110 protein-coding genes and 1 pseudogene (2 of these 111 running past the window's edge) are annotated in these 114,296 nt (G+C 69.4%); 80 read left to right on the forward strand and 31 right to left on the reverse strand.

What is annotated here, in order from left to right; genetic code table 11:
- The 3 genes from ABZ552_RS06605 to ABZ552_RS06615 form a co-directional block, all read left to right on the forward strand.
- A protein-coding gene (locus ABZ552_RS06605) for a LysR substrate-binding domain-containing protein (protein ID WP_357435889.1) crosses the window boundary here: on the forward strand, positions 1–579 show its 3' portion. It extends 306 nt beyond the left edge of the window; only the last 579 of its 885 coding nucleotides appear in the window; the start codon falls outside the window, past its left edge; its stop codon occupies positions 577–579.
- Between the two features lie 162 nt (positions 580–741).
- The gene (locus ABZ552_RS06610; protein ID WP_281878908.1) at positions 742–1,236 is read left to right on the forward strand and encodes a hypothetical protein; all 495 of its coding nucleotides are present in this window, start codon (positions 742–744) and stop codon (positions 1,234–1,236) included.
- 138 nt (positions 1,237–1,374) lie between these two features.
- Positions 1,375–2,109 carry an SDR family oxidoreductase gene (locus tag ABZ552_RS06615; RefSeq protein WP_281917851.1) on the forward strand — a complete coding sequence of 245 codons (735 nt, stop codon included), beginning with the start codon at positions 1,375–1,377 and terminating at the stop codon, positions 2,107–2,109.
- A 97-nt stretch (positions 2,110–2,206) separates the two neighbouring features.
- Here the strand turns inward: ABZ552_RS06615 and ABZ552_RS06620 are convergent, their stop codons facing one another.
- Positions 2,207–2,833, reverse strand: coding sequence for a hypothetical protein (locus ABZ552_RS06620; protein ID WP_281917852.1), 627 nt, complete (start codon positions 2,831–2,833; stop codon positions 2,207–2,209).
- A gap of 104 nt (positions 2,834–2,937) precedes the next feature.
- Between ABZ552_RS06620 and ABZ552_RS06625 the strand changes: the two genes are divergently transcribed.
- From ABZ552_RS06625 to ABZ552_RS06635, 3 genes are all read left to right on the forward strand, one after another.
- Positions 2,938–3,759 (forward strand): acyl-CoA thioesterase II, encoded by an 822-nt coding sequence (locus ABZ552_RS06625; protein WP_281878914.1) that lies wholly within the window; start codon positions 2,938–2,940, stop codon positions 3,757–3,759.
- 77 nt (positions 3,760–3,836) lie between these two features.
- Complete coding sequence (gene pdxT / locus ABZ552_RS06630; protein ID WP_281878915.1) at positions 3,837–4,487, forward strand: pyridoxal 5'-phosphate synthase glutaminase subunit PdxT; 651 nt, start codon at positions 3,837–3,839, stop codon at positions 4,485–4,487.
- Positions 4,488–4,648: 161 nt separating this feature from the next.
- Complete coding sequence (locus tag ABZ552_RS06635) at positions 4,649–5,401, forward strand: YebC/PmpR family DNA-binding transcriptional regulator (RefSeq protein WP_357435892.1); 753 nt, start codon at positions 4,649–4,651, stop codon at positions 5,399–5,401.
- Here the strand turns inward: ABZ552_RS06635 and ABZ552_RS06640 are convergent.
- From ABZ552_RS06640 to ABZ552_RS06655, 4 genes are all read right to left on the reverse strand, one after another.
- Complete coding sequence (locus ABZ552_RS06640; RefSeq protein WP_281878916.1) at positions 5,398–5,901, reverse strand: SRPBCC family protein; 504 nt, start codon at positions 5,899–5,901, stop codon at positions 5,398–5,400. The genes ABZ552_RS06635 and ABZ552_RS06640 overlap by 4 nt on opposite strands.
- Positions 5,902–5,971: 70 nt before the next feature.
- Entirely contained in the window at positions 5,972–6,328 is a 357-nt protein-coding gene (locus ABZ552_RS06645; RefSeq protein WP_159837959.1) for a metalloregulator ArsR/SmtB family transcription factor, read from the reverse strand.
- A 108-nt stretch (positions 6,329–6,436) separates the two neighbouring features.
- A complete protein-coding gene (locus ABZ552_RS06650) occupies positions 6,437–6,643 on the reverse strand; it encodes a DUF5988 family protein (RefSeq protein WP_195083639.1) in 207 nt (68 codons plus the stop codon).
- A 42-nt stretch (positions 6,644–6,685) separates the two neighbouring features.
- Positions 6,686–7,621 carry an NADP-dependent oxidoreductase gene (locus tag ABZ552_RS06655; protein ID WP_281919542.1) on the reverse strand — a complete coding sequence of 312 codons (936 nt, stop codon included), beginning with the start codon at positions 7,619–7,621 and terminating at the stop codon, positions 6,686–6,688.
- Between the two features lie 97 nt (positions 7,622–7,718).
- On the opposite strand from ABZ552_RS06655, the gene ABZ552_RS06660 reads away from it, so the two are divergent.
- Positions 7,719–8,693: a helix-turn-helix domain-containing protein gene (locus ABZ552_RS06660; RefSeq protein WP_281917854.1), complete on the forward strand. Its 975-nt coding sequence runs from the start codon at positions 7,719–7,721 to the stop codon at positions 8,691–8,693.
- A 16-nt stretch (positions 8,694–8,709) separates the two neighbouring features.
- Here the strand turns inward: ABZ552_RS06660 and ABZ552_RS06665 are convergent, their stop codons facing one another.
- On the reverse strand, positions 8,710–10,140 hold the full coding sequence (locus tag ABZ552_RS06665; protein WP_357435895.1) for an alpha/beta hydrolase-fold protein: 1,431 nt from the start codon (positions 10,138–10,140) through the stop codon (positions 8,710–8,712).
- Between the two features lie 105 nt (positions 10,141–10,245).
- Here ABZ552_RS06665 and ABZ552_RS06670 point away from each other — a divergent pair, with 105 nt between their 5' ends.
- The 5 genes from ABZ552_RS06670 to ruvB all read left to right on the forward strand — a co-directional run bounded on the left by ABZ552_RS06670 (position 10,246) and on the right by ruvB (position 13,744).
- Positions 10,246–10,761 (forward strand): O-acetyl-ADP-ribose deacetylase, encoded by a 516-nt coding sequence (locus ABZ552_RS06670; protein WP_281878924.1) that lies wholly within the window; start codon positions 10,246–10,248, stop codon positions 10,759–10,761.
- Between the two features lie 187 nt (positions 10,762–10,948).
- Entirely contained in the window at positions 10,949–11,401 is a 453-nt protein-coding gene (locus ABZ552_RS06675) for an acyl-CoA thioesterase (protein ID WP_281878925.1), read from the forward strand.
- An 82-nt stretch (positions 11,402–11,483) separates the two neighbouring features.
- Positions 11,484–12,053, forward strand: a complete 570-nt coding sequence (gene ruvC, locus ABZ552_RS06680; protein ID WP_281878926.1) for a crossover junction endodeoxyribonuclease RuvC — start codon at positions 11,484–11,486, stop codon at positions 12,051–12,053.
- On the forward strand, positions 12,050–12,655 hold the full coding sequence (gene ruvA, locus ABZ552_RS06685; protein ID WP_281878928.1) for a Holliday junction branch migration protein RuvA: 606 nt from the start codon (positions 12,050–12,052) through the stop codon (positions 12,653–12,655). Before ruvC ends, ruvA begins: the two co-directional genes overlap by 4 nt.
- Positions 12,656–12,661: 6 nt before the next feature.
- Entirely contained in the window at positions 12,662–13,744 is a 1,083-nt protein-coding gene (gene ruvB, locus ABZ552_RS06690; protein WP_281878929.1) for a Holliday junction branch migration DNA helicase RuvB, read from the forward strand.
- Positions 13,745–13,766: 22 nt separating this feature from the next.
- Here ruvB and ABZ552_RS06695 read toward each other — a convergent pair whose 3' ends face one another.
- Both ABZ552_RS06695 and ABZ552_RS06700 read right to left on the reverse strand, forming a co-directional pair.
- Positions 13,767–14,330 carry a DivIVA domain-containing protein gene (locus tag ABZ552_RS06695; RefSeq protein WP_281878930.1) on the reverse strand — a complete coding sequence of 188 codons (564 nt, stop codon included), beginning with the start codon at positions 14,328–14,330 and terminating at the stop codon, positions 13,767–13,769.
- A gap of 151 nt (positions 14,331–14,481) precedes the next feature.
- Positions 14,482–15,147 carry a TetR/AcrR family transcriptional regulator gene (locus ABZ552_RS06700; RefSeq protein ID WP_350356373.1) on the reverse strand — a complete coding sequence of 222 codons (666 nt, stop codon included), beginning with the start codon at positions 15,145–15,147 and terminating at the stop codon, positions 14,482–14,484.
- A gap of 36 nt (positions 15,148–15,183) precedes the next feature.
- On the opposite strand from ABZ552_RS06700, the gene ABZ552_RS06705 reads away from it, so the two are divergent.
- The 7 genes from ABZ552_RS06705 (at position 15,184) to ABZ552_RS06735 (ending at position 24,583) form a co-directional block, all read left to right on the forward strand.
- Complete coding sequence (locus ABZ552_RS06705) at positions 15,184–16,674, forward strand: NAD(P)/FAD-dependent oxidoreductase (protein ID WP_281878933.1); 1,491 nt, start codon at positions 15,184–15,186, stop codon at positions 16,672–16,674.
- Between the two features lie 171 nt (positions 16,675–16,845).
- Positions 16,846–17,205: a preprotein translocase subunit YajC gene (yajC, locus tag ABZ552_RS06710; protein WP_281878934.1), complete on the forward strand. Its 360-nt coding sequence runs from the start codon at positions 16,846–16,848 to the stop codon at positions 17,203–17,205.
- A 119-nt stretch (positions 17,206–17,324) separates the two neighbouring features.
- Positions 17,325–19,007, forward strand: a complete 1,683-nt coding sequence (gene secD, locus ABZ552_RS06715) for a protein translocase subunit SecD (protein WP_281878935.1) — start codon at positions 17,325–17,327, stop codon at positions 19,005–19,007.
- 7 nt (positions 19,008–19,014) lie between these two features.
- Positions 19,015–20,250 carry a protein translocase subunit SecF gene (secF, locus tag ABZ552_RS06720; RefSeq protein WP_281878936.1) on the forward strand — a complete coding sequence of 412 codons (1,236 nt, stop codon included), beginning with the start codon at positions 19,015–19,017 and terminating at the stop codon, positions 20,248–20,250.
- An 18-nt stretch (positions 20,251–20,268) separates the two neighbouring features.
- Entirely contained in the window at positions 20,269–21,990 is a 1,722-nt protein-coding gene (locus ABZ552_RS06725; RefSeq protein WP_357435913.1) for an ABC transporter substrate-binding protein, read from the forward strand.
- A gap of 104 nt (positions 21,991–22,094) precedes the next feature.
- Positions 22,095–22,601 (forward strand): adenine phosphoribosyltransferase, encoded by a 507-nt coding sequence (locus tag ABZ552_RS06730; RefSeq protein ID WP_281880874.1) that lies wholly within the window; start codon positions 22,095–22,097, stop codon positions 22,599–22,601.
- Positions 22,602–23,002: 401 nt separating this feature from the next.
- Positions 23,003–24,583, forward strand: coding sequence for an ATP-binding cassette domain-containing protein (locus ABZ552_RS06735; RefSeq protein WP_281878938.1), 1,581 nt, complete (start codon positions 23,003–23,005; stop codon positions 24,581–24,583).
- Positions 24,584–24,736: 153 nt separating this feature from the next.
- On the opposite strand, the gene ABZ552_RS06740 is transcribed toward ABZ552_RS06735, so the two are convergent.
- Positions 24,737–25,147 carry a nuclear transport factor 2 family protein gene (locus ABZ552_RS06740; protein WP_281878939.1) on the reverse strand — a complete coding sequence of 137 codons (411 nt, stop codon included), beginning with the start codon at positions 25,145–25,147 and terminating at the stop codon, positions 24,737–24,739.
- Between the two features lie 80 nt (positions 25,148–25,227).
- Here ABZ552_RS06740 and ABZ552_RS06745 point away from each other — a divergent pair, with 80 nt between their 5' ends.
- The 4 genes from ABZ552_RS06745 (at position 25,228) to ABZ552_RS06760 (ending at position 28,804) form a co-directional block, all read left to right on the forward strand.
- The gene (locus ABZ552_RS06745; RefSeq protein ID WP_281878940.1) at positions 25,228–25,737 is read left to right on the forward strand and encodes a helix-turn-helix domain-containing protein; all 510 of its coding nucleotides are present in this window, start codon (positions 25,228–25,230) and stop codon (positions 25,735–25,737) included.
- A 147-nt stretch (positions 25,738–25,884) separates the two neighbouring features.
- Entirely contained in the window at positions 25,885–26,832 is a 948-nt protein-coding gene (locus ABZ552_RS06750) for a hypothetical protein (RefSeq protein ID WP_281878941.1), read from the forward strand.
- Positions 26,833–26,845: 13 nt separating this feature from the next.
- Positions 26,846–28,102: an adenylosuccinate synthetase gene (locus ABZ552_RS06755; protein WP_281878942.1), complete on the forward strand. Its 1,257-nt coding sequence runs from the start codon at positions 26,846–26,848 to the stop codon at positions 28,100–28,102.
- Positions 28,103–28,177: 75 nt separating this feature from the next.
- Positions 28,178–28,804, forward strand: coding sequence for an NUDIX hydrolase (locus ABZ552_RS06760; protein WP_281878943.1), 627 nt, complete (start codon positions 28,178–28,180; stop codon positions 28,802–28,804).
- Positions 28,805–29,128: 324 nt separating this feature from the next.
- Here the strand turns inward: ABZ552_RS06760 and ABZ552_RS06765 are convergent, their stop codons facing one another.
- Positions 29,129–29,914 (reverse strand): metallophosphoesterase, encoded by a 786-nt coding sequence (locus ABZ552_RS06765; protein ID WP_281878944.1) that lies wholly within the window; start codon positions 29,912–29,914, stop codon positions 29,129–29,131.
- A gap of 258 nt (positions 29,915–30,172) precedes the next feature.
- Between ABZ552_RS06765 and ABZ552_RS06770 the strand changes: the two genes are divergently transcribed.
- The 19 genes from ABZ552_RS06770 (at position 30,173) to ABZ552_RS06860 (ending at position 51,343) form a co-directional block, all read left to right on the forward strand.
- Entirely contained in the window at positions 30,173–31,150 is a 978-nt protein-coding gene (locus tag ABZ552_RS06770) for an alkaline phosphatase family protein (protein WP_281878946.1), read from the forward strand.
- Between the two features lie 361 nt (positions 31,151–31,511).
- Positions 31,512–33,920, forward strand: coding sequence for a RelA/SpoT family protein (locus tag ABZ552_RS06775; protein ID WP_281878947.1), 2,409 nt, complete (start codon positions 31,512–31,514; stop codon positions 33,918–33,920).
- 296 nt (positions 33,921–34,216) lie between these two features.
- Complete coding sequence (locus ABZ552_RS06780; RefSeq protein ID WP_281878948.1) at positions 34,217–35,812, forward strand: cutinase family protein; 1,596 nt, start codon at positions 34,217–34,219, stop codon at positions 35,810–35,812.
- Positions 35,813–35,869: 57 nt separating this feature from the next.
- Positions 35,870–36,829 carry a hypothetical protein gene (locus ABZ552_RS06785; protein WP_281878949.1) on the forward strand — a complete coding sequence of 320 codons (960 nt, stop codon included), beginning with the start codon at positions 35,870–35,872 and terminating at the stop codon, positions 36,827–36,829.
- 15 nt (positions 36,830–36,844) lie between these two features.
- On the forward strand, positions 36,845–37,723 hold the full coding sequence (locus ABZ552_RS06790; RefSeq protein ID WP_281878950.1) for a hypothetical protein: 879 nt from the start codon (positions 36,845–36,847) through the stop codon (positions 37,721–37,723).
- Positions 37,720–38,382 carry a DUF6668 family protein gene (locus tag ABZ552_RS06795; protein WP_281878951.1) on the forward strand — a complete coding sequence of 221 codons (663 nt, stop codon included), beginning with the start codon at positions 37,720–37,722 and terminating at the stop codon, positions 38,380–38,382. The genes ABZ552_RS06790 and ABZ552_RS06795 overlap by 4 nt, the downstream gene beginning before the upstream one ends.
- 51 nt (positions 38,383–38,433) lie before the next feature.
- Complete coding sequence (locus ABZ552_RS06800) at positions 38,434–38,730, forward strand: hypothetical protein (protein WP_039799032.1); 297 nt, start codon at positions 38,434–38,436, stop codon at positions 38,728–38,730.
- A 23-nt stretch (positions 38,731–38,753) separates the two neighbouring features.
- Positions 38,754–39,014, forward strand: coding sequence for a hypothetical protein (locus tag ABZ552_RS06805; RefSeq protein WP_228829053.1), 261 nt, complete (start codon positions 38,754–38,756; stop codon positions 39,012–39,014).
- Positions 39,015–39,045: 31 nt separating this feature from the next.
- Positions 39,046–39,705, forward strand: coding sequence for a hypothetical protein (locus tag ABZ552_RS06810; protein ID WP_281878953.1), 660 nt, complete (start codon positions 39,046–39,048; stop codon positions 39,703–39,705).
- Complete coding sequence (locus ABZ552_RS06815) at positions 39,702–40,514, forward strand: hypothetical protein (protein ID WP_281878954.1); 813 nt, start codon at positions 39,702–39,704, stop codon at positions 40,512–40,514. Before ABZ552_RS06810 ends, ABZ552_RS06815 begins: the two co-directional genes overlap by 4 nt.
- A gap of 20 nt (positions 40,515–40,534) precedes the next feature.
- Entirely contained in the window at positions 40,535–41,350 is an 816-nt protein-coding gene (locus ABZ552_RS06820) for a hypothetical protein (RefSeq protein ID WP_281878955.1), read from the forward strand.
- Positions 41,344–42,816 carry a hypothetical protein gene (locus ABZ552_RS06825; protein ID WP_281878956.1) on the forward strand — a complete coding sequence of 491 codons (1,473 nt, stop codon included), beginning with the start codon at positions 41,344–41,346 and terminating at the stop codon, positions 42,814–42,816. Before ABZ552_RS06820 ends, ABZ552_RS06825 begins: the two co-directional genes overlap by 7 nt.
- The gene (locus tag ABZ552_RS06830) at positions 42,813–44,303 is read left to right on the forward strand and encodes an SCO6880 family protein (RefSeq protein ID WP_063017581.1); all 1,491 of its coding nucleotides are present in this window, start codon (positions 42,813–42,815) and stop codon (positions 44,301–44,303) included. The genes ABZ552_RS06825 and ABZ552_RS06830 overlap by 4 nt, the downstream gene beginning before the upstream one ends.
- A gap of 7 nt (positions 44,304–44,310) precedes the next feature.
- Positions 44,311–46,455, forward strand: a complete 2,145-nt coding sequence (locus tag ABZ552_RS06835) for a hypothetical protein (RefSeq protein WP_281878958.1) — start codon at positions 44,311–44,313, stop codon at positions 46,453–46,455.
- The gene (locus ABZ552_RS06840) at positions 46,452–46,760 is read left to right on the forward strand and encodes a transposase (protein ID WP_357435920.1); all 309 of its coding nucleotides are present in this window, start codon (positions 46,452–46,454) and stop codon (positions 46,758–46,760) included. The genes ABZ552_RS06835 and ABZ552_RS06840 overlap by 4 nt, the downstream gene beginning before the upstream one ends.
- Positions 46,761–46,797: 37 nt before the next feature.
- Positions 46,798–48,462: a peptidoglycan DD-metalloendopeptidase family protein gene (locus ABZ552_RS06845; protein WP_281878960.1), complete on the forward strand. Its 1,665-nt coding sequence runs from the start codon at positions 46,798–46,800 to the stop codon at positions 48,460–48,462.
- 65 nt (positions 48,463–48,527) lie between these two features.
- Positions 48,528–49,082, forward strand: coding sequence for a hypothetical protein (locus tag ABZ552_RS06850; RefSeq protein WP_357435922.1), 555 nt, complete (start codon positions 48,528–48,530; stop codon positions 49,080–49,082).
- Between the two features lie 42 nt (positions 49,083–49,124).
- Entirely contained in the window at positions 49,125–50,960 is a 1,836-nt protein-coding gene (locus ABZ552_RS06855) for a type IV secretory system conjugative DNA transfer family protein (RefSeq protein WP_281878962.1), read from the forward strand.
- A complete protein-coding gene (locus ABZ552_RS06860; RefSeq protein WP_281878963.1) occupies positions 50,957–51,343 on the forward strand; it encodes a DUF4913 domain-containing protein in 387 nt (128 codons plus the stop codon). Before ABZ552_RS06855 ends, ABZ552_RS06860 begins: the two co-directional genes overlap by 4 nt.
- Before the next feature lie 72 nt (positions 51,344–51,415).
- Here the strand turns inward: ABZ552_RS06860 and ABZ552_RS06865 are convergent, their stop codons facing one another.
- The gene (locus ABZ552_RS06865) at positions 51,416–51,958 is read right to left on the reverse strand and encodes a hypothetical protein (RefSeq protein WP_063017590.1); all 543 of its coding nucleotides are present in this window, start codon (positions 51,956–51,958) and stop codon (positions 51,416–51,418) included.
- Between the two features lie 411 nt (positions 51,959–52,369).
- Positions 52,370–53,248: a peptidylprolyl isomerase gene (locus tag ABZ552_RS06870; protein ID WP_281878965.1), complete on the reverse strand. Its 879-nt coding sequence runs from the start codon at positions 53,246–53,248 to the stop codon at positions 52,370–52,372.
- 139 nt (positions 53,249–53,387) lie between these two features.
- Here ABZ552_RS06870 and hisS point away from each other — a divergent pair, with 139 nt between their 5' ends.
- The 3 genes from hisS to ABZ552_RS06885 all read left to right on the forward strand — a co-directional run bounded on the left by hisS (position 53,388) and on the right by ABZ552_RS06885 (position 56,597).
- Positions 53,388–54,659, forward strand: a complete 1,272-nt coding sequence (gene hisS / locus ABZ552_RS06875; protein ID WP_357435925.1) for a histidine--tRNA ligase — start codon at positions 53,388–53,390, stop codon at positions 54,657–54,659.
- Positions 54,660–54,814: 155 nt separating this feature from the next.
- Positions 54,815–55,462, forward strand: coding sequence for a hypothetical protein (locus ABZ552_RS06880; RefSeq protein WP_281878967.1), 648 nt, complete (start codon positions 54,815–54,817; stop codon positions 55,460–55,462).
- A gap of 130 nt (positions 55,463–55,592) precedes the next feature.
- A complete protein-coding gene (locus ABZ552_RS06885) occupies positions 55,593–56,597 on the forward strand; it encodes a malate dehydrogenase (RefSeq protein WP_357435927.1) in 1,005 nt (334 codons plus the stop codon).
- A gap of 42 nt (positions 56,598–56,639) precedes the next feature.
- On the opposite strand, the gene ABZ552_RS06890 is transcribed toward ABZ552_RS06885, so the two are convergent.
- The 4 genes from ABZ552_RS06890 to ABZ552_RS06905 all read right to left on the reverse strand — a co-directional run bounded on the left by ABZ552_RS06890 (position 56,640) and on the right by ABZ552_RS06905 (position 61,879).
- Complete coding sequence (locus ABZ552_RS06890; protein ID WP_281878968.1) at positions 56,640–57,719, reverse strand: 2-oxoacid:ferredoxin oxidoreductase subunit beta; 1,080 nt, start codon at positions 57,717–57,719, stop codon at positions 56,640–56,642.
- Entirely contained in the window at positions 57,716–59,716 is a 2,001-nt protein-coding gene (locus ABZ552_RS06895) for a 2-oxoacid:acceptor oxidoreductase subunit alpha (protein WP_357435930.1), read from the reverse strand. The genes ABZ552_RS06890 and ABZ552_RS06895 overlap by 4 nt, the downstream gene beginning before the upstream one ends.
- A 110-nt stretch (positions 59,717–59,826) precedes the next feature.
- Positions 59,827–60,843: an Rv2578c family radical SAM protein gene (locus tag ABZ552_RS06900; RefSeq protein ID WP_357435932.1), complete on the reverse strand. Its 1,017-nt coding sequence runs from the start codon at positions 60,841–60,843 to the stop codon at positions 59,827–59,829.
- Positions 60,844–60,874: 31 nt separating this feature from the next.
- Entirely contained in the window at positions 60,875–61,879 is a 1,005-nt protein-coding gene (locus ABZ552_RS06905) for an NAD-dependent epimerase/dehydratase family protein (RefSeq protein WP_357435934.1), read from the reverse strand.
- 209 nt (positions 61,880–62,088) lie between these two features.
- Here ABZ552_RS06905 and ABZ552_RS06910 point away from each other — a divergent pair, with 209 nt between their 5' ends.
- Positions 62,089–62,418, forward strand: a complete 330-nt coding sequence (locus ABZ552_RS06910; protein ID WP_159837869.1) for a type VII secretion target — start codon at positions 62,089–62,091, stop codon at positions 62,416–62,418.
- The gene (locus ABZ552_RS06915; RefSeq protein ID WP_281917878.1) at positions 62,415–64,019 is read left to right on the forward strand and encodes a hypothetical protein; all 1,605 of its coding nucleotides are present in this window, start codon (positions 62,415–62,417) and stop codon (positions 64,017–64,019) included. The genes ABZ552_RS06910 and ABZ552_RS06915 overlap by 4 nt, the downstream gene beginning before the upstream one ends.
- Before the next feature lie 69 nt (positions 64,020–64,088).
- Here the strand turns inward: ABZ552_RS06915 and ABZ552_RS06920 are convergent, their stop codons facing one another.
- The gene (locus tag ABZ552_RS06920; RefSeq protein ID WP_357435936.1) at positions 64,089–64,622 is read right to left on the reverse strand and encodes a hypothetical protein; all 534 of its coding nucleotides are present in this window, start codon (positions 64,620–64,622) and stop codon (positions 64,089–64,091) included.
- Between the two features lie 117 nt (positions 64,623–64,739).
- Positions 64,740–65,663: a neutral zinc metallopeptidase gene (locus ABZ552_RS06925; protein WP_281878975.1), complete on the reverse strand. Its 924-nt coding sequence runs from the start codon at positions 65,661–65,663 to the stop codon at positions 64,740–64,742.
- Between the two features lie 193 nt (positions 65,664–65,856).
- On the opposite strand from ABZ552_RS06925, the gene aspS reads away from it, so the two are divergent.
- Entirely contained in the window at positions 65,857–67,650 is a 1,794-nt protein-coding gene (gene aspS, locus ABZ552_RS06930; RefSeq protein ID WP_281878977.1) for an aspartate--tRNA ligase, read from the forward strand.
- A 66-nt stretch (positions 67,651–67,716) separates the two neighbouring features.
- Complete coding sequence (locus ABZ552_RS06935; RefSeq protein WP_281878978.1) at positions 67,717–68,685, forward strand: DUF389 domain-containing protein; 969 nt, start codon at positions 67,717–67,719, stop codon at positions 68,683–68,685.
- A gap of 8 nt (positions 68,686–68,693) precedes the next feature.
- Here the strand turns inward: ABZ552_RS06935 and ABZ552_RS06940 are convergent, their stop codons facing one another.
- Complete coding sequence (locus ABZ552_RS06940) at positions 68,694–69,665, reverse strand: hypothetical protein (protein WP_357435939.1); 972 nt, start codon at positions 69,663–69,665, stop codon at positions 68,694–68,696.
- A gap of 190 nt (positions 69,666–69,855) precedes the next feature.
- Between ABZ552_RS06940 and ABZ552_RS06945 the strand changes: the two genes are divergently transcribed.
- Together ABZ552_RS06945 and ABZ552_RS06950 are read left to right on the forward strand one after the other, a co-directional pair.
- The gene (locus ABZ552_RS06945; RefSeq protein WP_281878980.1) at positions 69,856–71,025 is read left to right on the forward strand and encodes a kinase; all 1,170 of its coding nucleotides are present in this window, start codon (positions 69,856–69,858) and stop codon (positions 71,023–71,025) included.
- Between the two features lie 107 nt (positions 71,026–71,132).
- Positions 71,133–71,384, forward strand: coding sequence for a hypothetical protein (locus ABZ552_RS06950; protein ID WP_281878981.1), 252 nt, complete (start codon positions 71,133–71,135; stop codon positions 71,382–71,384).
- Positions 71,385–71,396: 12 nt separating this feature from the next.
- Here ABZ552_RS06950 and ABZ552_RS06955 read toward each other — a convergent pair whose 3' ends face one another.
- Positions 71,397–73,052, reverse strand: coding sequence for an alkaline phosphatase D family protein (locus ABZ552_RS06955; RefSeq protein ID WP_357435941.1), 1,656 nt, complete (start codon positions 73,050–73,052; stop codon positions 71,397–71,399).
- A 174-nt stretch (positions 73,053–73,226) separates the two neighbouring features.
- Between ABZ552_RS06955 and ABZ552_RS06960 the strand changes: the two genes are divergently transcribed.
- The 6 genes from ABZ552_RS06960 to ABZ552_RS06985 all read left to right on the forward strand — a co-directional run bounded on the left by ABZ552_RS06960 (position 73,227) and on the right by ABZ552_RS06985 (position 81,271).
- A complete protein-coding gene (locus ABZ552_RS06960; RefSeq protein ID WP_281880878.1) occupies positions 73,227–74,534 on the forward strand; it encodes a replication-associated recombination protein A in 1,308 nt (435 codons plus the stop codon).
- Positions 74,535–74,618: 84 nt separating this feature from the next.
- On the forward strand, positions 74,619–77,288 hold the full coding sequence (gene alaS / locus ABZ552_RS06965; RefSeq protein WP_281878983.1) for an alanine--tRNA ligase: 2,670 nt from the start codon (positions 74,619–74,621) through the stop codon (positions 77,286–77,288).
- Entirely contained in the window at positions 77,288–77,851 is a 564-nt protein-coding gene (ruvX, locus tag ABZ552_RS06970) for a Holliday junction resolvase RuvX (protein ID WP_281878985.1), read from the forward strand. Before alaS ends, ruvX begins: the two co-directional genes overlap by 1 nt.
- Positions 77,848–79,359: an endolytic transglycosylase MltG gene (gene mltG, locus ABZ552_RS06975; RefSeq protein WP_281878986.1), complete on the forward strand. Its 1,512-nt coding sequence runs from the start codon at positions 77,848–77,850 to the stop codon at positions 79,357–79,359. Before ruvX ends, mltG begins: the two co-directional genes overlap by 4 nt.
- Positions 79,349–80,173 (forward strand): shikimate dehydrogenase, encoded by an 825-nt coding sequence (locus ABZ552_RS06980; protein ID WP_281878988.1) that lies wholly within the window; start codon positions 79,349–79,351, stop codon positions 80,171–80,173. Before mltG ends, ABZ552_RS06980 begins: the two co-directional genes overlap by 11 nt.
- A gap of 618 nt (positions 80,174–80,791) precedes the next feature.
- Positions 80,792–81,271 carry a B-4DMT family transporter gene (locus ABZ552_RS06985; protein ID WP_281878990.1) on the forward strand — a complete coding sequence of 160 codons (480 nt, stop codon included), beginning with the start codon at positions 80,792–80,794 and terminating at the stop codon, positions 81,269–81,271.
- Between the two features lie 64 nt (positions 81,272–81,335).
- On the opposite strand, the gene aroB is transcribed toward ABZ552_RS06985, so the two are convergent.
- From aroB to ABZ552_RS07010, 5 genes and pseudogenes are all read right to left on the reverse strand, one after another.
- Complete coding sequence (gene aroB / locus ABZ552_RS06990) at positions 81,336–82,457, reverse strand: 3-dehydroquinate synthase (protein WP_281917881.1); 1,122 nt, start codon at positions 82,455–82,457, stop codon at positions 81,336–81,338.
- 224 nt (positions 82,458–82,681) lie between these two features.
- Positions 82,682–83,329 (reverse strand): annotated as a pseudogene (locus ABZ552_RS06995) (shikimate kinase); the annotation flags it as partial.
- The gene (gene aroC / locus ABZ552_RS07000) at positions 83,326–84,534 is read right to left on the reverse strand and encodes a chorismate synthase (RefSeq protein ID WP_281880880.1); all 1,209 of its coding nucleotides are present in this window, start codon (positions 84,532–84,534) and stop codon (positions 83,326–83,328) included. The pseudogene ABZ552_RS06995 and the gene aroC, both read right to left, overlap by 4 nt.
- A 98-nt stretch (positions 84,535–84,632) precedes the next feature.
- Entirely contained in the window at positions 84,633–85,478 is an 846-nt protein-coding gene (locus ABZ552_RS07005; RefSeq protein ID WP_357435945.1) for a universal stress protein, read from the reverse strand.
- Between the two features lie 225 nt (positions 85,479–85,703).
- Positions 85,704–86,177 carry a prepilin peptidase gene (locus ABZ552_RS07010; protein WP_281917883.1) on the reverse strand — a complete coding sequence of 158 codons (474 nt, stop codon included), beginning with the start codon at positions 86,175–86,177 and terminating at the stop codon, positions 85,704–85,706.
- 223 nt (positions 86,178–86,400) lie between these two features.
- Here ABZ552_RS07010 and ABZ552_RS07015 point away from each other — a divergent pair, with 223 nt between their 5' ends.
- Genes ABZ552_RS07015 through ABZ552_RS07030 form a run of 4 tightly spaced genes read left to right on the forward strand, consistent with a single transcriptional unit; the run spans position 86,401 to position 88,943 of the window.
- Positions 86,401–87,528, forward strand: a complete 1,128-nt coding sequence (locus ABZ552_RS07015; RefSeq protein WP_281878995.1) for a Xaa-Pro peptidase family protein — start codon at positions 86,401–86,403, stop codon at positions 87,526–87,528.
- Positions 87,529–87,576: 48 nt separating this feature from the next.
- Positions 87,577–88,140 carry an elongation factor P gene (gene efp, locus ABZ552_RS07020; RefSeq protein WP_159837837.1) on the forward strand — a complete coding sequence of 188 codons (564 nt, stop codon included), beginning with the start codon at positions 87,577–87,579 and terminating at the stop codon, positions 88,138–88,140.
- A gap of 33 nt (positions 88,141–88,173) precedes the next feature.
- Positions 88,174–88,683, forward strand: coding sequence for a transcription antitermination factor NusB (gene nusB, locus ABZ552_RS07025; protein WP_159837835.1), 510 nt, complete (start codon positions 88,174–88,176; stop codon positions 88,681–88,683).
- Positions 88,680–88,943: a YciI family protein gene (locus ABZ552_RS07030; RefSeq protein ID WP_159837833.1), complete on the forward strand. Its 264-nt coding sequence runs from the start codon at positions 88,680–88,682 to the stop codon at positions 88,941–88,943. Before nusB ends, ABZ552_RS07030 begins: the two co-directional genes overlap by 4 nt.
- Before the next feature lie 225 nt (positions 88,944–89,168).
- Here ABZ552_RS07030 and ABZ552_RS07035 read toward each other — a convergent pair whose 3' ends face one another.
- Positions 89,169–90,425, reverse strand: a complete 1,257-nt coding sequence (locus tag ABZ552_RS07035) for an SLC13 family permease (protein WP_281878997.1) — start codon at positions 90,423–90,425, stop codon at positions 89,169–89,171.
- A 209-nt stretch (positions 90,426–90,634) separates the two neighbouring features.
- Between ABZ552_RS07035 and ABZ552_RS07040 the strand changes: the two genes are divergently transcribed.
- From ABZ552_RS07040 to ABZ552_RS07055, 4 genes are all read left to right on the forward strand, one after another.
- Positions 90,635–91,123 (forward strand): DMT family transporter, encoded by a 489-nt coding sequence (locus ABZ552_RS07040; protein ID WP_281878998.1) that lies wholly within the window; start codon positions 90,635–90,637, stop codon positions 91,121–91,123.
- 59 nt (positions 91,124–91,182) lie between these two features.
- Entirely contained in the window at positions 91,183–91,689 is a 507-nt protein-coding gene (locus tag ABZ552_RS07045; protein ID WP_281879000.1) for a DMT family transporter, read from the forward strand.
- Between the two features lie 98 nt (positions 91,690–91,787).
- The gene (locus ABZ552_RS07050) at positions 91,788–92,321 is read left to right on the forward strand and encodes a DUF4334 domain-containing protein (RefSeq protein ID WP_357435949.1); all 534 of its coding nucleotides are present in this window, start codon (positions 91,788–91,790) and stop codon (positions 92,319–92,321) included.
- Between the two features lie 118 nt (positions 92,322–92,439).
- A complete protein-coding gene (locus ABZ552_RS07055) occupies positions 92,440–93,666 on the forward strand; it encodes an FAD-dependent oxidoreductase (protein ID WP_357435951.1) in 1,227 nt (408 codons plus the stop codon).
- 17 nt (positions 93,667–93,683) lie between these two features.
- Here ABZ552_RS07055 and ABZ552_RS07060 read toward each other — a convergent pair whose 3' ends face one another.
- Together ABZ552_RS07060 and ABZ552_RS07065 are read right to left on the reverse strand one after the other, a co-directional pair.
- Positions 93,684–94,850, reverse strand: coding sequence for a serpin family protein (locus tag ABZ552_RS07060; protein WP_357435952.1), 1,167 nt, complete (start codon positions 94,848–94,850; stop codon positions 93,684–93,686).
- Positions 94,851–94,891: 41 nt separating this feature from the next.
- Positions 94,892–95,875 (reverse strand): zinc-binding dehydrogenase, encoded by a 984-nt coding sequence (locus ABZ552_RS07065; RefSeq protein ID WP_281879004.1) that lies wholly within the window; start codon positions 95,873–95,875, stop codon positions 94,892–94,894.
- Positions 95,876–95,960: 85 nt separating this feature from the next.
- On the opposite strand from ABZ552_RS07065, the gene ABZ552_RS07070 reads away from it, so the two are divergent.
- Positions 95,961–96,536 (forward strand): TetR/AcrR family transcriptional regulator, encoded by a 576-nt coding sequence (locus tag ABZ552_RS07070; protein WP_281879005.1) that lies wholly within the window; start codon positions 95,961–95,963, stop codon positions 96,534–96,536.
- 45 nt (positions 96,537–96,581) lie between these two features.
- Here ABZ552_RS07070 and ABZ552_RS07075 read toward each other — a convergent pair whose 3' ends face one another.
- From ABZ552_RS07075 to ABZ552_RS07085, 3 genes are all read right to left on the reverse strand, one after another.
- Positions 96,582–97,295: an HD domain-containing protein gene (locus tag ABZ552_RS07075; protein WP_281879006.1), complete on the reverse strand. Its 714-nt coding sequence runs from the start codon at positions 97,293–97,295 to the stop codon at positions 96,582–96,584.
- 43 nt (positions 97,296–97,338) lie between these two features.
- Entirely contained in the window at positions 97,339–97,788 is a 450-nt protein-coding gene (locus ABZ552_RS07080; RefSeq protein ID WP_281917889.1) for an SgcJ/EcaC family oxidoreductase, read from the reverse strand.
- 69 nt (positions 97,789–97,857) lie between these two features.
- Positions 97,858–98,484: an alpha-ketoglutarate-dependent dioxygenase AlkB gene (locus ABZ552_RS07085; RefSeq protein WP_357435955.1), complete on the reverse strand. Its 627-nt coding sequence runs from the start codon at positions 98,482–98,484 to the stop codon at positions 97,858–97,860.
- Positions 98,485–98,536: 52 nt separating this feature from the next.
- On the opposite strand from ABZ552_RS07085, the gene ABZ552_RS07090 reads away from it, so the two are divergent.
- From ABZ552_RS07090 to ABZ552_RS07155, 14 genes are all read left to right on the forward strand, one after another.
- Positions 98,537–99,073 (forward strand): SAM-dependent methyltransferase, encoded by a 537-nt coding sequence (locus ABZ552_RS07090; RefSeq protein ID WP_357435957.1) that lies wholly within the window; start codon positions 98,537–98,539, stop codon positions 99,071–99,073.
- A gap of 145 nt (positions 99,074–99,218) precedes the next feature.
- Positions 99,219–99,851, forward strand: coding sequence for a bifunctional pyr operon transcriptional regulator/uracil phosphoribosyltransferase PyrR (gene pyrR, locus ABZ552_RS07095; RefSeq protein WP_281879011.1), 633 nt, complete (start codon positions 99,219–99,221; stop codon positions 99,849–99,851).
- A 40-nt stretch (positions 99,852–99,891) separates the two neighbouring features.
- Positions 99,892–100,851, forward strand: coding sequence for an aspartate carbamoyltransferase catalytic subunit (locus ABZ552_RS07100; RefSeq protein WP_281879013.1), 960 nt, complete (start codon positions 99,892–99,894; stop codon positions 100,849–100,851).
- Positions 100,852–100,897: 46 nt separating this feature from the next.
- Complete coding sequence (locus ABZ552_RS07105; RefSeq protein WP_281917892.1) at positions 100,898–102,214, forward strand: dihydroorotase; 1,317 nt, start codon at positions 100,898–100,900, stop codon at positions 102,212–102,214.
- A 38-nt stretch (positions 102,215–102,252) separates the two neighbouring features.
- Positions 102,253–102,774, forward strand: a complete 522-nt coding sequence (locus ABZ552_RS07110; RefSeq protein ID WP_281879018.1) for a transporter — start codon at positions 102,253–102,255, stop codon at positions 102,772–102,774.
- Positions 102,771–103,883, forward strand: a complete 1,113-nt coding sequence (gene carA / locus ABZ552_RS07115; RefSeq protein ID WP_281879020.1) for a glutamine-hydrolyzing carbamoyl-phosphate synthase small subunit — start codon at positions 102,771–102,773, stop codon at positions 103,881–103,883. The genes ABZ552_RS07110 and carA overlap by 4 nt, the downstream gene beginning before the upstream one ends.
- On the forward strand, positions 103,883–107,191 hold the full coding sequence (carB, locus tag ABZ552_RS07120) for a carbamoyl-phosphate synthase large subunit (RefSeq protein WP_357435960.1): 3,309 nt from the start codon (positions 103,883–103,885) through the stop codon (positions 107,189–107,191). The genes carA and carB overlap by 1 nt, the downstream gene beginning before the upstream one ends.
- 25 nt (positions 107,192–107,216) lie before the next feature.
- Entirely contained in the window at positions 107,217–108,041 is an 825-nt protein-coding gene (gene pyrF / locus ABZ552_RS07125; RefSeq protein ID WP_281919543.1) for an orotidine-5'-phosphate decarboxylase, read from the forward strand.
- Between the two features lie 571 nt (positions 108,042–108,612).
- Positions 108,613–108,933, forward strand: coding sequence for an integration host factor, actinobacterial type (mihF, locus tag ABZ552_RS07130; RefSeq protein ID WP_028476708.1), 321 nt, complete (start codon positions 108,613–108,615; stop codon positions 108,931–108,933).
- A gap of 8 nt (positions 108,934–108,941) precedes the next feature.
- Positions 108,942–109,526 (forward strand): guanylate kinase, encoded by a 585-nt coding sequence (gene gmk, locus ABZ552_RS07135; protein WP_281879026.1) that lies wholly within the window; start codon positions 108,942–108,944, stop codon positions 109,524–109,526.
- A 26-nt stretch (positions 109,527–109,552) separates the two neighbouring features.
- Positions 109,553–109,834 carry a DNA-directed RNA polymerase subunit omega gene (gene rpoZ / locus ABZ552_RS07140; RefSeq protein ID WP_039798918.1) on the forward strand — a complete coding sequence of 94 codons (282 nt, stop codon included), beginning with the start codon at positions 109,553–109,555 and terminating at the stop codon, positions 109,832–109,834.
- A 43-nt stretch (positions 109,835–109,877) separates the two neighbouring features.
- Positions 109,878–111,101 (forward strand): bifunctional phosphopantothenoylcysteine decarboxylase/phosphopantothenate--cysteine ligase CoaBC, encoded by a 1,224-nt coding sequence (coaBC, locus tag ABZ552_RS07145; RefSeq protein ID WP_159837793.1) that lies wholly within the window; start codon positions 109,878–109,880, stop codon positions 111,099–111,101.
- A gap of 225 nt (positions 111,102–111,326) precedes the next feature.
- The gene (gene metK / locus ABZ552_RS07150; RefSeq protein ID WP_281879028.1) at positions 111,327–112,538 is read left to right on the forward strand and encodes a methionine adenosyltransferase; all 1,212 of its coding nucleotides are present in this window, start codon (positions 111,327–111,329) and stop codon (positions 112,536–112,538) included.
- Between the two features lie 82 nt (positions 112,539–112,620).
- Positions 112,621–114,296: the 5' portion of a primosomal protein N' gene (locus tag ABZ552_RS07155; protein ID WP_357436036.1), read on the forward strand. Its footprint extends 733 nt past the window's final position; only the first 1,676 of its 2,409 coding nucleotides appear in the window; the start codon lies at positions 112,621–112,623; its stop codon lies off the right edge, out of view.

Raw genomic sequence — 114,296 nt, forward strand, 5'->3', positions numbered from 1 at the left:
TGGCTGCCCGCCCGCATCGACAGCCTGCTCACCGCCGCAGTGCCCGGCGGTCGCTTGGTGCTCACCGGTGGGACCACCGCCGATCAGGTGCGCTTCCTCGACGACGACGAAGTCGACCTTGCGCTCCTCCGCACCCCGGTCGAGCTGCCCGAACGCTTCGCGCAACGCGCGGTGGCCCGCGAGGAACTGGGCGTGGTCATGTCCGAGCGGCATCCGCTCGCGAGCGCGGCGCTGCTCGACCCGGCCGAGCTCAGTGGTCACGAGCTGATCTTGTTCGCGCGTGAATCCGCTGCGGGCCTCCATGATTCGCTGTTGCGCACGCTCGCGGGACACGGCGCCCGGGTACGGCTGAGCGACAGTGCGATGGGGCATGCGCAGATGCTCGCGGTGCTGCCGTCACGGCACGACGTGATCGGGCTCGGTTCGTCGCGCGTGAACGGCCTGCCCGGTCTGGTCTGGCGGCCGCTGCGCGGCGCGCCGCTACGGGTGACCTACGCGGTCGCCTGGCGCGCGGCGGTGCGCGATCCCGCCGTCGCGGCGCTGGTCGCCGCGCTGACGGGCGAACTGTCGGCGGAATAGGCCGCGCGGCCCGCTTCCGGTGCTAGGTTCAACTCTTACGGCGGCCGCAAGGTCGTCTCATGGTTCTCACAATCACGCTCAGTAGCTTCGCCATTCGATGGCCGTCCCGGCCATGTCGCGCCCTCCCACCGTCGGATCGATCCGAGCGCAAAGGACGAACAGTTGAAGCTTCTCAAGACCGGACGCATCGCAGCAGCGGGCCTGGCCCTCGTGGCCGCCCTGAGCCTCGCAGCCTGCGGCAGCGACGACAAGAGCGACTCGCCCAAGTCCACCCGCACGACAGCAGGCGCCTCGGCGACCGTGACCACGCCCGCCGCGCCCACCGCCGACGAGCTCAACGCCATGTTGCAGAAGGCGCTCGACCCCGCGGTGCCGAACGAGCAGAAACTCGACTCCGTGCAGGGCATCGAAGCCGATCCCGGCCTGCCCAACCGGTTGGCCGAAGCGTTCCGGCAGGCGAACGCCACGGCGGTGGTCACCGGAGTGACCGCCTTCGGCGACAGCGTCACCGCCCAGGCCAAGTTCACCATCAACGGGCAGGAGAACCAGGTCGACGTTCCGTTCGTGCTGGACGGCGGCAAGTGGAAGGTGCAGAAGACGTGGGCTTGCCAAGCGCTCGCCAACCTGAACCAGCAATCCCCGGCCTGCATTCCCTGACGGGTGGAAACGGGGCGGTGAGGCGCGCCGCCCCGTGCGCCCCGGATTCGTCCCCCGGCCTGCGGCGTTAGGCCCGGGCTAAGGCGTATTCGGCAGCGCGACATGGACACTCGGCCGCGGCGATGGTCGGCTGGAGCCATGACAGCAAGCAGGACATCACCCGAACGTGTCGTCGTCGTGGGCGGCGGCTCCGGCATGGGACTGGCGCTGGCGGCCGCGCTGATCGCCGAGGGTGCGGAGGTCACCATCGCAGGTCGTTCGGCCGAACGGCTGGCCGCGGCGGAGCGCACCCTGTCCGAGGGGCCGGGCACGGTGCGCTCGGCGGTCGCGGACATCACTCGCGAAGCGGACCTCGAGCGTTTGTTCGCCGAGCGGGAGCCGGTCGATCATGTCGTCACCACCGCCGCCGATGTCACCGGCGCCTATCGGCCACTGGCCGGGTTCGACCCCGACCTGGCTCGGAATCTGTTGTCGTCCAAGCTGATCGGCCCCACGCTGCTGGCCAAGCACGCCCGGGTGGTGCCCGGCGGTTCGGTGACCTTCACCTCCGGCGTCGCGGCCTATCGGCCGGCGCCGGGCGGCGCCATGGTGGCGGCCGTCAACGGCGCCCTCGCCTCACTGGCCTACGCCCTGGCCCTCGAACTCGGGCCCGTCCGGGTCAACGTGGTCTCACCAGGATGGGTCGACACCCCGATCTGGGACACCATCGCGGGGCCCGCGAAGACCGAACGTCACCAGCAGCTCGCCGCCCGCCTGCCCGTCGGTCGCATCGGCCGTCCCTCCGATATCGCGCAGGCGATGCTCGGGGTGATGCGCAATCCCTTCATCACCGGCACCGTCCTGCACGTGGACGGGGGACATCGGCTGGTGTGACCGATGCCGAGCAACATGTCGCTACGTTGCTATGCGCATTCGACTATCCGATCCGACGCTCATCGGATCGGGCGAGAACGGCAGAGACGGCACGAACCTAGTCCGCCTGGTTCTCGTCGACTCGAAGCGCCGGCCGATCGGGGTGGTCCCAGCGGACGAAGAAGGTCGGAGTGGAGGGGTTCTCGGCGTCGTGGCGCAGGAGGGCGGGAATCGTCCACCGTGCTTCGGGCGGGGTGCGGCGGCGGAGTGCGGCTTCGGACAGGTCCAGTCGAAGGGTCACGTCGGCGTCGAGGTGGCGGCCCGCGAGCATCGGCCCCGCGATGACGAGGGTGGTCGCGGGCAGCGCCGTCCGGATCGCGGCGCGCGCGGACCGGTCAGCGGCTTCGTCCCAGAGGGCGGGCAGCCACCGGCCGTGGCCGCGGAGCGCATCGATCACTTCGCGGCGCAGCGCGGCATAGTCGAACCAGGCGGTGCGATAGGACATCTCGTCGGTGCGCCCGAACTCCATGCGCAGTGAGGCGGGTCGTACGTAGTCGTGCAGGGAGACCATGTCGGCCGACCGGCCCGCGTCGCGCAGCGCCGCGACGATCCGCCGGGCGAGCGCCGCCGGATCGGCCGCGTCCGCGCCGTCGACGGCGATCACCGTGTGCGAGGTCGCGGTCAGGACAGGACGGGACACCCGCTCGACGAGGCTGTCGGGTGTGATGGGCAGAAAGCGTGGCACCGGTCCATCTCAGCAAAGTCGGGACGGCCGGGAGCGTGGGCGTTGCCGGTCGTTCACCGGCGGCCGACCGGCGAAGCCGCGAGCGGCCGGGATAATCTCAGCGCATGGCGACAATCGAAGAGGCGCTGGAGATAGAGCGGCTGGAGCGGGACATCTTCCGTGGCGCGTCCACCAAGACCCAGCTGCAGCGCACATTCGGCGGCCAGGTTGCCGGCCAGGCGCTCGTGTCCGCGGTGCGGACGGTGGAACCGCGATTCCAAGTGCACTCGCTGCACGGCTACTTCCTGCGGCCGGGCAATCCGCAAGAGCCCACGGTCTACCAGGTCGAGCGCATCCGCGACGGCCGGTCGTTCTGCACCCGCCGGGTCACCGGCATCCAGGAGGGCGCCGCGATCTTCACCATGTCGGCGTCGTTCCACGTCGGCGACCAGGGACCGGAGCACCAGGACGTCATGCCCGACGTCCCGATGCCGGACGATCTGCCCGACGCGAGCACCACGATGTCGCCCGAACGGCTGTGGGCGATGCGCGAATGGGAACACTGGGACATCCGCATGGTCCCGCAGGAGAACGTGTCCCGCCGCGACGGCGTGGTCTCCCAGCAGCAGGTGTGGTTCCGCTACCGGCACCTGCTGCCCGACGATCCGCTGCTGCACGTGTGCACCCTCGCCTACATGAGCGATATGACGCTGCTGGGTTCCTCCAAGGTCATCCATCCCGACGAGCCGACCCAGAACGCCTCGCTCGATCACGCGATGTGGTTCCTGCGGCCGTTCCGCGCCGACGAGTGGCTGCTCTACGACCAGTCGTCGCCATCCGCTGGATTCGGCCGGGGCCTGACCGGCGGCAAGATCTTCACCACGGAGGGCAAGCTGGTTGCCGCCGTGGTGCAGGAAGGCCTCATCCGAACGATGCGCGAGGACTGATCCGGGGCTGCGGTGAGGTGCGCGTGGCAGGCGACCGTGAGCGGGCCCACATCGGCAGGGCTCGTAAGCTTTCCGGCGTGAACGCTACCTCGGTCGCCGCACCCGCCGCCGACACCGGACCGGAGCAGTCCCGGCCCACCATCGGCGTGCTCGCGCTGCAAGGCGACGTCCGGGAGCATGTCGCCGCGCTCGGCCGCTGTGGCGCCGAGCCGGTGCTGGTCCGGCGCGATTCTGAACTCGCGGCCGTGGACGCGCTCGTGCTGCCCGGTGGCGAGTCGACCGCGATCAGCAAGTTGCTGCAGGCCTTCGAATTGCTGGAGCCGCTGCGCGCTCGACTGCGCGACGGCATGCCCGCTTTCGGTTCCTGCGCGGGCATGATCCTGCTCGCGTCGGAGGTGCTCGACACCCGCCCGGACGCCGAGCATCTGTCCGGCATCGACATGACGGTGCGGCGCAACGCTTTCGGCCGCCAGGTCGACTCGTTCGAAACCGATCTGCCGTTCGCCGGGCTGACCGGCGGCCCGGTGCGCGCGGTGTTCATCCGGGCGCCGTGGGTCGAGCGGGCCGGCGCGGGCGTCGAGGTCCTGGCCACGGTGCCGGCCGGCCCGGCCGCGGGCCGGATCGTCGCGGTCCGGCAGGGCAACGTGCTGGCCACGTCGTTCCATCCCGAAGTGACCGGCGATCTGCGGGTGCACCGGATGTTCGTGGAGATGGTCCGCTCGGCATGAGGGCGCGGGGTGATGACGTCCGCGCGGTGCGAGCGGGCGGATAGCCGGGGCCGCTGCGCACGGCCGTAGGGGCCGCCCGAGTAGGCTGGGGAAGTTGTCCGCCCGGCCGTGCCGGTACCGTACACAGACCAGACGTGCCACCGACCTGAAGGAAGTAGGGAATGAGCGGCCATTCCAAATGGGCCACCACCAAGCACAAGAAGGCTGCGATCGACGCGAAGCGCGGCAAGCTGTTCGCGAAGTTGATCAAGAACATCGAGGTGGCGGCCCGGACCGGTGGCGGTGACCCGGATGGCAATCCGACGCTGTACGACGCCATCCAGAAGGCGAAGAAGTCGTCGGTCCCCAACGACAACATCGAGCGGGCTCGCAAGCGCGGCGGTGGCGAGGAAGCCGGCGGCGCCGACTGGCAGACGATCATGTACGAGGGCTACGGGCCCAACGGTGTCGCCGTGCTGATCGAATGTCTCACCGACAACCGCAACCGCGCCGCGGGCGAGGTACGGGTCGCGATGACGCGCAACGGCGGCAATATGGCCGACCCGGGCTCGGTGGCCTACCTGTTCCATCGCAAGGGCGTCGTCACCCTGGAGAAGAACGGCCTGTCCGAGGACGATGTGTTGATGGCCGTGCTCGACGCGGGCGCCGAGGAGGTCAACGATCTCGGTGAGTCGTTCGAAATCATCAGCGAGCCAGGCGATCTGATCGCCGTGCGCACCGCGCTGCAGAGCGCCGGGATCGACTACGACTCCGCCGAGTCGGGTTTCCAGCCCTCGGTGTCGGTCGCGGTGGACGCCGACGGCGCCCGCAAGGTGATCAAACTCGTGGACGCCCTCGAGGACAGCGACGACGTGCAGAACGTCTACACCAACGTCGACATCCCGGACGAGGTGCTCGCGCAACTCGACGACTAGTCGACCAGGCGCGCGTAGTACTCCTGCATGGCGGGATAGTAGTGGGCGAAATCGGGGCGGTCGTTCTGTGCGCGGGCCGCCCCGAGCATATCCAGGTAGTACTCCCAGCCGGGGCCGACCTGTGGCAGCTGAGTGATCTCGGTGTCGCTGCGCAGGTGATGGGTGAACCGTAGTTCGGTGGTTCCCGCCGCTTCGCGCAGCGTCAGGCCCAGCTGCCAGTCACCGTGGTCGTCGATGGCGGAAACGGCGAGGCGATGCGGAGGTTCGCAGGCGTCGATGCGCAGTTGCATCCACGGCTGCTGGTCTTCGAAAACCATCTGCAGTTTGATCGTTCGTCCCGGTCCCGCCTCGCCTTCCCACGGTCCGAACCAGCGTGCGGTGCGGTCGGGTTCGGTGACGCTGGCCCAGACGTCTTCGATCGGTGCGCGGTAGGTGCGGATCAGCACCAGATCCCGGCCCGTGTCAGCGGGGAACAGTCGTCCGGTGGGGTGCTTGGTCATGGGTTGTCCTTTCTCGTGGGGGCGGAGCTCTGCGCGGTGACGCTCGGCAACCGCCTCCGGGCCGCACCGCTCAGGCGGTGCTCTGGATCGTGTCCTGGCCGCCGGAACGGCGCTCGCGTCTGGTCCGGTACACCTCGGTTTCGAGTGCGTCGAGGTGGTGTGCCCAGGTGGCCGGTTGCTGGAATCGCGCGAGCCACTCGGTGAGCGCCGCGAGCGGGCCGGTGTCGAGCACGTAGAAGCGTTCCCTGCCGACGAGTTCGTCGCGGACGAGCCCGCTTTCGCGCAGGACCCGCAGATGCCGGCTCACGGCGGGGCGGCTGATCGCGAAGTGCCCGGCGATCTCCCCGGCGGTGCGCCGGGTGCCGATCAGTAATTCCATGATCTCCCGGCGCACCGGATCGGCGATCGCGCCGGCTACCTCGTCCACGACAAAAGCGTAACCAGTTGGTTACGCTTTTGTCCAGGGGGCGAGTCGAATTCGGTCAGATTTGCGCGACCGGGGGCGGGTTGCCGCCCCCGAGCAGGTAAGGCCGGCTCACTCCGCGATCTTCGTGCGATCGCACCATTCGTACACGCGCAGCCGTCCCTCCGGGGTGTCCTGTTCCCGCTGGGTGACCTTGAAGTGCTCGTATCCGCCGCGGTACGGCACCTTCAGTTCCACTCCGGGTGGCGTGATCGGGACGATGCGCGCGGGCAGATCTTGCGGCCCGCCTTCGAGGACAGCTTTTGCACCAATGCTCATCCTCGGATGGTAGAAGCGCGAACGGCCTGATCGTGGCACATTTCAGGGCACGGTGAGTACCAATTTGCCGACGGTTCGCCCGGTGTCGCCCAGCGCGTGCGCTTCCGCCGCCCGCGACAGCGGGAACACTCCGGCGATCGCCGGACGCAGCGCCCCGGACTCGACCAGTCCGGCGAGGGCGAGCATGCCGGCGTGATCGTGCTCCACCAGCAGCCGGATCGCGCGGACGTCGAGGGCCTCCGCCGCGCTCGCGAGGTCGGCCGCGCCGAACGCCCGCAGTGTCACCAGCAGTCCGCCGGGGCGCAGCGTGCGCAGTGACCGGATGCTGTGGTCGTCGTCGATCGAGTCCAACACCACGTCGACGTCGCGGACCGTCTCGGTCACGTCGGTCGTGCGGTAGTCGATCACCTCGTCGGCGCCGATGCCGAGCAGGAAGGGGTGGTTGGGCGCGCTGGCCGTGCCGATGACGTATGCTCCGCGCGCTTTGGCGATCTGCACCGCGAAGTGGCCGACGCCGCCCGCGGCCGCGTGGATCAGCACGCGTTGGCCCGCTTCCAGGTGCGCGGTGTCGACGAGTGCCTGCCAGGCGGTGAGCGCGGCGAGCGGGATCGCCGCCGCCTGGGTGTGGTCCAGGGTGGCCGGTTTGCGGGCGAAGGCGCGGGCCGGGCCCGCGACGTATTCGGCGCAGGAGCCGTGACCGTGCGGATACGGGAGCATGCCGAACACCTCGTCGCCGGGACGGAAGAGGGTGACGCCGATGCCGATGGCCGCGACTTCGCCGGAGACGTCCCAGCCGAGGACGAACGGCGGCTCGGGCAGGAACAGTCCCGCGGTGGCGCGGTGGCGCCAATCGGTCGGATTGAGGCCTGCGGCGCGGACCCGGACCAGGATCTGGCCGGGGCCCGGAACTGGTTGCGGGAGCGTCACTTCGGTGAGTACCTCGGGTCCGCCGAGGGTCTGCTGGCTGATCGCGCGCATGGTCGCGGTGCTGTCGATATCGGTCACGGCTGTCAGCCTGCCGGGCGCGGGCGCGACAGGAAATGGCACGATTGCCATTCTTCGATATGATCGTGCCATGGTGGACTCGACTGCGCCTCATCGCGTGGTGGTGCTGGCATTGGACGGGGTCTACCCCTTCGAACTCGGTATCCCGAATCGAGTATTCGGCAGCGCTGCGGGCAGATACGACGTGATCACCTGCTCGGTCGACGGACGTCCGGTGCGCAGCGCCGCAGATTTCGACATCGCGGTGGCACACGACAGCGGGGCTCTGCGCAGCGCCGACACAGTCGTGCTGCCTGCGTGCGATATAAGCACCGCTCTCACCGGCACCTTGCCGCAACCGGTGCTCGACGCGTTCGCGCGGATCCGACCGGAGGCCAGGATCGTCGCCATCTGCACCGGCGCCTTCGTGGCCGCGGCCGCGGGACTGCTCGATGGTCGCCCGGCCACCACGCATTGGAATCAGGCCGGTCTGTTCCGGCGCACCTTCCCGCGCGTGCTCCTCGATCCCGACGTGCTCTACGTGGACGACGGGAACATCCTCACCTCGGCGGGCGCGGCGGCGGGGCTCGACTTGTGCCTGCACCTGGTGCGGCGCGATCACGGCAGTGCCGTGGCGAACGCGGTCGCGCGCCGCTGCGTCGTCCCGCCGTGGCGTGACGGGGGTCAGGCGCAGTACATCGAGCAGCCGGTGCCGCCTGTCACCTCGGCGGGGACCGCCGCGGCCAGGCAGTGGGCGCTGGAGAACCTGCACCAGTCGCTGACCGTCGAGGAATTGGCAGCGCGGGCTCGGATGAGCAAGCGCACCTTCGCCCGCCGCTTCCGCGACGAGGTGGGCATGAGCCCGGGCCGCTGGCTGATCCAGCAGCGCGTCTTCCGTGCCAGGCACCTGCTGGAAACCACAGACCTGACCGTCGATCGGATCGCGGGCGAGGTCGGCTTCGCCACCGGCACCTCGCTGCGCCAGCACCTGACCGAGGCGATCGGCGTGTCACCGCAGGCCTATCGCCGCACCTTCCGCGCGCGAGCCGCGGTGGCGGCGAGCTGAGCCCGCTGCCGGAGAGTCAGTTGGTGGCCGGAACGGGCAAACCGACGCGGCCGACGATCCACGGCAAGGACGCAACGAACGCGGCCGACGCGAATTGCCAGGTGTGTCCGCCCTCGGTGGTGTGGACGGTGCACTCGATGCCGACCGCGCGTCCCGCGGCGCAGAGTTTGTCGGCGGCGCCGACTTCACCGGTGTCGGGCACGTCGTCACGACCGCCGAGGCCCGCATGGTCGTCGTCGGGCGCCGGTTGGTTCGCGCGGCCGGAACGCTGTGCGGGGAGCAAGTCGTCGAACAGGCCCGCGACGCCGCTGTAGGGACCGTGCCTGGCCATGACGGTCAGCGGGTCGAACGCGGCCCACGCTTCGGCGTCGCCGCCGAAGAGACGAGCGATGCTCTGCTCCTTGGTACCGGAGGACGGGCCGAGATCGCCGGCGATGTCGACGAACGTGTGCAGCAGTTCGGGGTGCATGACCGCCAGGTCCACCGCACAGGTGCCGCCCATGGACCAGCCCACGACCGCCCAGCGCGCCGGATCGGCGGATGCCCCGAACTTCGCTTCGACGTAGGCGGGCACGTCCTCGGTCAGATGCGCGGCGGCGTCGCCGCGCGGCCCGTCGACGCATTCGGTGTCGTTGTTGAAACTTCCGCTGGAGTCGACGAAGACCAGGATCGGGGCGACGCCGGCGTTCGCCTTGGTGAAGCCGTCCAGCGTCGGCATGATCTGACCGCTGCGGATCCAGTCCGCCGGAGTGTTGAACTCGCCCCCGATCATCATCACGACCGGCAGGGCGGGCGGGGAGGGCCCGGCGAACCAGGCGGGCGGGAGGTAGACATATTCGGTGCGGTGCGGAAATCCGCTGCCGGCGTCCGGGATGCGCACCGGCACGAGCGCGCCGTCGGCGACGGCGGTGTCCCGCAAGGAGGGCAGCGCCGAGAGGTCGGTCTGATGCGGGAGCGGGCCCGCGGTGACCGCGCCCCACGCGGCCTGCAAGGTGGGGTAGTAACCGACCCACCGGTTCACCACCATTCCGGTGCTCACCAGCGTCAACGGGATGGCGAGGACCGCGATCCCGCGCCGCCACCAACGGGCGCCCCGCCAGCCGACTATCGCGATCGCGGCCGCCGCGGCGGTGCCGCCGACCCACGCCCACAGTTGGGCGGGCGCCGGGTCGGAGGCCAGACCCTCGTCGGCGACATACCACGCCGCGGCCAGCGCCGCGGCGACGCCGACCGCCACGCAAGCAGGCAGCTGGATCGACCACCACCGCCTGGCGCGGCGAGCGATCGCGATCAGCAGGAGCGCCACGGCGAGCAACTCGACGGTCGACGGCAGCCAGCCGTGCAGCAAGGAGATCCCGTGGTGAAACGCCTGCTGCTGGTGCGGCGCCGGACCCGCCGGAGAGACCTGCGGTGGAGCCGGAGTCGGGGGAGCGGCGAGTACTGGCACGTCCGGCAGTGTCGAGGACGTTCCTCGAGGCAGGCTGGGAATACGCTTCAGCGGTCCTGAGCGTCGGCCTTCGTTTGTCGGTGACGCGCGAGGCAGAATGCGAGCATGGTCGAACTGGTGCTGGTACGCGGCGACATCACCGAGCAGGAGGTCGACGCGGTGGTGAACGCGGCGAATTCGTCGCTGCTCGGCGGCGGGGGAGTCGACGGCGCGATCCACCGGCGCGGTGGCCCGGAAATCCTCGCGGAATGCCGCAAGCTGCGTGCGTCTCACTATGGTTCGGGTCTGCCGACCGGGGCCGCGGTCGCCACCACGGCCGGTCGACTGCCCGCGCGCTGGGTGATCCACACGGTCGGTCCCGTGTGGTCGGCCACGGAGGACCGCTCGGCTCTGCTGGCCTCGTGCTATCGAGAATCGCTGCGCGTCGCGGACGAATTGGGGGCGCGGACGGTCGCGTTCCCCGCGATCTCCACCGGCATCTTCGGCTGGCCGATGGAAGACGGCGCCCGGATCGCGGTCGACACGGTTCGCGCGACCCCTACGGCGGTGACCGAAGCGCGCTTCGTCCTCTTCGACGAACGTGCTCACGATGCGTTCGCGAGGCGGGTCTCCGGGCTCTAGGCCGAATGCGCCTCTTTCGCGCACCCATCGGTTCGTGTCGCCGGTGCCGAGGTGCGGGGCGGCCTGCCGAGGGGCGATCGACTGCCCGACATTGTGCCGCAGTAGCCAGGCGGGATCCCTACGGTGTCGGTTGGTAGTTCATGTCGGCACGCCGGATTTGTCGGTGGCCACTGGCATAGTGCGGCGCGTGTCGTTCACTACCCGCATCGAGGTCCGGGTGTCCGACCTCGATCCGCAATTGCATGTCACCGGCGCGGCCTACCACCAATTCGCCGACCACGCGCGCTTCGCCTGCGTTCAGGCGGCGGGCGTCTCGGTGGACGCGTTGATCGCGTCCGGCCTCGGACCGGTCAACCTGGAGACCGTGCTGCGCTTCCAGCGCGAACTCCGTGGGGGCGACACCGTGGAGGTGTCGTGTGCGTGGCAGTGGGGTGCGGGCAAGACCTATCGGGTCGAGCATGTGCTGACCCGTGCCGACGGCGTGGTGGCCGCGACGGTGACCAATGTCAGCGGCCTGCTCGATCTCGCGGCGCGTCGCCTGGTCGCCGATCCCGCACGGCACTGGGCGGCACGCGCGAGTCGTCCCGAATTGCTGGGCCTGCCGGCCGCGGCGCGGGAAGCGACAGCGCTCGGCGGATAGCCGGGCCGTGTCGATGGGCGGCGAAAGACGCGGCCTCCGCTACACTCTCGAACAGTTGTTCGCGTCTGCGAGAGGGGTTGTCGTGCGGGTGATGGGCGTCGACCCCGGACTCACCCGATGCGGCCTCAGCATCGTCGATGGCGGTTCGGGGCGGAAGGTCACCGCCGTGGACGTCGACGTGGTCCGCACGCCCGGTGACATGGAACTCGCGCACCGCCTGTTGGCGGTCGCCGACGCCGCCGAACGCTGGATGGACGCCCACAAGCCGGGGGCGGTCGCCATCGAACGCGTTTTCGCCCAGCACAATGTCCGTACCGCCATGGGCACCGCGCAGGCGGGTGGAGTGATCGCGCTGGCCGCCGCGCGCCGGGGCATCCCGGTCGCGTTCCACACACCCAGCGAGGTGAAGGCCGCGGTCACCGGCAACGGCACCGCGGACAAGAAGCAGGTCACCGCCATGGTCACCCGGATCCTCGGACTGGCCGCCGCGCCGAAACCGGCGGATGCGGCGGATGCGCTGGCGCTGGCGATCTGCCATTGTTGGCGGGCGCCGCTGCTGGAGCGGATGGCGGCGGCGGAGGCCAAGGCGGCCGCGGCGCAGCGCCGGTACATCGAGCGGCTGGCCGAACAACGGAAGGCGGTGCACGGGTGATCGCGTCGGTACGCGGTGAAGTGCTGGAGATCGCCCTCGACCACGCGGTGATCGAGGCGGCCGGCGTCGGCTACCGGCTCAACGCCACCCCGTCCACCTTGGCCGGGCTCACTCGCGGCGAGGAAACCCGGCTCTACACCGCGATGATCGTCCGCGAGGACTCGATGACCCTCTACGGTTTCGCCGACACCGAGGCCCGCGACCTGTTCGGCCTGCTGCAGACGGTTTCCGGTGTCGGACCCCGCCTCGCCATGGCGGTGCTGGCCGTACTCGAGCCCGAAGCGCTGCGCAAAGCACTGGCCGAAAGCAATGTGGCGGCGCTGACCCGGGTCCCCGGCATCGGCAAGCGCGGCGCCGAGCGCATGGTGGTGGAATTGCGCGACAAGGTGAATCTCGTTCCCGTACCGTCCGGCGCGCCAGGATCGACGGCTGCCGCGGTTGTCACGCCGGTGCGTGAGCAGGTGGCCGAGGCGCTCGTCGGCCTCGGTTTCGCCGCCAGACAGGCCGAGCAGGCGGTCGACGCGGTGCTGGCCGACCAGCCCGCCGCCGATACCTCGGCCGCCCTGCGGGCCGCGCTCGCGCTGCTCGGCAAGAACCGGTAAGACGACATGGACCACCAAGCGGAACCCACCGAATCCCAGGTCAGCGCAAGCTATCTGAAGTCCGACGGCGAGATCGAGGCGAGCCTGCGCCCGAAATCGCTGGACGACTTCATCGGTCAGCCCCGAGTGCGCGAACAACTCGCGCTGGTGTTGCGCGGAGCCAAACAGCGCGGCGGCACACCGGATCACGTGCTGCTGTCCGGCCCGCCGGGTCTGGGCAAGACCAGTATGGCGATGATCATCGCCGCCGAGCTCGGCACCGCGCTGCGGATCACCTCCGGCCCCGCGCTGGAGCGGGCCGGTGATCTCGCCGCCATGCTGAGCAACCTGGTCGAGGGCGATGTGCTGTTCATCGACGAGATCCACCGGATGGCCCGTCCCGCCGAGGAGATGCTCTACCTGGCGATGGAGGACTTCCGGGTGGACGTGGTGGTCGGCAAAGGGCCGGGCGCGACCTCCATTCCCCTGGACATCGCGCCGTTCACCCTGGTCGGCGCCACCACGAGGTCCGGAGCGCTGACCGGTCCGCTGCGCGACCGGTTCGGGTTCACCGGGCACATGGATTTCTACGAGCCGGGCGAGCTGCTGCGCATCCTGCAACGGTCGGCGCAGATCCTGGGCGTGGCCATCGAGGAGGAGGCGGCGGCCGAGATCGCGGGCCGCTCGCGCGGCACGCCCCGCATCGCCAATCGCTTGCTGCGCCGCGTCCGCGACTACGCGGAGGTCCGAGCCGACGGCCGGATCACCCGCCCTATCGCGCAGGCCGCGCTCGAGGTCTACGACGTCGACGTGCTCGGCCTCGATCGCCTCGACCGCGCGGTCCTCGGCGCGCTGGTCCGCAGTTTCGGCGGCGGCCCGGTGGGGGTGTCCACTTTGGCCGTGGCGGTCGGGGAGGAGGCCGCGACCGTGGAAGAGGTGTGTGAGCCGTTCCTCGTGCGCGCGGGCATGGTCGCGCGCACGCCGCGCGGCCGGGTCGCTACCGCCGCCGCCTGGGAGCACCTGGGTCTCGTCCCTCCGCCGGACCTGGTGTTCGGGTCCATCGAAGTGCGCGGGCGCGAGCCGCACCCCACGCTCGACCTTTTCGAGTGACGCGTGCCCTCGGGCGGACGGGTCAGGGGCGGCGGCGCAGCGCGGCCGCGACCAAGTCGAGGAAGGCGTCGACCTCGTCGCGTTGATATCCGCGAGCGCCGACGCGGGCCTCGGTGAAACGGACGGCCTCGACATCGGCGAAGGTGAGACTGCCCGGTCCGCCGTGCACGAGGGTCGCGGCGACCAGATCGAGGAACGCGCCGACCTCTTCCTCGTTGTACCCGCGCCTGCCCACCGCGGCCGGGCTGAATCGCATGCGCAGCACGTCGTCCGGCGTCAGCAGGACGTGACCGTTGCCGTTCGCGGCCGGCACCGGCCGGACGCCGCGCTGGCGGAATTCCAGTTCGACGCGCAGCTGGTCGAGGTATTCGTCGACCTGATCGGCGCGGTAGCCGCGCTGGCCGAGCCGCGGCGCGCCGAAGCTGACGTGCCGAAGATCGTCGGCGGCGAGCACGCCCTGCCCGGCCAAGGCCGCGGCGACGCGTTCGAGAAAGGCGTCCACCTCGTCCGCGTGGTAGCCGCGATACCCGAGCGCAGGGGTCGCGAAACGGGTGCGGCGCACGTCCTCGGGAGTCACGGGCGACATTCTGTCAGGCTCGGAGCGTCGGGCCGCTCGGAAGGGAATTCTGGCATTTCCCTGGCCTTTTGCGAACAAGGGCCGTCCCCCTGGCGAAAGCGTCGGATCAGTGCGCCTCACCCTAGCGCCGGTGGGGTGTCAGGGGGGATTGCCGAATTGTTCAGTCCTTGCGGACGCCGTCCACGAGCAGGCGGCGGATCGCCTCGTTGAGTGCGGTGATCGCGGCCTCGTCCGGTTCGCGCAGCGAGTAGACGATGCCTCCGATCAGCATGCCGGTCACCGCACGCGCGGTGTTCGAGGTGTCCAGGTCGGCGCGCAGGTAGCCCTGTTCGACGCCGTGGTCGAGGTAGCCCGCGGTCAGCGCGTCGGCGGTGTCGAGCAGTCCGTACAGCCGCTGGGTGAGCTCGTCGTCGATGCCGGTGGCGTGGAACAGCAGCAGCTGGGCCACCCGCCGGTCGGCCAGCAGGATCTCGGTGAGCGCCACGCCGATGCGGTCGATCTGGGCGCGGTATTCGTCGAGGGTCGCGGCGGCGTCCGGGGCGTTCTCGGTGCCGAGGGCGGCGATGATGCGCGCGGCCAGATCGTCGATGACGTGGTCGATGATGTCGCGCTTGTTGCTGAAATAGCGGTAGAAGGTGCCGTGACCGATGCCCAGCTGTCCCGCGATGTCGGCGATGCCGGTGGCGTGATAGCCCTTCTCCGCGAAACAGGCGAACGCGGTGTCGATGATCTCCTGGCGCAGTTCGGCTTTCCGTCGCTCGGCACGCGTGGATGGCTTCGTCACCTCCCCGATGATACAGTCATCACAAACGGAATGATGTGTCATTCCGTGATATGCGGTTCAGCTAGCAGGAGGTTCGGTGTGGCGCCTCAATACGACGCGGTCGTGGTCGGTGCGGGGTTCGGGGGCATGGGAGCGGGCATTCAGCTCGATCGGCTCGGCCTGAGCAATTACGTCATCCTCGAACGCGAGGACGATCTCGGCGGTACGTGGCACGTGAACCACTATCCGGGTCTGGCGGTCGACATCGCCTCGGTCACCTACTCCTATTCCTTCGAACCGAATCCGCACTGGTCGCGGCTGTTCGCGCCGGGCGAGGAGCTGAAGAAGTACGCCCGACACGTCGCGGACAAGTACGGCCTGCGCCGCCGGATGCGCTTCGGCACCGTCGTCGACGGCGCGCGCTGGGACGAAGAGCAGCAGCACTGGGTGGTCTCGATCGCGGGCGGGGAGACCGTCACCGGGCGGTATCTGCTGACCGCGACCGGATTCCTCTCCCAGCCCTACACGCCCCCGTTCCCCGGCATCGACTCGTTCGCGGGCAAGATCATCCACACCACCGCGTGGGAGGACGACTTCGACCTCACCGGCCGCCGAGCCGCGATCATCGGCACCGGCGCCACCGCCGTGCAGCTGGTGCCCGAGGTCGCCAAGAAGGCGCAGGCGCTCACGGTGTTCCAGCGCACCCCGATCTGGGTGGTCCCGAAGATCGATACCGCGATCCCCGCACCGGTGCGCAAACTGTTCGAACGGGTTCCGGCTACGCAGAAGGCCGCGCGACTGGTCAACACCAGCCTGCTGGAGGCGCTGATGGTGATCGGGGTGCTGCATTTCAAGCAGGCCCGGCTGCTGAACAAGGGCGCGGGAGCGCTGGCCAAGGCGCATCTGCGGGCGTCCGTGCGGGACAAGGAGACGCGCAGGCAGCTGACCCCGCACTACGACTTCGGGTGCAAGCGGCCGACCTTCTCCAACCACTACTTCACCACGTTCAACCAACCGCACGTGCGGCTGGAGACGAACTCGATCGACCACATCGAACCGGACGGCATCGTCACCGCCGACGGGCACAAGACCGAGATCGACACCCTGATCCTGGCCACCGGCTTCAACCTGTGGGACGTGAACTTCCCGGCCATCGAGATCATCGGCCGGGACGGGGTGAACCTCGGAAAGTTCTGGCGGGACAACCGTTTCCAAGCCTACGAGGGCATCACGGTGCCGAAGTTCCCCAACTTCCTCAGCCTCAACAGCCCGTACTCCTACAGCGGTCTGTCCTACTTCACCACCATCGAAGCCCAGATGAAGCACATGGGCCGATTGTTCGGCGAACTGCGCCGCCGCGGCGAGACCACCTTCGAGGTCACCGAGCAGGCCAACGCGGCTTTCCTGGACCGGGTCACCGCCAAGCTCGGCTCATCGGTGTTCTACGGCGGCGACTGCGCCACCGCGCGCAGCTACTACTTCAACCAGCACGGCGAGGCCGCCCTGCTGCGGCCGACCAGCACGCTCAACGCGCATCGCGAAGCGGTCGGCTTCCCGTTGGAGGACTACGTCTACGGCAGGACCGCCTGACAGTGACGCCGCACCTCGCCCGCCGGAGCGTGTCGCGGCGGGCGAGCCGGTGTGCGATGGGGAAGTCGTAGCTGCCCAGCGGGCGTGCGGGTGTGGCGTCCGCGCGGCGAACTGGCAGACTGTGTGGGTACTTGTCCATCCCACCCACGACACTAGGGACTGACTTCGACGATGGAACTGCTGTTTCCGCTGCTACTGGTAGCCCTGCTCGTGCCGATGTTCCTCGGTGTCCGCCGTCAGAAGCGGGAAGCCGAGAAGGTCGCCAGCATGCAGGACAACCTGAAGGTCGGCGATCAGGTCGTCACCACGTCGGGTCTGTACGGCACCGTGGTCGAACTCGACGACACCACGGTCGACCTCGAGATCGCCGAGGACGTGGTCACCACGTGGCTGCGCCAGGCCATCCGTGAGGTGCGCACCGACGATGCGGTGAGCACCGAGGAGACCGGCTCGGAGGACACCGGCTCGGACACCACCGACGCCGTCGAGGAATCCGCCGAGCAGACCGAGACCCGCCTGACCAAGGACTGATCGTTCCGGTAGTGCCCCGGCTCGCCGGATGTCGCCGCGGCCGTCCGTCCGCGCACCCGGCCGGCTGGTGCACGTCCGCATGTTCCATCCTCGACTTCCCGCCTAGGAGATGACGTACTGTGCCACCTTCCCAGGGATCGGCGCACCCGCTGCGGCTGCTCGGTGTCTACGCCGCGCTGCTGGCCGTGATCTATGCGCTGGTGTTCTTCACCGGTGACAAGTCCCCGACACCCAAGCTCGGTATCGACCTGCAGGGCGGCACTCGCGTCACGCTGTCCGCGCGCACGCCGGACGGCAGCAAGCCGAGCCAGGACAGCCTGAAGAAGGCGCAGGACATCATCGAGAACCGGGTCAACGGGCTCGGCGTCGGCGGATCCGAGGTCGTCATCGACGGCGACAACATCGTGATCACCGTGCCCGGCGACGACGGGCAGCAGGCGCGCGCGCTGGCGACCACCGCGAAGCTCTACATCCGCCCCGTGTTGCAGGCGGTGCCCGCGGCTGGGCGCGGCGCGACGCCCCCGCAGACCACGCCGGGCACGCAGCCCGCACCGGCCGCGCAGCCCACGACGCCGGAGACCACGCAGCCCGCGGCGCCGGAGACGGACCAGCAGGCACCCGCGCCGCAGCAGCGCGTGTTCCCCGCCCAGCAGCCGACGCAGCCGCCCACCGATCCCTCGCTGACGCCCACCGAAGAGGCCACCAAGGAGATCCAGGCCGCCAAGGCGCTGCGCCAGAGCACCGACGCGTCGGTGCAGCAGGCCGCGCTGGCCGCCCTGGACTGCGGGAAGGCCGATCCGCTCGCGGGCAACGACGATCCGGCTCTTCCGCTGGTCACCTGCTCGACCGACGGCACCGAGGTCTTCCTGCTGGACAAGAGCCGCATCGACGGCCAGGAGATCAAGGACGCCACCTCGGGCCTGAACCAGCAGCAGGCCAGGCACGAGGTCTACCTGGACTTCAAGTCCGGCGGCAGCGACGCGTGGGCGGCGCTCACCGGCGAGTACGTCTACAAGCGGGTGGCCTTCGTGCTGGACTCGAAGGTGGTCAGCGCGCCGGTGGTGCAGCAGGGCCCGCAGCAGGGCGGCCGCACGCAGATCTCGGGCAACTTCACCGCCACGTCGGCGAAGGAACTGGCGAACACGCTGAAGTACGGCTCGCTCCCGCTGTCGTTCCAGACCTCCGAGGCCGAGACGGTCTCCGCGACGCTCGGCCTGTCCTCGCTGAAGGCGGGCCTGCTCGCCGGAGCGGTCGGCTTGGTGGTGGTGTTGCTCTACTGCCTCACCTACTACCGGATGCTGGGCTTCGTCACCGGTCTGTCGCTGGTGGCCTCCGGATTCGCGGTCTACGGCATCATGGTGCTGCTCGGACGCTGGATCGGTTTCACGCTGGACCTCGCCGGTATCGCGGGTCTGATCATCGGTATCGGCATGACCGCCGACTCGTTCGTGGTGTTCTTCGAACGCATCAAGGACGAGATGCGCGAGGGGCGCAGCTTCCGTTCGGCGGCTCCACGCGGCTGGCAGCGCGCCCGCCGGACCATCCTGTCCGGCAACGCGGTCAGCTTCATCGCCGCGGCCGTGCTGTACATTCTGGCCGTCGGCCAGGTGAAGGGCTTCGCGTTCACCCTCGGTCTCACCACGATTCTCGACGTCGTCGTGGTATTCCTGGTCACTTCGCCGCTGGTGCTGCTCGCTTCGCGCACGGCGTTCTGGTCCAAGCCGTCGGTGAACGGCCTCGGCGCGATCCAGCAGATCGCCCGTGAGCGGAAGGCGGCCGAGGCCGCCCTCGGGAAGGCGTGAGGACGCGATGACCAACAGCCACACCACCCCCTCGCTCGACAAGACGAGTGCCACCGAGACCACCGACGTATTCGCGGTGGTCGGCGAGCCGCAGCCGCCCAAGCACGGCTTCTTCAACCGCCTCTACACCGGCACCGGCGCCATCGATGTCATCGGCAAGCGCCGGATGTGGTACCTGATCACCGCCGCGATCGTGCTCGTCTCGCTGGGCAGCATCATCTTCCGCGGGTTCAACTTCGGTATCGACTTCGAGGGCGGTTCGCGCATCCAGTTCCCGGCGGGGGACGCGACTCCCAGCGCGGTGGAGGACGTCTACCGCGGCGCCATCGGCACCGACCCGGTCTCGGTGCAGACCGTCGGCACCGGCGGATCGGCCACCATGCTCATCCGCTCCGAGGCGCTGGACCAGAAGCAGGTGGAGGCGCTGAACAACGCGCTGTTCGCGAAGTTCCAACCGAAGGACAAGACCGGCAACCCGAGCCTGGCCGCGATCAGCACGTCCGATGTCAGCGAGACCTGGGGCAGCCAGATCACCCGCAAGGCGCTCATCGCGCTCGCGGTATTCCTCGTGCTGGTCGCGGTCTACATCGCGATTCGCTTCGAGACGCACATGGCCATCGCGGCCCTGGCGGCGCTGGCCTTCGACGTCAGCGTCACCGCGGGCGTGTACTCGCTCGTCGGTTTCGAGGTCACCCCGGCCACGGTGATCGGCATCCTCACCATTCTCGGCTTCTCGCTCTACGACTCCGTCGTCGTGTTCGACAAGGTCGAAGAGAACACCCACGGTATCCTGCACCTGACTCGCCGCACCTACGGCGAGCAGGCCAATCTCGCGGTGAACCAGACGCTCATGCGCTCGATCAACACCGCCTTGATCGGCATCCTGCCGATCGTCGGCTTGATGGTGATCGCGGTCTGGATGCTGGGCGTGGGCACGCTCAAGGACTTGGCACTGGTGCAGCTGGTCGGTCTGCTGGTCGGCACGTACTCCTCGATCTTCTTCGCGACCCCGCTGCTGGTCTCGATCAAGGAACGCTGGGGGCCCGTGGCGGCGCACACGAAGAAGGTCCTGGCCAAGCGGGCAGGCGCGGCGAGCGCCCGGGCGAGCGCCGTGGCCGAGCGCCGGGCGAGCATGGCGGCGGGCCGGGATTTCGACGAGACGCCGCGCAGGCAGCGCGCGGCCGGGCAAACGCCGCGACCCGGTGCGCGCCCGAGCGGTAAACGGCACAAGAGGCGGAACTGACACCAGGCAAGGGGTTTCATGCGACAGCCACGCAGTGCGGTACGACTGATCGGAGCGCTTGCTGCGGGCACGCTGGCCGCCGGGCTGATGGTCGGCTGCTCCAGCAAGAATCAGGTGCCCTCCATCGGCTACGCGACAGATGCCATCATCGCCACCTATAACGGCGGCAGCACACTGGGGGCGAGTTCCGGGTCCCCCGCGGTGTTCTCCCGGGTGCTCACGGGGTTCTTCTACACCGGTCCGGACGGCCAGCCGGTCGCCGACACCGACTTCGGCACCGCAAAGGAGGTGCCGGGCGAGTCGCAGACCATTCAGTACCGCCTCAACCCAGACGGCGTGTACTCCGACGGGGTGCCGACCTCCTGCGACGACTTGGTGCTGGCCTGGGCCGCCCGCAGCGGGCGGTACACCAAACCGGGGGACCGGGGTCCGGTTCCCCTGTTCGACGCCGCGAGCACCACCGGCTACGACGCCATCGAGCGAGTCGACTGCCAGCCCGGCTCACGGGATGCCACGGTGGTCTTCCGGCCCGGGCGGCGTTATCTGCCGTGGCGCAACTTGTTCACGGCGGGTGAGCTGATGCCCGCGCACGTCGCGGCCCGGGTGGCGAACGTGCCCAACGTCGTGTCGGCGTTGCAAACCGGCGACCCGAACGCCCTCGGCAGGATCGCGGAAATCTGGAACACCGGCTGGACCATTCCGGCCGACGGGCGGCTGGACCTGTCGCGCTTCCCCTCGTCGGGGCCCTACCGCATCGAGTCCTTCGGCAGCGAGGACGGCTTGGTGCTGGTGGCCAACGAACGGTGGTGGGGCAACAAACCGGCGACCGGGCGGATCGTGGTGTGGCCCAAGAACTTCGACCTGAAGAAGAAGGTCGGCGAGAACGCGGTAGGCGTGCTCGACATCGGCGCGCAGTCGGTGAAAGACCTGAATCTGAGCGCCTTCTCGGTGCAGACCGTGCCCGGCCGGGGCGCCGAGCAGCTGGTGCTGGCGACCGGCGGCGTCTTCTCCTCGGTCGAGGCGCGCCGGGCGTTCGCGTTGTGCCTGCCGCGTCAGACGCTGTTCGACAAGCTCGGCAAGACGCCGGACGCGCCGAAGACCGGGCTCGGCTCCGGCCCCTTGAACGCGCATGTCGTGCAGCAGGATTCCCTGTTCTACCCCGCCGTGATCGGCGCGTCGAAGAATTACTCCGGCGGCGACGTGGCGAACGCGACGAGGGCGGTTGCCGCCTCCGGCGCCCCGAACCCCACCGTGCGCATCGGCTACGCGGCTCCGGACGACCGGCGTGCGCAGACCGTCGCTCTGATCGCCGAGGCCTGCAAACCGGCCGGCATCACCGTGGTGGACGCCGGTGCACCCGACTTCACCCCCGCCCGGCTCAGCGAGGGCAAGGTCGACGCCGTCCTGGGCAGCACCGCGTCGGCGCCCGGTCCGGCGGGCTCGCTGGGTGGTGTGGCCGCGACCAGCGCGTTGCGCACCGGTAGCGGTCTCAATTTCGGACGGTTCGGCAACGGCCGTTACGATGCGATCACCGATCAGCTCGGGGCCGACGACAATTCGGCCGTACAGCTGAATCTGCTCACCGAGGCGGAGAACCTGCTGTGGGCGGAGCTGCCGAGCATCCCGTTGTTCGCCACCCCGCGCACGATCGCCTTCGGCAAGGGGCTGCGCAACGGGATCGCCGCCCCCACCCAGGCCGGATCCGGCTGGAACATTGACCGGTGGGTGCTCGAGCGGTGATCGACGGTGTTGGGTGATGTGATCATGGAGAGGTGTCGATGAGCAAGCACGCGGCAATCGAATCCGAGGACGTAGCCGCCGAACGGTCCACCAAAGCCGCCGAGATGGTCGACCGTTTGACCCGTTGGCACGACGACTTTCCCTCACCCGGTGTTCGTTTCGCGGATCTCACCCCGGTGTTCGCCGACGCCGAGGGCTTCCGCGCGGTGGTCGACTGCCTGGCCGCGTGCGCCCCCGACGCCGATCTGGTAGCCGGCGTCGACGCTCGCGGCTTCCTGCTCGGAGCCGGTGTCGCCGCGTCGCTCGGTACCGGCGTGCTCGCCGTCCGCAAGGCGGGCAAGCTGCCGCCCCCGGTGATCAGCCGCGAGTACAGCCTCGAATACGGCACCGCCGCGCTGGAGATCCCCGCGGACGGCGTCGAACTGGCGGGGCGTCGCGTCCTGTTGCTGGACGACGTCCTCGCCACCGGCGGCACCCTCGCCGCCGCCGCCGAACTGTTCAAGCAGGCGGGCGCCGAAGTGGCCGCCGCCGCGGTGGTGCTGGAACTCGGGTTCCTCGGCGGACGCGCACGGCAGGGCGACTACCCGCTGACGTCGATCGTCCAGCTCTGAGTCCACCGGGGTCTGCCCGGCGTGCGGGAGAAGTCCCGCCGAAACCCGTTGCCCGGATCCGGGCGGTCTACGACGAGCACACGATCGTCGTCTACCAGGCATAATCCCCGGAGATCGCCGAACCCGCGCTCGCCGCGGGAACTTTCGTGGCTCCGTTCCGCCGGGAGCGGATGACGTGGATCCCGAGGAGCGCCCCTACCCGCTGCCCGCGGCCGCCGCCATCGGAGCGTCGTCCTGACCCGGACGTGTGATCCGAATCGCACTGGCGCATCCACCGCCGCTGTGTTTAACCTGTAGAGGTCTTATTCCCGTTGATCGGAGTCTGCCGTTGCTCATTTGAGGTAGCCACTCGTGCGGCCCGCTATCGCGCGCCGTGTTCGTCGCAACCTCTGGGAGCTGGCATGACCAATCTGTCTTTTTCCGATCTCACTTTCGGCTGGCCGGACGGCACCCCGGTGTTCGAGGGGCTCGACGCCGTTCTCGGTCCCGGCCACATCGGACTCGTCGGTGGAAACGGCGCGGGGAAGTCCACGCTGCTGCGGTTGATCGCGGGGGAGCTGAAGCCCGCTCGCGGTTCCATCACCGTCACCGGTCATCTCGGGTACTTGCGCCAGGATCTCGGGCTGAGCGCCGGGCAGCGAGTCGATGCGGTGCTGGGCATCGCGGAAATTCGAAAAGCATTGCACCGCATCGAGTCCGGTGCAGGCGATGACACCGACTTCGACTTGGTCGGTCACCACTGGGACGTCGAGGAGCGCGCGGTGGCATTGCTGGCGCGACTCGGTCTGCACTACGTCGCCGATTCGGTGCACCAGCTGGACCGGACGCTCGACACCCTCTCCGGTGGCGAGACGGTGCTGCTCGGGCTGGTCGCCGAGTTGCTCGCCGAGCCCGACGTGCTGCTACTCGACGAACCGACGAACAACCTGGATCGGGTCGCGCGCGCACGGCTCTACGAGGTGATCGGCCAATTCTCCGGCACGGTGCTCACGGTCAGCCACGATCGGGAGCTGCTGGAGCGGATGGCGTCCATCGCCGAGCTGCGCCACGGCGAACTCCGGTTGTTCGGTGGGAATTTCAGCGAGTACGAGCGGATCGTCGCGGCCGAGCAGGAAGCCGCCCGTGCCGCGATCCGGGATGCGCGCAGCGATGTCCGCAGGCAGGCCCGCGAACTCGTCGAGGCGCGCATCAAACTGGACCGCCGACAGCGGTACGGGCAGAAGATGTGGGACCAGAAGCGCGAGCCGAAAATCATTATGGCCGAACGCAAACGGCAGGCGCAGGTGTCCGCGGGCAAGTTGCGCAACAACCACATCGAGAAGCTCGACTCCGCCAAGGATCAGCTCAAGCAGGCCAAGGGGTTGTTGCGCGACGACCGGGAGATCCGGGTGGAGTTGCCCGACACCCGGCTGTATCCCGGTCAAGACGTCATCGAGCTGGACCGGGTCGAGCTGGCGTGCGGGCCGACGGTGACGTTGCGGGTGTCGGGTCCGGAGCGGATCGCGCTGACCGGACGCAACGGCGTCGGCAAGACGACGTTGCTGCGGCGCATCACGCAGGCGGGGCCGAAGGTGCCGTGGCGGATGCTGCCGCAGCGGCTGGACGTGTTCGACGAGCGGCTGTCGGTGTTCGAGAACGTCGCCTCGACGGCGCCGCACGCCTCCGCGGAGCGGATCCGGGCGCAGTTGGCCCGCTTCCTGTTCCGCGGCACGGACGCCGACGTCGCGGCCGCGGCGTTGTCGGGCGGTGAGCGGTTGCGGGCGGCGTTGGCGATGCTGTTGCTGGCGGATCCGGCACCGCGGTTGCTGTTGCTGGACGAGCCCACCAACAATCTCGACCTGCCCAGCCTCGAGCACCTCACCCAGGCGCTGGCGAGCTTCGAGGGCGCGCTGATCGTGGTGAGTCACGATTCGCGCTTCCTCGACGATATCGGGGTGACCCGGCGCCTGGAACTCACCGAAGAGGGCTTGGCGGAGACGTAGGCGGCAGTTCGCCGGACCGTCCGCGGTCCGCCGGCGGGCGGGACGAAGAACCGGCCTGGTCCGGCGGCGATCGGTTCGATCCGTACGGCTATGGGAACCGGGCACCGGATCGTCGTGCCCGGTTCCCCGTGCCGGTCCGCGAGAGGCGCGAGTTCACGCCCGGGCCGCACGCCGGAGGATGGCTGGATGTGCGAGCAGGCGGGGCGCCAGTCGCACCGCGAGATAGGTGAGCGTCAGCCAGGGACGCAGGTGCGGCTGCAACGTGCGGATGCGGCCCTGCTCGTCGAGTCCGACCACCAGCGCTTCGGTCAGCCGGAACGGTCCGATCGTGGCACCGGCCAGCAGGACACGCCGCGTACCGTCGCCGATTTCCTCCGTCCAACGCAGACCGGTGAGGCTTCCGTAGGCTGCCGTGAGCAGCACACACAGGTCGTCGCGGCCACGGAAGACCAACCGGCCGGACAGCGGCGAGACCAATTCGGCATCGGGTGCGAGAACCCGCGTCAGCGCGTCGATGTCGCCGCTTTCGGTCGCCCTGCGGAATTCGGCGATCGCGTCGGACATGGTGGTCGGCCCCTTCCCTCGTCGCTGGGTCCGAACCTAGTTCAAGTCACTTGCAAAAAGCAACGGACTAGACTGGCCGAATGCCCAAGGCCGCTTTCTCCGACATCGTCTGCTCGATCGCGCGCACGGTCGACGCGATCGGCGAGCGCTGGACACCACTGATCCTGCGCGACCTGTTCATCGGGCTGACCCGGTTCGAAGATCTGCGCCGTGACCTCGGCATCGCTTCCAATGTGCTCGCCGCGCGCCTGGACGCACTGCACGGGCACGGCATCGTGGAAAAGCGTCCGTATCAGTCGAATCCGATTCGCTACGAGTATCTGCTGACCGAACGTGGCCGTGATCTGTATCCGGTGCTGACCGTGTTGATCACGTGGGGCGACAAGTGGCTCGCGGGCACGGAAGGTCCGCCCGCCGTCGTGGTCCATCGCGAATGCGGGCGCCCGACGTCCGGTGTGGTGGTGTGCCGCGAGTGCGGCGAGCCGCTCACCGCGGGAAACGTTCGGTGGCTTTCCGGCCCCGGTGGGCGGCGAGGCCCGGGAACGATGCTGATCGGCGGCCTGCTCGAAGCCGGAGGCCCCACGGGCTGATAGGGCCTCGCTCGGGTGGGTTGTCGTCGCCCTCGGGCTCGAGGGTGCGGGTGGACCTGTCCGGTGCGGGATCGGACGCCGGCTGCGGCGATCCTTGACCGCGCTAGTTTTAGTCACATAGACTAAAACTAGAGAGGACGTGATCACATGGGATACGGACATTGGGACGACTCCGCCTATCGCGCGGCCAAGACCTTCCGCGCCGCCCGAGGGATCGATGATTTCGGCTACACCGCCGACATGCGGGCCGAGCCGCACGCGAACTGGCGGGTGCATCCGAACCTGGACCCGCTCGGCGTAGCGGTACGCGAGTGCCGGGATTCGGCCGAGCACGGCAATTCACTGCCCGTCGCGGTGCTGTTCGACGTGACCGGATCGATGGGGCGGGTTCCGCGCATCATGCAGGACAAGCTGGGCACCCTGCACGGTCTGTTGCGGCGCAAGGGCTATGCGGACGATCCGCAGATCCTGTTCGGTGCGATCGGTGACGCGGACACCGACCGCGTGCCGCTGCAGATCGGTCAGTTCGAATCCGACAATCGGATGGACGAGCAATTGCGTGCCGTCTTCCTGGAAGGCGGAGGTGGTGGGCAGAAGTCCGAGAGCTATGAACTGGCCGCCTATTTCCTGGCGACGCATATCGCGACCGACGCGTGGGAGAAGCGACGCAAGAAGGGCTATCTGTTCCTGATCGGCGACGAACTGAACAAGCCGCGGCTGGCCTCCCGCCACATCCGCGCGATCATCGGCGACAGTGTGCGACAGGACATCGCGGTGGAATCCATCTACCGCGAACTGGCCGAGCGATGGCACGTGCACTACATCCTGCCCGACCAGTCGAGCTACTTCCACGATCCGGAGATCGCCGAGCACTGGCGCGGGTTGCTCGGCCAGAACTTCCTGCGCCTGGACGACCCCGCGGCGGTGTGCGAACTCATCGCGCTGACCATCGGCTTGGCGGAGGGGCGCGTCGACCTCGCGGGCGGGCTCGCGGACTTGCGGGATGTCGGGTCCGAGGCCGAGGCCGAGTCGGTCGGGAAGGCGCTCGGGGCCGACGATACGCGACCGCGGGCCTTGCCGCGTGGCCGCGGCTGAACCGGAAGGGCGCATGGTGCCCGGGTCGCACATCATCGTCGTGGATCTCGGATTCGGGGACGCGGGTAAGGGCGCCACGGTCGACTGGCTGTGCGCGCCCGAGCAGGGCTTCGATGTCTCCGCCGTGGTCCGGTTCAACGGTGGGGCGCAGGCCGCGCACAACGTGATCGCCGACGGACGGCACCACACCTTCGCGCAGTTCGGATCGGGGACATTCGCAGGCGTGCCGACGCTGCTGTCGCGGCACATGCTGGTCGAGCCGATCGCGCTGGCGGCCGAAGCGCGCATGCTGGCCGCGCTGGGCGTGCGCGATCCGCTGTCCTCGATACGGATCGACGGTCGGGCGTTGCTCACCACGCCGATCCACATCGCCGCCAACCGTGCTCGCGAGGATGCGCGGGGTTCCGCGCGGCACGGTTCGTGCGGCAGGGGGATCGGCGAGACCGCGGGCTACGCGCTCGCCCACCCGGCTCCCACCGTGTCCGATTGCCTGCGTCCCTTGGCGCTGCGGCGCAAGCTGCGTGCGCTGGCGGAATACTACGGGCCGCTGATCGCGCCGAGTGGACATCGGTACGAACCGATCGACGACCTGGTGGAGATGTACCGCGAGTTCGCCGCGGCGGTACCGATCGTCGGTGACGACCAACTGGCTCGGTTCGCGCGGCAGGGCGCCTTGGTGTTCGAAGGGGCGCAAGGCGTCCTGCTCGACGAGTGGCGCGGGTTCCATCCGCACACCACTTGGTCGACCGTCGAACCGCGCAATGCGCGTGCGATGCTGGCCGAGATCGGCGAGTCGGGTTACGTGCTCGGCGTGACCCGCACCTATCAGACTCGCCACGGCGCGGGCCCGTTTCCCACCGAGGATTCCGGCTTGGACCTCCCCGAGCCGCACAATGCGGCCGGTCGGTATCAAGGCGAATTCCGTCTCGGCCACTTGGACACCGTGTTGCTGCGTTACGCCATCGAGGTGTCGGGCGGCGTCGACGGCCTCGCGGTCAACCACCTCGACGTGCCCGGAAGGCGGTATGCCGCAACTGAGTACATCGTGGACGGTGTGGTTCGAGACACCGTGCCCCCTGGACGCAGGCAGGACCTGGATCACCAGCGGAAGCTGACCCGGCTGCTGACGCGCGCCGAGCCCGTCCTCACCGAAATGCCGGACGATCCCGTGCCGTGGCTGGCCCGGACCCTCGGCGTGCCGGTCGTCCTCACCGCCCACGGTCCCGGCCGCCGCCACCGCGCACGCACGGCGTATGCCGCCGCGGCGTGAATCCTCCGCGCAGGTGCCGTTCCAGTGGCACACCGCCCGACGGGCGCGCGGCCGGTCGGGGCAGGATGGGTGGCCGTGGAGCAGTCCGTTGTGTCGGTGGATGTCGTGGCGTTGCGGTTCTGGGACGAGGACGGCGGCGTCCGGCTCGGAATCGCGCCCCGGGCGATGGAACCCTTCGCGGGGCAGCTGGCCTTGCCCGGTGTGCTGCTCGGCCGGGGGGAGCGGCTGGCCGTCGCGGCGCGCCGAGCGGTGCACACCAAACTGGGCGTCCCGGAGGCCGCGATCGGCTCGGTGGGGCAGTTGGTGACCTTCGACGAACCGAACCGTGACCCGCGCGGTCCTACGCTCTCGATCGCGATGTGGGCGGTGGTGGGGCCGCACGAAGGACCGGCGCGGTGGACCGGCTTCGACGAGGTTCCGGAGCTGGCGTTCGACCACAATCGCATCGTCGCGATGGCCCGCGATGTCCTGACGCGGTTGCTGTGGAAGGACCTTCCGTTCACCAGAGCCCTGCTCGGCGCGGAATTCCCCGCGACCAGGGCCGTGGCGGCCGCGACAGCGCTGTCCGGAGCCCGGCCCGACGCCGCGAATCTGAACCGCACGCTGGCGGCCATCCCGGGCCTGACGCGCACCGCCGAACGCCGTCGCGTCAAAGCGACCGGCAGGCCTGCGGCGGTGTGGACTTTCGGCACGCCGGAGTGAACGGCGCGAGGACCGATCCCCGGCCGTTCGGGCATCAAACCGCTATCGCGGGCTTGTCGCAAGTCGAGCAGGCCGGGGCGTCCTGCTCGAACTTCGGGATGGGGCCGTGATTCCGGTCAGGATTCCCGGCCGGATGATCGCTCCAGGCGGCGGGAAGCAGCGGGTGCCCTCGGTCTGTGGCGCGGACGTGACGACTGCGACGCCGACAAGGCCGATCACCGCCGAAGTAGTCTCAACGATCGGGGGCCGATCGTGTCCACCAGCACGCCCGGGGCCGACGACCCCGCGACAAAGACAACGCCCTAGGCGACGAGGCCGGGCGAGTCATGGCCGGGACGGTATGCGGTCGCGGTCCTCCGGACGATCCGAGCCGGGGACTATCTCGTATACGGCGTAGCTGCGGCCGAGTACGGGAAAGGAGACATTGCGTACCGGCACACCACGTGGGGTGCGCCCGAATTCTGTTCCACCATGGGCATGTCCGTGCACAGCGAGCGCCGCCCCGCCCGCGTCGACCGACTCGGCCAGATCATGACAGCCGAGTCCGGGATAGATCTTGGACGGTTCACCGGCCAACGTGTCGATGATCGGAGCGAAATGCATGAGGGCGATGCGGGTTTCGCAGTCGATCGAGGCGAGCGCCTGGCGCAGGCGAAGGGCGTCGAGCGGGCCGCGGCGCATGCGGGCGCGGTGTTCGGCGGACCCCTCGTCCGGCGTGCCGGGATGGTCGGGAAAGCCGCCGCTGCCGCCCATGACGCCGGCGACACCCAGCCGGATACCTCCGATCTCGAGGGTGATCGCGGTGCCATCCAGCACGTGGACGCCCAGTGCGGTGAGCCGTGCCGCGATCAGGTAGCCCGATCGCTGATCGTGATCGTGATTGCCGAGCACGGCGACCACCGGTACGGGAAGGCCGTCGAGTTCGGCGCATAGCAGATCCGTTTCCGCTCGCGTGCCGCCGTCGGTGAGATCGCCTGCGAGCAAGAGGATGTCGGCGTCCGCGGACAGACGACGGAAATCGGGGCGGAAGCGTCCGGCCACCGCCGCGCGCATGTGCAGGTCGGCGACGGCCGCGACACGAATGCACCCGCCGGTGCGCGCTGCGGTCACGACGGTCAGTCGGCCATATCGGCGAAGGGGTGTCAAGCGACGGCGCTGAGCCGCCCATCGCGGTCTGCCTGGTCGCGGGCCGAAACTTCGCGTTCATCTGACCGCGACCCGTTGTGAAGTCGGTATATAGCTTGACGCTATTCCGCGTTCAAGGACTGTTCAGTGAGGCTACGGGCACTGTGGCCGCCGATGAAACATCCATGAACACTGCCGCGGCAGCCTATCGCGCGTACCGGACGGTCCCGCATGGTCAACGGTATGAGCCGAGCGCGACTGCTGTCGAAAGTCGTTGCCGCAGCGACGGCCGTGTTCCTTCCGTTGTCCGTGGCGGCCGGCGTCGCGCAGGGGGAGATGCCGACGGCCAAAGTAGTCGTGATCGGCTTGGACGGCCTGATGTACGACAAGATCGAGCAGGCGAAGGCGCCGAATCTGCTGCGGTTGAGCGGCGAGGGGTTGCTGAGCCGTTCGTCGATCGCCCCGCACACCACCATCTCGGGTCCCTCTTGGGCCACCGTGCTGACCGGCGTGTGGGATCGCAAGCACGGCATCACGAACAACCAGTTCACCGCCGAACCGTTCATGCGACACCCGACGGTCTTCACTCAGCTCGAACGGGCGCGGCCGGCGCTGAAGACCCAATCCATCGCCACCTGGGACCAGATCGCCACCATAACCGGCAGCGGCAGTCCGCGCGCCGACGTCGTCGTCTCCACCGCGACCGTGCCGGACGATCCGGACGAGTCCCGCACCGACGCCGCCACCGCCGACGCCGTGGCCGCCGCGATCGGCAAGTTCGCGCCCGACCTGCTGTTCACCCATCTGGACCAGGTGGACCGCGCCGGTCACGACGCCGGTGGCGCGTCGCGCGCCTACCTGGACGCCGTGACGCGGATCGACGTTCTGGTCGGCCGCATCGTCGCCGCCGTGGACGCTCGTGCCGCCGCCCATCCGGCCGAACAGTGGACCGTGCTCGTCACCGCCGACCACGGCCACAAACCGAAGGGCGGGCACGGCGGCCAGTCCCCGGACGAGACGACCAACTTCGTCATCGCTCGCGGCCCCGGCTTCCGGCCCGGGGCCACCAGTACGCGAGCGACCCTGGTCGACATCGCCCCCACGGTGCTCGACCTCCTCGAGGTCGCTCCCCCCGCCGATCTCGACGGTCGCTCCCTGCGTACCGAGCCCGGACCCGCCCGTACTCCGTTGTCCGGGTCCCAGCCTGCCGCGATTCGCTGACAGGTGTTCGTTCGCGGATCCGGCGTTCGCGCTCGCTCGTCGGTGCGGGACAGCTCTGCTTCCCTGAGCCGTTGCAGCCACCCACACGATGAACTGAAAGCGCTGCTCATCGACGTTTCCATGGGATAGCGGAACGCGTCCGGTCACGCTGTGGCCAGCGAGCTGGGTGGATCGCGGTCACCCGACTCGTGACGGTCGTACGGGGCGGCCGGGACCGTCTCCCTTCCTTGTCCCGACACCCCGGGGCGCAACCTTCGTCCGCGGAGCGGACGTGGGTGCTCCGCCCGGACTAAAGTTGGTGGTCCGGGAGGTTGCACCGGTCGGATAGGGTGGTCCGATCGAGGCGCGGAGAGGTGGTGGCATGACTCAGCATCTGGGCGAGGCGAAGGTCGAGCAATCGACGTCGGGCCCGCGGCCGAACGGTGCGGGCGCCACCGACGCCGCGCAGGCCGCGAAGCCGCAGGCGCCGGCGAACGCGACGCCTCCGCGTCAGCCGGGCGCTTCCTCCGCCGTGCCGTCCTCGGCCTCGCGCCGGGTGCGTGCGCGCCTGGCCAGGCGCATGACCGGGCAGCGCGGTATCGCGGCGGTCAAACCGGTGCTCGAGCCGCTGGCCACCGTGCACCGCGAGCTGTACCCGAAAGCGAACCTGACGCTGCTGCAGCGCGCGTTCGACGTGGCCGACGAGCGGCACAAGCATCAGTTCCGCAAATCGGGTGACCCCTACATCACCCACCCGCTCGCCGTGGCCAACATCCTCGCCGAGCTCGGCATGGACACCACCACGCTGGTGGCCGCGTTGCTGCACGACACGGTGGAGGACACCGGCTACAGCCTCGAGCAGCTCACCCAGGACTTCGGTTCCGAGGTCGCCCACCTCGTCGACGGCGTCACCAAGCTGGACAAGGTCAATCTGGGCGCCGCCGCCGAGGCGGAGACCATCCGCAAGATGATCATCGCGATGGCCCGCGACCCGCGCGTGCTGGTGATCAAGGTGGCCGACCGGTTGCACAACATGCGGACCATGCGGTTCCTGCCGCCGGAGAAGCAGGCCAAGAAGGCCAAGGAGACGCTGGAGGTCATCGCTCCGCTGGCCCACCGCCTCGGTATGGCGACGGTGAAGTGGGAGCTGGAGGACCTCGCCTTCGCGATCCTGCACCCGAAGAAATACGACGAGATCGTCCGGCTGGTCGCCGACCGCGCACCCTCGCGCGACACCTACCTGGCGAAGGTGCGGGCCGAGATCGTCAACACGCTGGCCGCCTCCCGGATCAACGCGATCGTCGAGGGCCGCCCGAAGCACTATTGGTCGATCTACCAGAAGATGATCGTCAAGGGGAAGGACTTCGACGACATCCACGACCTGGTCGGCATCCGCATCCTGTGCGACGAGGTGCGTGACTGCTACGCGGCCGTCGGCGTGGTGCACTCGCTGTGGCAACCCATGGCGGGCCGGTTCAAGGACTACATCGCCCAGCCGCGCTACGGCGTCTACCAGTCACTGCATACCACCGTGGTCGGGCCGGATGGCAAGCCCCTGGAGGTGCAGATCCGCACCCAGGACATGCACCGCACCGCGGAGTTCGGCATCGCCGCGCACTGGCGCTACAAGGAGACCCGCGGCAAACACTCCAACGACACCGCCGAGGTCGACGACATGGCGTGGATGCGCCAGCTGCTGGACTGGCAACGGGAGGCCGCCGACCCGGCGGAATTCCTGGAGTCGCTGCGCTTCGACCTGAAATCGCCGGAGATCTTCGTGTTCACGCCGAAGGGCGACGTGATCACGCTCCCGCAGAAGTCGACCCCGGTGGACTTCGCCTACGCCGTGCACACCGAGGTGGGCCACCGCTGCATCGGCGCCCGGGTGAACGGGCGCCTGGTCGCGCTGGAGCGACAGCTGGAGAACGGCGAGGTCGTCGAGGTGTTCACCTCGAAGGCGCAGAATGCCGGCCCCAGCCGCGACTGGCAGAACTTCGTGGTGTCCCCGCGCGCCAAGGCGAAGATTCGCCAGTGGTTCGCCAAGGAGCGGCGCGAGGAGGCGCTGGAGAGCGGCAAGGAGCAGATCTCCAAGGAGGTCCGCCGCGTCGGGCTGCCGCTGCAGCGGTTGATGAGCGTCGACGCGATGACCGCGGTCGCCCACGAGCTGCACTACACCGACATCTCCACGCTCTACACCGCCGTCGGCGAGCACCAGGTCTCCGCGCACCACGTGGTGCAGCGGCTGATGGCGCAGCTCGGTGGCATCGGCGACGTGGAGAACGAGCTGGCCGAGCGCTCCACCCCGTCGACGACGCCGAGCAGGCAGCGGGTCACCGGCGACGCGGGCGTGCTGATCCCCGGCGCCCCGGGCACGGTCGCCAAGCTGGCGAAGTGCTGCACCCCGGTGCCCGGTGACGAGATCATGGGCTTCGTGACCCGTGGCGGCGCGGTGAGCGTGCACCGCACCGACTGCACGAACGCCGGTTCGTTGCGCGAGCAGGCCGAGCGGATCATCGAGGTGTCCTGGGCGCCGTCGCCGTCCTCGGTGTTCCTGGTCGCGATCCAGATCGAGGCGCTCGATCGCACGCGGCTGCTGTCCGACGTCACCAAGGTGCTGGCCGACGAGAAGGTCAACATCCTGTCCGCCTCGGTGGCCACGCACGGCGACCGGGTGGCGATCAGCAAGTTCACCTTCGAGATGGGCGATCCGAAACACTTGGGGCACTTGCTGAACGTGGTGCGCAACGTGGAGGGCGTCTACGACGTCTACCGCGTCACCTCCGCGGCGTGAGCGGCCCAACCGTGCGGTAGCTGCCAATTAGCTATCTTCTCAAGGTGTTTCGCGTGCCCCGAACTCCGCTTCGGGGTTGTCAATCGAGACGATCTGCCGGAAACTTGTCGGACCGATTCTGGGAACGCGCCGCGGTGTGTCGCGTTCATGTCGGTGTGTCGTGGAAGTTTTCCGTCGATGCGGCAGTAATAGCCGGAATCTGTTACGGTCTATTGCGTTTCATGGCGTTGAGGTACCTGCGGCAGACGACTTGATTGCGGATCGCTATGACTGGATACTCGGCAAGACTCTCGGGGATGCTGGTAGCACTCGCCGTGGCTGTGGCGACCGCCGGTGTCGCCGCGGCGGAGCCGCCGGATCCCGGTCCCTCCACGAAGATTCGCCTCACGACCTGTCCCGCGTTGTACGCCTTGGGAATTCAGGGCACCGGTGAATCCTCGCCGGACGCGGCGCCCACCACCGACACCGGCATGCTCTCCACGGTCTTCCGGCCGATGATGGCGAAAGCGCCCGACACCGGACTGGTCGATCGGGCTTACGTGCCATACGAATCCGGTTTCGGCGGCGCGACCGCCGGTGGCGCGGCGCCCTACTCGGAATCGGTGGCCGGCGGTCTCGCCCGTTTGCGCGGCATGGCCGAAACCGTCGCCGAGGCATGCCCGAACAGCCGGTTCGCGGTGGTCGGTTATTCGCAGGGCGCGCACGTCGCCTCGATGTTCGCGCAGGAGATCGGTCAGGGCCGCGGCGTGCTGCCCGCCGAGAAGGTCGCCGCCGTAGCGTTGTTCGGCGATCCGACCCGCAATCCCGGCGCGCCGCTGTTTCCGGGCGCGCCGGGGAAAGCGACGCCGGATCCCGCGCCGGGTACTGCGGGCGACCGGCTGGAATCCCTTGCCGCCCTGCCGCAGGCGCCTGCGATCGGCGGCGGCATCGGCCCGGAGCGCGACAAGGCCGCGAACTTCGGGGCGCTCACCGGACGAGTGGCGAGTTTCTGCGCGGCGGGCGATCTCGCCTGCGACGCCCCGGACGGCGCGCCCATCCTGAAGGCCGTCGCCAACGTGGTCGGCCAGTCCAAGCTCAGCGGCGGCGACCCGATCGCCTCGCTGGTGTCGATCGCGCAAGCGCTGGCGTTCACGTCGATCAAGACCGCGACCCAAGTGGTCAACGGGGACATCGAAGGCAATTCGCTGGCCACCCTGTCGATCTCGCCGGAGAAGTCGATCTCGCAGCGCCTGGCGGACGCCTCCGATCCGCGCACGCCGCTGAATCTGCCCCGCGCGCTGCAGGCGCTGGTGAAGGTCGGCATGATCGGCTTGAATTCCGTGGTCGCGGTGGTCCGAGCGGTGATCAATCCGGCGAATATCGCCGAGCTGGCCACCGCGGGCCTGGCGAATCCGCCCGCCGCGTTGCTGTCGCTGGGAGCCGAGCTGGTCGGTGCGATCACTCAGCTGATTCCGCCGACCACCGGCGTCCGGCTGGTCACCCAGGCCTTCGACGCGGTGGTGCAGAACATCACCGACAACAGCGAGCTGCTGAACACGGCCACCTGGGTGCGCTACTGGGACACCGTGCAGCGCCACACCGGCTACAACAGCGCCATCGTCGCGGCGAACGGTGCCGCTCCCACCCAATTCGTCGCCGAATGGCTCGCGGCGCTCGCTCGCGACATCGCTGATGCATCCGGTGGCAAGGCCGAGCCCCGGCCGGTGCTGGAGAAACAGCCGACCGGATTCTTCGGGGACGGCTCCGGCGCGTCTCCCACGCCGAGTTCGTCCGGTACGGGACAATTTCCGTTCGGGACAGGAGCCGATGGCGCCTCATCCAGCGGCGTGACATCGATTCCGCCCACCGACCGAACCGGCACACCCAACACCTACCCGTTCTCCACGAACTGATCGCCGAGAGGGTCCGACGATGCGATACTGCGTGCCCTGCTCTGCGGGAATGGGGGAATGTTGAAGTCGTACAAACAGCTTTCCCGCTGGTACGGCGCTCTGGAGCCGGACAACGGCGTGCCGGAGAAGAGCAAGCCGGATGAGGCGAACACCATCATCCCCGCGGACGACGACAGACCTGCGCGCTACCCCGACTACCTCCGCGACGACGAGCCGTGGCAGCGCAGGCCCGAAGAGGTTCCGTCGGATCTGCCCGCGCAGCGCAGCGAGTTCACCGGCGGGTGGTCGGATTGGGTCGTGACCGGCCATGCGCCGGGCCCCGACGACGACTATGTCGCGCCGCGGCACGCCGACCCCGTGCCGTTTCCGTGGGCCGGCGACGACGAGCACGACCCGGTCGAGCCCCCACGCCCCGCGGAGTCGCGCGCGCTGCGGCAGGCCGCTCGCGCCCACCCGGCCGTCCGCCGGGCCCGGCTGCTGATCCTCGTGATCGTGGCGGTGCTGGTCATCGTCGTCGCCGCCGTGGGTGTGCTGCTCCTGCTGCGTTCGGCCGCCGATCGCGCCGCGCAGCCGATGCACCCGCATATGTCCGCGTCGGTGCAGCTCACCGTCGGCGGCGCCCAGGCGGTGGGTAACCCGCGCGTGGCCGGTGCCTGTCCCACGGAGCGCAGCGACGCGATCGTGCGCAGCGCGGAGGCCGGCGGCACCGGCTCCGGACCGGACGCGGTGCTGTCGTTCCAGTACGCGTACTACGTCGAGCGCTCCGGCGAACGAGCCCGCGCGGCCGTCGCACCGGACGCGAACGTCCAGCCCGCACCGGTCATCCAGCGCGGCATCGACTCCGTCCCGGCGGGCACGACGCATTGCGTGCGGATCGTGACGGTCGGAGACAACCGGTATTCGGTGGAGGTCACCGAATACCGGCCCGGCGGCGCGCCCGCCACGTACAGCAGGCAGACGGTCACCACAGCGGTGATCGACGGCCGCACCCTGATCACGGGTATCACGGCCGGATAAAGGAGAGCAGAGGCGATGGGAGAGGACTGGAGCCGCTGGCTCGACGAGGCGCCCGGGGATGGCGCGGCGTCGAGCCGGCCGGTGCGTTCCAAGGCTCCGGTGGTGCGGTTGCGGCGCGGCAAGGGCGACGGCTCCGAGGCGGATCATCCGGTGCAGCGGCCGATCCTGGTGGTCGGCGGGTGCGGTGGTGCGGGCACCACCACGACGGCGTTGGGTTTGGCGGGTGAACTCGGTTCGGGTGGCACGCCGACGGTCGCGGTGGACGCTACCTCGGCGGGCAGCGATCTCGCGCTGCGCGGCGCGGACGAGCACCTGCACCCGATCAGCTTGCAGTCCTGGCTGTACGGTCGCGGTGACGGCGAGCCCGCGCCCTTGAAGGAGTGCCTGTCGCGGGCGACTTCGGGCATCGGGTTGCTCTGGCGCGACGCCGCGCCACTGCGCAGGCGTGCGACCTATCTCACGGTCGCCCGCGCAGTGCGCGAGGCCGGATACACCGGCGTCTACGACGGGGGACACCCGATTGCCGCCCGGCAACTGCTTCCCCTGCTCGATGACGCCGATGTCGCTCTCGTGCTCGCCATTCCGGCTCGCAACGACGCGGCCAACCGGCTGCGGGTCGCCCTGGAATGGCTGGACGACCAGTTCGGCGACGCCGGGGAGGGGCGCGGAGGCGGCATCGTCGGCGACACCACCATCGTCGTCTCGCACCAGTATCCGGGCGATGACTCCCGGGTAGCGGACCATTTGCGTGAGCATCTGTCCGGCTGGGTCCGCGACATCAGGGAGATTCCCTACGATCCGCACCTGGCCCGTGGTGAACTCGTGCGGCACACCTCGTTGGCCGCCGAGACGCGCCGGGCGTATGGGCGCCTGCTCGCCGGGGTGGCATCATGACCGCCGCCATGATTTTTCCGCGTCAGCCCGACCCAGCGCCCGCCGGTGTGATCGCCCCGCCGGAGTCCCGCCGTGCCGCCGTATGGGACCGTCCCGTGCCGGGTGTGGGCCGGGCGCCACTGGTCTGGCTGCTGGGTGTGCACGGCGGAGCCGGAGCCAGTACCCTCGCGCATGTGCTTGCGCCCGCGGCGGATTCGGGCCGCCGCTGGCCCGGCGTCTTCGACCGCGAAAGTCCGTTCGTCGTCCTCGTCGCACGAGAGACGATCGCCGGTCTGTCTCGCGCGCACGACCTACTGCGCCAACATCTTTCGGGTTTCGCCGGTCCCTCCGACGTGCTCGGCCTGATCACGGTTGCCGCGCGGCCCGGCCGGATGGCTCCGGAGATCCGGCGCTATCGCGACGTGGTCGGCTCCTTGGCCGGGCAGGTGTGGCAGGTGCCGTGGTACGAGGAATGGACGCTGGTCGAACCCGAGCAGCTGCCGGTGTGGTCGCCCGGTGACCCGATGCCGTCCAGGAAACGCAAGCTCGATCTGCTGGAGGAAGTCCCGCTCGATGTCCGGGAGCTCGGCGCCGACATCGTGGCGGCCGCGCGGACGGCACTGGAGGAGGCCGGCTACGACCGCCGGTCACCGGATCTCCGTAAGCCGCCCGATGAGTGAACGTCCGCATCGAATCGGCGACAACCACCCACCATTCGAGAAAGGCACCCGATGAGCACGCTCCTCCTCGCCGTGCAGGACACGTACGGCACCGTCCTCGCGCAAGTCGGTAATCCGACGCCCGAGGCGCCGCCGGGCTCGGAGAAGATCCTGCAGCTGGTGCGCTATCTCACCTGGTTCGTCCTGCTGTCGGGCATCTGCGGCATCGTCTATGCGGGCGGCAAGTTCGCCTGGGAGAAGTGGACCGGCGGTGGCCTCGAGTCGCCGAAGATGGTGGCGGGCGCGATGATCGGCGGCGTGGTCGCCACCAGCGCGGGCACCATCATGAACGCCGTCATCGGCACCTGAGGCCGACGATGGGTACCGTACGCATGTCCGCAGTGGAGCTGCTCGCCTACAAGCAGATGCCCGCCGACGTCCTGGCACCGCTGATGCAGCTGCTGAACTGGCTGCTGTGGTTCGTCCTGCTGGTATGCCTGGCCTGGATGATCGTGTCCGCGGGAAAGCTGTGGCTGGTCTTCCGCAGCGATCTGGCCATGAACGATGCCTCGCACGGTGTGCTGATGAGCCTGCTGGGTGCGGTGGTGGCGAGCACGGCGTCGGGGATCGCCCTGGCGTTCCTGCCCGCGTGAGCCGCCGGACCGGGACGGGGACGACGCGCGAATGATTTCGACAGTACTGCGACCGGCGGACGCCGCGGCGTGGCGGCGCGACATCCGCCGCCCCGCGGCCGGAGTGGTCGGCGCCGCGCTGCTGGTCGCGGCCGTCGGCTGCGGCGGTGGTGGTGCGGACTCGGCGGAGCCGGATCTGTCGGCCGCGCCCACCAACGTGCGGTGGCAGCCGTTCCAAGGTGTGCCGTTGCCGCAGACCGATCAGGGGCCGCGGTCCACGGCCGACGGCGCGGCGACCGGTTTCGAACACTCGCCGCGCGGTGCGGCCGTCGCCGCGCTGACCCACTCGGTGCGGCTGGCAGTGGCCGCCGATACGCAGTGGGCGAAAGTCGCTGCCGGAGAAGTCGTTCCGGGTGCCGCCAAGGACGAGTGGGCGATCAACCGGGTGCAGTTGTCGATCACCGGCCCGGCAGCCCCGGAGTTCGCTCCGCGTTTGCTCGGCTACAAGATCACCGGTTACTCCGAGTCGCGTTCCACCGTCGACGTGTACACCGAATACTCCGACCGGTCGAAGGCGGTGCACCACACGGCCGTCGAGTGGTTCGGCGACGACTGGAGATTACGGCTGCCGGATCCGGATTCGACCGCACGACCCCTCGATTCGATCGCCGCATTACCTACCGACATTGTGAAACTGGAGGCACCGACGTGAGCGACAGAGAGTCGTACACGCGCGACCGTGTCTCCTTCGGGATCGTCGCCTCCGCCGCGGTGCTGGCGCTCATCGTGGTCGTCGGCATCTTCGTCTTCGTCAGCCGTGACGAAGAGCCGGTCGGAGGCGCGCCCGCCGTCGCCGAAGGCTCCGGCGGCACCGGCTTCGCGAGCCCCGAGACGGACATCCTGGGCAGGCGCGTCGACATTCCGAACAACCCTGCCGGACAACCGCTTTCGCAGGACCCCTCGCGCCAGCGCAAGCCCACCGACCCGGACTGGCTGACCGCGGCGCCGGAAGGTACCACCGAACCGCACGGCTGGCAGCGGGTGTACGGCGCCTCCGTCCCGTTCTCCACCTCCGACGGACCGACGCGGATCGAGGACGACCTGGCCGTCGGCTACTCGCACACCCCGCAGGGCGCGGTGCTGGCCGCGGCGCAGATCACCTACCGGCTCAACGCCCGGCCCGCCGATCGCGACCTGTACGTGCGCCAGGTCCGGGTGTCCGCCCAGCAGATCGCCGCCTACGACAAGGCGCTGGCCGACGACCGCCTGCCGCAGCAGCAGCCGGAGAAGGTGACCCGATACTTCGTGGCCTCCGACGCTTTCAAAGTGGACGACTACGCCGACGATCTCGCCATCATCCGGCTGGCCACCAGGGGACCGGTGGTGGACGGCAAACAGCTGTGGGCGGCGACGCGCCTGGTCATGGTGTGGGACGCGGGCGACTGGCGACTGAAGCCCTCCACCACCAACAACGCCCAGACCGAATATCTCGAATCGCTGACGGGGTGGACCAAGTGGTGACCGCGCGCAGACCCGGACGGATGCCCCTGGCGCTGATGGGCGCGGGCGCGCTGATCAGTGTTGCACTGGCGGTGGCACTGACAGTGGTCGCGCTGCGGGACGACGCCTCCGCGGACGAGCGGGATGTCGTGCCCGGTACGTCGGCGGGAACCGCTCCCGATCCGGTCGCAGGCACATCCGCGTTCGGCACACCGGAGACCGACCTGTTCGGTCGTCGGGTTGACGTGCCCGTTCGAACGGCCGGTGTTGTGCTGCAACAAAAACCGGATCAGCGGCAGCAACCGGGCACGCCCGGATGGACCGCGGCCGCGCCCACGCCGCCGAACGGCGAGGGGGTGTGGCAGCGGCTGTTCGGTGGTCCGGTCGTGCGCTTCTCCGCGTCCGACGGTCCGTCCCGCATCGACGGCTCCGCCGCCTTGGGATTCGCTCACACGCCGCAGGGCGCCGCGCTGGCCGCCGAACAGATCTACTGGCGGACCAATGCCAATCCGAGGGATCGTGATCTGCTGACCCGGCTGGTCGACGTGACGCCGCAATACATGGCCGAGTACGACCGTCTGGTCGCCGAGGGCAAAGTGTCAGACCGCCTGCCTGACAAGCTGAGACCCCTGTTGTTCGCTTCGGACGCGTTCCGAATCGAGAGCTATGCGGATGATTTCGCGAAAGTGCAGTTTGCGAGAAAGGCTCGAGAAACAGTTGATGGCCAACCAACGTGGGTGGGCATGCGCCTGGCGGTCCGGTGGCGAGACGGAGATTGGAAGCTCACCACGGTGACAGGCGACGAGCGAGTGCAGATCGAGTCCCTGCGGAGCATCGAGGGGTGGACACAATGGTGAGGCGCCTAGTCACGATACTCGCGGTCATCTTCACGGTGATGATCGCGACGCCGACCGTGGCCTACGGCCAGACCTACGGATTCGACGAGACGTGCAACGAGATTCACGACACGCTCGACAACGTCGGCCTGCCCGGCATTTCACTCGGCGACGCCGCGTCCGCCGCGTGCAAGGCGGGCAACGCCGCCACGCATCCCGACCAGGCGGCGACGGCGGTCAAGGACAAGGCCTGGGATTCGACCTTCGGCAAGGTGGTCGATTCGCTGATGAACGGTCTCGGCGAGGCCATCATCCTGGCGTTGACCTTCTGGATGAAGGTGCCCAACGAGGCGGCGAGCGATTCCGGTTCGCTGTTCACCAAGATCAACGACTACACCTATCAAGCCCAGATCCTGTTGTTGATAGCGTCGGTGATCCTGTCCGGGGCGCGATTGGCCGAAGCCAGACGCGGGGCCGCGATGAACGAAGCGGCCGAATCGTTCCGGATGTTCACCCGCGTCGTGTTCAGTTCCTGGATGCTCGGTGCGGTGATCGTCGCGGGCACGCAGGCGTCGGACCGCTTCGCCGAGTGGATCATCGACGACTCGACCAACGGCAACGCCAAGGACCTGGCCGAGCTGATGGTGAAGACCAGCAAGTTGCAGGCGTTCTCGCCGGGCTTGGTGCTGATCATCGCGATCGTCGGCCTGCTCGGCGCGCTCGCGCAGATCGTGCTCGCGATCGTCCGGCAAGGCCTGCTGGTGATCGCGGCCGGTGTGCTGCCGCTGGCGGCGGCGGCCTCCGGCATGAACATCGGCAAGCAGTCCTATCAGAAGCTCATCGGCTGGATCATCGCCTTCATGCTGTGGAAGCCGGTGGCTGCGATCGTGTACATGATCGCGTTCACCACAGCGGGCCACGTCGATTCGCTCACCCCCACCGGCGGCCTGCCGGACGGTGAGCAGGCCCAGCGCATGCTGGTCGCGATCGTGCTGCTGTGCAGCGTGGCCTTCGTGCTGCCCGCGCTCATGCGACTGGTCACTCCGGCTGTCGCGATCGTCGGCAGCGGCGGTTCCGGTTTCACCGCGGCCGGCGGCACGCTGGTGGGGGTCGCGGCCTTGGGCGCCATGGGCACCAAGGCGGTCGGCGTCAAGGACGCGGCGGCTCCCGGCAGGGCCGGCTATGTGAGCGGCAGCGGCACCGGCCCCCGTCCCGGCGGCGCGGGTGGACCACGCGGCGGTGGCGCACCTCGCCCGACGCCGCCGCGTGGCGGCGGCGGCCCCCAGGGCGGTGCGGCTCCGCGCGCCTCCGGACCCGCGGGCGCGGCCGGGGTAGCGTCCGGAGCGGCCAGGACGGCAGGCCGGATCGGCGCGGCGCGCGCCGCGAGCGGCGGGTTGAACCGGGCCGACCAAGCCATGGGTGACGTCGCGGGCGATCGCTGGACGAACCGTTCACCCGACCTCGGGAGGAGCACCATTCCGCGATGACACTCACCGACACCTACGAGCGGCGCTCGTACGGGCTTTGGCAGAAGCCGCGCAGCGCAGGTCTTTTCGGCCTGCGCTGGGAGGAGACCGTGCTCGGCTTCGCGGTCGTGATCACGGCGCTGATCACCGCGATGGTCGGCGGCTTCCAGTGGGGTGCGATCGTCGGCGGCGTCGGTGTCGTCGTGATGGTCCCGCTGGTGTGGCGGACCGGAGGTCGTTCGGGCTACGAGACGGGATTGATGATGTTCAACTGGATGCGCTCACGCAGTCGTGGCGAGCACGTGTACCGCGGTGGCCGCTTCTCCCGGATTCCCGGCGGCGTGACCCGTCTGCCCGGGCTGCTGGCGCCCTCCAAGCTGTATGAGGGCATCGACGCGGGCGGCTACAGCTTCGGCATGATCCACCTGCCGCAGTTCGCCCAGTACACGGTGGTGCTGCGTGCCTGGCCGCAAGGCCACGAGGCGGTGGACCAGCCGGTGATCGATCGGTGGGTCTCGGCGTGGGGCACCTTCCTCGCCTCGGTCGGCCAGACCAGCGACATCGTGGCCGTGGTGCCGGTCATCGACACCGTGCCGGAGACCGGAAACCGCTTGCTCACCGAGGTTTCCACGATCACCAGGCCGGAGGCGCCGGAACTGGCCCAGCAGGTGATGTACGAGCTGGCCACCGAACTGCCGCAGGAGCGGGTGCAGTTGCTGCCGCGGGTGGCGATCACGTTCAAGGCCACCACCGCCGAGCGCCGCAAGAATCCGGCGGAAGAGGCCGTCGAGATCGGCCGTCGCCTGCCCGGAATCTGCGCCGCGCTGGCCGAGGCCGGTGTGCGCGCCCAGCCGATGTCGGCCGACGAGGTGATCGCTTTCATCCGCCGCAGTTACGATCCCGCCTCGCAGGCCGACCTGGAAGTGGCCGCGGGCGAACCGGAAGGGCACGGCCTGGACTGGGCGGACGCGGGCCCGGTGTCCCACGACGAGAAGTGGGATCATCTGGTGCACGACGGTGGCCGGTCGGTCACCTGGGAGATGGACGCCGCTCCGGAGGGCGCGGTCGACGAACGGGTGCTGCAGCGGCTGCTCGCGCCGAATCCCGAAGTACCACGCAAACGTATCGCGATCGTGTACCGTCCGCACTCAGCCGCCGACGCCGCAGAAATCGTCGACGACGATTTCAAGAACGCGTTGGTGGCCCAGCAGAGCGAACGAGGGGTCGTGTCCGCGGCGGCGACGCTGCGGGTGGGCGCGACCCAGCAGGCCCGCGAAGAGCAGGCCCGGGGTCACGGTGTGACCCGCTTCGGGGCGCTGGTGACCATCACCGAGCCCCTGCGCGGTGACCTGCCGCGTATCGAAGCCATCACGCGCGACCTGTCGACCCAGGCGCGCTTGAAGATTCGGCGGTGCTACCGCTACCAGGCGGCGGCCTTCGCGGCCTCCCTCGGTTGCGGGGTGATCCTGCCGGAACACGCGACTATTCCGAAGGCACTGGCGGGGTGAGCTATTCATGGCACGGGACTACGAGCCACCCGTACGGGAACGGGACGAGGACGCACGCCGCAGGCGGCTCGAGCAGTCCGGCCGCGACGAGTGGGGACAGCGGCCGGAGCGCCGGCGCGCCACACGGGATTCGGCGCGGGTGAACGGCGAGGACCGGCGCGGCGTCGACACGTCCGACCGGCGCTCGGCCGAGCGGCGTGGGCGGCCGGGCACGGGCCGGTCCGACGGCGTCCACGCCGACCGCGGGCACGCCGAACGTCCCCGCGGCGAGCGGAACTCGCGCATGTCCCGGGACGCGGTCACCGAGCGCATCGCCGCGCGGCCGGAACGCAACGGGGCCAGGAACGGGCGCGTGGCACGGCCCGCGAAGGTGGACTACACCGCCGACCGCGCCATGGGCACCCCGTACACGGACAAGGCGGCCCGCCGCGCGAAAGCGAAGGCAGATCGGCGCAAACAGTCCGGCCCGCCGCTGCTCGACGACGCCACCCGCGCCAAGCTGGAGATGATCGCCCGCGAGGGCAGTGGTCTGCGGGCGGCGTTCGCCCAGTTCCGGGTCCGCACCGACGACATCCGCCGCCGCAACTACGCGGCGCGCGCGGAGCAGACGATCGAGGACGGATTCGATCGCAGCACAGCGCAACTCACCGACCGCGGCTACGCGGGACCGGGAGGCGGCCGGATGAACGTCGTCGGCCGCCCGGTCGAGTACCGCGCCACCACCGCCCAGGTCGCCGGCCTGTGGCCCTGGTCGGTCGGCGCGGGCGCGCCGCTGATCGGCACGCCCCTCGGCTCGCACCTGCACACCGGTGCGCCGGTCTGCTTCGACCCGATGAACTGGTTCATGCGCGGCAGTTTCATCACCGCGCCCAGCTTGTTCGTGCTCGGCCTCAACGGTTTCGGCAAGTCCTCGCTGGTTCGCCGGATCGTGCTGGGCGGCATCGCGCAGGGGATCACGCCGTTGATCCTCGCCGACGTCAAGCCCGACTACCGGAAGATGGTCGAGCTGGTCGGCGGGCAGGTGATCGACCTCGGATACGGGCACGGCAAACTCAACCCGCTCGCGGCGGGGGTGCTCGGCGCGGTGGTCCCGCGGCTGGAAGAGTTCCCGGCCTTGCAACTGCAGGTGTTGCAGGACTTGCGAGCCCGGCAGGTGACCCTGATCGCGGGCCTGGTCGAACTGGTACGCGGTGACCGGGTGCGCGACTACGAGGAGACACTGATCTCCACGGCCCTGCGCATCCTGTACCGGCCGGGCAGCGGCTACACACCGGACAAACCGCCGATCATGGAGAACCTGCTCGAGGTGATCGTCGGCGGCGGTGAGGAATTGATGCTGGACGCGGGCGCCGACGACGTCGCGGAGTACCAGGAGGCGATCAAGGGCCTGCGCCGCTCCCTACGCGCGCTCACCCAGGGTCCGTTCGGCGCGGTCTTCAACGGACAGACCACCGTGCCGATCGACACCAGCGCGGTCGCGGTGTGCATGGACGTCTCGCACATCCCGACCGGCGACAAGAAGCTCAAGGCCGCGGTCATGCTGGCCTGCTGGGCCGACGGGTTCGCCTCGGTCGAAGCCGCGCACGTGCTCGCCGACGCGAAGCTCGGCCCGCAACGCTATTTCCAGGTGGTGATGGACGAGCTGTGGCAGGTGCTCGGCCTCGGTGACTTCATGGTCGACCGCGTCGACGAACTCACCCGATTGCAGCGCGGCATCGCGACCGCGCTGATCATGATCAGCCACACCATCAAGGACCTGCAGGCGCTCGGTTCGGAAGCCGCCATCGCGAAGGCGCTCGGTTTCCTCGAGCGGGCGCGCGCCAAGATCTTCGGCGCGCTCCCGGCCGAGGAGATCAAACGGCTGGACAGCACGGTTCCGTTCACATCGGCCGAGGAGGAGATGGTGACCGGATGGTCCGCACCGCAAGCGCTGACCGGCGAGGCGCTCAAACCGGGACAGCAGCGGCCCTCGCCGCCGGGCACCGGCAAGTTCCTGCTGAAGATCGGCGAGGATCGTCGCCCCGGCATCCCGTTCCACATGGAATTCACGCTGTCGGAGAAGGAAAGCGGGATCCACGACACCAACCAGCGGTTCAGTGAGTTCACCGAATCGACCTCGCGCGGAACGGATTCACCGGGGAGCGCCGCATGATGCCGCACCGGTCCTACCGTCGCGTCTCTCCGGAGGTGCGCCAAGCGGCGGTCGAACAGGTCATCGCGCTGACCGGCAAGCTGCGTAGTGAATCGGAGGCCTGCCGCGTGGTCGCCGAGCAGATCGGTGTGCACACGAACTCGGTGCGGAACTGGGTGCGCGCGGCCGAAGGCCCCGGTCTGGAACGGATGGACGCGATCGCGCTGCGGCGCAAAGTCGCACTGCTGCAGCAGCAATTGGCGGCCGCCGCCGAGATGAACCGCACGTTGGCCGACACCCTCAACGAAGCCCGGCGCCGGACGTGAATCACGGCTGCGCGCGGCACGATGCCGGAGTGCGGCGATGAGCGGCAAATCGGTGTTGTGGACGGCGCTGGGCGCGGTGCTCGGCCTGATGACCATCGTGCTGGTCATCGTCATGCCCGCCGTGGACGACGCCTGCGAGGGCGGGTCCGTGCTCGGTTCGCAGTCGGCGCTCCCGCCGCTGGGCGGCTACCCGCCGGGTGATCGCCGCGCCGCCGCGACCGCCGGTTCCAGCGCGACCCAGACCAATCCGGCGGCGACCGCCACCCCCTCGCTCGCCGCGGGAGCAGGCCCGCTGCGCCGGACCTTGCCGATGGCCACCGGAACCTTCACCGTGTCGGATACCTTCGGTTCGCGGGGCGGCGCCCACCGGGGCGTCGACTTGGCCGCGCCCGACGGCACGCCGATCTTCTCGGTATCCGACGGCCGTGTGGTCGCCGCCGGTCCGGCGTCCGGCTTCGGCAACTGGATCGTCGTCGATTCCGTGGACACCAACGGCCGTTCGTACTCGGCGGTCTACGGCCACATGTGGGATTCCGGCGTGCTCGTCCGCGCGGGCGACACGGTGACGGCGGGGCAGCACATCGGCGCGGTCGGTTCGGCGGGGGAGTCCAGTGGCCCCCATCTGCATTTCGAGATCGTCCCGGGCGGCCGGTTCACCGGCGGGCGCCAGATCGACCCGCTGCCGTGGCTGGACGGCGCCCCGACCCCGGATGTCGGCGGTGCGCGCGCCTACTCCAGCGATCCGCGCTGCAGCCTCGGTTTCGGCACCGCCGGTGGCGCGCTGGCCGCGGGCAAGGTGCCGCAGGAACTGGAGATCTGGTACCGCCGGGCGGGTTCGATCTGTCCGCAGATCACGCCTTCGCTGCTGGCCGCGCAGGGCAGGCAGGAGTCCGGTTTCCGGCGCGGCGCCAGCTCCCCAGCCGGGGCCCAGGGCCTGGCGCAGTTTCTGCCGACCACCGCGGTGAGCATCAATCCCGACGACGGTCGACCGTATGTGATCGACGCCGACGGCAACGGCGTGGCCAGTGTGTGGGACGACGGTGACGCGATCATCGGTCAAGGGCGCTACATGTGCGCGATCGCGCACAAGATCCAGCGGTGGCAGGCCGAGGGCCGGGTGCAGGGCGACATCGTCGCGCTGACGTTGGCGGCCTACAACGCGGGCGAGGGCGCGGTACTGGCCTCCGGCGGCATGCCGAACCAGGTTGCCGCACACTATGCCGAGACCCAGCCGTATGTGCGCAACATCCTCACGATGGAAGCGCAGTACCGGGCGCCGGGTTCGGTCGGCCGGTTCACGCCTGGGCAGGGGACGGCAGGTGACCAGATCGTCGAAGCCGCTCACGAATGGCTCGGCACCCCGTACGTCTGGGGTGGTGGCGGGCCCCAAGGCCCGAGCGGCGGCGGACTGGACGGACCGGGCCTGACCGCGGCGGCGGTGTTCGCGGCGTCCTCCGGCACGGTGACGTTGCCACGCACGGCCGAACAGCAGTGGGAGGCGGGCACGGAAGTGCCGATGAGCAAGGCCCGGCCAGGGGATCTGGTGTTCAGCTCGTTCGGTCGGCGTGGACCAGCGCAGGTCGGCGTCTACGTGGGCAACGGGCGGATGATCCAGTCCGTGCCCGGGGCGGATGCCCGATCCGCCGGTGGTGTTTCGGAAGTCGCGGTTCCGGGGGACGGACGTGCGAGGAGGGTGCTGTGAGCGGTGACGGGCCCGAACACACGGCGGCAGGACTGCCGCGATGCCCCCGGGTGCGGCTAGCCTGGATGGATAGAGCGAATGCACGGGCGAAACTGGTGGTGATGCTGGTGGTGAGCGTCGCGGTGCTGGGTGCGGCCTGCGGCCGCGCGGACACGGGATCCGATGCGGCGCATTCGGCTACGTCCACAACCCGTTTGCTGGAGGGCGTGCCCGCCCCCGATCCGGTGACGCCCGACGGTGTCGCGGTCGCGGCGTTGCGGGAGATCTACAGGTGGCAACCCGCCACCGAGACCCAGGGTGCTTCCTTGAACAGGGCGCGAAAGTTTCTCGGCCCCAGCTTGATTCGTATGCTGGATGCGGCGCCGACCGCGGTGGAGACGCCGAAGTCGACGCTGCAGTGGGCGGATTGGGCTCGGGAGGGGGTGCACGTGGAGGCATTCACGTTCGCGTCCGGGGAGAAGCCGCCGGCCCTCAGCGACCCGAACGTCCAGCAGTTCAAGATCGGGATCGAGCAGACCGTCGTCTATCCGAACGGACGCAAAGAGCCGCTGCCGCCCGCGACGGTGATCGCCACCGTCGTGCGCACGCCCGACGGCTGGCGGCTCGACGCATTCCGCTGACCACCCGCTTTCCGTACCGGACGGCCGACCCAGGAGGCACACATGGCGAAGAAGAAAAAGGTGACGGATCCGGCCATACCCGGACCCGACGTCAGCCTGTTACTGACCTACGCCGGCTTCGCGATCTTCGGAACTCTCTGGCTCGCGCTGCATCTGGGCAACATGCTCGAGGGCAGCCCGCAGAAGGTCCCGTTCAACCCGATCGCCATCGCGGCGGATCTGGCGCGGGGCAAGTTGCGCTGGCCTGGCGCGGCCACGGCGATCGTGTTGCTGGTGATCCTGAGCGTGGTCGCGTATCTGGTGATCCGCAAGGAGCTGCAGAAGCGCCGGAGCAAGGGGAGGTTGCCGGTCGACGACAAGGCCGACGTGATGGGCAACGGCGGCGCCATCTCGATGCTCACCGAGGCGGGCGTCCGGGAGAAGGCCCAGCAGTTGGGCGTCAAACTCGGCTACGACGACGCTCCCGGTGTACCGATCGGCGTCGGTGTGGCAGACGGGGTGATGCTGTACGGCTCGTACGAGGATCTGCATTTGGACATCTGGGGCCCGCGCCAGGGCAAGTCGACGTCCCGGGTGATCCCGGCGATCCTCACCGCGATCGGTCCGGTGCTGGCCACCTCGAACAAGCGTGACGTGGTGGACGCGACCCGAGACGTGCGGGAGTCCAAAGGAAGTCCGACCTTCGTCTTCGATCCGCAGGGCGTGGCCGGAGAAGAGCCGACCTGGTTCTGGGATCCGCTTTCCTGGGTGGACGCCAAGCGGGAGGGTTGCGAGATGCGGGCGGCGCGGCTGGCGGGGCACTTCGCCGACGGCGACGACGGTAGTGACAGCAAGACCGACGCGTTCTTCGATCCCGAGGCCGAGGACCTGCTGGCCGGACTGTTCCTCGCCGCCGCGGTCGGCGATCGCAACGGCAGCAGGCCGATCGTGCAGGTGTGGGAGTGGGTGACCAATCCGCAGGACACCGAGCCCATCGAGCTCCTGCGCGCCGCCCGCCATCACTACACGGCCTCGGGCCTGTCCTCGCAGTACAACGCCGATCCACGAACGCGCAGTGGCATCTTCGGCACCGCCAAGAAGATGATCCGGTGCCTGAAATTGTCGAACGTGCACCCGTGGATCACCCGTGGCGGCGATCGCAGGGAGTTCGACGAACTGGAATTCCTGGAGAACAACGGAACGCTCTACAGCCTGTCGCTGGAAGGCCGTGGATCGGCCGCGCCGCTGGTGAGCGCACTCACCGAGGCGGTGGTGGACGTGGCGATGCGTAAGGCGTCGCAGTCGGCCGGTGGACGCCTGGCGATCCCGATGCTCGCGGTGCTCGACGAAGCCGCCAACGTGGTGCGCTGGAAGGACCTGCCGAAGCAGTACAGCCACTTCGGCTCGCGGGGCATCGTCGTGATGACGGTGCTGCAGTCCTGGGCCCAGGGCGCCCGGTGCTGGGGTGAGAGCGGCATGAACGCCTTGTGGTCGGCGGCGAACATCAAAGTACTCGGTAGCGGCGTGGACGACACCAAGTTCCTGCAGGAGCGTTCGGACGTGCTCGGGGAATACGATGCGATCTCGCAGTCGGTGTCCGAATCCAAGGGCGGCAAGAGCTATTCCCGCTCGCTGGGCTCGTCCAAGACGTTCTCCGTCAACGCCCTCGCGACGCTGCCGCGTGGCCGGGCGATCCTGTTCCCCTCCGGTGCGCCGCCGGTGCTCATCCGTACCGTGCCCTGGTGGGAGGGTGAGTACGCTGCCGATGTGAAACAGTCCATCTCGCGTCACGACCCGCAGCGCAAGACCGAGATCACCGACCTGATCGGCGCGCCCTCGCTCAGCAAGTCGACGCCGCCGCCGGAATACGGACAAGTCGAGGAGGTTCGGCCGCTGTGACCGAACAGCAGCAACAACCGATGATCTACTCGAGCGTGGTGGAGTTCGTCGAGAACTACCTCAGCCTGGTCTACCGGCGTCAGGTCACCGATCTCAGCGACACCGTGTGGTGCCCGGAGTGGTGGCAGCATGCCGAGGCAGTCGCCCGGCTGGACGCGCTGTGGCGGGCATGGGAGCACTACCGGCTGGACGGGCGGACCGGACTGAGTGTCTGGTTCCTCGATCACGCGGACCCGCACATGTCGAAGCTATTCGACCCCAAGGGGCCGTTCAAGTACTGCAGTGTGCGCAACGGCCACAAGGACATGCTGAGCCCGTTGCCGTTGAAATCGCCGCAGCACGGCATGTTCGGCGATCCCACGGTAGGCGACTTCCGCACGTGACCGACTGCGGTTGTCGCGGTGGTTCGAGACGACGAACGCCCGCCGGAATCCGGCGGGCGTTCGTTCGTCCGGCTACCTTGTGCGTTCCAGGCCGCGGGATTCCTGCTCCCTGGCCCTGGTGACCGACGGCGCCTGGTCGGGGCGGGAGCGCACGGCCTCGCCCGGCGGTTGCGCCTGCCCTACCTCAATCAGCATCCGCACGGCGGCGAGTTCCGGCGCCACGCCCATTTTCGCGAGATGGGCCGCGATCGCCATGCGGCGTTCCTGGGAGTCGTACTGCAGAGCAGGCTTGGCGGCGGCATTGGCCGCCATCCGGGATGCCTCGGCCTGTGCGGAGAAGCGGTCTTTCTCCAGCGACACACCCTTTTCCGGGATCGGCTTCTCGATCAGCCGGGCCAGTTCGGTGTTGCGCGGATCCTTGGCCTTCGCGTCGCGCGCCTCGCGCAGCTGCAATTCCTTGGCCTCTTTGATCCGGGCCTCGGTGAGCTTGACGCGCGCTTCGGCTTCCTTCTGACCACGCTCGCGGGTCCGCAAGGCGACCAGCGTCGCAAGCTGCAACATTGTCCTCATCATGGCCGCGGTTTCCCGGCCGATGTCGTCCAGTTCCTCGGACATGGCTGCTCCCCGATGCTGCAGTGATCACTATGGATGATGGTGGTGCTTCGTTACGGACGCCGCCACGCGAACTGTAGTCCCGTGCAGCGGGTCCCGCCTGCAAACGTGGACACCCGGAGAACTTGTGGCGTGGCACTTCCTGTCCGGCGGATTGCCCGGCCGAGGCCGCGCTACGCTGCAAGAACTCCTTGTTTCGAGGTTACCTGACAAAGGTCGGCACAATCGAACGAGCTTGCTGCTTTATCAGCATATATCGCACATTTCCGGCGTGTCTCCGGGCGTGCCGGATGATCTTCGGACTGAGGGCACCCTAACCGAAGAAAGGCTCGACTGTCCGCACTTCGGCCGGATGGCGGTAGACATGGCTCGGGCCCGCTGCCGAGAGATCGGCGGCGGGCCCGAGTTCGTGCGTCAGCGATCGATGCGGACCGACTGGATGGTGACCGGCTGCTTGGGCTTGCCGTCACCGGGGCCGTTGGAGTCGTCCTGGCCCAGCGCGGCGATCTTGTCGAGCGTGCCGAGGCTGTTGTCGTCCACCGTGCCGAAGATCGTGTACTGCGGCGGGAGCTGGGAATCCGAGTACACGATGAAGAATTGGCTGCCGTTGGTTCCCGGGCCCGCGTTGGCCATGGCCAGCACGCCGCGCTTGTACGCGACCGGCTCGGAGGAGGCCGCGGGGTCGTTCGGAGCGTACTGATCGGTCGGGTATTCGTTGTCGAATTCGTAACCCGGCCCACCCATTCCGGTGCCCGTGGGGTCACCGCACTGCAGAACCTTCAGGCCCTCGCCCGCGGTCATGCGGTGACAGCTGGTGCCGTCGAAGTAGTTCTGTGCCGCCAGGCTGACGAAGCTGTTCACCGTGCACGGGGACTCGGCGTTGTTCAGGGTCAGCCCGATCGGGCCCTGGCTGGTCTCCATGCTGACGCTGACCTTGGCGTCGACGCCGGTGGTGGGGATGCCGTCGGCCTTCGGCTTGCTCGCCTGCTTGTCCGCGGGCTTGGCGCTGTCTCGATAGGTGCAGTCGACCGTCGCGGGCTTGGCCTTGGCCGACGGCGGCGCGGCCGCGGCGGGCGTGCTGGACAGCGAGGCGTCGGCAGCGTCGGAGCTGCTGTTGTCGTCGCCGCGGGTCAACAAGTACACCCCGGTCACGGCGGCGACCACCACGACGACACCGAGTACCGATCCGGCGATGGTGAGTTGCTTGCGCTTGCGCGCCCGCTCCGCCCGGTTGGCGAGCTGACGTTCCAGCTTGCGTTTCGCCGCTGCTCGTCGCTGTTCGTTGCTCGGCACTACCACGTTCCTCCCGTATCCGGTTACATCGGGATAAGAGTGTGCCATTCCTACCTGAGACTGCTCCGCAACCTTCCTGAGAGGCGGTTCGGCGAACCGGTTGGACTTGCGGGGCCGTAGTGGTGGAAACTGGAGCATCGTGACCAAGACCAGCAGCTTCTTCGCCCCGAAGGGGGTACCGGACTACGTGCCACCCGGCTCGGCCGAGTTCGTCGCGGTGCGCGACGGCCTGCTCCGCGCCGCCCGACTGGCCGGGTACGGGCATATCGAGCTGCCGGTCTTCGAGGACACGGGCCTGTTCGCCCGCGGTGTCGGCGAGTCCACCGACGTCGTCACCAAGGAGATGTACACCTTCCCCGACCGCGGCGATCGCAGCGTCACGCTGCGTCCCGAGGGCACCGCGGGGGTGATGCGCGCGGTCATCGAGCACGGCCTCGACCGCGGCCAGCTTCCGGTGAAGGTCTGCTACGCCGGGCCCTTCTTCCGGTACGAGCGGCCGCAGGCCGGACGGTACCGGCAATTGCAGCAGGTGGGCACCGAGGCGATCGGCGTCGACGATCCGGCGTTGGACGCCGAGGTCATCGCCATCGCCGATGCCGGATTCCGCGGCCTTGGCCTGGACGGTTTCCGGCTCGAGGTCACCTCGCTGGGTGACGAGACGTGCCGTCCGCAGTACCGCGAGCTGCTGCAGGATTTCCTGTTCCGGCTGCCGCTGGACGAGGAGACTCGGCGGCGTGCCCAGCTCAACCCGCTGCGCGTGCTGGACGACAAGCGGCCCCAGGTGCGCGAGATGACCGCGGACGCGCCCCTGATGATCGATCACCTCTCGGAGTCGGCCAAGGCGCACTTCGAGCAGGTGCTCGGCCACCTGGAGGCACTGGGTGTGCCGTACGTGGTGAACCCGCGCATGGTGCGCGGCCTGGACTACTACACCAAGACCACGTTCGAATTCGTGCACGAGGGTCTCGGCGCGCAGTCCGGCATCGGCGGCGGCGGGCGCTACGACGGTCTCATGGCCGAACTCGGCGGCCAGCCGCTGTCGGGGATCGGGTTCGGTCTAGGTGTCGACCGCACCATGCTGGCGCTGGCGGCCGAGGGCAAGTCTGCGGGCGACCCGGCGCGCTGCGAGGTCTTCGGCGTGCCGCTCGGTGACGCCGCCAAGCAGCGGCTGGTGGTGGTGGCCGCGCAGCTGCGCGCGGCGGGCGTCCGGGTCGACCTGGCTTACGGCGGGCGCGGTGTGAAGGGCGCGATGAAGGCGGCCGATCGCTCCGGGGCGAAGTTCACCCTCGTACTCGGCGACCGTGACCTCGCGGAGAACGCCATCGGGCTCAAGGACATGGCGACCGGCGACCAGCGGCAGATTCCCCTGTCCGAGGTAGTCGGTGTGATCCGGGAGTCGCTGGCCGGGTAGCCGAGGTGGCGGGTGCGCCCGGCGCTGTCGGGTTTCGCGACGCGATCGCCGGGCGCGCGGTACTGTGCGTCGAACCCGTCGCCGGCCGGGCGGCGGGTGCGGTTACGTGACCGGCGCGCACAGTTCCGCCGCCGGAGTCGCGAGAGGGCGGAGTAGTGTCCACGAATTCTGATGACCAGCAGTCGATCGCGCCGGTCGGGCTCGATCTGGTCGCGCCCGAACTGTACGCGCCGATGTTGCGCCGCCTCGCGCTGGCCGCGTCGGGCATCGGTGTCGGCGCGGCGCTGCTGGCCGCGACCGTGGTGAGCTGGCCGATCGCCGCGGCCATCGGCGTCGTCGTCGGCGCGCCGACCGTCCTGTACGCCGTCGCGTTGCGCCGACGGCGAATGTGGCTGACCGGCAACACGATTCATGCCCGCAGACTGTTGGGGGAACGGCAGGTGGAGCTGTCGGAAGCGACCGGGGTCGAGATACTGGTGTTCCCGGCCCGATTGAGCCGGATCGCACTGCGGGTCACCGCGGGGGAGGTCTCCCAGGTCGTTCCACTGGCGATGTACACCGACGCGGGCAGCGGTCGCGAATTGCACCTGCTCGGATTGCGCAGGCTCGCGGATGCGCTCGCGGCCAGTCGATTGGCCGCGGCCGTAGCGGTTTCCGAGGTGCTGGTGCACCAGTTGCGGGCCGAGGCGCGCGACGCCGGGCTCGAGGAACGGCCGCTGTATCGCGCGGTGCGGCTGGCGCGGGCGAAGGACGTGGTGTCGCCGATCGTGCTGACCGACACCGAGGTCGCCACGCTCGCCTGACCCGGCGTCCCCGGGAAACCGCTGTGCGGCAGCGTATCGGTCACTGTCGCGTAGCTCACCGTGGGCGTTCGGCGGCGGTGAGAGTGGCTAGGGTGGGCAGCAGGAATCCGCCGACCGCAAGGAGTTCGTCGTGAGCACCGCCGCTGGGACCGTGACCGTCACCGTGACCGGAGCCGCGGGCCAGATCGCCTACGGGATGCTGTTCCGGATCGCGTCCGGCGCGATGCTGGGCCCGGACACGCGCGTGCGCCTGCGGCTGCTGGAAGTCCCCGCCGCGGCGGCGTCGCTGGAGGGCGTCGCGATGGAACTGGAGGACGGCGCGTTCGGGCTGCTGGAGTCCATCGACATCAGCGACGACCCGTGGATCGGGTTCGCCGGCGCCGACATCGCGCTGCTCGTCGGCGCACGGCCGCGCACGGCCGGGATGGAACGCTCGGATCTGCTCGCCGCCAACGGCGCGATCTTCACCGAGCAGGGCGCCGCGATCAACGCCAGCGCCGCGGACGACGTGAAAGTGCTCGTCATCGGCAACCCCGCCAACACCAACGCCTTCATCGCCATGAGCAACGCGCCGGACGTGCCCGCCGAGCGTTTCACCGCCATGACCCGGCTCGACCACAACCGCGCCATCGCGCAACTCGCCGCGAAGACCGGTGCGCCCGCCGCCGACATCGCGCGGGTGGCGATCTGGGGCAATCATTCCGCGACGCAGTACCCCGATATCGCGCACGCCACCGTCGCCGGACGCCCCGCCCTCGATCTGATCGGCGATCCGGCATGGCCGACCGAAGAGTTCGTGCCCACGGTGCAGCAGCGCGGCACCGCCATCATCCAGGCCCGCGGCGCATCGTCGGCGGCGAGTGCGGCCAGCGCCGCGATCGACCACATCCACGACTGGGTGCACGGCACCCGGGACGGCGACTGGGTGTCCATGGCGGTGCCCTCGGACGGCTCCTACGGTGTGCCCGCGGGGCTGATCAGCTCGTTCCCGGTCACCTGCGCGAACGGCGAGTACACGATCGTGCCCGATCTCGCGATCGACGAACTCGCCCGTCCCCGGATCGACGCCTCGGTCGCCGAACTGGAGCAGGAGCGCGACGCCGTCGTCGACCTCGGTTTCGTCAAGCGCGCCTGACCGGCTGCGCGGACGTTCGCCGCCCTGCGCAGCCGGGGCGGGTTATCCCACCGTCCAGGTCTCCGGCCCGGTGAGCAGGGACTGCAGCGAGTCGGGGCCGACCGGCTTCTGCTCGCGCGCGGTCTCGGTCTGGTAGCGCACCGCGTCGTCGTAGGTCGGTCGAGCGACGCTGCGGAAGATGCCGGTGACGACATGCTCGAGACCCTGGTCGCTCAGTCGCGACAGCGCGTAGGCGTACTCCGGGTCGTCGGCGTAGGCGTCGTGCACCACGATGTCGGACTCCGCGACGCTGTCGGCGCGGGCCACCGCGAGCCCGAAACCACGTCGCACGACGGCGAATTCGCCCTCGGCGCCGAAACGGATCGGCTCGGCGTGACGCAGCGGGATGAGATGGTCCGCGGCGTTCTCCCGCCGCAGCACGTCGAACGAGCCGTCGTTGAAGATGGGGCAGTCCTGCAGGATCTCCACGAACGACGTGCCGCGATGCTCGGCGGCGGCGCGCAGCACCTCGGTGAGTCCCGCGCGATCGGAGTCGAGCGCGCGAGCGGCGAAGGTCGCTTCCGCGCCGAGTGCCACCGACAGGGTGTTGAACGGGTGGTCCACGGAGCCCATCGGGGTCGACTTGGTGATCTTGCCTTGCTCCGAGGTGGGCGAGTACTGGCCCTTGGTCAGGCCGTAGATCCGGTTGTTGAACAGCAGGATCGTCATGTTCACGTTGCGGCGCAATGCGTGGATGAGGTGGTTGCCGCCGATGGACAGCGCGTCGCCGTCACCGGTCACCACCCAGACCGACAGGTCCGGCCTGCTGACCGCCAACCCGGTCGCGATCGCCGGCGCACGACCGTGGATGGAGTGGATGCCATAGGCCTCCAAGTAGTACGGGAAGCGGCTGGAGCAGCCGATCCCGGACACGAACATCAGATTCTCCCGGCGCAATCCGAGTTCGGCGAGGAAGCCGCGCACCGTCGCCAGGATCACGTAGTCGCCGCAGCCGGGGCACCAGCGCACCTCCTGATCGGAGGTGAAGTCCTTCACCTTCTGCGGTCCGTCCGCGGACGGCACCCCGGATACTCCGGTCAGTCCCAGATCGGTGCCAACCAGTGAGGTTTCCACGATGGTCATGCGTTACCCCCAGCCATGCGGTACGCGGCTGCCTCGCCTGCGCTCGGCCCGGCGCAGGGCTTCGGGCGGACGTCGTCCGGCAGCGTTCGATATGTGGCCTGCGCCCGCGCGGCGAAGACCTTGTTCTGTTCCATTTCCTCGATCGACCCGTCCAGCGCCGCGTCGATGACCCCGACCAGCTCCTGCGCGGAGAACGCGGTGCCCGCGATTTTCGTCCACGGTCGCACGTCGACCAGGTACTTCGCCCGCAACAGCGTGGCCAGCTGGCCGCCGTTCATCTCCGGCGCGACCACCACGCGATAGCGGCGCAGCACGTCGCCGAGGTTGGCGGGCAATGGATTCAGATGCCGTAGATGTGCCTGGGCGACCGGGACGCCGCGCCGCCGCGCACGCCGGCAGGCCTCGCCGATCGGGCCGTAGGAGCTGCCCCAGCCGATCAGCAGCAGTTCGGCGGCGTCGTCCGGATCGTCGACCGCGAGATCGGGGACACCGATGCCGTCGATCTTGGCTTGACGCAGACGGACCATGAGTTCGTGGTTGGCCGGGTCGTAGGAGATGTTGCCGCTGCCGTCGGCCTTCTCCAGACCGCCGATGCGGTGCGCGCGGCCCTTCGTGCCCGGGACGGCGAGCGGGCGGGCGAGGGTGTCGGGGTCGCGCGCGTACGGCTGGAACGGGTCGGCCTCGTCGCCTTCCGGTTCGAAGGCCGGGTCGATCGGCTCCAGCGCGCTCACTTCCGGAATGGCCCACGGCTCCGAGCCGTTCGCGATCGCACCGTCGGACAGCAGCAGCACCGGAGTGCGGTAGGTGAGGGCGATCCGCGCGGCCTCCACCGCGGTGGCGAAGCAGTCGGCAGGGGAGCGCGGGGCCAGCACCGCCACCGGTGATTCGCCGTTGCGGCCGTAGAGCGCCTGCAACAGGTCGGCCTGCTCCGTCTTGGTCGGCAGGCCGGTCGACGGTCCGCCACGCTGCACGTCGATCACGACCAGTGGCAGTTCCGTCATCACCGCCAGGCCGATGGTCTCGCTCTTGAGCGCGAGTCCGGGACCGGACGTGCTGGTGACGCCCAGCGCGCCGCCGAGCGAAGCGCCCAGCGCCGCGCCGATCCCGGCGATCTCGTCCTCGGCCTGGAACGTGGTGACGCCGAAGTTCTTGCGCTTGCTCAGCTCGTGCAGGATGTCCGAGGCCGGCGTGATGGGGTAGGTGCCGAGGAAGACGGGCAACCCCGCGAGCCGGCCCGCGGTGATCAGGCCGTAGGCGAGCGCGGTGTTGCCGGTGATCTGGCGATAGGTGCCGGGCGGCAGCTTGGCGGGCGCGATCTCGTAGGTGGTGGCGAAGCTCTCGGTGGTCTCGCCGTAGTTCCAGCCCGCACGGAACGCCAGGATGTTGGCCTCCGCGATGTCCGGCTTGGTCGCGAACTTCTCCCGCATGAACTGCTCGGTGCCGCCGATCGGGCGCCCGTACATCCAGGACAGCAGGCCGAGAGCGAACATGTTCTTCGCGCGCTGCGCGTCCTTCTTGCCGACGCCGGTCGATTCGGTGGCGCCGAGGGTCAGCGAGGTCATCGGGACGCGGTGCACCACGAAGTCCGACAGTGTGTCGTCGGCCAGCGGGTCGGCGGGATAGCCGACCTTGGCGAGGGCGCGCTTGGTGAACTCGTCGGTGTTGACGATGACCGTGGCGCCGCGCGGCAGATCCTCCAGGTTCGCCTTGAGCGCGGCGGGGTTCATCGCGACCAGCACGTCGGGCTGGTCACCCGCGGTGAGGATGTCGTAGTCGGCGATCTGGATCTGGAAGGACGAGACGCCGGGCAGCGTGCCTTGGGGCGCCCGGATCTCGGCGGGGAAGCTGGGCTGGGTGGCCAGGTCGTTGCCGAAGGCGGCGGCCTCATGGGTGAAGCGATCGCCGGTCAGCTGCATTCCGTCGCCGGAGTCCCCGGCGAACCGAATGACGACCTTTTCCAACTTCGCTGTGCCGACATCGTTTTGGTGTGAAACCATATGCCTGCTTCACTTCCTCGTCGCTGAGAGGTGCCATCGCCAAACTACTCCGTCGAACGCGGTGCGCGCCTCCGAAGCGCGCGGACCGGCGAGATCCGGCGAGGATGGCGTCAGGCGAACAATGCCAGCTGCGCGCCGGTCGTGTGCGCGGTTTCGGGTCGTGTCTCCGGTTCGGCTTGCCCGCGGCCCGTCAAACCGTGCTCCGCCAGCAGCGAAGCGACCCGCGCGCGCAACCAGGCGGAGTACTCCGGCGTGACGTAGGCCCCGTGGCGGTACAGCTGGCGGTATCGCCGCAGCAAGGCCGGATGGTGCTCGGCCAGCCAGGACAGGAACCAGCCCCTGGTGCTGCCGCGCAGATGCATGGGGAACGCGACGGCCGAGTCCGCCCCGGCCTCGGCGATCGCGCCGAAGATCGCGTCCAGGTGGGCGCGGCCGTCGGTGAGGCACGGGATCACCGGTGCGACCAGGACGTTGACCGCGAATCCCGCTTCGGTGAGCGCGCGCACCAACTCCAGCCGGGCCCGGGGTGACGGCGTGCCGGGCTCCAGACTCCGGTGCAGATCCTGGTCCAGGATCGCGATGGACACCGCGAGGCTCACGCGCACCTCGCGGGCGGCCGCGGTGAGCAGCGGAAGGTCGCGGCGCAGGAGGGTGCCCTTGGTGAGGATGGAGAAGGGCGTGCCGGATTCGGCCAGTGCGCGAATGATGCCCGGCATCAACCGATACCGCCCCTCGGCGCGCTGGTAGGGATCGGTGTTGGTGCCCAGCGCCACCGGTTCGCGGCGCCAGGAGCGCCTGGCGAGCTCTTTGCGCAGCACCGCGGCGACATTCGTCTTCACCACGATCTGCGAGTCGAAGTCCCGGCCCGCGTCCAGGTCCAGGTACTCGTGGGTGCCGCGCGCGAAACAGTAGCGGCACGCGTGCGAACACCCGCGCATGGGATTGACCGTCCAGTGGAACGGCACGTTCGCGCCCTCGGGCACCCGGTTCAGCGCGCTCTTGCACAGCACCTCGTGGAACGTGATGCCGTCGAACTCCGGCGTCTGCACGGTGCGCACCAGACCGGCCCGGGACAGCCCGGGCAAGGCGCCGTCCTCGGCGTCCAGGGTCTGGCTTTGCCACCGCACATCTTCAGTCGAACATGTGTTCTATCTGCTGTCAAGCAATCTGCCTGGTGTCCGGCGGGGCGAGCCGGTCCGGGTCGGCGAAGAAGGCGACCAGGTCGCGCACCGTATCGTCGAGCGGGCGCGGCTGGTAGCCGAGTTCGCTCGCGGCCTTGCCGTGGTCGACGACCGGCGCGGAGAGCAGCGCGCCCAGCGCCGCCTTGGAGACGATGTCGGAGTTGAACAGCTTGCCGAGCGGCGCGAGCACCGGGATGACGCCGGACACCAGCTTGGGGGAGATAGCGAACTTCGGGCCCCGCTTGCCGCCATGGGTGGCCGCGACGCGGCACAACTCGAGCATCGAGATCATCGACCCGCCGAGCAGGTAGTTCTCGCCGGTCCGGCCGTGCTCGCCGGCCAGGATCAGGCCCTCGGCGACGTCGCGCACGTCCACGAGATCGAATCCCCCGCCGATCATGGCCGGTATGCGCCCGAGCGCCGCGTCCTTGAGCGTCCGATTGATGCGCGACAGCGGCTTGCTGTAGTCCAGGGGACCGAACACGCCGGTGGGGTTGCACAGCACGGCGTCCAGGCCCTGCTCGATCACCTTGCGCAGCGCGATCTCGCCCGCCCATTTCGACCGGTCGTAGACCGGCAGCGCGGGGTCGGTCGAGCGGGGCGCGTTCTCATCGATCCGGCCGCCACAGCTGTACTGGTTGAACGCGTGGATCGAGCTGGCGTGCACCATCCGCCGGGCGCCGACGGCCAGCGCCGCTTCGGCGACCACGCGGACGCCCTCGGTGTTCACCCGCCAGGCGAGATCGTTCTTCTCGGCCAGGGTGATGACGGCGACCAGGTGGTAGACCACCTCGGCGCCGCTCAGCGCGGCGCGCATCGACGCCGGGTCGAGCACGTCGCCCCGCAGCCAGGTGACACCGGGCGCCGCCGGCTCGGCGGGGATCGCCCGATCGATGGCCGTGACCTGATGGCCGCGCTCGGTGAGGAGGCGGAGCAGATTCGTGCCAAGGTAGCCGGCTGCGCCGGTCACTGCGACCTTCATGGGACAGAGAATATAGAACTTGTTCTAATTTGCAACACGTTCCAGTTCTGTTTCGTCGTCCTGGCCCGCGCAGTGCGTTCGGGCTCGAAACTTGCCGGTCGGGTCGGCTATATTGAGCGCAACCGTAGCGGCCCTTGCCGATTCGGCAGGGCGCAAGCGGATCACAACTGCACGACGCGGATTCGTACGACGATGTGGGGGGCAACTCGATGAGTGATCTCTCGGTAGAGACCGAAGCGGTCCGGGCGTTCGCCGCCACGAACGCCGGTATCGCCGGTGATCTCGCGGGGGCGGGCAATTTCGACGCGGTGCAGAACGTCGCCGCGCTCGTTCCGGTGTTCGGCCTGATCGGGGCGGACTACTTGGCGATGTTCGCCGCGGCGCAGGTGCTGCAGGCCAAGGACATCAACGACCTGTCGGCCAAGTACGCCAAGCTCTCGGACTCGGCGTTCAGCGCCGCCGCGGCCTACGACGCGGTCGACTGGTCCAACGCGGGCGCGCTCGGGTCGATCGCGGGCCAGATCGGGGGCGCGGTATGAGACCGCTCGACAGCGGGGTCATCGCCCCGGAGGACCATGCCGTCGCGCACGCGGCCGAGCAGAACGTCGCCATCGGCCAGCAGTCCGTGCTGGACGCTCTGCAGAACGCGCCGGCCCAGGGGGTGCCGGACCTGTCGTTGCCGCAGCTGCCCGAGGATCTGCCGCCCATCGAGCCGCCCGCGTTCGTGCTGTCGCGCAAGATCTCCGATGATCAGCAGTCGGCAGGCGCCCTGCCCGGCGGTCTACCCGGGTTGAACGGCACGCCGGGCGCCGAGGATGTGCCCGGCATCCCGCACGAGGTGTCCGCGCTGCTCGGCGACACGAGTACCGCGGTGAATCAGATCGCGGCGCCCGCGGTCGAGGCGGCGGTCGATCAAGCGCACGGCGTGCTGAACGGAGCGCTCGCCGACGCGCCGAGCGCGATCGCCAGCACGGTGAACCAGGCGGCGGCAGCGGCAGGAACGCTGCCGCCCTTGCCCGCCGACCCGGTGGCCGCGCTGATGCAGGGTGTCGCGGTCCCAGCGCTGCCCGGCGTCGACGTCCTGATGAAACCGATCCTGGACCTGCTGAGCAGCTTCGGCACCGGCGTCATCGGCGCGTTCGACCCGACCGCCATCCTGAGCCAATCCTCCAAGGTCATCGAGATGGCCATGCAGGTCGGCAAGGGCAGCATCGGCACGGTCGAGCAGTTGTGGCAGAGCCAGGCCGCGCGCAACGCCCAGGCCGCAGGCCAGCAGGCGAACGTGGAGGGGCAGCAGACCAGCCAGCGGGGCATCGACATCTCCGAACTCACCCAGCGCGCCGCCGCGGTGGTGCAGCAGGGCAACGCGCAGCTGCTGGGCATCGCGTCGTCGTTCGCCACCCAGGCGACCGCGCTGGCGCCGGTGATCCTGACTCCGCCCGCCCAGGCGACGTTGATCGCCTCGGCCACCGAACACCTCGGCCACGCCGTCAGCGTGGCCAACGCCACCCGCGGCGACCTGGCGGGCAAGACCGCCGAACTCAGCGGCATGGTGCAGCAGCTGGTGGCGCCGGGCGGCGGCCCGGCGCCGCAGGAGGTCGCCCAGGCGCTGGCGGAGAACATCGGCCAACCGATCCTGGAACAGGCGCAGTCGACCGCGTCCGACACCGCGACGCAGGCGGCCGGTCTGGACTCCGCCACTCCGGGGACGTCGAGCCCCACGACCACGCCGTCGTCGGTGCACAGCCCCAGCAGCACCAGCCACGGCACCCCGAGCAGTCTGCTCGGCACCAGCCACGGCCGGCCCGGAAGTCCGAGCACGCCCTCGGTCCCCAAGGCAACCGGTCTTCCCGGCAGTACGGTGCCGATCCGTCCGGTGGCGGGCGTCCCGGGCACTTCGCTCGGAACCGGCACACCCGCCGGCACCACACCCGCCGGATCGAGCAGTTTCATGGGTGGCCCGGCCGCGGCGGGGCAGCGCAGCAACGACGAGGAACACTCGCGCACGGTGCAGCCGTACTCGAGCCCGACGGGGAACGACGACCTCACCGGTCCGCTGGGCGAGTCCACGCCGGACGTGATCGGCGCGACGCACTCGGACGAGATCATCAGCTCGGACTACGAGCAGGATCAGTTCTGACGCGACGGAGGAAGGCGACCCGCCGCACCCGGCCCGAACGAGCGGTTCGGGCCGGGTGACCAGCGGGTATCAGTCCTGAACGAACGAGTCGAGCAGTTTCCGGTAGAGATCGGCGAAGCGTTTGCGGGCGGCCTGCTGCTCGGCGCCGAGCCCGTCGGTGGTCTCCGGCGAGTACACCACCAGATGCACGTCGTCCGCGGGCGACTGCGGCATGTAGTCGATGATCCGGCTGCTCTGGTCGGTGGCTTTCGGCACGCCGAGGTCAGCCGCGGCGAGCGCTTTGGTCTCCGCCAGCGCAGCACTCAGCACGTCGGACGGGATATGGCCGTCGATCCGCTTCGGGGGTGTCTCGGGACGCCGATCCGCGGCCACGGCATCGGGACTGCTGACCGCGCGGCCGTCGGCGAAGATCTCCAGCTGCGGGCGTAGATCCGTGCGGGCCTGCCAGCCGTCCGGAATGGTGGTCAGGGTGAACAGCGCCAGCGGCGCGGCGATCGGCGGTAGCGCACTGGGCCGGTCCACGGCCGGGTCGGCCGTGGCGGCGCCCGAGCCCGCCGCGACGATCAGCATCACAACCAGCAGAACGGCTTTCGTTACTCGCATCGATCCCATCTTCCGGTGCTGTCCCTGTCCGCCTGCGGCGCAGGCGAACTGCCGTAGATCATGACAGCGCGCCGGGCCCTGGCGGGACTCGGCGCGCTGTATCGATCGGATCCGGTGCTACCGCAGACCGGACGGGTTGTTCAGGTCCGGCGCCGAGTAGGTGTCGCAGGCCCGGACCTGACCGGTCTTGTAGCCGGTGAGAAACCACTTCTGTCGCTGCGCGGACGAGCCGTGGGTCCACGCTTCGGGATTCACCCGGCCCTGGGCGGCGCGCTGGATGCGGTCGTCGCCGACCGCGGCGGCCGCCGAAAGCGCGTCATCGACGTCCTTGTCCGACAGCGGTTTCAGGAACGGCTGGTCGCTGCCCGGCGCCGGTTGCTTGTCCGCGAAATGGGCCCAGATGCCGGCGTAGCAGTCGGCCTGCAGTTCGGTGCGGACCGCGTCCGAGTCCGCCCCGCGCGGATCACGCTGCGCGCGCCCGATGTCGCCGAGCAGATTCTGGATGTGATGGCCGATCTCGTGCGCCACCACGTACTCCTGCGCGAGCGGGCCGCCGCTGGAACCGAAACGGTCCACCAGCTCCTGGAAGAAGGTGGTGTCGAAGTACGCGGTCCGGTCGGCCGGGCAGTAGAACGGCCCGACCTCGCTGGTGGCATTGCCGCATCCGGTCGAGGTGGCACCGGAGAAGAGCACGACCTTCGGCTCCGCGTAGCGCTTGCCCGCCTGCTTCGGCAGTTCGGCCGACCACACGGCATCCAGGCTCTGCGCGGTGAGCGCCACCCGGCAGTCGACGTACTTGTTGGCGTCCGCACCGGTCTTGCAGTGGCTCGGCGTGCCTGCCGTGCCCGGCTCGGTCTGGCTCTGGTCCGGCGAGCCGGTGAAGTTGCCGAGGATGGAACCGGGGTCGCCGCCCAGCAGCAGCGCCAGCACCAGCACGATGAGTCCGCCCGCGCCGCCACCCAGCGCGAGCTTGCCGCCCATGCCGGGACCGCCGGACGATACCCGGTCGGGGTCGATCTGCATGCCCTCGTTGAAGGTCATCGTCGTCGCTTTCTCGCTCGTCCCCCGGGGCACCCAACCCTCGGTTGTCCGGGCACCGGGGACACACTCTCCCTCCGATACAGCTTGGCACGGGCGCGTCGATATCGGTTTCCACTCCGGGAATGTGTCTCACTACGATGGACTCGCACCTGGTCACACCGCGCCCGGTGCCAGAGTCGTCGAAAGGAACCCCGTGCTGCGCACCCACTTGGCTGGTTCGCTGCGAAGCGAGCATGCCGGTCAGACCGTCACCCTCACCGGCTGGGTGGCCCGGCGGCGTGACCACGGTGGGGTGATCTTCATCGATCTGCGCGACGCGTCCGGCGTCGCCCAGGCGGTGTTCCGGGAGGGCGAACCCGCCGAACAAGCGCACCGGCTGCGCGCGGAGTACTGCGTGCGCGTCACCGGCACCGTGGAGCCGCGGCCGAGCGGCAACGAGAACCCGGAACTGCCGACCGGCGCCATCGAAGTGAACGTCACCGAGCTCGAGGTGCTGAACGAGAGCGCCCCGCTGCCGTTCCAGCTGGACGAGCAGCCCGGTGAAGAAGCGCGCCTGAAGCATCGCTACCTGGACCTGCGCCGCGAAGGCCCGGCGCACGCCATCCGGCTGCGGTCCAAGGTCAACGCGGCCGCGCGCGAGGTGCTCGCCCGCCACGAATTCATCGAGGTCGAGACCCCGACGCTGACGCGGTCCACCCCCGAGGGCGCTCGCGACTTCCTGGTGCCCGCGCGCCTGCAGCCGGGCAGCTTCTACGCCCTGCCGCAGAGCCCGCAGCTGTTCAAGCAGCTGCTGATGGTCGGCGGCATCGAACGCTACTTCCAGATCGCGCGGTGCTATCGGGACGAGGACTTCCGCGCCGACCGTCAGCCGGAGTTCACCCAGCTCGACATCGAGATGAGCTTCGTGCGCCAGGAGGACGTCATCCTGCTGGCCGAGGAGATCCTGGTCGCGCTGTGGAAGCTGGTGGGCTACGAGATCCAGACGCCGATCCCGCACATGACGTATGCCGAGGCCATGCGCCGCTTCGGTAGCGACAAGCCGGACCTGCGTTTCGGTGTGGAGATCACCGAGTGCACCGAGTATTTCAAGGAGACCCCGTTCCGGGTGTTCCAGGCGCCCTACGTCGGCGCGGTGGTCATGCCGGGCGGCGCGAGCCAGCCGCGGCGCCAGCTCGACGCCTGGCAGGAATGGGCCAAGCAGCGCGGCGCCAAGGGGCTGGCGTACGTCCTGGTGAACGAGGACGGCACGCTGGGCGGCCCGGTCGCCAAAAACCTCAGCGACGCCGAGCGCGAGGGGTTGGCCAAGCACGTCGGCGCGGTGCCGGGTGACTGCGTGTTCTTCGCCGCGGGCGCGGCGAAGGCGCAGCGTGCGCTGCTGGGTGCGGCGCGCGTCGAGATCGCCCGCAAGGTCGGACTCATCGACGAGGACGCTTGGTCGTTCGTGTGGATCGTGGACGCGCCGCTGTTCGAGCCGACCGTCGAGGCGACCGCGAGCGGCGATGTGGCGGTGGGTCATTCCGCTTGGACCGCCGTGCATCATGCGTTCACCTCGCCGAAGCCGGAGTCGCTGGACACTTTCGACACCGACCCGGGCTCGGCGCTGGCCTACGCCTACGACATCGTCTGCAACGGCAACGAGATCGGCGGCGGGTCGATTCGTATTCATCGCCGTGACGTGCAGGAACGTGTCTTCGAGGTGATGGGCATCACCCACGAGGAGGCGCAGGAGAAGTTCGGCTTCCTGCTGGACGCCTTCGCGTTCGGCGCGCCGCCGCACGGCGGCATCGCCTTCGGCTGGGATCGGGTCACCGCGCTGCTGGCGGGGGAGGACTCGATCCGCGAGGTCATCGCGTTCCCGAAGACCGGCGGCGGCGTCGACCCGCTGACCGACGCGCCCGCGCCGATCACCGAGCAGCAGCGCAAAGAGGCCGGGCTGGACGTCAAGCCGGAGCAGAAGAAGGGGCACAACCCCGAGACCGCGTCGTAGCGGGCCGTCGCAAGAACGGTACCTTTCCGGTCAGCCGCGTCCGTCAGCCGACCACGAGGGAATCCGTTGTTGCACTTGCGCATGATCAGCCCGCCGGAGAGCACCGATGAGGTGCTCGCGGTACTCGCCGCCGATCCCGGGGTCACGCACGTGACCCTGGCGCGCGGTGCCGCGCTGGAGCCCGAGGGCGACCTCGTGCAGGCGGATGTGGCTCGCGAGGCCGCCAACGACGTGCTCGCGGACCTGACCGCGCTGGGCATCTGCCGGTCCGGCGGCATGACGCTCACCCCGGTCGAAACGGTTCTGTCGGACGCGGGCGAGCGGGCGGTGCACGAGGCGCCCGGCGATCCCAGCGACGCGATCGTGTGGCAGGAACTCCTCGCGCAGACGCACGAGGAGTCGAGCCTCAACGCGACGTTTCTCGCGTTCCTGACCATCGCCTGCCTGCTCGCCGCCGTGGGCGTCGCGACCGATTCGCCGGTGACGATCGTCGGCGCGATGGTCGTCGGCCCGGAGTTCGGCCCCCTGGCTGCCTTCGCGGTGGCGTTGTCGCGCAGGGACTTCCGGCTCGCCGGCCGCTCGGTGGTCGCGCTCGCGGTCGGTTTTCCGGTGGCGATGGTGGTCACGCTGCTGGCGACGCTGGTCTGGGAGCAGCTCGGCTGGATCAGCATCGACGGGGTGGGCGGTATCTCGGAGGTCGACTTCATCTACCAGGTCGGACCGTTCTCCCTGGTCGTCGCGCTGCTGGCCGGTGCGGCGGGCATGTTGGCGCTGGTAACCGCGAAATCGGCCGCGCTGGTCGGTGTGTTCATCTCGGTGACGACCGTGCCCGCGGCCGGATTCGCCGTCGTCGCGGCGACTCTGGGGGAGTGGCGGGTGGCGTTCCTGTCCGCGGGGCAACTGGCGGTGAACATGGCCGGCATCGTGGCGGCCGGGGTCATCGTGCTCGCGCTGCGGCCTCGCACGGGCAGCGAGGCCGGTCCGGTGGGACGGTTCAAGCGCTGGATCGCCAGGCGCTCACCGATCGGGAAATGAAGCGCAGCTCACAGTGCGGCGACCGTGCCGCCGGTGAGCGTGCGGTAGGCGTAGGTCACCGCGATGACCGCGACCGGGCCCGCGATCAGCAGGCCGAGACCGCACAGCATCAGGCCCAGGAAGGTGACCACCAGCACCGCCAGTGCGAGCAGCAGAACCTGCCAGGCATTGGCGACCACCAGCGTGAAGCTGGACTTCAGCGCCTCGAACGGACCTTGGTCCTGGTCGACGACGAAATGCAGTGAGAACATGCACAGCCACCCGGCGATCAGTCCGGGAAGCAAGCAGATCGCCGAGCCGAGGAAGGTCAGCGTGAACGCCAGCAGTGCGGTGAGCAGCACATTGCCCGCGTTCACGAACCGGAAGTAAGCGCCGAAAGGCGGTGGTGTGCCATCGGTTTCGAACAGTGCTCCGCGCACCATCGCCGCTTGCAGCAGCCATATCCCGGCCATGACCGCCAGGAAGACGAGCAGCAGCGGCAGCATCGTCGTGGGATCGGTGAGCTGGACGACGAGCAGGGAAACCAGGTATATGACCAGTCCCAGCGCGGTCACCCCGACCCACGGGCCGGGATTGGCCCGGAACTTCGCCCAGCCGTAGCTGAGCGCCTGACCCACGTCCAATGTGGTCGGACCCGTCGGGACCTGCTGGTAGCCGTAGACCGGCTCCTGCGCGGGCGCGGGGCCGGACGGCGCCCAGCCCGGTCCGGTGCCCGGCGGGCCGTAGCTCGGGTGCGCCGGGTCCGCGGGCGGGGGCGGCTGCGGCGGTTCGCTGCCGTAGTGCGCCGCGCCGGGACCCTCGAACTGCGGGTATGCTGACGAATCGGCCATCTCGGGGCGGACCTGTCCGGTCCCGGGGGCCGGAGCTTGCGGATTCGGGTTCTGGAACTGCCCCGGCCGCTCCGCATGACGTTCGTCGTCGTGCGGGGAGGACGCGCCGCCGGCTGATTGTCTGGGTGCGGGAGGCGGAGTCTCGGTCATGCGTGGACCTTTCCACTCAACTGGTTTGCGGTGTGGCGCACGGCAGTTGACGATGAGACAACCCGACGGCCGCATCGGTGTCAAGCGACCGGCGGCGGCCCCGCGGCCGTGCCGCGGACACGCCGAGCGACGCGGAAAGGTTGTGTAACCGCTCGCTAGAAGTGACCCGATGCGAGTACTTTGAGAGGCGATGACCGCACTATTGGCCGAACGCGCCGCCGAAGTCGTGTCCGCAGCGCAACAGTTGCTCACAAAGCGAATGGGTGCTCCGGTAAAGCTGAGCGATCCGATCGAACTCAGCGGTAGTGGTAGGACGACGGTCCTACGTGTGCGGGTTGCGGAGAACGCTTTCTCGTTGCCGCGAACCCTGATCGTCAAGCAGGTCCGTGGCGCCGCCCAGGATCGCCGGACCGGCGGTCTGGCCCCCGGGGTGGCGAGCATAGATTCCGCGTTCCTCCGCGAGGCGGTCTCCTATCAGTTCACCACCGCGCTGAGCCGGGAACAGCGCCCGGGCGCGTACCTGATCGCGCACAGCCTTCCCGACCGGCTGCTGATTCTCAGCGACCTCGGGGACAACTCGCTGCTCACCGCCGTGCTCCAGTCCGGCGCCGAGCCCGCCACCCGCAACGCCCTGATGGCGTTCGCCCAGGCGCTGGGCCGGATGCATGCCGCCACCGTCGGGCGCGAGGCGGACTTCGTCGCGTTGCTGCGCCGAGTCGACGTGGTGCACCGGGTGGACGGCATCGCCCAGCAGGCCGAGTCGGCGATCGCCGAGGTGCCCGGGCTGCTCCAGCGTGAACTGGGCATCGAGGTGCCCGGCGAGATCGCCGAGCGGATCGTGCGCGGAAATCGGCTGTACTCCGCGGGGCGCTTCCGGGCGTTCAGCCCGTCGGACCTGTGCCCGGACAATGTGATCTTGAACGAGGAGGGCGCCCGCTTCCTCGACTACGAGTGGGGTGGATTTCGCGACGCCACCCTGGACATCGCCTACGCGCTGGTGTCCTTCCCGGGCTGCCTGTGCGACCTCGAGCTCTCGCGCGAGCGCGCCAGGCAGATGGTGGAGGCGTGGCGCGCCGAGGTCGTGGGTGTGTGGCCTGCGCTGGCCGACGACGACCAGCTGGCCGAACGTATCCTGGAAGCCCGGCTGATCTGGGTCTGGTTGTCCACTTACTGGTTCCTGCCCGCCGACCACACGCGCATCGCGGCCGCCAGGGAACACGGACTGTCGGTGCCGCGCTCGGCGGCGCTGATCAACCGCTGGGCCGCCCTCGCCGAGGACGCGCGGTGCACCGGGGACGACATCGTGGGTGATTTCGCCGAGGACGTGTCGGCGCGGCTGGAAGAGCGCTGGTCGGAGTAGGCCTCCCGTCGGGGGAACCGGGCGCAGGCCGTGCCGGACCCAACCGGCGTGAATGTCGGCGTCGGCCCCTCGCCAGGGGCACGAGCACGGGGAAGAGGGAGTGCCGGGTGGGTCACCTACTGCTCGTATTGCTCGCGCTCGTTCTCGTCGCCGCTCCGCTCGGCGTCGGGATCATGCGAAGGACCAGAAGCCCTGGCCGGATCGGCGGCGATGCGACGACGCGTGCCCGCGCGGCGGGGGCGCAGCTCAGCAAGGACGCTCGCGCGCACCGGTGGCGCTACCGGCCGTACGGCAAGTCGAACAACGACAGCGGCGGCGGCGCGGGGTGCGCGGGCGGCGGGTGCGCGGGCGGCGAGTGATCCGCTGCGCTGTCAGCCGAGCGGGGCCTGCCGCGGCTCGATCCGGCCCCCGGAGCGGACAGCGAACGACGCGCCGTGCCGTACACCCGAATCGGGGTCGGCAACGTCGAGCACGTAATACCAGTCCATCTGCGCTTGGTCGGCGGTGATCTCCAGGACGCCGTAGCCGTGCGCGTCCAACTCCACATAGCGCAGATGCCGGTTGACCGTCTTGATCGATTCCGCGATGGGCGCGGAGTTCGCCCGGAGCATGTCGCCGATGCTGGTCGAGGTCACCGACGGCACGACGAACTCGGCGCCCGCCGTCGCGCCGCCCGGGTAGTTCGCCGCGTCCAGAGGCAGATCCGCGGCCCACGAGGAGTGGATATCTCCCGTCAGGAACAGCACGTCTGAGACCTGCTGGTCGATGATGGCGCGGAACAGGCGGGTGCGGTCGGCGGTGTAGCCGTCCCACTGGTCGCCGTTCAGCGAGAGGCCGGATTGCGGGACGCCGACGGTGCTGGTGATCGCCGCGGTGGTGGCCGGTTCCAGCGGCGGGAAGACCAGCGGGGCGATCATGACCGAGTTGCCGACCAGCTTCCACCGCACCGGCGCGGACGCCAAGCCCGCGGTCAGCCATTCCATCTGTGCCTTACCGGTGATGGTGCGTGCCGGGTCGTCCGCCGCGCGCCAGTCCGCCCCCGGCTTCGCCTCCTGGTCGCGGTAACTGCGCAGATCCAGCATGGCGAGTTCGGCCAGGGTGCCGAAGCGCAGCCTGCGGTAGATCCGCGCATCGGCCCCGGAACCGGACGCACGGACCGGCATCCATTCCAGATAGGCCCGTGCGGAGGCGGCGCGCCGGTCCGTCCAGTCGCCCTCCGTCGCCGGATCGTGGTTGTGCGCGCCGCCGGACCAGGAGTTGTCCGCGGATTCGTGGTCGTCCCAGGTGCAGATGAACGGCAACATGGCGTGCAGGCCGAGTAGATCCGCGTCGGTCTTGTACTGCGCGTGCCGGATGCGGTAGTCGGCCAGGCTGACGATCTCGTTGGCCGGTTCGTGCGGACGCACGGTGCCGTTGCGGCCGCCGTACTTGCCGCGGCCGTATTCGTAGATGTAATCGCCCAGGTGCAGGATCGCGTCCAGGTCGGTGCGGGCGGCCAGGTGACGGTAGGCGCCGAAGTAGCCCGCCTCCCAGTTCGAGCACGAGACCACGCCGAATCGGAGGCGGTCGGGCGCGTCCTGCGTGGCGGGGGCGGTCTTGGTGCGCCCGACAGGGGAGGTCTGGCCGAGGGCGCTGAAGCGGTAGAAATACTGCACACCGGCCGCGAGGCCGGAGACGTCGACCTTGACGGTGTGATCGGAGTCCGCCGCGGCCGTCACCGCGCCGGAAGCGGCGATCGAGGCGAACCGTTCGTCCGCGGCGATCTCCCACCGCACGGTGGCCGGGTCGCCCAGCCCCGACCCGGGCGCCGCCTCGTCGGAGACGGTGACACGGGTCCAGAGGATCACGCCGTCGGGGAGTGGGTCGCCCGAGGCGACGCCGTGCCGGAAAACCGGTGTCGCGGCGGCCGCGCGGCCTGGGGCCGACACCGCGGTGGCGGTGGCGGCGGCCGCGGTGCCCTTCAGGAGGGTGCGCCGAGCGAGGCGCGCGGTGGTCGAGGGATCTGAAACGAACGCGTTTTCAGTCACGGGTACCGATCACATCCGAAGGATCCGCGACACGCAACTCGGCTCGATTCCGCACAGGTCAGGACGGGCCGTTGCGGCGGAAAGCGTGCGGCGGAACGGCATGTCGCGCTGTCGGTGCGGATCGGTAACGTTCGTGTCGTGAGCGATGGTTTGTTCGATGTGCCCGGTGCCGCGGTGCCCGCGGAGCATTCGATCGACGCCGTGGTGCGCCGGGACTCGGGTGCGCCGCTGGCGGTGCGCATGCGTCCGGCCGGCCTGGAGGAAGTGGTCGGCCAGCAGCACCTGCTCGGTCCCGGCTCGCCGCTGCGCAGGCTGATCGAGGGTTCGGGCGCCGCCTCGGTGCTGCTCTACGGGCCGCCCGGTACCGGTAAGACCACCCTCGCCTCGCTCATCTCGCAGGCCACCGGTCGCCGGTTCGAAGCGCTGTCGGCGCTGTCGGCGGGTGTCAAGGAGGTGCGCGCGGTCATCGATATGGCGCGGCGCAGGCTGTCGGCGGGTGAGCAGACCGTGCTGTTCATCGACGAGGTGCACCGTTTCTCCAAGACCCAGCAGGATGCCCTGCTGGCCGCGGTGGAGAACCGTATCGTCCTGCTCGTCGGCGCGACCACGGAGAACCCGTCGTTCTCGGTGGTGTCGCCGTTGTTGTCGCGCTCGCTGGTGCTGCAACTGCGGTCGTTGACCGAGACCGACATCCGCCGCGTGCTCGAGCGGGCGATCGATGATCCGCGTGGTCTCGGCGGCGAGTACACCGTCACCGAAGCCGCGCTCGAGCACATCGTCCGGATCGCGGGCGGCGACGCTCGCCGCGCCCTGACGGCGCTGGAAGCGTCGGCGGAATCCTCGCTCGACGGCACCGTCGACGTGGACCTGGTCGAGGCCAGCGTGGACAAGGCCGCCGTCCGCTACGACCGCGCGGGCGACCAGCACTACGACGTGATCAGCGCGTTCATCAAGTCCATCCGCGGCTCGGATGTCGACGCCGCGCTGCACTACCTCGCGCGCATGCTCAGCGCGGGTGAGGACCCCCGCTTCATCGCCCGCAGACTGATGATCCACGCGAGCGAGGACATCGGGATGGCCGACCCGATGGCGTTGCAGACGGCGACCGCCGCCGCGCAGGTGGTGCAGCTGGTCGGGCTGCCCGAAGGCCGCCTCGCGCTCGCCCAGGCCACGATCCATCTGGCGACCGCCCCGAAGTCCGGTGCGGTCGTCGCCGCGATCGGAGCGGCGATGGCCGATGTCGCCGCGGGTAAGGCGGGTCCGGTTCCGCCGCACCTGCGCGACGGCCACTACCCGGGCGCGGCGGCACTCGGCCACGCTCAGGGTTACCGGTACCCGCACGACGACAAAGACGGCGTCCTCGCGCAGCAGTATCCCCCCGACGAATTGGTCGGCGTCGACTACTACCAGCCCACCGATCACGGACACGAACGGGAGATCGGCCCCAGGGTCGACAAGCTGCGCCGCATCGTCCGAGGCTGACCCCACCCCACCGGGTCGCCGGGACGCACCGGGGCCCCTGGTCGATGAATATTCGCGTGCGCGGCACCGGTAGGCTGGGTATTCGTGCAGACCCACGAGATTCGACGGCGTTTCCTGGACCATTTCCTCCGTGCCGGCCATACCGAGGTGCCGAGTGCCTCGCTGATCCTGGCCGACCCGAACCTGCTGTTCGTCAACGCAGGCATGGTCCAGTTCAAGCCGTACTTCCTGGGTCAGGAGGCGCCGCCGTACCCGCGGGCGACCAGCGTGCAGAAATGCGTGCGCACCGGCGACATCGAAGAGGTCGGCGTCACCACGCGGCACAACACGTTCTTTCAGATGGCCGGGAATTTCTCCTTCGGCGACTACTTCAAGGAAGGGGCGATCGGCCTCGCCTGGGAGCTGATCTCCAAGCCGCAGGACGAGGGCGGTTACGGGTTCGACCCCGAGCGGATCTGGGTGACCGTGTACCAGGACGACCCCGAGGCCGCCGAGATCTGGAAGCGGGTCGCGGGCATCCCGGAGGAGCGCATCCAGTTCCGCGACGGCAAGGACAACTACTGGGACATGGGTGTGCCCGGCCCCGGTGGCCCCTGCTCGGAGATCTACTACGACCGCGGCCCCGAGTACGGCCGCGACGGCGGGCCGGTCGCCGACGAGGACCGTTACCTCGAGATCTGGAATCTCGTGTTCATGCAGGATGTTCGCGGTGAGCTGAGTCCGAAGCAGGGGCATCCGCCGGTCGGGTCGCTCCCGAAGAAGAACATCGACACCGGTATGGGCGTCGAGCGGATCGCGTTGCTGCTGCAGGGCGTGGACAACGTCTACGAGACCGACCTGCTGCGGCCGATCATCGACAAGGCCGAGGAGCTGACCGGTCGTTCCTACGGCGTCCAGCACGAGGACGACGTGCGCTTCCGCGTGATCGCCGACCACGCCCGCACCGCCGCCATGCTGATCGCCGACGGCGTGAACCCGGGCAACGACGGCCGCGGGTACGTGCTGCGGCGCCTGCTGCGCCGCATCGTGCGCTCGGCTCGCCTGCTCGGCGCCGAGAAGCCGGTGATGAGCGAGTTCATGAAGGTCGTCAGCGACCTGATGGCCCCCTCCTACCCCGAGCTGGCGACCGATTTCCGCCGCATCGAGACCGTGGCGGTCGGTGAGGAGACGGCGTTCCTGAAGACGCTGAACACCGGCTCCACCCTGTTCGACAACACCGCCGCCGCGGTCAAGGCCGGGGGCGGCACCACGATCGCCGGGTCGGACGCGTTCACCCTGCACGACACCTACGGCTTCCCCATCGATCTGACCCTGGAGATGGCCGCCGAGGCCGGGCTGTCGGTCGACGAGGAGGGCTTCCGCTCGCTCATGGCCGAGCAGCGTAAGCGCGCCAAGGAGGACGCGCAGGCGCGCAAGCACGCCCATGCCGACCTGACGATCTACAAGGAGCTGGTCGACCGCGGCGCCACCGAGTTCACCGGCTTCGACGAGCTCACCTCCGAGGCCACCGTGCTCGCGCTGATCGCCGACGGCGTGCGGGTGCCGACCGCGACGGTGGGCCAGGACGTCGAGGTCATCCTGGATCGCAGTCCGCTCTACGCGGAGTCCGGCGGCCAGATCGCCGACCGCGGTTCCATCACCGCCTCCTCGGGACTGAAGCTGCGCGTGAACGACGTGCAGAAGATCGCCAAGAAGCTCTGGGTGCACAAGACCACGGTGGAGCACGGCCAGATCACCGAAGGCGACATCGTGCTCGCCCAGGCGGACCCGGCGTGGCGGCGCGGCGCCACCCAGGGCCATTCCGGCACGCACATGGTGCACGCCGCCCTGCGGCAGGTGCTGGGCCCGAACGCCGTGCAGGCCGGTTCGCTGAACAAGCCGGGCTACCTGCGCTTCGACTTCAACTGGCAGGGCCAGTTGTCCGAGCAGCAGAAGGCCGATATCGAAGCGGTGTCCAACGACGCGGTCGGCGCCGACTTCCCGGTGAACACCTTCGTCACGGATCTGCCGAAGGCCAAGCAGATGGGCGCCCTGGCCCTGTTCGGCGAGAACTACGGCAACGAGGTCCGCGTGGTGGAGATCGGCGGCCCGTTCTCGATGGAGCTGTGCGGTGGCACGCACGTGCAGCATTCCTCGCAGATCGGCCCGATCACGGTGCTCGGCGAGTCGTCCGTCGGCTCGGGCGTGCGGCGCGTGGAGGCGTTCGTCGGCCTGGACTCCTACAAGTACCTGGCCAAGGAGCGTGCGCTGCTGGCCGGTGTGGCCTCCGCGCTGAAGGTGCCCTCCGAAGAGGTGCCCGGTCGCGTCGAGCAGCTGGTGGAGCGGCTGAAGGTGGCCGAGAAAGAGCTCGAGCGCACCAAGATGGCGGCAGTGCTGTCCTCGGCGGGGAAATTCGTCGAGGAGGCCGAGCGGATCGGCCGCCTGCTGCTGGTCGCGGTGGCTGCGCCGGAAGGCGTCCAAGCGGGCGATCTGCGTACCCTCGCCACCGACATCCGCGGCCGGTTCGGCAGTGAGCCCGCCGTGGTGGTGCTGCTCGGCAATGCCGACGGCAAGGTGCCTTTCGTGGTGGCGGTGAACAAGCCCGCCCAGGAGCTCGGCGTCAAGGCGGGCGATCTGGTCGGCAGCTTCGGCCCCAGCATCGCGGGCCGTGGCGGCGGCAAGCCGGAGATGGCCCAGGGCGCGGGTTCGGACCCGTCCGGCATTCCGGCGGGCCTGGCCGCGGTCCGCGCGCGGGTGGCCGAACTGGCCGGGTGATGGGCGATCCCGCGGAATCCGACAGGCCGGCGCAGCGCGGCGCCGACCGGCCGCACCCCGCCACCGATCCCGGCCGGGGCAGGCGCATCGGAGTAGACGTCGGCAGTGTCCGGATCGGGGTCGCCGCGAGCGACCCCGATGGCGTTCTCGCCACCCCGGTGGAAACCGTGCCGCGTGCGAAACAGTCGCGACGCTCGGCTCCCGCACCCGATATCGAAAGAATTGCCGAAATTGTGCGGGAGTACGAGGCAGTCGAGGTAATCGTCGGATTGCCGCGAACATTACGCGGGGAGAAGGGCACTGCGGCTACGCTGGCCAGCGCATTCGCTGAGCGATTGCGGGCTGCCGTCGCGCCGGTACCGGTCCGGCTTTCCGACGAACGTTTGACTACGGTGTCAGCTGCACGTGCATTGCGGGACAGTGGAGTTCGCGCGCGTGGCCAGCGGCAGGTGATCGATCAGGCGGCGGCCGTGTCGATCCTGCAAGGATGGTTGGACGAACGGAGTGCGGTGTTGAGGTCGGTGGAAGCGGGACGTCCTGCGTCGTCCGGGGACGATGCATGACGGATCGGTGGGCGCGGGCCGAGGAACTGTTCCGACAGCGCGAAGCTGATCGGCGTTATCGGAGAGACGACCGAGCCTGGGGCGAGTACGACGGCGACGAGTACGACCGGTACGACGACTACGACGACGACACGACCGTCATCCCTCGCTACGTCGACGACGAGGAGGAGGAGCCGCCCGCGCCGCCGCCACCGGCCTCGCGCCGCGGTGGACAGCGCGCGAGGACCACGCAAGCGGAGGCGCCGCGCCGCTCGAAGCGTGAGCAGTCCAAGCGCGCCCAACCCGAGCGTTCCGGCCGATCGCAGCGCGGCAAGCGATCCCGGGTCGCCTCGCGCAAAGCCGCCGAGCGCAAGAAGCGCCGCCGGAACCTATGGTTCGTCGCCGGGGTCTTCGTTCTGCTCTTCACCGGCGCTCTGGTCTTCGCGGGGATGAAACTGATCGGCGGCCTGGCCCCGCCGAAGGACTACGCGGGGCCGGGCGGGCCGCTAGTGGTGGTCCAGGTGCACCCGGGCGACACCTCGCAGCAGATCGCCTCGACGATGGTCGACCGCGGGGTCGTCGCGAGCACGGGCGCCTTCTTCCAGGCGGCCGTGCGCAACTCGAACATGAGCACGGTGCAGCCGGGCTTCTACGCGATCCCCAGCCAGAGCCCCGCCGCCGAGGCGGTGTCGGCGCTGGTGAGTAAATCGTCGCGGGTCGGCAACCTGGTCGTCTCCGAGGGACGGCTACTGCACGACCAACACGACATGAGCACCGGCGGGCGCTATGACGGCATCTACCGCAAGATCGCGGAGGCCAGTTGCATCGGCACCGGCGCCAACCAGAAGTGCGTGACCTACGAACAGCTCGATGCCGCGGGCGCGAGCCTGGACCTGGCCGCGCTCGGGGTGCCCGCGTGGGCGACGCAGGGTGTCAAGGACTGTCCTGACCGGACGAGGCAATTGGAAGGCCTTATCGCGGCGGGGACTTGGGATTTCGATCCGAGCGGTACGCCGGAGCAGATTCTGCGGCAATTGGTGACCGCGAGCGCGCAGAGCTATGAGTCCACCGGACTGCTGCAATCCGGCGCCGACACGAAACTGACGCCGTATCAAACGCTCATCGCCGCCTCGCTGGTGGAACGCGAGGCGAAACCTCAGGACATGGGCAAGGTGGCGCGGGTGATCGTGAACCGGCTGCGGGCCGATCAGATGCTGCAGTTCGACTCGACGGTGAACTACACCCTGGATCGCACCGAGGTGGCGACCACCGACGCCGACCGCGCCCAGGAGACCGCCTGGAACACCTACGCGATGCGCGGCCTGCCCAAGACCCCGATCGCCGCGCCGTCGCTGAACGCGTTGCGTGCCATGGAGAACCCGGAGGCGGGGCCGTGGCTGTACTTCGTCACGGTCGACAAGCAGGGGACCACTCTGTTCACCGACGACTATCAGGAGCATCTGCGCCTGATCGCGCGGGCGCAGCGCAGCGGCATCCTCGACAGTTCCAAGGACAGCGGTGGCCGATAGTCGCAAAGCGGCGGTGCTCGGCAAGCCGATCGCGCATTCGCGATCGCCGCAATTGCACCTGGCCGCGTATCGCGCGCTCGGGCTGAATTGGAGCTACGAGCGGATCGAATGCTCGGCCGAGCAACTGCCCGGATTGGTCGACGGGCTCGGACCGGAATGGGTGGGGCTCTCGGTGACCATGCCCGGCAAGGAAGCGGCACTGGCCTACGCGGACGAGCGCACCGACCGGGCCGTGCTGGTCGGGTCGGCCAACACCCTGGTTCGCACCGACGCGGGCTGGCTGGCCGACTGCACCGACGTGGACGGTGTGCTCGGCGCGCTGCGTGGCGGTGGTGTCACCGACGTGACCGAGGGCGTGGTGCTCGGTGCGGGCGGCACCGCGCGGCCCGCGCTGCTGGCGTTGTCGGAGCTGGGCGCGAAGTCGGTGACCGTGGTCGCGCGCGACGCCGGACGTGCGCGCGGCGCACTGGAACTGGCCGAGCGGCTGGGGATGGTCGCTTCGCTGGCCGGGTTCGATGCCGGGACGCTGCGCGCGATCTGTGCCGCGGCGGGCGCCGTGGTGAGCACGATCCCCGCGCCCGCGGCCGCCGTCGTCGCGCCCGCGGTGGCCGAGGCCCCGGTGGTGCTCGACGCGATCTATAACCCTTGGCCGACCCCGCTGGCCGAGGCGGTGGCGCGGGCCGGGCACACGGTGGTGAGTGGTCTGCAGATGCTGCTGAACCAGGCATACGGGCAGGTCGAGCTGTTCACCGGGCAGCGGGCACCGCGTGCGGAGATGGCGGCCGCGCTGGCCGAGAGGCAAGCCGGAAACTGATCCCGGTGCGGGCCCGCGGCGGCCGCGCTCTTTCACTGCCGAGGCCGCCGTATTAGGCTGTCGTGCAGGGTATTTCAGTGGGAGGGGAAACATCGTGTTCATTCGAATCGGGGTCGCCGCCGCGATGGCCATCGCCGCGTCTGCGTTCGTGCTCGGCGGACAGCCGGTGGCCAAGGCGGACGGTTGCGCATCGAAGCAGCCGACCTGGGGGTTCCAATGTGTCGCTTCGGCGTCGAACGTCTCGTACGCAAGCTGCAAAAAGGACGCGCCGCTCTGGAGCGATCGGGCACAGTGCGTCCAGCGAACCGACGGTAGCGGTAGGTACGACCTCTGGGTGCCGTCCAACTGAGACGGCCGTGCCGACCCTATGGCAACCTGTCGGTCGGCGGCACGTCTTGACGTCATTCGGCCGGCGGCGGGGGCCCATTCACGTCGGCCGTACAGCGGCCACTTGTGTGCGCCCGCGAGCCTGCTGAATGGCAACAATACGAATCCCGCGCAGACGCCTATAGGGCCCAGCTGAACCGCACCCTGTCTTTCGAGCGAAGCGGGACGAGCGCGCGCCGCGAACACGCAGAGCCGTAGGCGCTGCCCGAAAACACAGCTATGGTGTTTCGCATGAATGCTTGGTTGTTGCGGGCCGTCGTGCTCGGTGCGCTGGTGGTGGCGTTGCGCGCCGGGCTCGGGTTCGCGATGGTGTATTGGCCGACGCACGGGGCGCTGATGCGCATCCTGTGCCTGGTCGTGCTGGTCGCGGCCATCGTGTCCTGGGGTGTGCTCGACGGTCGCCGCGACCGTATCGCCAGCGGAGACGCGGAGCGAGGCGCCGATCTGACCATGATGTGGTTGAAGGCCGCCGTCGTGGGCGGGGTGGGCAGCGGTCTGGTGGCCTGGCTCCTGGACTTCGTGCCCGGATTCGACCTCGGTGACAACGGCCTGCTCTTCGAAGTCACGGCCGGCGCGGCGTTCATCATCCTGCTGATCTTCGTGCCCGCGCTGATCGGCGTCGGCGTCGGCCGGATGCTGGCCGAGCGGCAGAACGGCAAGGGCCGCTCCACCCCGCCGTCGACGTTCTCCGCCGCGGGAAGCGCGATCTGATTCGACGCACGAACGGCGCGCCCGATAAGGGGCGCGCCGTTGTCGTATCCGGTGGCCGTGCGGGTTACAGCAGAACCGCACCGCCGCTGGGACTGTCCTCCCTGGCGATCGCCGAGTAGGCGGCGGCCAGCAACGTCGGATCAGGTCCTTCCAGGCGTCCGGGCTTGGCCAGGCCGTCGAGCACGACGAAACGCAAGACGCCGGAGCGGGTCTTCTTGTCCGTCTGCATGGCGTCCAGCAGCTGGGGCAGCGCGTCGGCGTCGTAGCTGGTCGGCAATCCGACGGCGGACAGGATCGCGCGGTGCCGGTCGGCGGTGGCATCGTCCAGACGGCCTGCGAGCCGGCCGAGTTCGGCGGCGAACACCAGACCGACGGAGACCGCCGCGCCGTGGCGCCACCGGTAGCGCTCCCGCCGCTCGATCGCGTGCCCGAGGGTGTGACCGTAATTGAGGATCTCGCGGAGGCTGGACTCCTTCAGATCGGCGGCCACGACGTCGGCTTTCACCTGAATCGCGCGGCGGATCAGCTCCGGCAGCACTTCGCCGGCCGGGTCGAGGGCGGCCTCCGGGTCGCGCTCCACCAAATCGAGGATCACCGGGTCGGCGATGAAACCGGCCTTGATGATCTCGGCCATGCCCGCGACGATCTCGTTGCGTGGCACGGTTTCGAGCGTGGCCAGATCGACCAGCACGGCGGCGGGTTCGTGGAAGCAGCCGACCAGGTTCTTGCCCGCCTCGGTATTGATGCCGGTCTTGCCGCCGACCGCCGCGTCGACCATCGCCAGCAGCGTGGTGGGCACGTGCACGATGCGCACGCCGCGCATCCAGGTGGCGGCGACGAAACCGGCGAGGTCGGTGGCCGCGCCGCCGCCGAGGCTGACCACGACGTCGTTGCGGGTCAGGCCGATGCGCCCGAGCACCTCCCAGCAGAACCCGGCGACGGCCAGGTCTTTGCCCGCCTCGGCGTCCGGGATCTCCACGCGGTGGGCGTCGACGCCGGTGTCGGCCAGCGCTTTTCGCACCACCTCGGCGGTCTCGGTCAGCGGCGGCTGATGGAAGATGGCCACCGTGCGCACGCCCTTGGCCGCGCCGTTGACCGACTCGACGAGTTCGCCGAGCAACCCGCGGCCGATGATCACCGGGTACGGGTCGGCGGTCCGGACTTCGAGACGACTCGGCTCTGTCACGTGGCTTGCTCCGATTCTGTTGATGCTGTGGTCGGCTGCTGCCGTGCCCTGGATCGGGCACGACGTGCGCGGGCGCGCCGGGAACGGCTGCTTGTCGCCGTGTCGCCGGCGCCCGCCCCGCTCGCGGCGTCGGGTTCGCTCGTGATGCTTCTGCGGGTGCGGCGGGATCGAACGGTGGCGGTCACCGCCGACTCCGCACCGGTATCGGTGTTCTCGTCTTGATCCGCGGTTTTCCGCCGGGCGGCGGTTCTGGCCCGGGCGCGGCGCCGGGCCCGGGATCGGCTGCTGCCCTGCGGAATTCCGCTGGGCGGCGGCGGCAGATCCGCCTCGGCGTGCTCGACCGGTTCCATCCCCAGCTTCGTCATGATCATCCGCACCACCCGGCCCGGGCTGCGGCCGTCGGTGCGCACCCGGACGGTCGCCACTTCCCGGTACAGCGGCCTGCGGGTGCGCATCAACTCCCGGTACTTCGCACCGGGGTCGGCGTCGTTGAGGAGGGGCCGCTGGGTGCTCGCGCCGGTGCGCCGGAGGCCCTCGGCCACGCTGATCTCCAGATAGACCACGGTGCGGCCGTGCAGCAGGGCCCTGGTCTTCGCGGACAGCACGGCGCCACCGCCGAGCGAGACCACGCCGCGCTCGGCGAGGACGGCGCGGCGCACCACCCGCTCCTCGATCCGGCGGAATTCGGGCTCACCGTCTTCGGCGAAGATCTCCGGGATCGTGCGACCGGTCTCCCGCTCGATGCCGGCATCGGTGTCGTACAGCTCGACGCCGAGTTCCCTGGCGAGCTTGCGGCCGATCGTCGATTTCCCCGCTCCCGGCGGTCCGACCAGCACCACGCGCGGGGCGCGCGGATCGGTCTGCACGATCATTGCGACCGACTGTCCGCGGACACGTGGGGGCGAGTGCTGATGCGCTTGATGTAGCTGGTGATGTTCTCGGCCGTCTCGGTTAGCGAGTCGCCGCCGAACTTCTCCAGCGCGGCCTGTGCGACGACCAGCGCCACCATGGATTCGGCGACCACGCCGGCGGCGGGCACGGCGCACACGTCCGAACGCTGGTGGATGGCGACGGCCTCATCGCCCGTGGTCATGTCCACGGTGGACAGCGCACGCGGAACCGTCGAGATCGGCTTCATGGCGGCGCGCACGCGCAGCGCCTCGCCGTTGGTCATGCCGCCCTCCAAGCCGCCCGCGCGATTGGTGGAGCGCAGTACGCCGTCGGGGCCGGGCCGCATCTCGTCGTGCGCCTGGCTGCCGCGGCGGCGCGCGGTCTCGAACCCGTCGCCGACCTCGACGCCCTTGATGGCCTGGATGCCCATGAGCGCGGCCGCGAGCCGGGCGTCGAGCCGGTTCTCGCCGCTGGTGAACGACCCGAGGCCGACCGGAAGTCCCTCCACGACCACCTCGACCACGCCGCCGAGGGTGTCACCGTCCTTCTTGGCCGCCTCGATCTCGGCGATCATCGCGGCTTCGGCGTCCTTGTCGAACGCCCGCACCGGACTGGCGTCCACCGCGGCGAGATCGGCGGCGGTCGGCACGACGCCGGAGGTGTTCTGCGCCGCGCCGATGGACACGACATGCGACACGACCTCCGCGCCGAACGCCTGGCGCAGGAAGTTGCGCGCGACGGTGCCCGCCGCGACGCGCGCGGCCGTCTCCCTGGCGCTGGCGCGCTCGAGCACGTTGCGGGCGTCGTCGAAGTTGTACTTGAGCATGCCGGAGTAGTCGGCGTGCCCGGGCCGGGGCCGGGTCAGCGGTGCGTTGCGGGCCAGGTCGGCGAGTTCGGCCGGATCGACCGGGTCGGCGGACATCACCGTCGTCCACTTCGGCCACTCGGAGTTGGCCACCTCGATCGCCACCGGGCCGCCCATCGTGCGCCCGTGCCGCACACCGCCGACGAGGGTGACCTTGTCGGCCTCGAACTTCATCCGCGCGCCGCGGCCGTAGCCGAGCCTGCGGCGCGCCAGCTGCGTGGAGATCTCGTCGGACGTCACCTCGACGCCCGCCACCATCCCCTCGAGGATGGCGACGAGAGCGGGACCATGGGATTCTCCGGCAGTTATCCAACGCAGCACGTCGTTCATCTTCCCATGTCGACGCCGCTGCTCCGGAATGTGGCCCGCCGTGACGACGCGCACGGTCGGGGAGGGCCGGCTACCGCGGGCCGCGGTGCTCACCGGGCGATGACGATGGGCCGATCCACCGAGCGCAACAGCGCGTCACTCACCGAGCCGAACAGCAGCCGCCCCAAGGCCCCCCGGCCCCGATTGCCCACCACCAGCAACTGTCCGTCGCGCGAGCGTTCGAGCAGTCGCCGCTCCGGACGGTCGCGGACGACCTCACGCCGGATGGTGAGCTCCGGGTACTGCTCCTGCCAGCCGGCCAGGCTGGTGGCGAGCAACGCTTCCTCGGTCCGGCGCAGCGCGGCCCAGTCGGTACCGATCGCGGCCAGCGGCTCGACCTCGCCCCAGGTGTGCACGGCCACCAGTTCGACCCCGCGCAGCGACGCCTCGGTCGCCGCCACCTCGATGGCGGCTTGCTCGGCGGAGGACCCGTCCACCCCGACGATCACCGGGCCCGTATCAGTCGGTTCCCACAACGGCGTGTCGTCGGGTACCACCGCCACCGGGCAGTCGGCGTCCCGGGCGACGGCGGTGCTCACCGAGCCGAGGAGGACGCGCTGCGCGCGGCCGATACCGCGGGTGCCGACCACCAGCATCGCCGCGCTCCGGGACCGCTCGATCAGGGCGCCGGCGATGTGCGCGGTGCGAATCTCCGTGCCGATGGCGATGTCGCGCACGGTGTGCGCGGCCGCCACCGCGGCGTTCGCGGCGCGCTCGATCGCCTCGTCCGCTTCGCGCACCCGCAGCAACGCGGCCGGGCGCGGCGGATCGTCGTCGTCGGATCCGAGTGACGACTCGACGATGAGCGAGATGTGCAGGGGCGCGTCGTGCAGCGCGGCGGTCTGCGCAGCCCAGCGGACCGCTGTGATCGAGGGATCGGAACCGTCGGTTCCCACGACGATCGGTCTCCGCGACGGATGCCTCGGATTCACTGGGCGGCTCCTTCTCGACGCTGCTTCTCCTGTCGTTGCGCATGCGAGGGCGACTCGCCGAAGTGCCGCACTTGGAGCGCTGCAGCCGCGGCCGCTCGGGAAAGTCGTTGCCCGCGATTGATGCTACCGATGAATTGCCATGAATTTGCTGGCTTCACGATCCGCTGATCCGGCGCGGAAGCGCCGGGCTCAGGTCGAGTCGAGGGTCGACGAGAACAAGGCCAGCAAGGTCGCCAGACACATCGCTGGGCCATGCGGCACGGTGACCGCGCCGGCGCCGGGGTCGGCGGCGTGGGAGCCGAATCCGCCACGGCAGGCCAACGCGCCCAGCGCGACGCACGCGGTGAGCGCCGGCGCGCCGAGTGCGGCCCACACCCACGGTCGAGCGCCGCCGAGGGCGGCTGCCCCGCCGAGCATCGCCGCGAGTTTGACGTCCCCCGCGCCCAGCGCGGCGGGTGCCGCGAGGTGTACCAGCAGATACGGCGCCGACAGCAGTACCGCGCCCAGCAGTGCGGCAGCGAATTGTCCTGTGTACAGGCCATATCCGAGAACCGTCAGCGCACCCGAACCGGTCAGTTCGTTCGGCAGGCGCCGTTCGCGCAGGTCGAACACCGTCAGCGCCACGCACCACACGGCGAGGACGGCGCACGCGAGAGGAGTCATGTCTCCACTCTCGCCCGGCCCCGGAGCGGAACAGCCGTGCCGGCCCAGAATGTGCATAATCCGGGCGAATGTGAACAGGGTATGGGTCAGCCCGCCTCCGTCCTATCGAGAATTGCTGAGCGACAATGCTTTTCGTGTCGGTCGTGGTGCTTCTGCCGCACCGGCGGCATGCCGAGCACGTGTTGCCTGTCGGCAAGCGGTGTGTCGGCGGTAGTTTTGACTCATGTGTGCTGATCACCAGGGTCATGTGCCGGACTACGCGGCGCGGCGTGGCGCGCTGCGCAGCCTGCTGGTGGAGAACGGGGTGGACGCCCTGCTCGTCACCGATCTGGTGAACATCAGATATCTGACCGGATTCACCGGTTCCAACGCGGCGTTGCTCGTGCACTCCTGGGACACGCGGGTCGCCGAGGAACGGACCGTGATCGGCACCGACGGCAGGTATCGGACCCAGGTCGCCGAGCAGGTGCCCGACCTGCGCGCGGAGATCGCGCGCGCCACCGCTCGGCGGATCGTGCAGCTGGCCGGGGAGTGGCAGGTCGGCCGGGTCGGTTTCGAAAGCCATGTCGTCACCGTCGAACAGCATCGCGGTTTCCTCGAACAGCGCACCGGCCTGGAGTTCGTCGCCTCGCCCGGCCTGGTCGAACAGTTGCGCATGGTCAAGGACGCCTACGAGGTGGAGCAGCTGCGCGCGGCCTGCGCGGCGGGCGACGCCGGTCTGGCCGCGCTGCTGGAGCGTGGCGGACTGCGTCCCGGTCGCACGGAGCGTCAAGTGGCCAGGGACCTGGAATGGGCCATGTTCGAGCACGGCGCCGAAGCGGTGTCGTTCGAAACCATCGTGGCCACCGGCGCGAACTCGGCTGTCCCGCATCATCGCCCGACCGGCGCCGTGCTGGCGGCGGGCGATTTCGTCAAGCTGGACTTCGGGGCGGTGGTCGGCGGCTACCACTCCGACATGACCCGCACCTTCGTGCTCGGCGCGCCGACCGACTGGCAGCGCGAGGTGTACGCGCTGGTCGCCGACGCGCAGCGGGCCGGATGCGACGCGCTGCGGCCGGGGATTCCGGTGGCCGACGTCGATGCCGCGTCGCGGGCGGTGATCGAGGCCGCGGGTCACGGCAAGTTGTTCGTGCACGGCCTCGGCCACGGGGTCGGGTTGCGGATCCACGAAGCGCCCGGAATCGCGAAAACCGGAACCGGTACACTTCTGACTGGCGTGGCGGTGACCGTCGAACCAGGTGTGTACTTTCCCGGCCGCGGCGGGGTCCGGATCGAGGACACGCTCGTGGTGCGCGAAGGGGGCCCGGAGCTGCTCACCCACACCAGCAAAGACCTGACCGTCGTCGACTGACGCCGGTCTGCCCGAGACCAAGCGGTAGAACGAGGAGATCCGAAGACAGTGGCGGACACCAGCGACTTCAAGAACGGCCTTGTGCTGAAGATCGACGGTCAGCTCCAGCAGATCATCGAGTTCCAGCACGTCAAGCCGGGCAAGGGCCCCGCGTTCGTGCGGACCAAGCTGAAGAACGTCGTGTCCGGCAAGGTGGTCGACAAGACCTTCAACGCCGGCGTGAAGGTGGAGACCGCCAACGTCGACCGCCGCGACATGACCTACCTCTACCACGACGGCACCGACTACGTCTTCATGGACGGCGAGACCTTCGACCAGATCTCCATCGCCGAGGAGACCATCGGCGACGGCGCCCGCTTCCTGCTGGAGAACATGACCGTGCAGGTCGCCACGCACGAGGGCGCGCCGCTGTACGTCGAGCTCCCGGTCTCGATCGAGCTCGTGGTCCAGCACACCGACATCGGCCTGCAGGGCGACCGCTCCACCGGCGGTACCAAGCCCGCCACCCTGGAGACCGGCGCCGAGGTGCAGGTTCCGCTGTTCATCAACACCGGCGACAAGCTGCGCATCGACTCGCGCGACGGCAGCTACCTCGGCCGGGTCAACGCCTGATCACCCGGCCGGCAGATCCGGGATGATGTGACCGTGGCTGACCAGCCCGTGGACAAGAAGTCCACGTACAAGAAGCTCGGCGCGCGGCACAAGGCCCGCCGCCGCGCGGTCGACCTGCTGTTCGAGGCCGAGGCCAGGGACGTCGACGCCGCCGATCTGCTCGATGAGCGCGCCGAACTCGCCGGTCGTGATCAGTCGGTCGCGCCGGTGCACCCCTACACCCGCACCTTGGTCGGCGGCGTCGCCGACGACCTCGACCGGGTGGACGGCACCATCGAGTCATACCTACAGGACTGGACCTTGGCGCGTCTCCCGGCCGTGGATCGCGCGATCCTGCGCATCGCGGTCTGGGAGCTGTTCCACGCGAGCGACGTCCCGCCGGTCGTCGCTGTGGACGAAGCGGTGGAACTGGCCAAGGAACTGTCCACCGACGACTCCCCGTCCTTCCTCAACGGCGTACTGGGTCAGGTCGTCCTGGTGGCACCGCAGGTGCGTGCCGCGGCGGCTGCGACTCGGGCTCCGCGCCCGGAGCCGGAGTCGTGAACAAGTACCTCGTTCTGGCGATGCGCACCCCTCGCTTCGACAATGCCGTGATCGAGCCGCATCGGCAGTTCCTGCGGTCGCTGGACGACCGCGGGCAGCTGCAGGAGAGTGGCCGCTTCACCGACGGCACCGGCGGCGCGTACGTGATCTACGCCGAGAGCCTGGACGCCGCCCGCGAGATCGCGTTCACCGATCCCGTGCACACCACGGGCTCCTCGGAACTCACGATCTACGAGTGGGAGATCACGGCGCCGAACTGACTTCGGTTCCACCCCGCGTCTGCGCGGTGTTCCCGCCCGGCCCGCATGGCCGTGGGCGCGCGGATGGCTCCCGTTGGTGGGTGTACGGATGACCAGCGGGAGCACGACCGGAACCGGTGGTTCCGCGCGTGAGATCGGACCTCGATGTGCGTCTCGATCCGGCCTCGGCGGCTATCCTCGTACCTCAACCGCGCTCGAGGTCAAGAGAGGCGCTGTTTTCGCCGCCTAGCTGCCAGTGACCAGCAGCGCTGCGACCGCTCCCGCGGTGGCGACCACGGCGAGGGCGGCTCCGGTCAGGACGAAACGCCGCATGGGGACCCGTACACCGTGCATGCGGCAGAATTCCAAGCACAGCAGGGTGGCGAGCGAGCCCCACGGCGTGACGACAGGGCCGACATTGGTGCCGATCAGCAAGGCGAGGAGCTGATCGCCGTTCTGCGCGGGAATCACCGACTCGCCGGCCGTGTAAGCGGGCAGGTTGTTCGCGACATTGGACAGAGCCGCACCCGCCGCCGCGGCGCGGAACGCGCCGGACGCGCCCGGGTCGGTGCCGATCAGGGCGTGCATCAAGTCACCGAGACCGAGTCGGCTCAGGGTGGGTACCACCAGAAACAGGCCGACCACGAAAACGAACAGCCGCCACGGGATGAGTGACCACCGCAAGGCGCCGCGGTCGAACACGGCGAACGCCGCCAACGCGATCAGCGCCGCGAGTGCCGCCGCGATACCGATCCGATCGCCGACGAGGGGTATCGCGACGATGAACAGCAGGCAAGCCCCCGCTGTGGTGAAGAACAGCGAGCGTTCTCGGAAGTTCGTGGGCCGGATCGGCTCGGGCGGCAGATAGCGGTCGGTTTCCCGGCGTCCGCGCCGCCAGTACCACACCCACAAGCACACCGTCGTCGCGGCGACCGAAACCAGCTGTGGCGCCCACATCTTCGCCGCGAATCCGGACGCGGTCAGGGCCACCCGGTCGGCGGCGAGCAGATTCGTGAGATTGGAGACCGGCAGCAGCAGGCTCGCGGTGTTGGCCAGCCACAGAGTGGTCATGGCCAGCGGCAGTGGCGGAATGCGGGCAGGCGCCGCGAGTGCCAGCATGACCGGGGCGATGAGCACGGCTGTGGTGTCGAGGTTCAGCAGGACCGTCGTGGCGGAGGCGAACAGTACGCAGAGACCGAACAGCGCGGGGTAGTAGCCGCGCCCGAGGATCGCGAGGCGATGGGCGATGGCGTCGAAGACTTTGGCCTGCCTGGTGAGTTCGGCCAGCACGATGACGCCGGCGAGAAACAACAACAGCGGGCCGATGCGGCGCATGTTCGCGGCGGCCTCGTCGCGGGGCAGCAGCCCGGTGAGCACGCACAGCACGCCGGCCGCCAGCAAGGCGAGGCGGACCCGGTCCAGGACGCTCAGCCGCGGCCCGGACGTGGTCGCGGGCGGGTTTCGCACAGAGGAATCGACCAGTTCGGGCACGACTGCCATCATGGCAGCCTCTTTCGGTCGCCCCCTTCCCGGCCGAGGGGCGGGCCGACCCGAGACGGCGATTCCTGTTTACCCGTTGAACGTGCCGTTAGACGATGGTACGTTATTCGGGTCACACAGGGTCGGGCGCGCCGGCCCATTCGTCGGGTGGAAACCGTTGTGTCCGAGGAAATCTCGGCTTCGTCCGCCGCCGAGTCAAGGATGTATTGCCCATGAGCATCGCCATCGGACTGGTATTTCTGTTCATCCTGGTCGGAGGCAGCCTACGGTCGGCCGAGGCCGGCTGCCAGAACACGTTGATGAACCACATGAAGAACATGTGGCTGTGCGCCGTGATCTCGTATGCCGTTGCGCTGACCGGGTTTTCGATTTTCCTCGCGCTGTCGTCGAAGAGTCCGTGGCCGACGCTCGACGACGTGCGGAACATGCCGTGGTGGGCGCCCTTCGGCGGCCTGCTGGGCGGCGCGGCGGTGATGGGAATGATCGCCGTCGCCCGTCATGTCGGAGTGGCGACGTTCAGCGCGCTGGTGATCGTAGGCGAGATGGTGGTCGCCGTGATCATGGACCACTTCGGCCTCATGGGATTCGAAGAGCGATCCGCCAGCATTCCGCGTCTGGTGGCGTGCGGGCTGATCACGCTCGCGATCTACCTGATGGCCGACGAGCCCGCGGCCGGTGAGCCCAGGGTCAGCGTCACCTGACGGCGGTACGCGCCCCACTGCCGGCAAACCAACCCTTCGCACTCTCCCGAGGACTCCCGATGACGGTCCAGACCGCCGAAAAGACCCGTGCCGCGCTGCCCCGCGCCACGATGGCACTCATCTTCGCGTTCATCCTGGTCGGCGGCGCACTGCGTTCCGTGGAAGCCGGCTGCCAGAACTCGCTGAAGCTGGCATTGAAGAATGTCTGGCTGTGCGGCGTGATCTCCTACGCCGTGGCATTCACCGGCTTCGCGATCTTCCTCACGGTGGCGCTGCTGGTTTCGACCAACCGGCCGTGGCCGACGAAGGCCGACGTCCGAAGCATGCCACGGTGGGCGCCGTTCGGCGGCCTGCTCGGCGGGGCCGCGATCCTGGCGATGATCTCCGTGGCTTCCGATGTGGGCGCAGGCACCTTCAATGCCTTGATCATCGCGGGACAGATGTTCGGTGCGCTCGCGATCGACCACTTCGGGCTGATGGGGTTCCCGCGGCGTGCGGTGAGTTCCAAACGCATCGTCGCCTGCGTCATGATCATCGCCGGGATCTACCTCATGGCGAGCTACTGAGCCCGCGCGGGGCGCAGCAGGACCTGGTCGACCGCCGCTATCTGAGAGATGGATAGGGTATCTATCGCACTGTTGCCTCGCCGAAGGAAGTAGGAGACATGGCCGCGAACGATCTGACCGTCACGGACGTCCATACCGCGCAGCAGGCGTGGGCACTGTTCGATCGCCTCCCGGCCGCGCGGGTCGAGGAGATCACGACGGGGCGCTGGCGCGGCGAGGAACTGGACACCGGTCATCCGATGGATGGCGTGCTGGTGGCTTCGGGCTGGTACGGCAAGCAGTTCGACGGTCCCGACAGCGTGCATCCGCTGCTGTTCACCTCCGGCGGCACGGTATTCCCCGTCGATCCGCGCCGCGTCCCGGTCGCATTGGCCGGGCGGGTGCCGCTGTCGGGTGTGCGTGCTGTGCGCAAGGCGCTGCCGGTCCTGCGTCCCGCGTTGCGCACGAGCAAGTACACCGCACGTCTGCGTGCGGTCGAATACCGCGGCGTGACCGGTGCCGCGATGGTCTACGACCACCTGCCGATCATCGACCACTTCCGGCGCGCCGACGAGCACACCTTGTTCGGCGTGATGGATTTGCGCGGTATGGCGGAACCGTACTTCTTCGTCCTGCGCCGGGACATCAGCTGAGGCGGTCGCCGATCCGGTCGGCCACGGCCGATCCGCGTCCGGCGCCGTGCCCGCCGCACTAGGATTTGCGCAAACAGGCGACACCTTGCGGCGATGGTGACCGAGGGAGGCACAGTCGATGGAACGCACGACATGCCTGGTGGTCGGCGGGGGACCGGCCGGAATGATTCTCGGGCTGCTGCTCGCACGGGGCGGTGTCGAGGTCACGGTGCTGGAGAAGCACAAGGACTTCTTACGCGACTTCCGCGGCGACACTGTGCATCCCACGACCCTCGACCTGCTCGACGAACTGGGGCTCGGCGCCGAATTCGCGAAACTCCCCGCGCGGAAAGTGGATCAGGTGCAGCTGCCGATCGCGGGGGGCCTGCAGACACTCGCCACGTTGAAGAACCTGCCGGGCAAGCACAAGTACGTCGCCATGGTGCCGCAGTGGGATCTGCTGGATCTGCTCGCGCGGGCTGCCGAGGCCGAGCCCACCTTCCGGCTGCGGATGAACACCGAGGCCACCGACCTGGTCTGGATCGACGGCAGGGTCGGCGGCGTGACCTACCGGACCGTCGACGGTTCGGGCGGCTCGATCGAAGCCGACCTGACCGTGGCCTGCGACGGCCGCGGTTCGCTGCTGCGGGCGGCCGCGGGGCTGCCCACCCGTACCTGGCCGACGCCGATGGACGTCTGGTGGTTCCGCTTGCCGCGCACGGAGATCGACCCCGCGGGCGCGCTGCCGATCGTCAGCGCCCGGCGCGTGGCGGTTCTGCTCGACCGTGGCGATTACTGGCAGTGCGCGACGTTGATCGCCAAGGGCGCCGACGAGTCCGCCCGCCAGGGGCCGGTCGAGGACATCATGCGCGGCCTGGCCGAGGCCGCGCCCTGGCTGTCCGATCGGGTCGACGCCTTGACCAGCTGGGACGAGGTCAAGTTGCTGGATGTGCGACTCGACCGGCTGACCCAGTGGTACACCAACGGCCTGCTCTGCCTCGGGGACGCCGCGCACGCGATGTCCCCGGCCGGCGGCGTCGGCATCAACCTGGCCGTGCAGGACGCCGTGGCCGCGGCCGGAATCCTCGCTCCGCGGTTGCTGTCCGGCACGCTCGGGACCAGGGATCTGGCGAAGGTGCAACGGCGGCGGAGGTTCCCGACCGTCGTGACCCAGGGCATACAGCGACTCCTGCATGCTTTCGCGATCGTCCCTGCTCTCGAAGGGCGCGTCGACATCGCCCGTGCCGCTCGCGCGCCGCTGCCGGTCCGCATACTGCGTCGCGTTCCCGTACTACGTAGCGTGCCACCCTATTTGCTCGCTCGCGGCGTCCTGCCGGAGCACGCGCCCTACTTCGCTCGGCGCTAGCGGTTCGGCGCCGCGCCTCAGGCCGTGGCGTCGGGGGATGTCGCGGGCGGGGTGGCAATCCAACCCGCGACGACCGCGAGGCCGGACAGGCGATGCACGGCGAGAAAGCCGAAGGGCCGGTCGAAGACCACCGAGACGACGGGCGCGTGGTTGTGCCGCAGTGGGGCCGTCGCGGCGCGTAATGCGAAGGCCGTCACGGCGGCGGCCTCGAAACCCTCGTGGCCGAACCGGGCGAGCACCTCTTGTGCTCCTTGGCCGACGCAGAGCGGCAACGATGAGATCGCCGGAAAGTGACCATGGGAGCAGTCGGCCGCGTCGGCGAGGCCGAACAGGCCGGCTGCGGCGAGGAGATCGTGGGTGGATCGAACTTCGAAGGGAGGCAGGTGGAGTCGCAGTTGTCCGCTGCGGGTCTGCACCGGCTCGCTGCGCACGGTGAGCCCCGGCCCCGCGCTGCCGACCGGTAGATCGGAGCGGATCGGCACGGCGCCCGCCAGTGCCGCCAGGCCCGTTTCCAGTACGACGCCGGCGGTGCCCGTACCGGTCAGGAGATGGACGTCGAGATCGGCGACACCTTCGACGACAACGCGGGTGACCGGTTGCGGCGCGTCCAGGATCGCGGCATTCGCCGGATCGCCGCTCACCCGGGACAGGCCGGGACCACGATGCCCCTGCCAGGGGCCGTCTTTCGAGGTCAGGGTCCCGACGTCGAAGGGAATCTTCCACCGGGTCTTCGCGACCAGTGCGGTGGCGAGCACCAGCAGCGCGCCGGGATCGACCGCGACGGGGAACCGTTCGATGAGCCCGCCGGTGTGCCGGGCGGCCCAGCTGTCGAGCTCGGATTGCCCGGCCAGCCGGGCGAGGACTCCCTCGGGCAGCGCCCGCGACCATGCCTCGTGCAGCGGCAGATCGCGGCCCACCCACACGCCGAGTGCCGCCGACACCGCGTCCGAGCGCCGGATATCGCGCAACAACCGGAGCGCCGAGTCTTGTCCGTTCGCCGCCGGTAGGCCGACCGCTGTCGCCAGCTCATTCCGCGCCGGACCGTCCGCCGCGGAGGCGAGCAAGGCCAGCAGTGGCCAGACCCCGGCGCCGGAGACCACGAAGTCTTGCTCGCCCGCCGCCGCGCACCACCGTGCCGTGAGGGCGTTGGCGGCACCGACATGGGATTCGAGGGACGTCCGCACGCAACCACCCTAGTCACGGCCGCGCGGTCCTCGGGCCGCTCTCAGGACATGGCGATTCCCGGACGCAGCACGATCTTGCCCAGCGGCGCTCGATCCTCCAGCAGCCGATGCGCGTGGCTCGCCTGGTCCAGCGGCAGCACCGCCTCGACCAGCGGATCGAGTCCGCCCCTCGCCGCGCGGGCCAGCACGGTGTCGCGCGCCCGGGCGACTCGATCCAGCCAGTCCGGTCCCGCGCAGCCGGTGAAGGTCAGGCCGCGCATGATCAGGTCGGCCGCCGACACCTGGGCGGGCGCGCCGGACAACCAGCCGTAGCCCAGCATGCGGCCGCGCAGGGGTGTCATCAGGTCCAGCAGGTCTGTGGCGCTTCCACCGCCGATCGAATCGAACACCACGTCCACCGTCGCGCCACCGAGTGTTTCGCGCAGCCGGGTGATCCACGCCGGATCGTTGTGGTCGATCACGTCGTCGGCTCCCAGCTCACGCGCCCTGGCCGCCTTTTCCGGGCCGCCGGCGGTGCCGATGACGCGAGCCGCTCCGAACTCCTTGGCCAGCTGCGTCAGGGCGCTGCCGATACCGGTGGCGGCGGCCTCGATCAGGACGGTTTCGGCACCGGTCAGCGCGGCGGTCTCCAGCAGTGGAATCGCCACCGATCCGTTCATCAGCACTGCCGCGGCGTCCACGGTGGACAGGCCGTCCGGAATGCGCGCAACCGAATCCGCGGGACCGGCGACGAATTCGGCGTAGGCGCCGAAACCTCTGGTCGCCACCACGACTCGTTGCCCGATGAGCGCCGGATCGACTTGCGCGCCGACCTCCGTGACGACTCCCGCCGCCTGGAAACCGAAGACCAGCGGTAGCGGCGCGTCGATGGGGAACTCGCCGGAGCGCAGTTTGGTCTCCGGGAACAGCACCGGGATCGCCTCGGCGCGGATGACCACCTCGTCGGCGGCCGCCCGCGGCGCCGGGACCTCCGTGGTCACCAGCACGTCCGGGCTTCCCGTCGCCGTCATTACGATTGCCTGCATCACGAACTCCATAAGTTGACTGACGGTCCAATTATCTCGCTCGATGATATGGACCGTCGGTCAAGTTGTCTAGAAAGCGGGTGCGATGGGCGACGAACGGCCCAGGGAACGGGCGGACGCGGCGCGCAACCGGCGGGCGATCCTGGACGCCACGTTCGCGCTGCTGGCCGAGCACGGCGCCGAGGCCATCACCATGGACCGCGTCGCGGCCGCCGCCGGAGTGGGTAAAGGCACGATCTTCCATCGTTTCGGCAACCGCGCCGGGCTCTTGCACGAGATGGTGGCGCAGAGCGCGGTCGCGCTGATGGACGCGATCAGCAGTGGACCGCCACCCCTTGGCCCCGGCGCGCCCGCCGACGCCCGCCTGATCGCCTACTTCGACGCCATGGCGCGGCTGGTGATCGACAATTCCGAGCTGATGGTCGCCTATCGCACCGAGCCGCCGCATCCGAGGACGGCCGAGTTCCACGCGTTCTGGGACAACCACATCACCACGTTGCTGCGCGAAGCTCGTCCTGACCTGGATGCCGAAGTGGTCGGGCGGCTGCTGCTGGGCGCGCTGAGCGCCGAACTGGTGCCGGCCATGGTCCGGGCGGGCGAGACCGAGCGCTTGCTGGCGGCGGTGCGGGAGCTGGTCGAATCGGTGCTGCGCAGCCCGTGACGATCCTTGTGCCGCGGCATCGGGTACGCCGTGCCTGCGCGGTGATCAGTCTCGCGACAGAATGGCCTCGAAGCGCTCGTCGGCCCGGTCGAGCTGATCGAGGATATGCTGCCGGACGTGGTCGGCGAGCGGCGTGTCCGGCCGGGTGACCAGGTCGCGGTATACGTCGGTGAGCGGACGGTACTTGGCGGCCAGCTTCGCCATCGCGGGGCCGGTGGCGTAGAGGATGCCGACGCCGTTGTCGGTGAAGTCGGACAGCTTGATGACGCGGGCCCACGGGTCCCGGTCCAGATTCATCGCGACATGCTCGCGGTACTGTGCCTGCCGGTCACGCGCCGGATCCGGTTCAGGATTGGTCACCGCCGCCACGAGATCGGCCACTCGCGCCCCGAAACGATCGGTGAGCGCGCCCAGCGCGGCGTCGACGGCCGGCCCCGATCGATCGGCCGCCAGCTCGGCGGCGTGGTCCTCGACCGAGTCGTGCAGCAGCCCCGCCGCGACCACGTCGGGGTCCCGGACCTCGTAGTGGCTGATGATCCGAATCGTCACGCGCAGTAGATGACTGAGGTAGGGCTCGCGGCCGTACCGATCGTCCTTATGCAGGTCGGCCGCGAGATCGAGCGCCGCGGCCAAGCGTGGCGTATCCGGCAGCTCGGCGATTTCCAGCAGTAGTCGTTCCCGCAGCCCGGCCTCGCCGTAGACCTCGCTGATCGTGTGCAGCGGCATCACGGCCAAGACCCCCGCCCCTGGATTGCTCATGCTGCCAGGCTAACCGGAGCGGGGGACACATGACGGACGACGATCACTCGGCCTTCGGCACCAGAGTGTTCTGCCGGGCGGCGATGTGCCAGCGCTCGCCCTCCTTGACGAAGACGTACAGCGCGATCATGGCGTGGTCGTGCTCGATGAGCTCGCCGTCCGGTGTGGTCGCCCACGCGCGCTTGTGCGCGATCGCGACGTCCGGGCGCAGGAACGTGATGTCGGCGATCTCGTAACGGGCGTACTGGTCTCGCAGGAACCCGGCCAGACCTCTGCGGTTGGAGTCGAGCAGCGCGTCGAATCCGGTGATCAGCGTGCCCATAGCGTTGACGACGGCCGCGTTGGCGGTGAAATCCGCCGACAGCAGGTCGGCGTCGTTGGTGTTGAAGCCGGTCTCCGCGTTGGCGACGATCTGCCGGATCGCCGCGATGTCGTCGGAGTGGTCGACCGTCGTGTCCTCGACCAGGGGTGGTGTGGATGCTGTCGTGCTCATGCCGACGAGCTTCCGACCTGAACGTCGGTTCAGGTCAAGTCGTGCACATTGTGGCTTGGCGCACAAGGGTCAGCGGACGCCGCGCGGCCGGTACTGAATGCTGATCCGCGGACCGGTGGGCTTGCGCGTCTTCGGCACGGCGTGCTCCCAGGTGCGCTGACAAGATCCCCCCATGACCAGCAGGTCGCCATGTCCCACAACATATTTGATGCTCTGGCCGCCGCCGCGCGGCCGGAGCAGCAGCGCCCTCGGCGCTCCGATCGACACGATCGCGACCATGGTGTCGTGGGTGGCGCCGCGGCCGATGGTATCGCCGTGCCAGGCGACGCTGTCGCGTCCGTCCCGGTAGTAGCACAGGCCCGCGGTGCGGAACGGTTCGCCGAGTTCGGGCCGGTAGTGCTCGTTCAATGCCGTACGGGCGTCGGCCAACGCCGGGTCCGGCAGCGGCTCGTGCTCCGAGTAGAACCGCAGCAGCCGGGGTACCTCGACCACACGGTCGTACATCGGCCTGCGCTCGGCTTTCCACGGCACGCCGTCGACCAGCCGGTCGAACAACGCGTCCGCGCCCGACAACCAGCCGGGCAGGAGATCCACCCAGGCCCCGTGGTCCAGCACGGTGCGGCGCGCATCGCGAAGCGGCGCGAACTCGGTGTCGCCGAACCCGTCGAGCAACGATCCTTGCAGCGGCGTGGACATGCGCCCGAGCCTACCGTCGATCGAACATATGTGCTAGCGGTTTTCGGTCAAGGTGTCGGAGCTGCCGCTGCCCGGCGAACTCGACGTCTTCGAGATCGACCTGCCGGAGCTGTTCGCGTTCAAGGAGCCGGTGCTGGCCGCCGCCGACGCGCGGACGGTTTGCGCACGTCATGTCGTGGCCGCCGATCTGCGGGGAGACTGGGCGGGCGCCCTGCGCGCGAGCGGGTTCCGGGCCGAGGTCCCGACCCACTGGATCGACGAGGGTGTCCTCGGCTATCTGCGGCGCGAGGAAGCGATCCGGGTGGTGGACACGCTCACCGACCTGTCCGCGCCGGGCAGTCGCTTCGGTGTCGCCCAGTTCGACTCCGACCAGCACAGCGAGCGATACGCCGAACTGCGCCGCTTGGTGCGGCCCGGGGCCGACGGGCCGCGCGAACCGAGTGGACTGGGACCGGAGGCCGGACAATGGCTCGCCGAGCACGGATGGCGAACCACCTTCCGGGCCTGGGACGATCTGGTGGCGCCACTCGGCCGTCCGGCCGCTCTGGGCAGCCGGGATCTGGGACTCGTCCTCGCGGTGCGCCGGTAGCCCGCCGCCGGCTTCCCCGCCGCGACCAGTGGCCCCGCTCACAGCGCGATATGCCTGGTGAAAACGGGGTTCGACGCGCTGCTACGCTGCTTGCCGTAAGACATCCTTTAACGGACCGTCCGGTGAGGCGGGGAAGGAGGTCGGCATGGCCGTGCCCGAAGAACGGGCCGCCAAGTCCGGCGCTGCGGAGACATCGCAGCGACATACCCCGGAGTGGGTGGCGGCGGGGCGAGAGCTGTTGTCGGCTTCGGATGTCGGGCGGACCGTCGCGCGCATCGCGCATCAGATCATCGAGAAGACCGCGCTGGACTCGGGCGAACCGGACGCGCCGCGGGTGGTGCTGATCGGCATTCCCACCCGGGGAACGACCCTGGCCGCGCGGCTCACCGAGAAGATCGAGGAATTCTCCGGCGTCCGCCCGGCTCTGGGCTCGCTCGACATCACGCTGTACCGCGACGATCTGCGCAGCCGCCCGCACCGGCCGCTGGAACGCACCTCCGTTCCGGAAGGCGGCATCGAGGACGCGCTGGTGGTCCTGGTCGACGACGTGCTGTTCTCCGGTCGCACCGTCCGCTCCGCCCTCGACGGCCTGCGTGATCTGGGCCGCCCGCGCGCGGTGCAGCTGGCGGTGCTCATCGACCGCGGTCACCGCGAACTGCCGATCCGCGCCGATTACGTGGGCAAGAACGTACCGACCAGCCGTTCCGAGGACATCTCGGTGCTGCTGACCGAACACGACGGCCGTGACGGCGTCTACCTGCATCAGGAGGAGGCGTGATGGGTATGCCGCACGCCGGCTCGCGGCAGGAGGCAGGCGCGTGAGGCATCTGCTGTCGGTCGCCGCGCTCGATCGCGCGGCCGCGAACGAGCTGCTCGACGAGGCCGAACGCTTCGAACAGGCCCTGCTCGGCCGTGAGGTGCACAAGCTGCCCACGCTGCGCGGACGCACCGTGATGACGGTCTTCTACGAGAACTCCACCCGGACGCGGGTGTCGTTCGAGGTGGCGGGCAAGTGGATGAGCGCGGACGTGATCAACGTCAGCGCGAGCAGCTCCTCGGTCGCCAAGGGCGAATCGCTGCGCGACACCGCGCTGACCTTGCACGCCGCGGGAGCCGACGCACTGATCGTGCGGCACCCGGCCTCCGGCGCCGCGCACCAGATCGCGCGCTGGATGGACGAGTGGGCGGTGTCGGCCGGGCGCACCTCCGGTCCGGCGGTGATCAACGCGGGTGACGGCACGCATGAGCATCCGACCCAGGCTCTGCTGGACGCGCTGACGCTCCGGCAGCGGCTCGGCGACATCGAGGGCAAGCGGGTCGTCATCGTCGGTGACATCCTGCACAGCCGGGTGGCCCGATCCAACGTCTTCCTGCTGGCCACGCTCGGCGCGGAGGTCGTGCTGGTCGCCCCGCGCACACTGCTGCCGGTCGGCGTGCAAGCCTGGCCCGCTCGCGTCTCGCACCATCTGGACGCCGAGCTGATCGGCGCCGACGCGGTGCTGATGCTGCGCGTGCAGGCCGAGCGTATGAACGGCGGGTTCTTCCCGTCGGCCCGCGAGTACTCGATCACCTACGGGCTGTCCGAGCGCAGGCTGGCGCTGCTGGAGGACCACGCCGTCGTGCTGCACCCCGGCCCGATGCTGCGTGGCATGGAAATCGCGTCCTCGGTCGCGGACTCTCCGAAAGCCGCTGTGCTGCAACAGGTCACCAACGGCGTGCACGTGCGGATGGCGGTGCTGTTCCGCCTGCTCGTCGGGACCCAGGAGGCAGTCGCATGAGTGCCGTGACCGCGCAGGGCGCCGCTGGTGCCGGAGAGGACGCAGCATGAGTGAGCACACCGCCGTCTTGATCAAGGGCGCGCTGCTGTACGGCGAGGGCGAACCGGTCGACGTGCTCGTCGCCGACGGCGAGATCCGCCGGATCGGCACCGATCTGGACGTCGTCGACGCCGAGATCATCGGGGCGCACGGCCAGATCCTGCTGCCGGGCTTCGTCGACTTGCACACCCACCTGCGCGAGCCGGGCCGCGAGGACACCGAGACCATCGAGTCGGGATCCGCGGCCGCCGCGCTGGGCGGCTACACCGCGGTGTTCGCGATGGCCAACACCAACCCGGTCGCCGACTCGGTGGTCGTCACCGATCACGTGTGGCGACGCGGCCGGGAGGTCGGCCTGGTCGACGTGTATCCGGTCGGCGCGGTCACCGTCGGGCTCGAGGGCAAGCAGCTCGCCGAGATGGGGACCATGGCCGCGGGCGTGGGCGCCGTGCGCATGTTCTCCGACGACGGCCATTGCGTCTACGACCCGCTGATCATGCGCCGCGCCCTGGAGTACGCGAACTCGCTCGGGGTGCTGATCGCCCAGCACGCGGAGGAGCCGCGACTGACCAAGGGCGCCATCGCGCACGAGGGGCCCACCGCGGCCCGGCTGGGGCTGGCCGGCTGGCCGCGCGCGGCCGAGGAATCCATCGTGGCGCGCGACGCCCTGCTGGCGCGGGACGCCGGCGCGCGGGTGCACATCTGCCACGCGTCCACGGCGGGCACCGTGGAGCTGGTGCGGTGGGCGAAGTCCCAGGGCATCTCCATCACCGCCGAGGTCACCCCGCACCACCTGCTGCTGGACGACTCGCGGCTGGAGACCTACGACGCGGTCAACAAGGTCAATCCGCCGCTGCGCGAGGCGTCCGACGCCGCCGCGCTGCGGCAGGCGCTGGCGGAGGGGATCATCGACTGCGTCGCCACCGACCACGCGCCGCACGCCGAGCAGGACAAGTGCTGCGAGTTCGCCGCCGCCCGGCCCGGCATGCTGGGACTGGAGACGGCGCTGTCGATCATCGTGCGGACCATGGTCGAGCCCGGGCTGCTGGACTGGCGCGGCGTCGCCCGCGTGATGAGCGAGCGCCCGGCCGCGATCGTCGGCCTGGACGAGCACGGCAGGCCGCTCGAGGTCGGCGAGCCGGCCAACCTGACGCTGGTCGACCCGAAGGCGAGCTGGACGGTGCGCGGCAGGGAACTGGCCAGCATCTCGAACAACACGCCGTTCGAGGCGATGACCTTCCCGGCGCGGGTGACGGCGACGCTGCTGCGCGGCCGGGTCACCGCCAGGGACGGCAAGGCGCTGGGCCACCGGGCGGAGGCATAGATGAGCGACCGAGGCGCGGCCCTTCGAGGAGGTTCGTAGTGGAGAGAACACTCTGGGTGGTGGGGCTGCTGGTGCTGTTCGCGGTCTGCCTCTGGCTGATGTACCGGGGTTGGCGCAACCGTGCGGCACGTCAGGCAGAGCGCATCGGCACGTTGCCCGCCGTGCCCGCCGAACTCGGCGCGCAAGTGCTGGAGCCGACCACCGGCCTCTACCTGGGCAGTACGATCGCGCCCAGCTGGCAGGACCGGATCACGGTGGGGGACCTGGGTTTCCGGGCCACCGCGGAACTCACGCGGTTCGAACGGGGGATTCTGCTCGAACGTGACGGCGCGACGGTGATCTGGATTCCGCAGGAATCCATCACCGCGGTGCGCACCGAACGCGGCCACGCGGGCAAAGTGATGACGGAAGATGGTGTGCTGGTCATTCGCTGGAAGCTGCCGACCGGAACCGAGATCGATACGGGTTTCCGCGGCGACGACAAGTCGGTCTACCCGGCTTGGCGCCGGCTTCCGGCGGCGGATCAGAGCGGGACGATGACGGGAGATGACGAGGGATGACAGGAGAAGCAGCACTGGTGCTGGAGGACGGCCGGGTATTCCGCGGCCGGGCCTACGGCGCCGTGGGCCAGACGCTCGGTGAGGCGGTGTTCTGCACCGCGATGACCGGGTATCAGGAGACCCTCACCGACCCGTCCTACCACCGCCAGATCGTGGTGGCGGCCGCGCCGCAGATCGGCAACACCGGCTGGAACGACGAGGACGACGAGTCCACCAAGATCTGGGTCGCCGGGTACGCGGTGCGCGACCCCGCGCGACGCGCGTCCAACTGGCGCGCCACCAGGACGCTGCCGGACGAGCTGGAACGGCAGCAGGTCGTCGGCATCGCGGGCATCGACACCCGCGCGCTGGTCCGTCACCTGCGCACCCGTGGCTCGATGAAGGCGGGCATCTTCTCCGGTGCCGCGCTGGCGGCGGCCGACGAGCTGGTGGCCAGGGTGAACGGGCAGCCGTCCATGCTGGGCGCCGACCTGGCCGGTGAGGTGACCACCGACGCGCTCTACACGATCGAGCCGGACGGCGACCACCGGCGCACGGTCGTCGCGGTCGACCTCGGGATCAAGACCAACACCCCGCGCATGTTCGCGCAGCGCGGCATGCGGGTGCACGTGGTGTCCTCGACCACCACGCTGGACCAGATCCTCGAACTGAAGCCGGACGGGGTCTTCCTGTCCAACGGCCCCGGCGACCCGGCCACCGCCGACACGGCGGTCGAGCTGACCCGGGGCGTGCTGGGCACGGGTCTGCCGCTGTTCGGCATCTGCTTCGGCAACCAGATCCTCGGCCGCGCGCTCGGCCGGGGCACCTACAAGATGAAGTTCGGCCACCGCGGCATCAACATCCCGGTGGTGGAGCACGAGACCGGCCGGATCTCGATCACCGCGCAGAACCACGGGTTCGCGCTGGAGGGCGAGCGGGGCGAGCGGTTCGACACCCCCTTCGGCACCGCCGAGGTGAGTCACGTCTGCGCCAACGACGGCACGGTGGAAGGCGTGCGGCTGGTCGACGGCCGGGCCTTCTCCGTGCAGTACCACCCGGAGGCCGCCGCCGGTCCCCACGACGCCGCGTACCTGTTCGACCGTTTCGCCGGTCTCATGGAAGGAGCCTGATGCCTCGCCGCGAGGATCTGAAGCACATCCTGGTGATCGGTTCTGGCCCGATCGTCATCGGCCAGGCGTGCGAATTCGACTACTCCGGCACGCAGGCGTGCCGGGTGCTGCGGGCCGAGGGCCTGCGGGTGTCGCTGGTCAACTCGAACCCGGCGACGATCATGACCGACCCGGAGTTCGCCGACTCCACCTACGTGGAGCCGATCACGCCGGAGTTCGTGGAGAAGGTCATCGACAAGGAGCGTCCGGACGCCATCCTGGCCACCCTGGGTGGTCAGACCGCGCTGAACACCGCGGTCGCGCTGCACGAGCGCGGTGTGCTGGAGAAGTACGGCGTGGAGCTGATCGGCGCCGACTTCGACGCGATCCAGCGTGGTGAGGACCGGCAGAAGTTCAAGGACATCGTGGCCAAGGTGGGTGGCGAGAGCGCCCGCTCGCGGGTCTGCTTCACCATGGACGAGGTCCGCGAGACGGTCGCCGAACTCGGTTACCCCGTGGTGGTGCGGCCCTCGTTCACCATGGGCGGCCTCGGTTCCGGCATGGCGTACAACGAAGCCGACCTCGATCGCATCGCCGGCGGCGGTCTGGCCGCCTCGCCCACCGCGAACGTCCTCATCGAGGAGTCCATCCTCGGCTGGAAGGAATACGAGCTCGAGCTGATGCGTGACGGCCGCGACAACGTCGTGGTGGTCTGCTCGATCGAGAACGTCGACCCGATGGGCGTGCACACCGGCGACTCGATGACCGTCGCCCCGGCGATGACGCTCACCGACCGTGAGTACCAGAAGCTGCGCGATCTCGGCATCGCCATCCTGCGCGAGGTCGGCGTGGACACCGGCGGCTGCAACATCCAGTTCGCGGTGAACCCGAGCGACGGCCGCCTGATCGTCATCGAGATGAACCCGCGCGTGTCGCGCTCGTCCGCGCTGGCGTCGAAGGCCACGGGCTTCCCGATCGCGAAGATCGCCGCCAAGCTGGCCATCGGCTACACGCTCGACGAGATCGTCAACGACATCACCAAGGAAACCCCGGCCTGCTTCGAGCCGACCCTCGACTACGTGGTCGTCAAGGCGCCGCGGTTCGCGTTCGAGAAGTTCCCCGGCGCCGACGGCACGCTCACCACCACCATGAAGTCCGTCGGCGAGGCGATGTCGCTCGGCCGCAACTTCACCGAGGCGCTGGGCAAAGTGCTGCGCTCGCTGGAAACCAAGGCAGCGGGCTTCTGGACCCAGGACGACGGCGCGTGGACCGACGTGGAGGCGATCCTGGAGGATCTGCGCACCCCCACCGAGGGACGCATCTACCAGGTGGAGCGCGCTGTGCGGCTGGGCGCGAGCATCGAGGACGTCGCCGCGGCCTCCGGCATCGACCCGTGGTTCGTCGCGGAGGTGGCCGGTCTGGTCGAGCTGCGCCAGGAGATCCTCGACGCGCCCGTGCTGGACGAGCCGCTGCTGCGGCGGGCCAAGCACTACGGCCTGTCCGATCGCCAGCTGGCCGCGCTGCGGCCGGAGCTGGCGGGGGAGACCGGCGTGCGCGCGCTGCGGCACCGGCTCGGCGTCCGCCCGGTCTTCAAGACCGTCGACACCTGCGCCGCCGAGTTCGAGGCCAAGACCCCGTACCACTACTCGGCCTACGAACTCGACCCCGCGGCCGAGTCCGAGGTGGCGCCGCAGCGCGAGCGCGAGAAGGTGATCATCCTCGGATCCGGGCCCAACCGGATCGGCCAGGGCATCGAGTTCGACTACTCGTGTGTCCACGCGGCGCAGACGCTGTCGCAGGCGGGTTACGAGACGGTGATGGTCAACTGCAACCCCGAGACCGTCTCCACCGACTACGACACCGCCGATCGCCTCTACTTCGAGCCGCTGACCTTCGAAGACGTGCTCGAGGTGTATCACGCCGAATGCGAGTCGGGCGTCGTGGCGGGCGTCATCGTGCAGCTGGGCGGACAGACGCCGCTCGGCCTCGCGCAGCGGCTCACCGCGGCGGGCGTGCCGGTGGTGGGCACCAGCGCGGCCGCCATCGACCTGGCCGAGGATCGCGGCGAGTTCGGCGACGTGCTGGTCGCGGCCGGGCTGCCCGCGCCGAAGTACGGCACCGCGACCACGTTCGCGCAGGCGCGCAAGATCGCCGCCGACATCGGTTACCCCGTGCTGGTGCGCCCGTCCTACGTGCTCGGCGGCCGCGGCATGGAGATCGTGTACGACGAGAACTCCCTGGAGGGCTACATCTCCCGCGCGACCGAGCTCAGCCCGGAGCACCCGGTGCTGGTCGACCGGTTCCTGGAGGACGCGATCGAGATCGACGTCGACGCGCTGTGCGACGGCGAGGAGGTCTACCTCGGCGGCGTGATGGAGCACATCGAGGAAGCGGGCATCCACTCCGGCGACTCCGCGTGCGCGCTGCCGCCGATCACGCTGGGCCGCAGCGACATCGAGGCGGTGCGCCGCTCGACCGTGGCGCTGGCCAAGGGCATCGGCGTGCGCGGCCTGCTCAACGTGCAGTACGCGCTCAAGGACGACGTGCTCTACGTGCTGGAGGCCAATCCGCGGGCGAGCCGGACCGTCCCGTTCGTGTCCAAGGCCACCGCGGTGCCGCTGGCCAAGGCCGCGGCGCGGATCATGCTCGGCGCCACCATCGCCGAACTCCGCAAGGAGGGCATGCTGCCGAGCGAGGGCGACGGCGGGCACGTCGCGCTGGACGCTCCGGTCGCGGTCAAGGAGGCCGTGCTGCCGTTCCATCGCTTCCGGCGCGCCGACGGCAGCGGCATCGATTCGCTGCTGTCGCCGGAGATGAAGTCCACCGGCGAGGTGATGGGCATCGACGCCGATTTCGGCACCGCCTTCGCCAAGAGCCAGACCGCCGCCTACGGCTCGCTGCCCACCGAGGGCACCGTGTTCGTCTCGATCGCCAACCGGGACAAGCGCGCGATGGTCTTCCCGGTGAAGCGCCTGCACGACCTCGGCTTCCGCATCCTCGCCACCGAGGGCACCGCGGAGATGCTGCGCCGCAACGGGATTCCGTGCGAGCAGGTGCGCAAGCACTCCGAGGTGAGCCCGGACGACGAGCCGACGATCGTGGAGCAGATCCGCGACGGCGAGGTCGACATGGTGTTCAACACGCCCTACGGCAACTCCGGCCCGCGGGTGGACGGCTACGAGATCCGCAGCGCGGCGGTCGGGGTGAACATCCCGTGCATCACCACCGTGCAGGGTGCGGCGGCCGCGGTGCAGGGCATCGAGGCCAGCATCAACGGCGGCATCGGGGTGCGGTCCCTGCAGGAACTGCACTCGGTGCTGCGTGGGTGAGCCGCGACCGGACGGAGTGGGCGAGATGAAGACCTTCGGCGAGCGCTTGCGGCACGCGATGCGGGACTTCGGGCCCGTCTGCGTCGGGATCGATCCGCATCCCGAACTGCTGCGGTCCTGGGGCCTCACCGAGGACGTCGAGGGCCTCGAACGCTTCGCCGAGATCTGCGTGGAGGCGTTCGACGGCCTGGTCGCCCTGGTCAAGCCGCAGGTCGCGTTCTTCGAGGCCTACGGCTCCGGCGGTCTGGCGGTTCTGGAGCGCGCCATCGCGGTGCTGCGCGCCTCGGGGACTCTGGTGCTCGCCGACGCCAAGCGCGGCGACATCGGGTCCACCATGGACGCCTACGCCCGGACCTGGCTGGCCGACGGCCCACTCGGGTCCGACGCGGTGACGGTCTCGCCGTATCTGGGATTCGGCTCCCTGGCACCGGCGCTGGCGCTCGCCGAGGCCGGTCACCGCGGCGTCTTCGTGCTCGCGGCCACCTCGAACCCCGAGGGAGCGCAGGTGCAGCGGGCGGTCGCCGCCGACGGCCGCACGGTCGCGCAGACGATGGTCGACGAGGTCGCGGCGCGCAACGCGGGCGCGGAGTTCGGTTCGGTCGGCGTCGTGGTCGGGGCCACGCTCAGCGCGGCGCCGGACTTGTCCGCGCTCAACGGCCCGATCCTCATGCCCGGGGTCGGCGCCCAGGGCGGCGGTCCGGAAAGCATTCGGGACCTGGTGCCGGAGCCGATGCTCGGGTCCGTGGTCCCGAACGTCTCGCGCGAGGTGCTGAAGGCGGGACCGACCGTCCCGGCACTGCGTGCCAGAGCGCAGGCGTTCCAGGACGCGTTCGCGTTCCTGCAGAAATGACCGCGAAAGGCCGGCGCACCCGCGCCGGCCTTTCGCCTTTTCCGCCTGCTGTGTGTGCAGGTGTTCGCACACACGTGCCCCTTATCGGGGTCTGTGCGGGCTCCTGGGCCGATTTCGGGGTTGATCCGTGCACCGGGATGGGCATATCGCTCCTGGGCCGGTGTACAGGGCCGGAAACCGGCACCGGATGCCGGTCATCGCGGCCGAATCGGCTCGGATGTGACGCGCGACACGCGCAAAAAACTCGCGACACGCGGAGAATTTCCAGAAAGTTCCTGGTAGGGCGCGCGCGGGGTTGCTGGAGAGATGCGCCGCCGTGTCGCAACCCTTCCGCAAACCATTCGGTTTGTCGAAAACGCCCTGATGGAGGCCCTTTTCGTGGAGCCGGCGCGGTGATGCGCTCGATGGCGCGGGCGGGACCGGCTCCAGGCAGCCGGTGCGCGGTGCTGATCCCGAATCATGCGCTGACCTGGGGGGTGGGTTCGCAATCAGCGGACGTCGTGGGTACGGTCGCTGAGACTGCCGGGTTACCGGCAGGAGTTGATGCAATGAACGATGAGACGGAGGAACCGTGGCCCTTCCCCAGCTGACTGACGAGCAGCGCGCCGCTGCTTTGGAGAAGGCGGCTGCCGCTCGCCGCGCTCGGGCGGAGCTCAAGGAGCGCTTGAAGCGTGGCGGCACCAACCTGAAGCAGGTCCTCACCGACGCCGAGACCGACGAGATCCTCGGCAAGATGAAGGTGTCGGCGTTGCTGGAGGCCCTGCCGAAGGTGGGCAAGGTCAAGGCGGCGGAAATCATGAGCGAGCTGGAGATCGCCCCCACCCGGCGGCTGCGCGGACTCGGCGACCGGCAGCGCAAGGCGCTGCTGGCCCGGTTCGACTTCGACGCCTGACGACGAGGGTGATCGAACACACGCGGAAGGGTCGACTGGTCGTACTGGTCGGCCCCTCGGCCGTGGGCAAGTCCACCGTGGTCCGCTGTGTCCGCGAACGACTGCCCGACCTGGTCTTCAGCGTGTCGGCAACGACCCGGGCCCCGCGGCCCGGGGAGGTCGACGGCCTCGACTACCACTTCGTCTCCCGTGCGGAGTTCGACGCGATGATCGAGGCGGGTGAGCTGCTCGAATGGGCGGAAATCCACGGCGGTTTGCAGCGTTCGGGCACCCCCGCCGGGCCGGTGCGCGCCGCTCTGGCGGAGGGCTTGCCGGTGCTGGTCGAAGTGGATCTGGAAGGTGCGCGATCGGTGCGCCGGGCGATCCCGGACGCGATCCTGGTGTTCCTGGCCCCGCCGAGCTGGGAGGAGTTGGTGGCGCGGCTGACCTCGCGCGGCACCGAGTCGCCCGAGGTGATCGAGCGCCGCCTGGAGACGGCGAGGATCGAGCTGGCCGCCTGTGACGAGTTCGACATCGTCATCGTGAACGACGAGGTGACCAGCGCCTGTGAGCAGTTGGTATCGTTGTTCGTTAGCACAAATTCGAGTTCGTGACCTCCCCAACACCAGGAGTCCCCCTAGTGAGCAGTACGGACACCAAGACCGCGCCCGCCTACGACACGCCGGTCGGCCTCACCAACCCGCCGATCGACGAGCTGCTCGAGCGCACGTCGTCCAAGTACGCCCTGGTCATCTACGCGGCCAAGCGGGCCCGGCAGATCAACGACTACTACAACCAGCTCGGCGACGGCATCCTCGAGTACGTCGGCCCGCTGGTCGAGCCGGGTCTGCAGGAGAAGCCGCTGTCGGTCGCCCTGCGCGAGATCCACTCCGACCTGCTCGAGCACTCCGAAGGCGAGTGAGGCGAACCGCGTTCGCCGTGACCACGACTAGGCCGGAGGCGTAGTGACCACAAGGATCGTCGTCGGCGTAGCCGGAGGGATCGCCGCCTACAAGGCGTGCTCTCTGGTCCGGCGATTCACCGAGACCGGACACGACGTCCGGGTGATCCCCACCACCTCGGCGCTGGAGTTCGTCGGCAAGGCGACCTTCGAGGCGTTGTCCGGAAACCCGGTGCACACCGGCGTGTTCTCCGACGTGCCGGAGGTTCCGCATGTTCGGCTGGGCCAGGAGGCGGACCTGGTGGTCATCGCCCCGGCGACCGCCGACCTCATGGCCCGCGCCGCGTCCGGCCGGGCCGACGACCTGCTCACCGCCACGCTGCTGACGGCCCGATGTCCGATCTTGTTCGCGCCCGCGATGCATACCGAGATGTGGGAGCATCCCGCGACTGCCGCGAACGTCGCGACGCTGCGCGCCCGCGGTGCGATCGTCATGGAGCCCGCGGCGGGCCGGCTCACCGGCGCCGACACCGGCCCGGGACGACTGCCCGAGCCCGAGGAGATCTTCGGCCTCGCGTCGCTGCTCATGGAGCGCGCCGACGCGATCCCGCGGGATCTGGAGGGCCGCCGGGTCGTCATCACGGCGGGCGGCACCAGGGAACCGCTGGATCCGGTGCGTTTCCTCGGCAACCGCAGCTCCGGCAAGCAGGGTTACGCGCTCGCGCGGGTCGCCGCCCAGCGCGGCGCCCACGTCACGCTGATCGCGGGCAACACGATCGAGATGGCGGCGCCTGCCGCTGTCGACCTGGTGCACATCACCACCGCCGAACAGCTGAAGACCGCCGTCGACAAGCACGCCGTCGGCTCCGACGCGGTGATCATGGCCGCGGCGGTCGCCGATTTCCGGCCGACCAACGTCGCCGCCGCCAAGATCAAGAAGGGCGCGGGCGAGCCCGACGTCATTCCGCTGACCAAGACCGACGACATCCTCGCCGGACTGGTGCAGGCGCGCCGCGACGGGCAGTTGCCCGGCACCGCGATCGTCGGCTTCGCCGCCGAGACCGGTGACGAGCACGGCGACGTCCTCACCCACGCGCGGGCCAAACTCGCCCGCAAGGGCTGCGACCTGCTCGTGGTCAACGCGGTCGGGGAGGGCAAGGCGTTCGAGGTGGACACCAACGACGGCTGGCTGCTCGGCGCGGACGGCACCGAACAGGCGCTCGATCACGGCTCGAAGGCCTTGCTGGCCAGCCGTGTGCTCGACGCGCTGAGCGTGTTGCTGCGCTGAACCGGGCGGCGTGCCTGTCAGGATTGCCATCCGATCCGTCGTTCGTCGGCGGTGTCGTCGAGTTTTCGGCACCTCCGGGACACCGGGAATTCAGCTGTCCGCAGTGGCTGTGTAGTTGGGGTCCGCCCTGTCGGTGATTTGGAATAGTCTGAGATGTAAGGGTTGCGACATAGCGTTACTGTCGCAAGCCGATACGAGTAACCCGTTGAGGGAGAGGGAAGAACTGTGCGCACGTCCGGGAGCCGGCTTTTCACCAGTGAGTCCGTGACCGAAGGTCATCCGGACAAAATCTGTGATGCCATCAGCGATTCCATTCTCGACGCGTTGCTCGCGGAGGATCCGCGCAGCCGGGTCGCGGTGGAAACCCTCGTGACGACCGGCCAGGTCCACGTCGCGGGTGAGGTCACCACATCGGCGTATGCCGATATTCCCCGTATTGTCCGGGAAAAGGTCCTGGAAATCGGATATGACTCGTCGGCAAAGGGTTTCGACGGAAATTCCTGCGGTGTGAATATCGCGATCGGCGCGCAGTCGCCGGATATCGCGCAGGGCGTCGACACCTCGCACGAAGCGCGTATCGGCGGCTCCGACGACGAGATCGAGCGGCAGGGCGCCGGCGATCAGGGCTTGATGTTCGGTTACGCCACCAAGGACACTCCCGAGCTGATGCCGCTGCCGATCGCGCTCGCGCACCGGCTGTCGCGCCGCCTGACCGAGGTGCGCAAGTCCGGGGTGCTGCCCTACCTGCGCCCGGACGGCAAGACCCAGGTCACCATCGAGTACGAGGGCGATCGTCCGGTCCGCCTGGACACGGTGGTCGTCTCCACTCAGCACGCCGCCGACATCGACCTGGACAACCTGCTCGCGCCCGACATCCGCGAGAAGGTGCTCGACGCGGTGCTCGCCGACCTGGACGTGCCGAGCCTGGACATCTCGGACATCCGCCTGCTGGTCAACCCGACCGGCAAGTTCGTGCTCGGTGGCCCGATGGGCGACGCGGGACTGACCGGCCGCAAGATCATCGTCGACACCTACGGCGGCATGGCCCGGCACGGTGGCGGCGCCTTCTCCGGCAAGGATCCGTCGAAGGTGGACCGCTCGGCCGCCTACGCCATGCGCTGGGTCGCCAAGAACGTGGTGGCGGCCGATCTGGCCGACCGGGTCGAGGTCCAGGTGGCCTATGCGATCGGCAAGGCGGCTCCGGTCGGCTTGTTCGTCGAGACCTTCGGCACCGAGAAGGTGGATCCGGCCCGCATCTCCACCGCCATCACCGAGGTCTTCGACCTGCGTCCCGGCGCGATCATCCGCGACCTGGACCTGTTGCGCCCGATCTACGCGCCGACCGCCGCGTACGGCCACTTCGGCCGCACCGACGTCGACCTGCCGTGGGAGCACACCGACCGCGCGGACAAGTTGCGCGCGGCCATCGGGCTCTGACCTCGATCAGGTCCGAGTGAACGAACCCGCGGCGGACACCTCCGCCACCGAGGCGGACGGTCCGGCCGCGGGTACCCCGGGCGTGGCGCTGCCGATCGCCCGGGTGCTTCCGCTGTTGTCGCCGGCGCATCTCGACCGCGACTTCGACTACCTGGTGCCCCCCGAGCTGGACGAGATCGCCCAGCCGGGGGTCCGGGTGCGTGTCCGTTTCGCCGGTCGGCTGGTCGACGGGTATCTCCTGGCGCGGTCGGCGCACAGTGACCACGGCGGGAAGCTGGTCAAGCTCGAACGCGTCGTTTCCGGCGAGCGGGTGCTGACCCCGGAGATTCTGGAACTGGCGGACAAGGTGGCAGCCCGCTACGCGGGTACCCGCGCCGATGTCCTGCGGCTTGCCATTCCACCGCGCCATGCCCGCACGGAAATCGGCGGGAAGAAGAAGTCCGGTGGGGCACAGGACAATTCCGACGATCCCACGGGTCCCTCTTCTGCTTCCCCTGGGACATCGGGGGGCGCCGGCGGGGCCGGGATGTCATGTGAACCGGCGGTTTCCGTGCAGAACGCGGACACGAACTCCACGCCCGCCGCGTTACCCCGCACTCCGCGTCCTGCGGATTCTGCTGTGTCGCAAGCCGATTCGGTGGACGTCTCCCACGAGACCGCGCGAGAGCCTACCGAAACCGTCGACGCGGCTGAGCCGGGCGATCCGGACCCTGCGAGCTGGGACACCGCCCGAGATGCGGGCTCGCCCGAGGGGGACACTGCTGCGCTCGAAGGCCAGTCCTCCTCCGCGCCAATAGAACCGCGCTCCGAAGGCGGAGGGGTTCCCGCGGCAACCGGCAGCGGCGCGGAGACGGGCTGTGCGGACTCGGCGCTCGAGGCCGTGGATCTCGCTGCGTGGGAGCGTTACGTGCACGGCTCGGCATTCGTCGGTGCGCTCGCGCAAGCGAAAGGGGCACGCGCGGCGTGGCAGGCACTGCCCGGCGAGGACTGGCCACGGCGGCTGGCGGAACTCGCCGCCGTGGTGGCCCGGCAGGGGCGCAGCGCGATCCTCATGGTCCCCGACCAACGCGACCTCGATCGGGTGCTGGCGGAATGCGTTCGACTGGTGGGCGACTCCGCCGTCGGGCTGGCCGCCGGCCTCGGCCCCGCGGCACGGTACCGGCGTTGGCTCGCGGTGCTGCGCGGTTCGGCGCGCGTGGTGGTCGGCACGCGGAGCGCGGTATTCGCACCCGCGGGTGAACTCGGGTTGATCGCGCTGTGGGACGACGGCGACGACACCTACGCCGAACCGCGCGCACCGTATCCGCACACGCGCGAGGTGGCGATGTTGCGGGCACACGAGACGGGAGCGGCATTCGTCGCGGCGGGTTTCGCGCGGACCGCGGAGATCCAAGCGGTGGTCGATTCCGGCTGGGCGCACGATCTGGTCGCCGATCGCGCGGTGCTGCGCAAGGCCGCGCCGCGAATCAGCGCACCGGGTGACAGCGATCTCGCGTTGGAGCGCGATCCGGTCGCGCGTGCCGTCCGGATTCCCGGCGTCGCCTTCGCGGCTGCCCGCGCCGCGTTGAAGGAGGGCGCGCCGGTGCTGGTGCAAGTGCCGCGCCGGGGGTACATCCCCGCGCTGGCCTGCGGGAAGTGTCGTACTCCGGCGCGGTGTAGACATTGCAACGGACCGCTTGCGCTGCCCGGCACCGGCCGATCGGCCGATGCCGCTGCCTCCGCGCAGAGCCCCGCTTGCCGCTGGTGCGGGATCACCGA

Origin of the sequence: Nocardia sp. NPDC019219 (assembly GCF_040632645.1) — a bacterium.
In the GTDB taxonomy this organism is placed as follows: domain Bacteria; phylum Actinomycetota; class Actinomycetes; order Mycobacteriales; family Mycobacteriaceae; genus Nocardia; species Nocardia sputorum.

Excerpts from the sequence above, each read along its gene's own strand:
- ABZ552_RS06615 (WP_281917851.1), top strand. The coding sequence starts at position 1,375 with ATGACAGCAAGCAGGACATCACCCGAACGTGTCGTCGTCGTGGGCGGC.
- ABZ552_RS06625 (WP_281878914.1), top strand. The coding sequence starts at position 2,938 with ATGGCGACAATCGAAGAGGCGCTGGAGATAGAGCGGCTGGAGCGGGAC.
- ABZ552_RS06635 (WP_357435892.1), top strand. The coding sequence starts at position 4,649 with ATGAGCGGCCATTCCAAATGGGCCACCACCAAGCACAAGAAGGCTGCG.
- ABZ552_RS06640 (WP_281878916.1), bottom strand. The coding sequence starts at position 5,901 with ATGACCAAGCACCCCACCGGACGACTGTTCCCCGCTGACACGGGCCGG.
- ABZ552_RS06650 (WP_195083639.1), bottom strand. The coding sequence starts at position 6,643 with ATGAGCATTGGTGCAAAAGCTGTCCTCGAAGGCGGGCCGCAAGATCTG.
- ABZ552_RS06655 (WP_281919542.1), bottom strand. The coding sequence starts at position 7,621 with ATGCGCGCGATCAGCCAGCAGACCCTCGGCGGACCCGAGGTACTCACC.
- ABZ552_RS06660 (WP_281917854.1), top strand. The coding sequence starts at position 7,719 with ATGGTGGACTCGACTGCGCCTCATCGCGTGGTGGTGCTGGCATTGGAC.
- ABZ552_RS06670 (WP_281878924.1), top strand. The coding sequence starts at position 10,246 with ATGGTCGAACTGGTGCTGGTACGCGGCGACATCACCGAGCAGGAGGTC.
- ruvB (WP_281878929.1), top strand. The coding sequence starts at position 12,662 with ATGGACCACCAAGCGGAACCCACCGAATCCCAGGTCAGCGCAAGCTAT.
- ABZ552_RS06695 (WP_281878930.1), bottom strand. The coding sequence starts at position 14,330 with ATGTCGCCCGTGACTCCCGAGGACGTGCGCCGCACCCGTTTCGCGACC.
- ABZ552_RS06700 (WP_350356373.1), bottom strand. The coding sequence starts at position 15,147 with ATGACACATCATTCCGTTTGTGATGACTGTATCATCGGGGAGGTGACG.
- yajC (WP_281878934.1), top strand. The coding sequence starts at position 16,846 with ATGGAACTGCTGTTTCCGCTGCTACTGGTAGCCCTGCTCGTGCCGATG.
- secF (WP_281878936.1), top strand. The coding sequence starts at position 19,015 with ATGACCAACAGCCACACCACCCCCTCGCTCGACAAGACGAGTGCCACC.
- ABZ552_RS06725 (WP_357435913.1), top strand. The coding sequence starts at position 20,269 with ATGCGACAGCCACGCAGTGCGGTACGACTGATCGGAGCGCTTGCTGCG.
- ABZ552_RS06730 (WP_281880874.1), top strand. The coding sequence starts at position 22,095 with ATGGTCGACCGTTTGACCCGTTGGCACGACGACTTTCCCTCACCCGGT.
- ABZ552_RS06735 (WP_281878938.1), top strand. The coding sequence starts at position 23,003 with ATGACCAATCTGTCTTTTTCCGATCTCACTTTCGGCTGGCCGGACGGC.
- ABZ552_RS06740 (WP_281878939.1), bottom strand. The coding sequence starts at position 25,147 with ATGTCCGACGCGATCGCCGAATTCCGCAGGGCGACCGAAAGCGGCGAC.
- ABZ552_RS06745 (WP_281878940.1), top strand. The coding sequence starts at position 25,228 with ATGCCCAAGGCCGCTTTCTCCGACATCGTCTGCTCGATCGCGCGCACG.
- ABZ552_RS06750 (WP_281878941.1), top strand. The coding sequence starts at position 25,885 with ATGGGATACGGACATTGGGACGACTCCGCCTATCGCGCGGCCAAGACC.
- ABZ552_RS06755 (WP_281878942.1), top strand. The coding sequence starts at position 26,846 with ATGGTGCCCGGGTCGCACATCATCGTCGTGGATCTCGGATTCGGGGAC.
- ABZ552_RS06770 (WP_281878946.1), top strand. The coding sequence starts at position 30,173 with ATGAGCCGAGCGCGACTGCTGTCGAAAGTCGTTGCCGCAGCGACGGCC.
- ABZ552_RS06775 (WP_281878947.1), top strand. The coding sequence starts at position 31,512 with ATGACTCAGCATCTGGGCGAGGCGAAGGTCGAGCAATCGACGTCGGGC.
- ABZ552_RS06780 (WP_281878948.1), top strand. The coding sequence starts at position 34,217 with ATGCTGGTAGCACTCGCCGTGGCTGTGGCGACCGCCGGTGTCGCCGCG.
- ABZ552_RS06785 (WP_281878949.1), top strand. The coding sequence starts at position 35,870 with ATGTTGAAGTCGTACAAACAGCTTTCCCGCTGGTACGGCGCTCTGGAG.
- ABZ552_RS06790 (WP_281878950.1), top strand. The coding sequence starts at position 36,845 with ATGGGAGAGGACTGGAGCCGCTGGCTCGACGAGGCGCCCGGGGATGGC.
- ABZ552_RS06795 (WP_281878951.1), top strand. The coding sequence starts at position 37,720 with ATGACCGCCGCCATGATTTTTCCGCGTCAGCCCGACCCAGCGCCCGCC.
- ABZ552_RS06800 (WP_039799032.1), top strand. The coding sequence starts at position 38,434 with ATGAGCACGCTCCTCCTCGCCGTGCAGGACACGTACGGCACCGTCCTC.
- ABZ552_RS06805 (WP_228829053.1), top strand. The coding sequence starts at position 38,754 with ATGTCCGCAGTGGAGCTGCTCGCCTACAAGCAGATGCCCGCCGACGTC.
- ABZ552_RS06810 (WP_281878953.1), top strand. The coding sequence starts at position 39,046 with ATGATTTCGACAGTACTGCGACCGGCGGACGCCGCGGCGTGGCGGCGC.
- ABZ552_RS06820 (WP_281878955.1), top strand. The coding sequence starts at position 40,535 with ATGCCCCTGGCGCTGATGGGCGCGGGCGCGCTGATCAGTGTTGCACTG.
- ABZ552_RS06825 (WP_281878956.1), top strand. The coding sequence starts at position 41,344 with ATGGTGAGGCGCCTAGTCACGATACTCGCGGTCATCTTCACGGTGATG.
- ABZ552_RS06830 (WP_063017581.1), top strand. The coding sequence starts at position 42,813 with ATGACACTCACCGACACCTACGAGCGGCGCTCGTACGGGCTTTGGCAG.
- ABZ552_RS06835 (WP_281878958.1), top strand. The coding sequence starts at position 44,311 with ATGGCACGGGACTACGAGCCACCCGTACGGGAACGGGACGAGGACGCA.
- ABZ552_RS06840 (WP_357435920.1), top strand. The coding sequence starts at position 46,452 with ATGATGCCGCACCGGTCCTACCGTCGCGTCTCTCCGGAGGTGCGCCAA.
- ABZ552_RS06845 (WP_281878960.1), top strand. The coding sequence starts at position 46,798 with ATGAGCGGCAAATCGGTGTTGTGGACGGCGCTGGGCGCGGTGCTCGGC.
- ABZ552_RS06850 (WP_357435922.1), top strand. The coding sequence starts at position 48,528 with ATGGATAGAGCGAATGCACGGGCGAAACTGGTGGTGATGCTGGTGGTG.
- ABZ552_RS06855 (WP_281878962.1), top strand. The coding sequence starts at position 49,125 with ATGGCGAAGAAGAAAAAGGTGACGGATCCGGCCATACCCGGACCCGAC.
- ABZ552_RS06865 (WP_063017590.1), bottom strand. The coding sequence starts at position 51,958 with ATGTCCGAGGAACTGGACGACATCGGCCGGGAAACCGCGGCCATGATG.
- ABZ552_RS06890 (WP_281878968.1), bottom strand. The coding sequence starts at position 57,719 with ATGACCATCGTGGAAACCTCACTGGTTGGCACCGATCTGGGACTGACC.
- ABZ552_RS06895 (WP_357435930.1), bottom strand. The coding sequence starts at position 59,716 with ATGGTTTCACACCAAAACGATGTCGGCACAGCGAAGTTGGAAAAGGTC.
- ABZ552_RS06905 (WP_357435934.1), bottom strand. The coding sequence starts at position 61,879 with ATGAAGGTCGCAGTGACCGGCGCAGCCGGCTACCTTGGCACGAATCTG.
- ABZ552_RS06910 (WP_159837869.1), top strand. The coding sequence starts at position 62,089 with ATGAGTGATCTCTCGGTAGAGACCGAAGCGGTCCGGGCGTTCGCCGCC.
- ABZ552_RS06915 (WP_281917878.1), top strand. The coding sequence starts at position 62,415 with ATGAGACCGCTCGACAGCGGGGTCATCGCCCCGGAGGACCATGCCGTC.
- ABZ552_RS06920 (WP_357435936.1), bottom strand. The coding sequence starts at position 64,622 with ATGCGAGTAACGAAAGCCGTTCTGCTGGTTGTGATGCTGATCGTCGCG.
- ABZ552_RS06925 (WP_281878975.1), bottom strand. The coding sequence starts at position 65,663 with ATGACCTTCAACGAGGGCATGCAGATCGACCCCGACCGGGTATCGTCC.
- ABZ552_RS06940 (WP_357435939.1), bottom strand. The coding sequence starts at position 69,665 with ATGACCGAGACTCCGCCTCCCGCACCCAGACAATCAGCCGGCGGCGCG.
- ABZ552_RS06945 (WP_281878980.1), top strand. The coding sequence starts at position 69,856 with ATGACCGCACTATTGGCCGAACGCGCCGCCGAAGTCGTGTCCGCAGCG.
- ruvX (WP_281878985.1), top strand. The coding sequence starts at position 77,288 with ATGGGCGATCCCGCGGAATCCGACAGGCCGGCGCAGCGCGGCGCCGAC.
- mltG (WP_281878986.1), top strand. The coding sequence starts at position 77,848 with ATGACGGATCGGTGGGCGCGGGCCGAGGAACTGTTCCGACAGCGCGAA.
- ABZ552_RS06985 (WP_281878990.1), top strand. The coding sequence starts at position 80,792 with ATGAATGCTTGGTTGTTGCGGGCCGTCGTGCTCGGTGCGCTGGTGGTG.
- ABZ552_RS07010 (WP_281917883.1), bottom strand. The coding sequence starts at position 86,177 with ATGACTCCTCTCGCGTGCGCCGTCCTCGCCGTGTGGTGCGTGGCGCTG.
- ABZ552_RS07015 (WP_281878995.1), top strand. The coding sequence starts at position 86,401 with ATGTGTGCTGATCACCAGGGTCATGTGCCGGACTACGCGGCGCGGCGT.
- ABZ552_RS07035 (WP_281878997.1), bottom strand. The coding sequence starts at position 90,425 with ATGATGGCAGTCGTGCCCGAACTGGTCGATTCCTCTGTGCGAAACCCG.
- ABZ552_RS07040 (WP_281878998.1), top strand. The coding sequence starts at position 90,635 with ATGAGCATCGCCATCGGACTGGTATTTCTGTTCATCCTGGTCGGAGGC.
- ABZ552_RS07045 (WP_281879000.1), top strand. The coding sequence starts at position 91,183 with ATGACGGTCCAGACCGCCGAAAAGACCCGTGCCGCGCTGCCCCGCGCC.
- ABZ552_RS07050 (WP_357435949.1), top strand. The coding sequence starts at position 91,788 with ATGGCCGCGAACGATCTGACCGTCACGGACGTCCATACCGCGCAGCAG.
- ABZ552_RS07055 (WP_357435951.1), top strand. The coding sequence starts at position 92,440 with ATGGAACGCACGACATGCCTGGTGGTCGGCGGGGGACCGGCCGGAATG.
- ABZ552_RS07065 (WP_281879004.1), bottom strand. The coding sequence starts at position 95,875 with ATGCAGGCAATCGTAATGACGGCGACGGGAAGCCCGGACGTGCTGGTG.
- ABZ552_RS07070 (WP_281879005.1), top strand. The coding sequence starts at position 95,961 with ATGGGCGACGAACGGCCCAGGGAACGGGCGGACGCGGCGCGCAACCGG.
- ABZ552_RS07075 (WP_281879006.1), bottom strand. The coding sequence starts at position 97,295 with ATGAGCAATCCAGGGGCGGGGGTCTTGGCCGTGATGCCGCTGCACACG.
- ABZ552_RS07080 (WP_281917889.1), bottom strand. The coding sequence starts at position 97,788 with ATGAGCACGACAGCATCCACACCACCCCTGGTCGAGGACACGACGGTC.
- ABZ552_RS07085 (WP_357435955.1), bottom strand. The coding sequence starts at position 98,484 with ATGTCCACGCCGCTGCAAGGATCGTTGCTCGACGGGTTCGGCGACACC.
- pyrR (WP_281879011.1), top strand. The coding sequence starts at position 99,219 with ATGGCCGTGCCCGAAGAACGGGCCGCCAAGTCCGGCGCTGCGGAGACA.
- ABZ552_RS07105 (WP_281917892.1), top strand. The coding sequence starts at position 100,898 with ATGAGTGAGCACACCGCCGTCTTGATCAAGGGCGCGCTGCTGTACGGC.
- carA (WP_281879020.1), top strand. The coding sequence starts at position 102,771 with ATGACAGGAGAAGCAGCACTGGTGCTGGAGGACGGCCGGGTATTCCGC.
- carB (WP_357435960.1), top strand. The coding sequence starts at position 103,883 with ATGCCTCGCCGCGAGGATCTGAAGCACATCCTGGTGATCGGTTCTGGC.
- pyrF (WP_281919543.1), top strand. The coding sequence starts at position 107,217 with ATGAAGACCTTCGGCGAGCGCTTGCGGCACGCGATGCGGGACTTCGGG.